This is a genomic window from Pedobacter arcticus A12, from assembly GCF_000302595.1.
Taxonomy (GTDB): domain Bacteria; phylum Bacteroidota; class Bacteroidia; order Sphingobacteriales; family Sphingobacteriaceae; genus Pseudopedobacter; species Pseudopedobacter arcticus.
Genome location: NZ_JH947128.1, coordinates 288,358 through 403,700 on the forward strand (window position 1 = coordinate 288,358; position 115,343 = coordinate 403,700).

The 115,343-nt window shown below is 36.9% G+C and carries 78 protein-coding genes and 4 tRNA genes (2 of these 82 only partly in view); 27 read left to right on the forward strand and 55 right to left on the reverse strand.

Translation table 11 applies throughout. The features are described from left to right. From B176_RS0117135 to B176_RS0117225, 18 genes are all read right to left on the reverse strand, one after another. On the reverse strand, positions 1 to 2,297 hold the 5' portion of the coding sequence (locus B176_RS0117135) for a heparinase II/III domain-containing protein (RefSeq protein ID WP_017260065.1). The gene continues 1 nt to the left of window position 1, outside the view; 2,297 of the gene's 2,298 nt are visible here — the first part of the coding sequence; its start codon is at positions 2,295 to 2,297; its stop codon straddles the left edge of the window (only 2 of its three bases are visible, at positions 1 to 2). Positions 2,298 to 2,357: 60 nt separating this feature from the next. Continuing rightward, positions 2,358 to 3,569, reverse strand: coding sequence for a Gfo/Idh/MocA family protein (locus B176_RS0117140; RefSeq protein WP_017260066.1), 1,212 nt, complete (start codon positions 3,567 to 3,569; stop codon positions 2,358 to 2,360). A gap of 11 nt (positions 3,570 to 3,580) precedes the next feature. Beyond that, positions 3,581 to 4,558 carry a Gfo/Idh/MocA family protein gene (locus tag B176_RS0117145; protein WP_017260067.1) on the reverse strand — a complete coding sequence of 326 codons (978 nt, stop codon included), beginning with the start codon at positions 4,556 to 4,558 and terminating at the stop codon, positions 3,581 to 3,583. An 87-nt stretch (positions 4,559 to 4,645) separates the two neighbouring features. Continuing rightward, the gene (locus tag B176_RS0117150) at positions 4,646 to 6,166 is read right to left on the reverse strand and encodes a beta-N-acetylhexosaminidase (RefSeq protein ID WP_017260068.1); all 1,521 of its coding nucleotides are present in this window, start codon (positions 6,164 to 6,166) and stop codon (positions 4,646 to 4,648) included. Positions 6,167 to 6,233: 67 nt separating this feature from the next. Next, on the reverse strand, positions 6,234 to 6,992 hold the full coding sequence (locus B176_RS0117155) for a glucosamine-6-phosphate deaminase (protein ID WP_017260069.1): 759 nt from the start codon (positions 6,990 to 6,992) through the stop codon (positions 6,234 to 6,236). A gap of 476 nt (positions 6,993 to 7,468) precedes the next feature. Continuing rightward, positions 7,469 to 8,077 carry a carbohydrate-binding family 9-like protein gene (locus B176_RS0117160; protein WP_154648030.1) on the reverse strand — a complete coding sequence of 203 codons (609 nt, stop codon included), beginning with the start codon at positions 8,075 to 8,077 and terminating at the stop codon, positions 7,469 to 7,471. A 208-nt stretch (positions 8,078 to 8,285) separates the two neighbouring features. Further along, positions 8,286 to 9,311 carry a Gfo/Idh/MocA family protein gene (locus B176_RS0117165; protein WP_017260071.1) on the reverse strand — a complete coding sequence of 342 codons (1,026 nt, stop codon included), beginning with the start codon at positions 9,309 to 9,311 and terminating at the stop codon, positions 8,286 to 8,288. Between the two features lie 119 nt (positions 9,312 to 9,430). Then, positions 9,431 to 10,885: a sialate O-acetylesterase gene (locus B176_RS20470; protein WP_083852744.1), complete on the reverse strand. Its 1,455-nt coding sequence runs from the start codon at positions 10,883 to 10,885 to the stop codon at positions 9,431 to 9,433. A gap of 312 nt (positions 10,886 to 11,197) precedes the next feature. Further along, a complete protein-coding gene (locus B176_RS19905; protein ID WP_154648031.1) occupies positions 11,198 to 12,295 on the reverse strand; it encodes a sialate O-acetylesterase in 1,098 nt (365 codons plus the stop codon). A 155-nt stretch (positions 12,296 to 12,450) separates the two neighbouring features. Next, complete coding sequence (locus B176_RS0117180) at positions 12,451 to 13,827, reverse strand: putative oxidoreductase C-terminal domain-containing protein (protein WP_026063419.1); 1,377 nt, start codon at positions 13,825 to 13,827, stop codon at positions 12,451 to 12,453. A gap of 149 nt (positions 13,828 to 13,976) precedes the next feature. Beyond that, positions 13,977 to 15,296 carry a sugar MFS transporter gene (locus tag B176_RS0117185; protein ID WP_017260075.1) on the reverse strand — a complete coding sequence of 440 codons (1,320 nt, stop codon included), beginning with the start codon at positions 15,294 to 15,296 and terminating at the stop codon, positions 13,977 to 13,979. 100 nt (positions 15,297 to 15,396) lie between these two features. Continuing rightward, the gene (locus tag B176_RS0117190; protein ID WP_017260076.1) at positions 15,397 to 16,752 is read right to left on the reverse strand and encodes a Gfo/Idh/MocA family oxidoreductase; all 1,356 of its coding nucleotides are present in this window, start codon (positions 16,750 to 16,752) and stop codon (positions 15,397 to 15,399) included. Positions 16,753 to 17,600: 848 nt separating this feature from the next. Next, on the reverse strand, positions 17,601 to 18,662 hold the full coding sequence (locus tag B176_RS0117195) for a LacI family DNA-binding transcriptional regulator (protein ID WP_017260077.1): 1,062 nt from the start codon (positions 18,660 to 18,662) through the stop codon (positions 17,601 to 17,603). 389 nt (positions 18,663 to 19,051) lie between these two features. Then, entirely contained in the window at positions 19,052 to 20,251 is a 1,200-nt protein-coding gene (nagA, locus tag B176_RS0117205; RefSeq protein WP_017260079.1) for an N-acetylglucosamine-6-phosphate deacetylase, read from the reverse strand. Between the two features lie 692 nt (positions 20,252 to 20,943). Next, positions 20,944 to 21,015: transfer RNA gene (locus B176_RS0117210), tRNA-Glu, on the reverse strand. A 35-nt stretch (positions 21,016 to 21,050) separates the two neighbouring features. Next, a tRNA-Met gene (locus B176_RS0117215) sits at positions 21,051 to 21,123 on the reverse strand. Positions 21,124 to 21,214: 91 nt separating this feature from the next. Further along, positions 21,215 to 21,286: transfer RNA gene (locus B176_RS0117220), tRNA-Glu, on the reverse strand. A gap of 35 nt (positions 21,287 to 21,321) precedes the next feature. Beyond that, positions 21,322 to 21,394 (reverse strand) — tRNA-Met (locus tag B176_RS0117225). A 147-nt stretch (positions 21,395 to 21,541) separates the two neighbouring features. On the opposite strand from B176_RS0117225, the gene era reads away from it, so the two are divergent. After that, positions 21,542 to 22,420 (forward strand): GTPase Era, encoded by an 879-nt coding sequence (gene era, locus B176_RS0117230; RefSeq protein ID WP_017260080.1) that lies wholly within the window; start codon positions 21,542 to 21,544, stop codon positions 22,418 to 22,420. A gap of 127 nt (positions 22,421 to 22,547) precedes the next feature. Here the strand turns inward: era and B176_RS0117235 are convergent, their stop codons facing one another. The 3 genes from B176_RS0117235 to B176_RS0117245 form a co-directional block, all read right to left on the reverse strand. Further along, entirely contained in the window at positions 22,548 to 24,080 is a 1,533-nt protein-coding gene (locus tag B176_RS0117235) for a glycoside hydrolase family 10 protein (protein ID WP_017260081.1), read from the reverse strand. A gap of 210 nt (positions 24,081 to 24,290) precedes the next feature. Next, positions 24,291 to 25,814, reverse strand: coding sequence for a SusD/RagB family nutrient-binding outer membrane lipoprotein (locus B176_RS0117240; protein ID WP_040540771.1), 1,524 nt, complete (start codon positions 25,812 to 25,814; stop codon positions 24,291 to 24,293). A gap of 27 nt (positions 25,815 to 25,841) precedes the next feature. Then, positions 25,842 to 28,994, reverse strand: a complete 3,153-nt coding sequence (locus B176_RS0117245) for a SusC/RagA family TonB-linked outer membrane protein (protein ID WP_017260083.1) — start codon at positions 28,992 to 28,994, stop codon at positions 25,842 to 25,844. A 1,175-nt stretch (positions 28,995 to 30,169) separates the two neighbouring features. Here B176_RS0117245 and B176_RS0117250 point away from each other — a divergent pair. Then, a complete protein-coding gene (locus B176_RS0117250) occupies positions 30,170 to 30,523 on the forward strand; it encodes a PadR family transcriptional regulator (RefSeq protein ID WP_017260084.1) in 354 nt (117 codons plus the stop codon). Between the two features lie 4 nt (positions 30,524 to 30,527). Further along, positions 30,528 to 32,171 (forward strand): PspC domain-containing protein, encoded by a 1,644-nt coding sequence (locus B176_RS0117255; RefSeq protein WP_017260085.1) that lies wholly within the window; start codon positions 30,528 to 30,530, stop codon positions 32,169 to 32,171. Between the two features lie 116 nt (positions 32,172 to 32,287). Here the strand turns inward: B176_RS0117255 and carB are convergent, their stop codons facing one another. Both carB and B176_RS20475 read right to left on the reverse strand, forming a co-directional pair. Next, positions 32,288 to 35,104, reverse strand: a complete 2,817-nt coding sequence (gene carB, locus B176_RS0117260) for a carbamoyl-phosphate synthase large subunit (protein WP_017260086.1) — start codon at positions 35,102 to 35,104, stop codon at positions 32,288 to 32,290. Between the two features lie 111 nt (positions 35,105 to 35,215). Next, on the reverse strand, positions 35,216 to 36,187 hold the full coding sequence (locus tag B176_RS20475; protein WP_017260087.1) for an energy transducer TonB: 972 nt from the start codon (positions 36,185 to 36,187) through the stop codon (positions 35,216 to 35,218). Between the two features lie 73 nt (positions 36,188 to 36,260). On the opposite strand from B176_RS20475, the gene B176_RS0117270 reads away from it, so the two are divergent. The 3 genes from B176_RS0117270 (at position 36,261) to B176_RS0117280 (ending at position 40,312) form a co-directional block, all read left to right on the forward strand. Then, on the forward strand, positions 36,261 to 36,785 hold the full coding sequence (locus B176_RS0117270) for a hypothetical protein (RefSeq protein ID WP_017260088.1): 525 nt from the start codon (positions 36,261 to 36,263) through the stop codon (positions 36,783 to 36,785). Between the two features lie 140 nt (positions 36,786 to 36,925). Next, on the forward strand, positions 36,926 to 37,456 hold the full coding sequence (locus B176_RS0117275; RefSeq protein WP_017260089.1) for an AAA family ATPase: 531 nt from the start codon (positions 36,926 to 36,928) through the stop codon (positions 37,454 to 37,456). A 24-nt stretch (positions 37,457 to 37,480) separates the two neighbouring features. Next, positions 37,481 to 40,312, forward strand: coding sequence for a M16 family metallopeptidase (locus B176_RS0117280; RefSeq protein WP_017260090.1), 2,832 nt, complete (start codon positions 37,481 to 37,483; stop codon positions 40,310 to 40,312). Between the two features lie 171 nt (positions 40,313 to 40,483). On the opposite strand, the gene hpt is transcribed toward B176_RS0117280, so the two are convergent. Next, on the reverse strand, positions 40,484 to 41,026 hold the full coding sequence (gene hpt, locus B176_RS0117285; protein WP_017260091.1) for a hypoxanthine phosphoribosyltransferase: 543 nt from the start codon (positions 41,024 to 41,026) through the stop codon (positions 40,484 to 40,486). Between the two features lie 6 nt (positions 41,027 to 41,032). Next, positions 41,033 to 42,271 carry a M16 family metallopeptidase gene (locus tag B176_RS0117290; RefSeq protein WP_017260092.1) on the reverse strand — a complete coding sequence of 413 codons (1,239 nt, stop codon included), beginning with the start codon at positions 42,269 to 42,271 and terminating at the stop codon, positions 41,033 to 41,035. Between the two features lie 287 nt (positions 42,272 to 42,558). On the opposite strand from B176_RS0117290, the gene B176_RS0117295 reads away from it, so the two are divergent. Continuing rightward, entirely contained in the window at positions 42,559 to 43,368 is an 810-nt protein-coding gene (locus tag B176_RS0117295; protein ID WP_017260093.1) for a hypothetical protein, read from the forward strand. A 50-nt stretch (positions 43,369 to 43,418) separates the two neighbouring features. On the opposite strand, the gene B176_RS20480 is transcribed toward B176_RS0117295, so the two are convergent. After that, positions 43,419 to 43,907: a DUF4920 domain-containing protein gene (locus tag B176_RS20480; RefSeq protein ID WP_017260094.1), complete on the reverse strand. Its 489-nt coding sequence runs from the start codon at positions 43,905 to 43,907 to the stop codon at positions 43,419 to 43,421. A 207-nt stretch (positions 43,908 to 44,114) separates the two neighbouring features. Here B176_RS20480 and pafA point away from each other — a divergent pair, with 207 nt between their 5' ends. Both pafA and B176_RS0117315 read left to right on the forward strand, forming a co-directional pair. Next, entirely contained in the window at positions 44,115 to 45,785 is a 1,671-nt protein-coding gene (gene pafA / locus B176_RS0117305; protein WP_017260095.1) for an alkaline phosphatase PafA, read from the forward strand. A 173-nt stretch (positions 45,786 to 45,958) separates the two neighbouring features. Beyond that, a complete protein-coding gene (locus B176_RS0117315; RefSeq protein ID WP_017260097.1) occupies positions 45,959 to 46,591 on the forward strand; it encodes a thiamine phosphate synthase in 633 nt (210 codons plus the stop codon). A gap of 50 nt (positions 46,592 to 46,641) precedes the next feature. Here the strand turns inward: B176_RS0117315 and hisS are convergent, their stop codons facing one another. From hisS to B176_RS19920, 4 genes are all read right to left on the reverse strand, one after another. Further along, the gene (gene hisS / locus B176_RS0117320) at positions 46,642 to 48,018 is read right to left on the reverse strand and encodes a histidine--tRNA ligase (protein ID WP_017260098.1); all 1,377 of its coding nucleotides are present in this window, start codon (positions 48,016 to 48,018) and stop codon (positions 46,642 to 46,644) included. Between the two features lie 198 nt (positions 48,019 to 48,216). Beyond that, positions 48,217 to 50,937 carry an outer membrane beta-barrel protein gene (locus tag B176_RS0117325; RefSeq protein ID WP_017260099.1) on the reverse strand — a complete coding sequence of 907 codons (2,721 nt, stop codon included), beginning with the start codon at positions 50,935 to 50,937 and terminating at the stop codon, positions 48,217 to 48,219. 192 nt (positions 50,938 to 51,129) lie between these two features. After that, complete coding sequence (locus B176_RS0117330; RefSeq protein ID WP_017260100.1) at positions 51,130 to 51,846, reverse strand: LytR/AlgR family response regulator transcription factor; 717 nt, start codon at positions 51,844 to 51,846, stop codon at positions 51,130 to 51,132. Further along, the gene (locus tag B176_RS19920; protein ID WP_154648032.1) at positions 51,839 to 52,864 is read right to left on the reverse strand and encodes a sensor histidine kinase; all 1,026 of its coding nucleotides are present in this window, start codon (positions 52,862 to 52,864) and stop codon (positions 51,839 to 51,841) included. The genes B176_RS0117330 and B176_RS19920 overlap by 8 nt, the downstream gene beginning before the upstream one ends. A 420-nt stretch (positions 52,865 to 53,284) precedes the next feature. Here B176_RS19920 and B176_RS0117340 point away from each other — a divergent pair, with 420 nt between their 5' ends. Together B176_RS0117340 and B176_RS0117345 are read left to right on the forward strand one after the other, a co-directional pair. Beyond that, a complete protein-coding gene (locus B176_RS0117340) occupies positions 53,285 to 53,656 on the forward strand; it encodes an Hpt domain-containing protein (protein WP_017260103.1) in 372 nt (123 codons plus the stop codon). A gap of 135 nt (positions 53,657 to 53,791) precedes the next feature. Continuing rightward, a complete protein-coding gene (locus B176_RS0117345; RefSeq protein ID WP_017260104.1) occupies positions 53,792 to 57,328 on the forward strand; it encodes a PAS domain S-box protein in 3,537 nt (1,178 codons plus the stop codon). A 93-nt stretch (positions 57,329 to 57,421) separates the two neighbouring features. Here B176_RS0117345 and B176_RS0117350 read toward each other — a convergent pair whose 3' ends face one another. The 7 genes from B176_RS0117350 to B176_RS0117380 form a co-directional block, all read right to left on the reverse strand. After that, complete coding sequence (locus B176_RS0117350) at positions 57,422 to 58,903, reverse strand: tetratricopeptide repeat protein (RefSeq protein WP_017260105.1); 1,482 nt, start codon at positions 58,901 to 58,903, stop codon at positions 57,422 to 57,424. Positions 58,904 to 58,986: 83 nt separating this feature from the next. After that, complete coding sequence (locus B176_RS0117355) at positions 58,987 to 59,736, reverse strand: zinc ribbon domain-containing protein (protein ID WP_017260106.1); 750 nt, start codon at positions 59,734 to 59,736, stop codon at positions 58,987 to 58,989. Beyond that, positions 59,736 to 60,833, reverse strand: coding sequence for a Nif3-like dinuclear metal center hexameric protein (locus B176_RS0117360; protein WP_017260107.1), 1,098 nt, complete (start codon positions 60,831 to 60,833; stop codon positions 59,736 to 59,738). The genes B176_RS0117355 and B176_RS0117360 overlap by 1 nt, the downstream gene beginning before the upstream one ends. A gap of 86 nt (positions 60,834 to 60,919) precedes the next feature. Next, a complete protein-coding gene (locus B176_RS0117365; RefSeq protein ID WP_026063421.1) occupies positions 60,920 to 62,188 on the reverse strand; it encodes a DUF1501 domain-containing protein in 1,269 nt (422 codons plus the stop codon). 22 nt (positions 62,189 to 62,210) lie between these two features. Next, positions 62,211 to 64,121 carry a DUF1800 domain-containing protein gene (locus tag B176_RS0117370; protein ID WP_051130037.1) on the reverse strand — a complete coding sequence of 637 codons (1,911 nt, stop codon included), beginning with the start codon at positions 64,119 to 64,121 and terminating at the stop codon, positions 62,211 to 62,213. A gap of 142 nt (positions 64,122 to 64,263) precedes the next feature. After that, positions 64,264 to 64,992, reverse strand: a complete 729-nt coding sequence (locus tag B176_RS19930) for a DUF6503 family protein (protein WP_017260110.1) — start codon at positions 64,990 to 64,992, stop codon at positions 64,264 to 64,266. 186 nt (positions 64,993 to 65,178) lie between these two features. Next, a complete protein-coding gene (locus B176_RS0117380; protein WP_017260111.1) occupies positions 65,179 to 66,213 on the reverse strand; it encodes a LacI family DNA-binding transcriptional regulator in 1,035 nt (344 codons plus the stop codon). 109 nt (positions 66,214 to 66,322) lie between these two features. Here B176_RS0117380 and B176_RS0117385 point away from each other — a divergent pair, with 109 nt between their 5' ends. Together B176_RS0117385 and xylA are read left to right on the forward strand one after the other, a co-directional pair. Beyond that, the gene (locus B176_RS0117385; RefSeq protein WP_017260112.1) at positions 66,323 to 67,798 is read left to right on the forward strand and encodes a xylulokinase; all 1,476 of its coding nucleotides are present in this window, start codon (positions 66,323 to 66,325) and stop codon (positions 67,796 to 67,798) included. A 221-nt stretch (positions 67,799 to 68,019) separates the two neighbouring features. Beyond that, complete coding sequence (gene xylA, locus B176_RS0117390) at positions 68,020 to 69,333, forward strand: xylose isomerase (RefSeq protein ID WP_017260113.1); 1,314 nt, start codon at positions 68,020 to 68,022, stop codon at positions 69,331 to 69,333. A gap of 200 nt (positions 69,334 to 69,533) precedes the next feature. Here the strand turns inward: xylA and B176_RS0117395 are convergent, their stop codons facing one another. The 8 genes from B176_RS0117395 to miaE all read right to left on the reverse strand — a co-directional run bounded on the left by B176_RS0117395 (position 69,534) and on the right by miaE (position 80,958). Further along, a complete protein-coding gene (locus B176_RS0117395) occupies positions 69,534 to 70,532 on the reverse strand; it encodes a discoidin domain-containing protein (RefSeq protein ID WP_017260114.1) in 999 nt (332 codons plus the stop codon). Between the two features lie 24 nt (positions 70,533 to 70,556). Next, the gene (locus tag B176_RS0117400) at positions 70,557 to 71,411 is read right to left on the reverse strand and encodes a glycoside hydrolase family 18 (protein ID WP_161603041.1); all 855 of its coding nucleotides are present in this window, start codon (positions 71,409 to 71,411) and stop codon (positions 70,557 to 70,559) included. Between the two features lie 133 nt (positions 71,412 to 71,544). Then, the gene (locus tag B176_RS20485) at positions 71,545 to 72,675 is read right to left on the reverse strand and encodes a DUF1735 and LamG domain-containing protein (RefSeq protein WP_083852752.1); all 1,131 of its coding nucleotides are present in this window, start codon (positions 72,673 to 72,675) and stop codon (positions 71,545 to 71,547) included. 6 nt (positions 72,676 to 72,681) lie between these two features. Continuing rightward, on the reverse strand, positions 72,682 to 74,277 hold the full coding sequence (locus tag B176_RS0117410; protein ID WP_017260117.1) for a SusD/RagB family nutrient-binding outer membrane lipoprotein: 1,596 nt from the start codon (positions 74,275 to 74,277) through the stop codon (positions 72,682 to 72,684). A 22-nt stretch (positions 74,278 to 74,299) separates the two neighbouring features. Further along, complete coding sequence (locus B176_RS0117415) at positions 74,300 to 77,581, reverse strand: SusC/RagA family TonB-linked outer membrane protein (protein ID WP_026063422.1); 3,282 nt, start codon at positions 77,579 to 77,581, stop codon at positions 74,300 to 74,302. A 202-nt stretch (positions 77,582 to 77,783) separates the two neighbouring features. Beyond that, complete coding sequence (locus B176_RS19940) at positions 77,784 to 78,929, reverse strand: FecR family protein (RefSeq protein WP_161603042.1); 1,146 nt, start codon at positions 78,927 to 78,929, stop codon at positions 77,784 to 77,786. A 103-nt stretch (positions 78,930 to 79,032) separates the two neighbouring features. Beyond that, complete coding sequence (locus tag B176_RS0117425) at positions 79,033 to 79,632, reverse strand: RNA polymerase sigma factor (protein ID WP_017260120.1); 600 nt, start codon at positions 79,630 to 79,632, stop codon at positions 79,033 to 79,035. 681 nt (positions 79,633 to 80,313) lie between these two features. Further along, positions 80,314 to 80,958, reverse strand: a complete 645-nt coding sequence (miaE, locus tag B176_RS0117435) for a tRNA-(ms[2]io[6]A)-hydroxylase (RefSeq protein ID WP_237739851.1) — start codon at positions 80,956 to 80,958, stop codon at positions 80,314 to 80,316. 140 nt (positions 80,959 to 81,098) lie between these two features. Here miaE and B176_RS0117440 point away from each other — a divergent pair, with 140 nt between their 5' ends. Beyond that, positions 81,099 to 84,038, forward strand: coding sequence for a hypothetical protein (locus B176_RS0117440; protein ID WP_017260123.1), 2,940 nt, complete (start codon positions 81,099 to 81,101; stop codon positions 84,036 to 84,038). Positions 84,039 to 84,151: 113 nt separating this feature from the next. On the opposite strand, the gene B176_RS0117445 is transcribed toward B176_RS0117440, so the two are convergent. The 4 genes from B176_RS0117445 to B176_RS0117460 all read right to left on the reverse strand — a co-directional run bounded on the left by B176_RS0117445 (position 84,152) and on the right by B176_RS0117460 (position 87,222). Continuing rightward, positions 84,152 to 84,559, reverse strand: coding sequence for a helix-turn-helix domain-containing protein (locus B176_RS0117445; protein WP_017260124.1), 408 nt, complete (start codon positions 84,557 to 84,559; stop codon positions 84,152 to 84,154). Then, positions 84,543 to 84,836 (reverse strand): type II toxin-antitoxin system HigB family toxin, encoded by a 294-nt coding sequence (locus B176_RS0117450; protein WP_026063424.1) that lies wholly within the window; start codon positions 84,834 to 84,836, stop codon positions 84,543 to 84,545. The genes B176_RS0117445 and B176_RS0117450 overlap by 17 nt, the downstream gene beginning before the upstream one ends. Positions 84,837 to 84,895: 59 nt before the next feature. Then, positions 84,896 to 86,185 carry an HAD-IB family phosphatase gene (locus tag B176_RS0117455; RefSeq protein WP_017260126.1) on the reverse strand — a complete coding sequence of 430 codons (1,290 nt, stop codon included), beginning with the start codon at positions 86,183 to 86,185 and terminating at the stop codon, positions 84,896 to 84,898. Between the two features lie 62 nt (positions 86,186 to 86,247). Then, positions 86,248 to 87,222 (reverse strand): NAD-dependent epimerase/dehydratase family protein, encoded by a 975-nt coding sequence (locus B176_RS0117460; RefSeq protein ID WP_017260127.1) that lies wholly within the window; start codon positions 87,220 to 87,222, stop codon positions 86,248 to 86,250. A gap of 391 nt (positions 87,223 to 87,613) precedes the next feature. Between B176_RS0117460 and B176_RS0117470 the strand changes: the two genes are divergently transcribed. Both B176_RS0117470 and B176_RS0117475 read left to right on the forward strand, forming a co-directional pair. Continuing rightward, positions 87,614 to 88,795: a formimidoylglutamase gene (locus tag B176_RS0117470; protein ID WP_017260129.1), complete on the forward strand. Its 1,182-nt coding sequence runs from the start codon at positions 87,614 to 87,616 to the stop codon at positions 88,793 to 88,795. Between the two features lie 17 nt (positions 88,796 to 88,812). Then, positions 88,813 to 89,928 (forward strand): TlpA disulfide reductase family protein, encoded by a 1,116-nt coding sequence (locus tag B176_RS0117475; RefSeq protein WP_040540887.1) that lies wholly within the window; start codon positions 88,813 to 88,815, stop codon positions 89,926 to 89,928. A gap of 194 nt (positions 89,929 to 90,122) precedes the next feature. Here B176_RS0117475 and B176_RS0117480 read toward each other — a convergent pair whose 3' ends face one another. Further along, entirely contained in the window at positions 90,123 to 90,836 is a 714-nt protein-coding gene (locus B176_RS0117480) for a hypothetical protein (RefSeq protein ID WP_017260131.1), read from the reverse strand. A 117-nt stretch (positions 90,837 to 90,953) separates the two neighbouring features. Further along, positions 90,954 to 92,228 carry a phosphoribosylamine--glycine ligase gene (gene purD, locus B176_RS0117485; RefSeq protein ID WP_026063425.1) on the reverse strand — a complete coding sequence of 425 codons (1,275 nt, stop codon included), beginning with the start codon at positions 92,226 to 92,228 and terminating at the stop codon, positions 90,954 to 90,956. Between the two features lie 545 nt (positions 92,229 to 92,773). Here purD and B176_RS0117490 point away from each other — a divergent pair. Next, on the forward strand, positions 92,774 to 96,082 hold the full coding sequence (locus B176_RS0117490; RefSeq protein ID WP_017260133.1) for a vitamin B12-dependent ribonucleotide reductase: 3,309 nt from the start codon (positions 92,774 to 92,776) through the stop codon (positions 96,080 to 96,082). Positions 96,083 to 96,172: 90 nt separating this feature from the next. After that, positions 96,173 to 96,721, forward strand: a complete 549-nt coding sequence (locus tag B176_RS0117495; protein ID WP_154648034.1) for a hypothetical protein — start codon at positions 96,173 to 96,175, stop codon at positions 96,719 to 96,721. A 287-nt stretch (positions 96,722 to 97,008) separates the two neighbouring features. On the opposite strand, the gene B176_RS0117500 is transcribed toward B176_RS0117495, so the two are convergent. After that, positions 97,009 to 97,464, reverse strand: a complete 456-nt coding sequence (locus B176_RS0117500; RefSeq protein WP_017260135.1) for an Lrp/AsnC family transcriptional regulator — start codon at positions 97,462 to 97,464, stop codon at positions 97,009 to 97,011. 165 nt (positions 97,465 to 97,629) lie between these two features. Here B176_RS0117500 and ald point away from each other — a divergent pair, with 165 nt between their 5' ends. Next, positions 97,630 to 98,730, forward strand: a complete 1,101-nt coding sequence (gene ald, locus B176_RS0117505) for an alanine dehydrogenase (RefSeq protein WP_017260136.1) — start codon at positions 97,630 to 97,632, stop codon at positions 98,728 to 98,730. A 122-nt stretch (positions 98,731 to 98,852) separates the two neighbouring features. Here ald and B176_RS19945 read toward each other — a convergent pair whose 3' ends face one another. Then, positions 98,853 to 100,175 (reverse strand): DUF6600 domain-containing protein, encoded by a 1,323-nt coding sequence (locus tag B176_RS19945; protein ID WP_017260137.1) that lies wholly within the window; start codon positions 100,173 to 100,175, stop codon positions 98,853 to 98,855. 240 nt (positions 100,176 to 100,415) lie between these two features. On the opposite strand from B176_RS19945, the gene B176_RS0117515 reads away from it, so the two are divergent. From B176_RS0117515 to B176_RS0117530, 4 genes are all read left to right on the forward strand, one after another. After that, positions 100,416 to 101,129: an SAM-dependent methyltransferase gene (locus B176_RS0117515; RefSeq protein WP_017260138.1), complete on the forward strand. Its 714-nt coding sequence runs from the start codon at positions 100,416 to 100,418 to the stop codon at positions 101,127 to 101,129. Next, positions 101,126 to 102,187, forward strand: a complete 1,062-nt coding sequence (locus tag B176_RS0117520) for a thioredoxin domain-containing protein (protein WP_017260139.1) — start codon at positions 101,126 to 101,128, stop codon at positions 102,185 to 102,187. The genes B176_RS0117515 and B176_RS0117520 overlap by 4 nt, the downstream gene beginning before the upstream one ends. Positions 102,188 to 102,485: 298 nt before the next feature. Beyond that, entirely contained in the window at positions 102,486 to 104,774 is a 2,289-nt protein-coding gene (locus B176_RS0117525; RefSeq protein WP_026063427.1) for a Tex family protein, read from the forward strand. A gap of 333 nt (positions 104,775 to 105,107) precedes the next feature. After that, on the forward strand, positions 105,108 to 105,821 hold the full coding sequence (locus tag B176_RS0117530; RefSeq protein WP_017260141.1) for a carboxypeptidase-like regulatory domain-containing protein: 714 nt from the start codon (positions 105,108 to 105,110) through the stop codon (positions 105,819 to 105,821). Between the two features lie 5 nt (positions 105,822 to 105,826). Here B176_RS0117530 and B176_RS0117535 read toward each other — a convergent pair whose 3' ends face one another. Together B176_RS0117535 and B176_RS0117540 are read right to left on the reverse strand one after the other, a co-directional pair. Continuing rightward, the gene (locus B176_RS0117535) at positions 105,827 to 106,822 is read right to left on the reverse strand and encodes a glycosyltransferase family protein (protein WP_017260142.1); all 996 of its coding nucleotides are present in this window, start codon (positions 106,820 to 106,822) and stop codon (positions 105,827 to 105,829) included. 11 nt (positions 106,823 to 106,833) lie between these two features. Next, positions 106,834 to 107,673, reverse strand: a complete 840-nt coding sequence (locus B176_RS0117540) for a UDP-2,3-diacylglucosamine diphosphatase (RefSeq protein ID WP_017260143.1) — start codon at positions 107,671 to 107,673, stop codon at positions 106,834 to 106,836. 540 nt (positions 107,674 to 108,213) lie between these two features. On the opposite strand from B176_RS0117540, the gene B176_RS0117545 reads away from it, so the two are divergent. The 4 genes from B176_RS0117545 to B176_RS0117560 form a co-directional block, all read left to right on the forward strand. Next, on the forward strand, positions 108,214 to 108,816 hold the full coding sequence (locus B176_RS0117545; protein ID WP_017260144.1) for an RNA polymerase sigma factor: 603 nt from the start codon (positions 108,214 to 108,216) through the stop codon (positions 108,814 to 108,816). A gap of 56 nt (positions 108,817 to 108,872) precedes the next feature. Continuing rightward, a complete protein-coding gene (locus B176_RS0117550) occupies positions 108,873 to 110,066 on the forward strand; it encodes a FecR family protein (protein ID WP_017260145.1) in 1,194 nt (397 codons plus the stop codon). A 231-nt stretch (positions 110,067 to 110,297) separates the two neighbouring features. After that, positions 110,298 to 113,660: a SusC/RagA family TonB-linked outer membrane protein gene (locus B176_RS0117555; RefSeq protein WP_154648035.1), complete on the forward strand. Its 3,363-nt coding sequence runs from the start codon at positions 110,298 to 110,300 to the stop codon at positions 113,658 to 113,660. 57 nt (positions 113,661 to 113,717) lie between these two features. Next, positions 113,718 to 115,343 carry the 5' portion of a RagB/SusD family nutrient uptake outer membrane protein gene (locus B176_RS0117560; RefSeq protein WP_017260147.1) on the forward strand. It continues 204 nt past the right edge of the window, so only the first 1,626 of its 1,830 coding nucleotides appear in the window; it begins with the start codon at positions 113,718 to 113,720; the stop codon falls past the right edge of the window.

The following is a 115,343-nucleotide window of genomic DNA, read 5'->3' on the forward strand; positions in this document are numbered from 1 at the left end:
TAATTCAGGGTTTCTACAGTGTTGGTTAGTTCTCGTTTATATATTTGTTTATCCTTATCTCGCTTCTCTATGGTTAAACCAACATTACTAGCTCGGTTATAAGTTAATACCCAGATGGTACCGTTAGCTTCGGACAAAGTTAAAATATCGTTGTTACTCGCAGTTTGAACAAAAGTGGTTTTTACAAGCTCTTTAGAGCTTGTATAATTAGTTTGAAGTACATGTAAAAAATTTGTCCGCTCTCGCTGGTCTGTATCGCTAACTTCTACCCTCCACTTTCCAGTGAGTTTCATAGAAGCATCCCAAGTGTCTCCACCAGGTAATTCCCAATTTCGCCCAGAGGCTTCAAACTCCCTACCAACACCCCCAACTACATTAAAAACAGGATTTACCGGTAAAATAGTTTTCACCATTAACTCTCCGCCATTTACACTACCCCACTCCTTAGAAGAAGAAGATAAAAAGGGTTCATTCTGAAAGTGTAAAACAAACTCTTTCTTTTGATCTGGATTCACAGAAACCACCCGATCATAAATCACAAATAAATTTGGCTTTAAGTAAAGAAACTGTCTAACTACCTCTTTTGATTTTTGTGCTGAATAACTTTTTGTTGCGTCTCCTACGGCATAGATAAAGTCATCTTGACTAATTAAGGCTAAGGCTTTTGCTTTGTCTTTTACATTTTGCCCGCCGTGGTTATAATACGTATGGCCATCATCCTGAAAACCAGTTGGCTTCCAGAAATAAGGCATTGGTTCCTCTGGCTGATGTATAAGTATGGTATTATGTGCTACGCTTTGCGCCGCAAAATTATGGTGGTGAGCAGTAGTTATACGACTTCCTGCATCTATTGCCAAAAAATTATTTTTATAAATGATAAAACTAAGCTCATCATAATGTTGGTGATTGCCTATGGTTGCCCCAAACCTAAAGCTCGCATAGGTGTCATTACTTCGCTCGCCTGAACGCATTAACAATAAGCCATAATTAGGAGAATAAAAATAGGGAAGTGCCGTTTTTTTTTGACTGCCATTAACCTTACTTTCATCAAACTCTGTTAATATGTAAGGCAGAAATGGAAACTTACTTCCACCAATACTTTCTCTGGCACCCGCTGCTGAGAGCTCATTCATCAGCGAGTAAATATAGGGCACCTTAGAAGGTGCGCTCTGTGCGTATATATGACTGATTTGCGCACAGTGCGCATAAACTTCTGGAATGCTGAAAAGGTTATCTGCATGCGCAAGATCCCCTATTCCATGATACAGCATTTTACCATTCACTAGCTTGATCTTTGCCCAATCAAACCAGGTTGGGTAAGCCAACATTTGGGTCCATTTTGTAGATAAATCTTCATTGAATGCCGATTTCCAGGTATTCATAAAATTGAAGGTAGAATGCGGGTAATCTCCAAACGAATAAGTTACAGTAGCTGCAGAAAGAAGTCCTGTGCCAGCAGAAGTAGCCTCTCTGTAATTTAACATCGCCACAAATAACTCTGCACCTTCTTTTAAAAATTTTTCTGCCAATACATTATCCACCCCTTCTCCGTACGCTGCTAATCCTGCATACCAAGTCAGCGATTCTTCGCCGTAATTACCGTCTATAGGTCCGCCAAATGTTCTCTTAAATTTAAACTCTCCATTACGCTGTGCTTTCTTTGTGTAATCCAGCATAGGTCCAAGTAAATCTTGCTTTTCTTTTTGGGTCAAAGCACTGCTTATCCAATCATACGCTACAAATGCATTGATCCGCGAATAACCGGTGTGCTCCATCTTCAACTCATTCTTTGCTGTCCATAACAATACATCGTTGAACAATCTGAGATAAGCTTTTGCCTTAGAAAGATATTTTACATCTCCTTTTACAACGTATGCCAATGCGGCCTTTACAGCCTCAGCGCCTCCATTATAAACGAAATAAGAAATACCCGCTGAGCTTTTGTCTTTTGGCACCCATTCTCCCGACGGGAGTTGGTTAACCATGGTTGTCTTAAAAAGAACTGGCGCATCGTTAGGTAATAAATCAACCTCTCTAACCAAACTATTAAAGCTAGTTTGCTGGTTGTTTAATACGTAAGTTTTAAAATGCGGCAACATACCGCTGTTTATAAATAAACGTGGATGCGTAGAGCTTATGTTGCTTATCCATCCTTCCCCAGACATTTTCTCTGGATATACTGTTCTTGGACCGTTTAAATCATAACGCCAAGTTTTCGCATTACCCGTCCACTTTCCTTGTGCAAAAGAAAAGCTAGAAATCAGAAAAAAGATAAAAAATGGATAGTGTTTTCTCATTTTATATACGACAACCGTTAGATTTTTACTTTATAAAAAACCAACCTTTAAGCAAATAAACTAGATTGAATACTCTGGCTTCCAATATTGCATTTCGCTTGTACTCATAGCATTTAAGCCCATACAAATAGCTATTGCAGAATCCCTTCCTGTGTCCACGTTTGACACTGGCTTTTTATTATTAACTACACAGTCTAAGAAGTTATTTAATGCATTTATAGTTGGCTCCACATCTTTTTCTCCAGGTTTAAGATAATCGATCAAGACTTTTTTCCCTTGCGTAGCATTGGTTATGGTAGCACCAGTTACACCGTCAACAGTCCCTAAAGCATTCTTTTTAGATTCTCCGTAGATGTAGGCATTATTCCTGCCGATTTCTATCGTAGCATCGTTCCCTAAGATTTTGATCTGATAACCGTTAAATGCATTTCCTAAAAGAGAAGTATAAGTTGCTTTAACACCGTTTTGATATTCGTAAATAGTCCTTACGTTATCCTGAGTAGTGCGACCATCTTTCCGATCTATCCCACCTATACCGATTGCTTTAGTCGGTTGACTGCCAGTTAAGTAGCCTACCATATCAATTTGATGCGCACAAAGCTCAGACAAAGGCCCTCCACAAAGATCATTATATAACCTCCAATTGATTATCCGTTCTAACTTTGGATCACTAACAGGATAGCGCCAGTCTGAATTCCTATTGTACTGACACTCAATACTATAATTATCTCCAATCCAACCTTCGTCTATCGCTTGTTTAACTTTATGGTATAGCGGGTAATTTCTATATTGGAAACCAACTTGGTATACCAAACCACTAGCTCTAACCCGTTTTACCAAATCTAAAGATTGAGCAATAGTAAATGCCATAGACTTTTCGGAATACACGTGTTTTTTGGCAGAAAGTGCTGCTACTGCCATTGGATAATGCTCGTACAGTGGGGTAGAAATAATTACCGCATCTATACTCTTATTAGCCAAAAACTTCTCATAGTCTGTATAGGCTTTTGCCTTACTGCCCGCTTTTGATATGGCGGCACTTAGGTTTTCTGGAATAATATCACAACAAGCGACTATATTCAATCCGGGAATTTGCCCAATCGTATTAATTAAGCCAAGCCCTCTTTTCCCTGTTCCTACTATCCCAATATTAACCCCATTGCTAGCCGATACTGTTTGACCAAACAAGGGCAAATCCATTGTGATTAAACCGCCTAAAGCTATAGCGCTACCAGCGACAAATTTTCTTCTACTTATTGAATTATCTGACATTGCGTATTATTTTAAATTTCAATTTTCGCTTTAATTATTACTTCTTCAATAGTCACTGGCTTTCCATTTAGCCTCTTACTTTCATCTGCGGCTTGCATAAATGCATAAATCTCAATGGTTTCATCAGCACTAATAGGAGGCTGTTTGGTTTTTAAAAATTTTGTAATTTCTATTAGTAAATGCTTGTTGGCCTCTTTTGATGATATAAGAGAAACAATATCCTTTTCACAAAATGCGTTACCTCCATGCCCTTTCTTACCCGATCTTATTCCTCTAAAAACACCAATTCTACCATCAGACCAAACACCTGTTACAAGGTCTGTATCTTGTGTATGTGTTCTGTAAACCGATTTGCATCCGGTTCCTAATACAGTATATAACATCTCTATACCGTGAATCCCATACCAAAAAAAATCAGGGTGAGTGGGTTCTAATATTGCGGGGCTGTAAGTTTCTGCGCCTAATACTTTGCCACTTTTCTCTGTAGAAATATGTTTTGCATTCTCAAAATATCGCATAGACGAAGATGAAAAAACAGGTACTTTGTGCTTTTTTGCTTCTTTATAAATTTTGATTACATCTTTTAAAGAGGCCGCAGCTGGCTTACCCATAAACAACGGCTTTTTAGCTCTAATCACTTCAAGTGCTTGACTTAAACGGATAGTGCCATCATTTGAAACAATAATTACAGCATCAACTTTACGCAATAGTTGTTTAATAGATTTTACAATTTGGACTCCGTATTGCTGAATCTCCTTGGTATAACCATCAATTCTCGACACACTTAGGGGTATTTTCTCACTTCCCTTTGGATAAGCAGCTACTACACGAAGTCCAGAAAAAAGTGGATCGTCTGAGTTCAACATTTTAGCAAAACTAACGCCGTAAGAAATATCCAAGCCGATTATTCCAACCCGTATATTCTCCTTGCTATTTGGTAAAATAGCTTTATTCGGCAGTCGTAATTTCATCAAACCACCCAATGTCATCGCACTGCTATTAGAAAATATTTTCTACTTAGTGAATTATCCGTCATTATTTGTATTGCTTAGTCTAATTTTTTGATAAACAAACCATTATCGATTTCCAGATAACCGATCATATAATAATTGCATTTTCACAATCCTCAAATCATTATCTACCTGTAACTCCGATTTATAAAATTCTTTATCATTAAGCTTTAGATACCTTTTATTCAACTTCTTTGTCTCTGCTATAAGGGCTTTAAGCTCGGGCAATAAAGATGAGGCTTGACTTGCAGTGAAACCGGCATCATTTGCCCGCTGGTCTATATCTTGAAAAGACACATACAACGTTCTCGTTCTAGCCATTAACTTATAATGCTCAAACTCCTCCTTATTCTTTGACGGCTTAATATCATTAAAAACACTTTCCTGTAGCTTAACACTATCTAATAATTGTTTTATTGACATACCTTTTACACCAGCAACCTTACTTTGAGCTATTTGATAAGGAGTAGCTATAAGTGCATCAAAAAAACGCCTTGACTGTTCTTTGTCAAAACCGTAAGTTTCTTTGGTGTAATCTTCAACAAATTGGTTAATATTTAAAGGCTGAGTTTCATTCATCCCTTTCAAATATGCCGCTAACAATATGTTAAAACCAGATAGTGGATAAACTCTTCTTAGCGCATACAAATCAATAATATCCGAGCCACTCTCGTACATGTAAGAATAAACCCCTGATGTAGACCAAGATGTCATCAACATCCCAGTATATCCTAAGTTTCTGGCCTGCGGTATAAAGTCTTTTATATTATTAAAATGCTTTTCCCAAGTAGTAAGGTTGTAATTATCTGGATTTGAGCGCAATGACGGAGCTCCCCAAACTTCAAAGCCACTTTCCATTAGGTTTTTATGGTTACCAAACTTATTTAAATCCCATCCGTAGTTCCAATCAACAAAAACGACTCCTTTAGGTAACGATTTTAAGGCCTCGGGATATTTTAAAGCTATATCTGCCCAAAGTACTGGTGTTTTACCCATCTCCAAAACAATATCACAAATAAGCTTTACATAATCTCCATAAAGCTTACCCACACCATATTTAGCCATTTTAGCTTTACTTTTAGGACTAAAGCCTAATAGTCTAGTTTCATCACAACCTATATGGATATATTTGGAGGGATGAAGTTCAGCCATTTCAGTAAAAAGGTCTTTGAAAAGTTCCCGAGCTAGCTTTTCTTCCATCGGGTTAACCTGAGAATAGTCTTTGTTAGACTCACGCAGTTTAGCGTATTTCGGAAATCTTAGAATATACTCAACATGCCCAAAACTTTGTTGCAAGGGAATAACATCAATACCTAAAGTTGAACAGTATTTAACAAAGTCTGCAATTTCTTTTTTTGTATAGGCGTAGCGGTTAGGGATTAATGGGTGCTTTTCAAAAGGGAACGTAGCTTCGTACTCCATAATCAGCGTATTTACCCCCGATTTACTTAATTTCAATGCGAATGCTTTTAAAGCTTCAGGCTTCATCACTTGGATTCTCAAATCGAGATGGAAACCTTTGATTTTAAAATCATTGTTAACAGATTTTACGGGTGGCTGTGCAAACGCCAAATTTACCGACAGCATTATAAGAAATACTGACAGGCTCCATATTTTGGATTTTAATATTATCATTTTAAACATGCTTTTTAAATTAAATAAGTGACGAACTATCTTTGTCTATATATAGAATCGCATTTTCATGGTTTCTTAATATAGTTGAAGGATAATTAGCACTCACATTCTCATTTAACGTATAAGAAATAGCCTGAGCCTTTTTCTCTGAAGGGACCATGCAGAAAATGTATTTTGCGCTAACTAAAGCAGGAACAGTTAAAGTTAACGCGTGAGTTGGCACTTCAGAAATTTCTTGAAAACACCCGTCATTAACCTGCTGTTGTCTACACGCTGTATCCAATTCAACAATTTTAACGAGTTTACTGTCATTAAAATCCGCTACATGCGGATCATTAAAAGCGATATGTGTATTTTCCCCTATCCCCATCAACGCGATATCCGTAGGGTATTGTTCCAATAGTTTAGCATATCTTTCGGCTTCCCTTTCTGCATCCTCGGAGTTTCCATTTAAACAGTTCACACTTTTAAAATCGACCTTATTAAATATCCTCTCCCTAAGAAAATTTGCAAATCCCTGTGTTGCATCAGCATGCAAACCAATGTACTCATCCATATGGAATGCATTGATACGCGACCAATTGATATCTTTATCTAGCAGCGCACTTAAAAATTCATTTTGCGATGGCGCAGCTGCAAAAACAACATTAATTGTATCTTTTTCTTTAAGTAGCTTAGCAATTACCGTTGCTACTTCGGTAGCAGCCGTCTGTCCCATTTCTAATCTTGTGTTGAAAACTTTAACCGTTAGGTTATCTTTTCTGAACTCTTTCAGCATAATATTATATTTAAATCGATTATTATTGTTTGTTGAGATAAAGCACATTGTATTTACTATAGTGATTGCTAAATTGCTATTCCCTATAGAAAAACCACCTTATACTATTCCCCAATTCCAGGTTATTTTTTGTGGTATGCTGATAAACATTAATCATTGTTTATCAGCATAATGAACGTTTTATAATTTTACGGTTACGTTAACGAAGATATGAGTTTTTTTATGATTGCAAAATGTTTTTCCAAAAAATATGGCAATATCTATCTGAACGAACCAATTTATCACCATTATCCGATAACTTGAACCCGGTTGTTAATAATGAGTATGATAATAATTTGAGTGTTTTAAGAAAGTATGGGTAGAAAAAGACTTGAGTGCAACTTACTAAAATGAGGGAGAAGCATTTAGTTAGCTTTATTCGCAGTGTTTAAATTCTTTTGTCTTTTTGACAATTCTTATTTATTGCTACCGTTAATTTAAGCTAGTTGTACTTCGCCAAAATATTCTGGTTGATGAAAATCAGGCTCATGGGTTTCAATTTTATTCCAAGTTAAGTAATGTGGATCAGGCAAGTCATCACCACATTTATAAAAATTTGCTCTCAATAGCATCCCATCAAAGCTACTTATCTTGTTATAACAAAAAAACTCTAGGGGTATAACCAATAGCAACTCCCAATTTAGATTATTGTTAATTATACTACCACAGTATCTTAATCGTAAATCAATTTTTATACTTTTAATTAAAGTTTCGTCAAGCAACCATCGGTCGTAGCGAGATTTCCCAAAACCGATTTTTCCTACGCCCAAACAATTAAACTCAATATTATAATATTCTTCACAATCTGGAAATTGCACAAAAAACTCCACACAATTATCTCTATTAACTGCTCCATTAATCTCGGCGTTCTTTACACTTAAGTGTTTCTCTGTAACGCGAAATTTTATTGTTAGTTGATCCGATTGATGCGCAATAGAAAAGTTAGCTTTTGCCGTACTTTGATACTTTGGCCACGACACATTTTTTAACTCCACTTTTTCCAAACGATCCATCTCTTCAGAAAGAATGTTCAAATTAGCACACATTATAGTGTGTTCTAACTTGGAACCAATTATACTTTCCGTTTCTCTATTTATCAATTTATTTGGCTCCAACTTAAGAAATCTTGATCCCACAGCTTTTATTAATGTTAAGTAAGCAAAAAACTTACCCGTTATTATTTAATTAAAAATCGATGAATTTTACCCTTAAATGTAAAATTCAATTCGGTCATTTACTACCAGTTAAGAGTAATTACTTGAGTTTGTTGTAAATATTTTTTATTTCTACAGATGCCCCTTTCATCCTTCTGCTTTCATCCGCAGCTTCCATAAAAGCACATATCTCTAATGTTTCTTCTGGCGGTACAGGTAAAATACCAGTATCAAAAAACTTAACAATCTCTTTAAGTAAAGGGTTGTAACCGCTGTATTTGTCAAAAGAAACAATATTCTTTTCACCGAAAACAGTAGCTCCATAACCTTTTTTACCAGCTCTTATGCCTCTAAAGCTTCCAATTCTACCGTCTTCCCAAACTCCAGTCACTACATCATAATCCTCAGTATGTACTCTGGTTACTTCTTTACAACCCGTACCCATTAGAGCATACAACATTTCTATTCCGTGTATCCCATACCAGAAGAAATCTGGATGCGTTTTTTCAAAAATAGCGGGGCTGTACGTTTGTGCGCCTAAAACCTTTCCTATTGTTCCACTTTTCACCGTTACAATGCCGTCCATATAGCGTAATGACGATGATGAAAAAAGTGGCGTGTTATATTTTTTTGACGCACCAAAAATTTCAATTGCATCTTTTAAAGAAGCCGTTATTGGTTTATCTATGAAAAGCCTTTTCCCTGCTTTAAGCACAGGAATCGCTTGCTCTAAGTGCCTTCGTCCGTCATTGGTTTCTAAAAGAACCACATCGACCTTTTTTAATAATTCATCAATTGAAGAAACAATTTCTACCCCTAATTCTTTAACTTCTTTAACATACCCTGGAATTCTATCTACGCTTGTTTTAATGTCCAAACTGCCGTGAGGATACGCCGCCACCACTTTATAACCCAAATAAACTGGATCGGCATTGCCTTCGTTCAAAGTTTTTGTAAATGCTACTGCATGTGATGTATCTAATCCAATTATCCCTACTCTTTTACCTGTTTCTACGGTTGAAAAAGGTTTTGCGAAAATCGGATTGAACAATCCGGAGACACCTATTCCGGCGCCACCGATAGCTATAGTTCGGATGAAATTTCTACGGTTATTGTTATTACTCATATATTTCGTTTCAATTAACACTCATAATTTTTGTTTTCTCAACATCACTTGGAATAACTCTGTGATCAACTAGTTTCTACCTAATGCTTTCTTTTTAGATTATCTCTTTTTAGCAACCACTACTTGATTCTAGTTATTCTAATATTTCGAAAAGAAGCCTGATCCTTGTGGTCTTGGATTAGAATATAACCCTCTTTTGCCTCGCCGTAAGGAGTTTGATAATCGCTAAACTTAGTCTTCGAAACCAGCTTTCTGAACTCATTAGATCCTCTTTGGTAACTCAACACTCTTTTTCCGTTAATCCAATGCTCAACCTTATCTCCTTTTGCCACAATTTTAATTTGATTCCACTCGCCTGGCTTACTTAATTTCTTACCTTTTGGTGCATATAAAAGGTACAAAGACGCAGTGCTGGTTTCAGGACTCTTGTTATTCTTTACCGATTCATGTTTGAAGTCGTCAATCAACTGGAATTCAGGACCATTTAATTGCCATTTACCCTTACTATCTTCCAAAGCGGAAACAAAATATTTTATACCTGTATTAGCAGAATCTGAAAGTTTATAGTCCAGAGCCAGCTCAAAATTCGAAAATTTCTCTCTCGTAATAATATCCCCTCCTTTACCCCCAGGCAATAACGTCAATACTTCTTCTTCTAGCTTCCAACCTTGGGTAGGAAAACTGTTTCCCTTTATACTTCTCCAATTTTTGTTGGGATTATGAGCATCAAACAGCAGTTCTGATTCTTTTTTGTTATTTTTTTTCAACCTGGATTGTTCCTTACGCTTCAAACCAATTGGGGTTTCTCCTTGTATCTGGAGCATTGCCACAGCAAAACGTCTCCCTAACTCTGTAGCAGATGGGCTATCAAAGTGCGTTTTGTCTCCTTTATCTACCAAGCCTTCTGCGGAAACAATATTCGTATAAGAAACCTTCGAAACTAGCTGTGGCAATACATCGTTAATATTGTGGGAAGTACTTCTGAATGTCCCCAACTCTCCTACAATAAATGGCAATTGAGGATTATCAATCTCTTTTCGTATCCTAGCGATTAACGCTGTAAGGTTATCTATATACTGAGACGACTTGGACCCACTATCTCCTTCACCTTGGTGCCAAATAACACCTTTAATAGTTCCGTAGTGCATGGCGTATCTAATTCTCTTAACCGCGTCATCATATGGGTGCGTTTGTGTACCCATATCGTAAGCGCCAGGAACCCATTTGCTAATGGCGGTACCGCCCACTGCACAAGGAACAAGTGCAATCTTCTTATTTGGATAGGCTTCTGCCATGGCTATACCAAAGGAGAGTCCTGGGCCTACACCAACAACTTTAGGCTTATCAAAATGTAATGGGTGCATGGCCTTAACCCACTTATTGTCCTTATTTAACATCACTACCCTATTGTGTTGCTGTTCTTTGTAAGTAGCGGTTATATCACCTCGCCCTGCCATGTTAGACTGCCCCATCAGGATATAAATATCTAAGTCCTTTTGATCATCTTGCTGGCCGAAAGTATGCTTGCTTAAAGAAATCAAGCAGATACAGAGTATATAGAAAAATTTCTTCATATTTATTTTACACTAACATAAAAAAGCTTTACGGTTACGTTAACGAAACTAGTATTTTATTTTGGTAAAAAAAATAGAATTAACGTTAAATATGATATTATCTCCAATACTCCCTACCACTTTAACCTAATCAAGAACTGTTTATAAACCAAGGTTCTGCAAGTATTGCTACAAAAAATTAGGTAGGTAAACTTACAACTGTGATAATCTCTATTAAGTATTTTGAACTACTAATTATGGGAAAGACCGAAATCCCTAATGCTTGCTTTGTATTCCTGAAATACTTCCCTCCATTAAATGCCGGTTTAAAAACTATCGCTTAATAATCCTAAGTTCAACAATATCTGCTGGTAGTTTCAAATCAGGAACATCTCCCTTTGCTTCATCAACTTTACCTAATGAAGAAACAAACTGTACTTTATAACTTTTTGTTGATCTTATGGATGCAATTTCTTTAACTTCAATTCCTTTACGCTCTAAATCCACATTAGAGTAATTTCCTTGGCGTAGTAAAACCGACCGACCTTCGTAATTGCTAGCACTAAATAAACTAAGCCCCTCGGCTTTTATATGGTAAATAAGTTCTAAAGCTTTGTCAGCATAGCGTTCTCCGAAAACCCGTTGACTATAAGTGTCGAAATGTGGATCGTTTTTTGGTAAATTTATTGATGTTAATCCTTTGGAGCTTACCCAGTCTGTATAAGGTATATTCTGTTTAATCGTTCTAATTACCGGATTAACCCCCATGCCCCTGTTTTTCCACTGACCTACTTCGCCAGCAATAAAAGGGATAGTATTGTCGCCTAAATCTTTGCGTAAATCTGCTATCAGACTAGTAAGTTCTTTCATATAAACTGCACTAGCTTGTGTAGAGTTATCCCCTTCTCCCTGATGCCAAAAAATACCTTTTATTTTTGACCCAGGCTTGGTGGCTAAAGCTGCTTTTGCTCGGGCAATGGCATTTTCATACAAATCAAAATCGTTCTCGCCACTGTAACCTTTTTGCCACCAAGAAATTCTTGTTCCTCCTCTTGCATTAGAAACAACGCCAATACTTTTCCCCGTCACTTGTGCTATTTTTCTTGAGCAAGTGTATACTGGACTAAGCTGTGCTTTTTTTCCAATATTTGAAGTTGAGTATCGATTTAAGCCACCGTATATCCCAAGGTTATTTTTCGCTTTTTCCCATTCGTTCCTACCGTTGAAAAGTAACACACCCGACAAAGTGACCGTATCCAATACTCCTATTGGTGCAACTCCACCCATATTAGACTGACCAATAAATAAAAATATATCCATGTCGGATTTAGGAGAATAAACTGCTTGGTTTTTATTGTGTATACTGTTACTACAAGCTGTAAACAGTAATAAACTAAGTAAGAATGGAAGTATCCCTTTTTTGCTATTCATTTGAATGGTTTTAACTATATTTTATTTCGATATTATTTTTAAATTCAATAAGTGCTATTCACGCTAAGCAACTTACACCTTTCCCTAAAACGGAAATAAGTGTTCAAAAAAAATGAAGGTTCCCGAGATTTCTTTACACCACCTATTTACGTTTTCTACTTTAATGCTACTTCTAAAGCCTTGGTAGTGGTATAATATTTCGCCAACATATTTGGCACTTCCCACGATGGCATATTTCCGCTTTTCAAATATTTAAGAAACTTGTTTGTTACATCTGCAAACTGACTTTCATGCCCCTGATTGTAACTTTCGGGGATGACTATTTGCCATCCATTGGATTGCTTTTTTAGTTGAACGCCAGGATAGGTTTCTGCTAACTTTGCGAAATTTTCTTTTAGATTTTTTTCATAGTCAGTATCTTTAGAAACAGCCTCTATAAATAAAGCTGGTTTATAACTTTCGGCTTTACCTTGTTTTACAATCAGGTTTGCTTTGGTTCCTCGTGTTAAAGAATAATGCGTATCGCCACCACCCTTGGGCGCTTCAAAATTCCATGTTACAGAAACCTTTGCATGAACATCTTTGAGGGTGTAATTCATCTCCCCATTAGCATAAACCTCTAATAAACCAGCCTTAACGTCTTTTAATAAATAATCAGGAAAAGCATCAGCATTTGTTGAACTTTTATACTGCGCTAAAGTAATGGGGGTAGTCCATCTTTTTGCGTTAAGTACCTTTATATCATTTTTATAATTCAATGCTACATCAGGAAAACAAGTCCATTGGATTATATCGACCATGTGCGTTGTTACATCTACCAAACCATCTCCTTCTTGTGCTATATCATAATACCAAAGCGGTCTAATAAGTGGCGAGCCAGAAACCTGTTTATAAAAATGATGCACACTTTCTTTTACGATTGCTGGCTTTGCAGTAGTTCCTTTTTCTAAGTCGCCAAAAACATCATCCATACTCATCAATTCTTTTTGGATGACATTAATGATATTGTACCGCTCAGTCATGATATCATACAGCATTACATTGTTTTCTTTGGCAAGAGCGAAAGATTTTTCCAATTGCTTAAATCCTATTACATTAATAGCCATAGGCTTATCTGCTAATACATTTAAGCCTGCACTAACAGATTTTTGAATATAATCACTCTTATTCTGATTGTTTCCTGCCAACACTACCACATTGCCTTTTTTATCTTCCAGCATTTTAGAAAAATAATCTTCACCTAGATATACAGTTTCCTTCCAACTTGTTGGGTTTTCTGGCCGCGTATTATATTTATCCACTAGTGATAAGTGAGCCCTTACTTCTTTACCATCTGGCGCATATACGTATACAGAGTCATTAACGCCTTCAAACATTGATTTTTGAATTAACCCAGCGTGAAAATGTCCAGGATCTAAAGTTATGAGCCTAATATCTTGTGTTTCTGTTTTGTTTTCCGAGCAACCAGATAAAGCCACCATAACTACCAGTAGTATATAACTCGTTACATTTTTAAGCGAGAAGCTTTTCATTTTTAACTTTCTATTTTTTGACACAAAATTGCTTTTATTACTTTTTCTTATTCTGTTTTCATCCCAAGAATCAAAAAGCAGCCCATACATTGACTTATGCAAGTCATCGCAGAACAATAAATTCTAGCACTATAAACACAACATAGAATCTAGCTCCAGCGCCTTAGTTTGTGCCCCTTAACTGCATAAAAAACTAAGTAGATATAACATGGAAACAGCACCCAATAAGCATCGCGTAAACCGGCAGTATCAGCAAAATAGCCATAAACTAATGGTAAAACAGCATTTCCAGACAAGCCCATGATCATGATGGAAGCACCTAATTTTGTATACCTGCCTAAGCCATCTAAAGCTAAAGGCCAAATACCCGCCCATACCAATGAATTGGCGAAGCCAAGCAAAACAATAAACCAAATTGATAGATCGGCGGTATGCCCCAAAAATGTAATGTTACCCTTTGCAAAGATGATACAGAGTGTGAATATAAGTCCCAATAAGGTACAAATCCGCAACGCATTCGCCTGACTGATGAAACGAGGAATAGTAACTATGCCCAATAAATAACCGCAAATAGTAAGAAATAGCGTATATGACGGAAACACTTTTGCTTCCATAAGCTGAATGTTCATAGAACCAGCGTAACCAATAATGGTATCAATAGCAATGACCTGCGTACCAACATGAAGAAATATAGCAACAGCTCCTAAAATAAGGTGTGGAAACTGAAAAATACTGGTTTTGCCCGAGTTTGCACTTGCAAGTTCTTCGCTTTCATGTTCGGTATCAATCTCTGGCAAAGGAGAATATCTTACAAAGACTCCGAGACCAAAAAGTACGGCACCAACACAGGCATAAGGAACCATCACTCGCCTAATCAACTCATCTAGTACCGCAGCTTTCTCCACTTCGCCCATTAAGGGTATCTGCTTAAACAACTCACTATCTGTTGAACGCAAAATTACAGCAGCAAACAAAAGTGGCGCTAAAATACCTGCCGCTTTATTACAGATACCCATAATACTGATCCGTTGCGCCGCTCTATTTTGGGGCCCTAAAATGGTAATATATGGGTTAGCTGCTGTCTGTAGAATTGCCAAGCCCGATCCTAGTATAAATAAGCCTAAAAGAAAAATTTCATAAGTACGTAGATAGGCAGCCGGCACAAACAAAAATGCCCCTACTGCCATTGTCCAAAACCCAAACATCATCCCTTTTTTGAAACCTACCGCTTTCAACAGATAAGAAGACGGCACCGACATTACCAAATAAGAAATATAGAATGCAAACGCCACCAAATAAGACTGGAAATTTGTAAGCTCGCAGGCGATTTTAAAATATGGGATTAATATGGCATTAATCCAGCTTACAAAGCCAAATATAAAAAACAGAACGCCAACTATAAGAATAGATATAGTGGTGTCTCTTTTACTTAATGAGCTTGCTTCAACCGATATAATCTCTTGTTTCATAAATTTTTCTGAAAATTTTATTTAAATATATTGTCTATTAATTTTAAGTCTGTATTAAAACCCGATGTAATACCTGAGTTTGCATTAAACGGATAAATTTTTAAATGGTTGGCTCCCATCCTCGCTCGTATGTTCTGCTCCAAAGTTTCATTGCCTCTGGATTATTTAAGATACGCCCATTTAAAGGATTGGTTTCTAAACTGTGACCTGTACGTTGCGCAATATTGCCTAATTGTACCAACAGTGTACTTTGGTGGCCTCCAATTATATCAGATGCTAGCGGAGTACCATTCTTTATTGCACTAAAGAAATTCTGAATATGGAAAGCATCTAGCGCTTGTGAGGGGCTGGCAAGGTTTATAGTATCTACTTTAATGTCGTTAGCCACATCCTTAACTACTTTTCCTTTTAAGTCAAAAATACGATAAGCATTTCCACCCAGTATCTGTAAAGACCCTTTGTCTCCATAGAAAATAACACCTACATTTTCACCTTCAGTTGGAGCTCCATTACAGCTACGGCCTTCCCAAGTGATGGTACATTTATCCGCAAATTCCATATTAATCATTTGCGTATCTGGCGTTTGCCAATCATCACTATAACGGTATCTTCCGCCGTTAGAACTAATTTTTGTCGGAAAATCAACGCCTAAACCCCAACGGGCAAGATCCACGAAGTGTGTTCCGTTATTCAGTGCCTCACCAGTTCCCCAGTGCCAGAACCAGTGCCAATTATAATGCAAGAAATTATCTTTATACGCTACTCTAGGAGCTGGCCCTTGCCAAAGGTCAAAATCTAACCAGTCTGGCACTGGTGCAGTTTTGCCTACGCCAATAGACGACCGGTTATTAGCATACCAGGTTTTGGCATAATACGCTTTCCCAATTACGCCATCATGTACTTCTTTAATGGCAGCAGCCACGTTTGGCCAAGAACGTCTTTGGTTGCCCATTTGAATTACGTTGCGGTATTTTTTAACCGCATCAACAAGTAACTCTCCTTCACGGGGATTATGGCTACATGGCTTCTCTAAATAAACGTGTTTACCTGCTTTAGAAGCTGATATTGCAGCCGGTGCATGCCAATGATCTGGTGCAGTTACAACTAAAGCATCTAAATCTTTATCCTCTAATGCCTTCCTAAAGTCGGGTTGATTCTTTGGCGTTTTGTTTTGATTTTTAGCCACCTCCTCAACACATTTTGCTGCCGCTCTTTTATCAACATCGCAAACATATAACACCTCGCAGTTTTTTTGTAAGGCAAAATTAGATGCCACAAATTTACCTCGTGAATTTACACCCATGCATCCAACTTTTATACGCTCATTAGCTCCCATAATATTAGCATAACTCTTAGCGCTAAAGCCTGGCAAAATACCACCGAGAGCAACAGCCGCAGCGCCTGTGGAAGCTGTTTTAATAAAGTTTCTTCTGCTTACCCCTTTCGATTTCTTCATTATATTGATTTTTAACTACTATCTAAATTTAGTTCAACATGATCAAGGATTGTAATTGTATCTTGATTCCATTATTTATTCGGTTTAAAATCCTTCCAGTACTTGTATTTGGAACGATCAGCAAGTAGCTAAGTACAGTTCAAGAAACTCAAATAATCGGCTTTAGATTGATAACTCTAAAAAACTACTGCCTAGAAACTGCCCAAGCCAACTAGTCTAGCCCACTTTTATTTGTGAAATAAATGCACAATACCAGAAAATGCCAGGCTACCCTCTCCTTTTCTGCTTATTACCTCCATATTTAATTTTCCCATTTTTAAATACTCTTGGTAAAATGTATTAGCGTAGGCTACTCACATCTATCAATAGGATTTTTTTTAACAAAAAAATTTACGGGTACGCTACCGAAAGTAAAGTTTTGTTTTCTAAAATCAAAATTTTAATCGAAATTTTAATCTTTCTAGATTAAATTGTGGGAGCTCTATAACATTTTCGCATTTTATTGCGGCGTTAAACTTTAAGAATTAAGGAAAGATATTACCATCACAAATTTGAGCTGAGTTAAAATCGGTAAAAATTAAACGAGAAGTTTTTATAGCTATTTTCTTTGATGCACTGACAGCAACAAGCCCAACTACCTTTAAAAGGACTATTATATTAGTATTTTACTTAGCACATCTACTAAAACCCTATAGAACTATTGCTTATCACACAGGGTAGATGGTGATTTATTTTATGGTTTATGATTAAGAGTGTTGGCTCCAAAAACCATTCATATTGCAATAAATATTAAAAAAACGTATAATGTTAATCTAGGCTACTTTTCCATGAAAGCTTATTTAAGCTTATCAATAAAACATAAAGTTTTCACGAGATATAATATCAATCGGCATAAAGTTGATTTTTTCTGTATTTATATTGTGTACCAGTTTATTATATAAAGCAATAATTGCTTTATATCCCTGTTCCTGTGGCTTCTGGCAGATCAAAAAATCGATGACGTTTTTCTTAAGAAAATCAATATTCTGAGGTAGGAAATCAAATCCCAATAGTAATAAGTGCTGTAGCTTATGCTCTTGAATATACTTTGCAACAGATGAAACTCTAGAGTTAGTCACAAAAAGCGCTTTGATGTCTTTCTGTTGGCTAAAAACTTCATTCAATTGCTTTTCTACAGATTCGTAATCGGTTTGTCGGATATCTATTTTTACAACCTCATAGCTCTTATTGTTTTCAGCAAAGTACCCTCTAAACCCTTCTTCTTTACGTAGTAAATGGTGATGAGTGTCAATTTCCTTCGAAATGTTAATGAGTAATATTTTACTGTTTTCACTAAGTATGTAACTTAACAAATGCGCACCCATGTATCCGCTTTGGTAAAGATTCGGCCCTATATAACACAAACTATCCTGATTAGGAATATCTGAGTTGATGAATACATAGGGGATTTTGAGTTTTTGACACTTATTGGCAAACTGAGTAGATTCATTTATAAAAACCGGTGCAACTAACACGCCATCAAACTCACTTTCAAGAATTACCTTCGTGTACTTTTCAAATGTTGAAATATCATTTAGATCAAAAAGAAAGTTTTCTACTGTAATTCCGTAATTCCTTATCTCTTCTTGCGCTTTGGCAATTCCTTCTAACGGTGCTTGCCAAAAAGCAGTCTCATTAGAAACCTGCGGAATTAGCACAGCCAGTCTTAAAATTTTTTTTGAGGCCAAACGTCTGGCAAAAACATTCGGCTTATAATCAAGATCTGCAATGATTGCTTCAATTTTTTCCTTAGTTTTTAGCGAAACTCCGCTTCGATTGTGCAGAACTCTATCCACTGTGGCAATCGAAACATTTGCTCTCCTGGCAATTTCTTTTACGCCAACAAGCTCCTTTTCTTCTTTGTGCTTCATAAAAATGTTTTTTTTCTTACACCGTTATGTAAAACTATTGCGATAGCAGCTTTTTTACGGAGCAAATCACGGCATTTCGTTCGAAGCAAATATAACTTTAGTTTATATAAAAGCAATTGAAAAATAACGAGTTGCTCAATGATCATCTTAAGACAAAAGAAAATCGAACTTTGGTAATATTTAAAGTATATTTATAAATGTCACATAAAGGAAGATATAAATATTTTCCATCCGCTCGTTATAAGCAAATAACAATCAAGCTCAATAATTATATTTTAATTTATATTAAGGTAGATCGTAATCTATTGTTACTTTTACTTTAGCATCGATATAAAGAATATTAACTTCCTGTTTTCTCAGAATAGTTACGTATAATGATTACTTATAGCTTACACTGGAAATGCTGTCTCCCTATATTTAATATCTCCTTTAACTATAGTCATCGCAATCTTGATCTGATCATCAAAAATCACAACATCAGCATCTTTCCCTTTCTCTAAAGTTCCCTTTGTTTTATTTACTCCCATTATTCTAGCGGGTGTCTCCGAGATCATCTTTACTACATCAATGATTGGTATTCCTGCATCGTAAACCATTGTTCTTACCAGTCTATCTGCAGTTGCTACACTGCCAGCAAAAGCAGATAAGTCAGGTAATTTGGCTACTCCACCTTCCACTATAACTTTCAAGCCGGTGTCTTTGTTACCTAAAATACTTTCACCCTCTGGCATGCCAGCCGCTCGCATAGCATCCGTAATCAGAGCAATTCTGTCAGGCCCTTTAATTTTGTAAATTAGTTGTAACAAAGGAGCAGGGAGATGGACACCGTCCGCTATAACTTCTACGTCCATCTCATCTATCAGATAACCCGCTTCAACTACGCCAGCGTATCTATAAGCGTTTCTACGTGTTACGGTAGACATTGCCGAATAAAAATGGGTAGCCAAAGTATATCCGTTATTAAACCCTTCTAAAGCTTCTTCGTAAAGTGCATCAGTATGCGCTAATGCCAGAACTTTACCTTTTGACCTTACATAACGACCGAACTCTATCGCTCCCGGAAGCTCTGGTGCGGCGCTCCACCTAATGATATCATCCGAGTAATCTAATATCTTTTTATATTCTTCTGGATTAGGGTTACGGATGTATTTAGGGTCTTGCGCTCCACGTTGGCTAATTGCAAAATACGGACCTTCTAGATGAACACCTAAAAACTGCGCTCCTTTTGTATTAAGCCGGTTAGCCTCTTTATAAGAATCCAATGTTATAAAAAGATCTTCCACCTCACTGGTTAAGGTAGTTGGGTTTAGGGCTGTTGTACCATATTTCACATGGGTCTCGGCTATTTTCAAAAATGCATCAACACTGCCATCCATAAAATCATGTCCACCACCACCGTGTACATGAATATCAATAAATCCTGGGGAAATAAATTTACCCTTTGCATCAATTAAAATTGTATCCTCTGACACCTCAACTTCTCCCTCCCCAACGTTTTCAATAATCTCGCCGTGTATTAAAACAAAACCATTTTCTATTATACCCTTTGGGGTAATAACTTTACCGTTGTATATTATTAATTTTTCCATTTAGATCTTGGACTTATTTAAAAATTGCGAGAACTATATTGTTTACGTACACGAAGATATAAAAACTTTAGTGAAAAATAATTAGAGATTTATTCTTACCTCTAAGTAAACGTAAATAAAGCCAAAACTTGAAGTAATTGTTTTATAAAAAGACAGTGAAAATTTTTAATAAAATTGCATAAACTAATCCGCAATTTCCATATTGCTTAGTTTATATAGTTTTCTACTCCAATAGCTTCTTTCATCACAACTAAAATACTACTACACTATTTTCCCTTTGAAAATCTTATTGTTTCCCTCCATTAATATTATTCCAATATCAATACTAAAATCACCCTTTTAATATAAAGTTCCCCCGCTGTTTACAAGCATGCATAGAAAAAAGAACATAATCATTTGAGATTTGAGCTCCCTATAAATGCAAAATCCATATTTAGTCACTATTGATGAATTTAAAATCCCAATCACTGTTCTCATTTTTAATACATATAAGTAATGGCCTCAAAAATTGAAATAGCTACTAATTATTCTTTACTTATACTCCCATTTTTTCAGATTGATCGACCTTTATGCCATGAGAATTAGATGAACGCTTGAATTACTATAATATGGAAGTTTGGAGGTTTTTGACAAAACAAAAAACCTGCAAACTTTTGATTTGCAGGTTTTTTAAATTTTACTACTGAAATGTGTAGCCCGTAGGGGAATCGAACCCCTGTTTCTAGAATGAAAATCTAACGTCCTAACCCCTAGACGAACGGGCCATAAAAAAGGGGTTGTCTTTCAAACTCCTTTTAGGTAGCGGGGACAGGACTCGAACCTATGACCTTCGGGTTATGAGCCCGACGAGCTACCAACTGCTCCACCCCGCACTGTATTTTTAATCTCTTTACAGAAAAATCCTTCTGTAACAATAATCCTTTTAAATTAAACCTTTGTAAATAATTTACTTTGATTTAAACGTAGCCCGTAGGGGAATCGAACCCCTGTTTCTAGAATGAAAATCTAACGTCCTAACCCCTAGACGAACGGGCCATAAAAAAAGAGTTGTCTTTCAAACTCTTTATAGGTAGCGGGGACAGGACTCGAACCTATGACCTTCGGGTTATGAGCCCGACGAGCTACCAACTGCTCCACCCCGCACTATATCTTAATGCTTTAATATTTCAACGTTTCCACGAAAACACTTGCTGCTTTCTACTCTTTTTAAGAACAAATCCTCGTTCTTAATTGGTCTGCAAAGATATAATTCGTTTCTTTGTACTCCAAATCTTTTTTACAATAAATTAAATGACACATAAAGCAGGTTTTGTTAGCATCATTGGTAAGCCAAACGCAGGCAAGTCAACCCTTATGAATCAGCTAGTTGGCGAAAAAATGGCAATCATAACGCCAAAAGCGCAAACTACCAGACATCGTATTTTGGGTATCGTAAATCACGAAGATTATCAAATTGTGTTCTCAGATACACCCGGAATCATCAAACCAAACTACAAATTGCAGGAGAATATGATGCATTTTGTTGATGATGCTTTAGTAGATGCGGACATCTTAGTTTTTGTAACCGACATTAATGAAAAGCAGGATGAAGAAGATGTGTTGGAGAAATTAAAAAACACGAGCGCTAAGGTTTTGGTGGTGATCAATAAAATTGACGAATCTACCAATGATCTTATCGAAGAAAAGATAAACTACTGGAAAGAAAAGCTTAACCCCCACGGCATCGTTGGATGCGCTGCTCTGCACTCGTACAACACGGAGCCGGTAATGAGCTTTATTACTGAGAACCTACCAGAACATCCCGCATATTACGAAAAAGACGAATTAACAGACAGATCAGAAAGGTTTTTCGTTTCTGAGATGATACGTGAGAAGATTTTTAAGTTTTACAAGAAAGAAATTCCTTACAGCACTGAAGTTATCATTACTTCATTTAAGGAAGCAAAAGATATCATTAAGATTAGTGCAGAAATTGTGGTGGAGCGGGATTCACAGAAAAATATCATAATCGGTACTGGTGGCGCGATGCTTAAAAAAGTTGGAACCTATGCTCGTCAGGATATGGAAGAGTTTCTACACAAAAAGGTATTTTTAGAAATGTTTGTAAAAGTAATTCCAGATTGGCGTAACCGCGAGAATTATTTGAAAAGCTTCGGCTATGCTGAATAGCGCTTCACGTTAAGAACGGGTTCTTTTTGTTAGCATAATCTCTTGGGAGACATCTCATTAGCAAGATTGCCAAATTGCAGGGTTACCAAATTGTGTTACCTCTCGTTACTTAGACCTGATGAAGGTTTTATCTTTTCAACTTTATTTTAAAAGCTACGGAAGGTTCACTTTCATTTTTTACACGATCTAAGGCAGTAACTATATAAGTATATGTTTCCCCTTTTTTAACAGTAGTATCTTCCCAAGAAGTAATATCACCGTAATAAATATTTTTGATAGCACTTACGTCGGTAACATCTATCGGCATCTTATCATCAAAACGATAAACCACAAAACCGTAGGCTTTTTCATTTTTATGATCTGGTAAGGGCAGTTTCCAGCTCAGCAAAACACCACTATCGCCCTCGATACCCAAAAGATTCTGAGGCTTGTTTGGTGCTACAGAATCAAGCCATAGCATTAACGGCGGTAAAGCTGGATATTTGTAATAATTCTGGCGTAAGGTATCTGAAACACCCAATGGGTTTCTTGTCAGCGATTTTGAACTAAAAAACACGCTCCCCTGCACCCGCGGGTTTGCTCTATTGTAAGTTATCTGTCGACCAATTTGACCGGCATTTTTCCACGCCAGCTCTTTGGTTGCGTTTACCTTATAAGCTCCGTGGCCTATGTATAAATGCCTTCCATAAGTATGGTTGCTCCACCAATCAACCAAATTACCGTATGGCGCTGCTCTGGTTTCAAAAGCCCAATAAATCTGCGGATTGATATAATCTACCCAGCCTTCCTGTACCCATTTCCTCGCATCGGCGTAAATTCCGTAAAATGAATCGCCACCATAACTCAAAGAACCATCAGGATCCTGAGATTTATTTTTCCAGATACCAAAAGGGCTTACACCGAACTTTACATAACTCTTATGGGCATGCACACTATCATTCACCGCTTTAATCAATAGATTTACGTTGTCTCTGCGCCAATCTTTAATATCCTTAATTCCTCTGTTCTGCAACCAAAAAGTCGATTCGTCATCAATAAACTGCCCTTTGATGGCATATGGGTAAAAATAATCATCAAAATGCACACCGTCTATATCGTAGTTATCTACCACGTTTAAAATAACTTTATTGATGTATTCACGTACTTCTGGCAAACCTGGGTTAAACAGTTTTTTACCATCGTACTTAAAAAACCAGCTGGGTTTAACTTTTGTAATGTGATCTGCCGTAATATTTTCTTCTTTCCCATCAAAAGTTGCTCTGTACGGATTAAACCAAGCATGAAGCTCCATTCCGCGTTTGTGACACTCTTCTATTGCAAATTGTAAAGGATCATAAAATGGATTTGGCGCTTGCCCCTGTTTCCCCGTTAAATATTGCGACCATGGCTCGTCCCCTTTTGCATAAAAGGCATCCGTTGCTGGCCGTATCTGAAACATAATCGCATTTATACCTTCTTCCTGATGTTTATCTAACAGTTTGATCAATTCATCTTTTTGCTGTTGAGTGGTTAAACCGGCTTTACTTGGCCAGTCGATATTGACTACAGTCGCCACCCAAACACCACGGAATTCTCTTTTGGGAGAAAGCTCCTGCGCTGGTGAGGTTAACGAAAGGCTGATGAATAAAATGGTGAGAAGTAAATATCTGAATTGCGTCATTAAAATATCGGATTTGCTTTTTAGAAAACGCAAAGATAGGGAATTTGGTGTTGGGGAGAAAACCAAAAAAACGAATAAGCTGTTAAAATAAAGGGTTCAGAATTTACATTAAGCAAGGAAAATTGATTGAATTAATGCAAGGCCCATTTAAAACAAAAAAGCCGCCTCGATTTAAAACGAGGCAGCTTTAAAATTATATACTACTTTATACTAATTTGGATCCCAAAAAATCCTAGAAGTTTGTGGATCAATTGTTCCCTCCGCTTTTACATTCGACGCATTGAAACTGTACTCATTCTGTGGATAAGCTAAACGTAACGGGATTAAACGACCCGCTCGTCCTGTATTTAGAGAAATAGGAACATCGGCTGGAACACCTAACCTACGGTAATCAACCCAAGCTTCAAAGTTATTAATTCCAACTAGAGCTAAATACTTTTGGGAAACTATCAATTTAACTTTGTCAGTAGCGCCTGACCAACTAGCTATCGCTTGATTGTCTAAATACGTATCAGCCGTTGTTGCTGCGTTTGTTACACCCAACCAAGAAAATGACTCATTAACAGCTGCTCTGTAAGCTGTCTCTGCGTCTCCTGTCAACCAACCCCGTTGGGTAGCCTCAGCCTGTAAAAACATACTTTCAACTGATGTGAACAACCATTGAGGCTGAGTAGCACTTTTCGCTAATCCAGGACCCGCAACATTTGACATAACGCTAGAAAGGGTATCCTTCACAACAGGTCCGCCAAGAATAGAACCATAGTAATCTCCATTTAATGGATTTGCTGCTTTACTAAACACGTATTGATAACGTATATCAGAGTTATCTATAAACTTACCTAGCATGTATTTACTAGCTCTGTTGAAATCATCAACTAAATTACCGTTTTGATCACGCAGAAAGGCAGCGTAAAACGGATTCAATTGATATGCATTAATAGAATACCCAGGTTGTACCTGAGCAGTTTCTCCACCCATTAAAAAACCGTTTCCTTCTGCAATGATTTTATTAATTTCCGCTGTTGGCGCTGAACCAAGTACTTCGGACTGGTGAATTAACAGCTTTAATTTTTGCGTGTTCGCTAGCTTGTGCCACATCTCAAGATTACCGGAGAACATGATATCCGAACTTCTTAAAGCAGGAGTGATATCCATAGGTTCATTGAAAAGTGCATTCGCTGTATCTAACTGCAACAATAGAGCTGCATATATATCGCTCCCTTTATCATATTTAGGTGCAATATACTTAACAACGTTTAAGGCTTCAGAGTAAGGTACATTGTTGTACATATCCACTAGGTACATAAAACCAATAGACTTCACCACCTTTGCTGCGCCCTGATAAAAGGGTTGATTCAACTCTTTTGCTTTTTTCTCCATATCATCAGCATCTTTGATGATATCAAACCAAGCAATAGCAGGGTTTACAGAGCTCGTGTTGCCGTTAGACCAATTGTTTTGTTCGTAAGTGGTAGTGATATTATAATTTTCTAAGGGTATACTCGGACCAAAATTTCCTCCCCGAGCCCAATACCCCATCCACTGAGCAGCAAATCCGTAGTCTACAGCCATTTTCTTTGCTGTTGCATTCAACACCATAGGTAATAACAAACGAGGCTCAACAGCTTTTTCGGTAGCGAGATTTGGATTTTCGTTTATATCAAAGAAACTCTTCTTACAACTTGCCATCGTTATCGCGACAAGTGTAAATAGTAAAATTATTTTATTTTTCATTATCTTCATTTTAAATGTTTTAATTAATTAAAACTTGGCTACAATGTTAAATCCATAAGTTCTTACAGGCGGATTTGATGTTGCATCAATATTTCCGAAAGCGTTTGGATAATCGGAAATCATGCTGTTAAAATCTGGATCCATAAACTTATTTTCAGATGGCAACCATAAAAACAGATTTCTACCAACAAGAGATACAGTAAGGTTTTTTAACACTTTTTGGTTTTTCAACAAAGCTTGAGGCACATCATACGATAAAGAAAGCTCTCTTAACCTCCACGTATTGGCACTTACCACAAAATTAGAAGCTGCACTTCTGAATTCATTTGTATAGTATTCATACATTTCCTCAGTCGCTCCAATTTTAGCTGTTGTGTTTTCAATGTAATAATTAGGGCTAGCAGGATCTGTTACACTAGGATTTCTAATTACTGAGTTAGGTAGAATAAACGGCTGACGATTATTATAAGCTGTAGCTTCTGACACTCCAGTCCAAGCCATATCACTTCCGAGTGCATAGAAAGAAGCTTTATGTCCAGACTTGTGTTCGAAAAGAGCAGACAAACTAAAGTTTTTATAATCTACAGACGGATTTAAACCGATAATCCATTTAGGGATTGTTCTACCAAGTTCTTTAGTCGTTGGGTCGGCAGATGGCCGTCCGGTTGTGGCATTTACAATCACACGTCCTAAATCATCTCTCTTGTAGTCTGTTCCTTTAAGGATAAAAGCCGGTTTGCCTTTTATAGCATAATTTCCAGCATCCACATACCCCCCGATAGATAACTCATTTAGTTCTTGTTCCTTATAAATGCTGGTAACCTCACTGTCGTTATAAGTGGCATTGGCTCTGAAACGGATACCTCCATCTTTAAATTTAATTAAAGGTGTAAGATTCAAGTCCATTTCTATTCCTTTATTAATGAAAGAAGCCGCATTTAAGTAATACCTAGAGTAACCAGTCGCGTCTGATAGATTAATACTAATGATTTGATCTGTATTATTTTGATAAAAGTAAGTAGATTCAAAAGTGACTCTATTTCCAAAGAAACTTGCTTCAAAACCTGCCTCCGTACTGTTGATAAACTCAGGCCTTAAGTTTGGATTGTAGAAAGTGTTTCCTGCGGTTAATCCAGGTGTTGAACCGTAAGGAAATCCAGTGTAAACAGGTTGTGAATAAGTAGACGCTAATAAATACGGTGTGATATCAGCATTTCCAGTTTTACTCCAAGCTCCTCTTAATTTTAAATATGACAACGCATTTACAGATTTTAATCCTTCAACGGCTTCAGAAAGGACTAACGATCCGCTAACTCCTGGGTAGAAATAAGAATTTTGTCCGATAGCAAGCAGTGAAGTCCAGTCGTTACGTCCTGTAACCTCAAGGTTTGCCCAACCTTTGTAACTTAAACCTGCACTACCATAAACAGAAAACAAACGAGATCTGTAACCAGGAGATGACCCTGATAGAATTCCAATCCTGTTACTTACGTTGTAAATACCAGGAACAACCAATGAGCTAGCACCTACTCTTGTAGTTCTACTCTCATTCTGGCGAACATAAGTACCTAATATAGCGCTAAGCTTAAAATTTTCATCTAATTGTTTGGTTAAATTTCCAAATAATTCAGATGTTAATCTATTTTCAGAATATGCACTTTCTTCGATAGAACCAGGAACAGTAGTTTTCCCTCTGTCTAAACCAAAATCATCAGCAACAACTCCTTCTGATGTATATCTATTAGCAGTATTTTCAGTGGTTAAGCCTGCTCTATATACAAAGTTCAACCAATCTGTTGGTTTATAACTGAAGTCTAGATTTGCAATTAAATCTTGGCGTTTTCCATTTTTTCTCCAGTTACCAATAGCGAAATAAGGATTTAATCCATAATTACAGTAATAATTATTGTACTGGGAAAAAGGATCATTTTTATAATCTTTATATTTTGATAAAGGTGCGTTGGCAGCGGTATTTATAAGTTGATCAAATAAGCCATCGTTACCTCCAGTTCCTTGGGCACTAAAATAGTCAGACATAGCCTGATCATCAAAAACGCTGTAATTCTGTTGGCTGTAGTTTATATTTGCACCAGCCTTGAACTTTCCAAATTCTTTCGCGGAGTTCATTCTAAAACTAGTTCTGCGATTTTCATCATCTGGCACTATACCTTTAACATTGGCGTCCTGAAGACTTAAATAAAAATCTTTAACTGATAGCGAAACATCTGTTTGAACAGTTACACCCGTATCATAAAACTTTTGTCTTTCGTCAGTACCAGAATACGTTACCTTTTGTTGAGAACCATCTGGCAACTCGGGACCAATATCTACAGTAGATCCATCAAAAGCTGGTCCCCAAGACCAATTTTCAAGAGGATCAATTACTCCATCGTAACCTTGTCCAAAACTCTTTTGTAACTTAGGAAAAAAAGAAACTTGCTGTAATTGCACAGAATTACTTACCGTAATAACAGGCTTATTAGATCCTTTCTTTGTCGTTATCAGAATCACGCCATTACGAGCATCCGGACCATAAATAGCAGCAGAAGAAGCTCCTTTTAATACGCTTATATCCTGAACATCGTTAGGGTTTAATGATGAAAGAAACTCTATCTTCAAAGGTATTCCATCAATAACCAGTAATGGATTGTTATTCCCAGTCATGGATCTGATACCCCTTAAGTTGATGCTTACATTTTCAAATACGCCACTGCTTACAGTTGACACATTTAAACCAGAAACTTTACCTTGTAAACCATTAGCAACATTTACTGCGCTAGCTTTGGTTACAGTTTCACCACTTACCGTGGCTGCGGCATATCCAAGCTCACTTCTCTGTCTCTCGATCCCTAATGCTGTAACAACAACTTCGTTAAGTTGCTTACTATCGTTTGCTAAAGAGACATTAAAGACAGAACGGGTTCCAATCTGAATAGTTTGTTTAACAAAACCAATATAAGAAACCTCTAAACTCTTAGCATTTGCGGGAACGTTAAGCGAAAAATCACCCTTCGAATCTGTTTGAGTTCCTTGATTTGTCCCAGTTACTCTAACTGAAACACCAGGTAATGGCAAACCGTCTTCGGTAGCGGTCACCTTTCCTGTAACTCTTCTATCTTGCGCTAGCACACTAGATGCTATAAGCAACAAGATGAATAAACTTTGTACAAGTTTTTTCATACAATTTTAAAATAAAGTTAATTAGTAATAGTGTTAATTAGTACTAAATATACCATGTACTAAGTGTTAAAAACAAATTAATATTTAACATTTTTTAACATTTTGACATAAATAACTCATATTCAGTATATTAAAAAATTAACAATAAATTAGATGTTTTATATCATTTTCGTTACATATACCCCTAAGTAATTTAACAAAAACTCAACAAAAATTCAATTTTATTAACAAAATTCTAAAATTAATAAATTTGCTATGCTAACATAGTAAATTTATTAAGCTATTGTTGAGTTTCTTCATTAAAATTTCCTTTAAGATAACGCTGGGTTTATAAACAAGCAGGTTTTAGAAATATACCCAAAATTCAGACGGTTATCTAACAAAACACCGTCCAAAAATTACAATCCATAGCGCTATATTATTGGATTACATGAATTGATTTTCTGTATGTATAACCATCCCAACAGCTGGGGTAAATCCAAAAAATTTAGTATGCAAAATGCTCAGTCTAAAACCGCTAAATATGAGTGAGTTTCTCCCTAGCCACCTTTATAGAATCCCGCAACAACTCAAAAAGAAAACAGTAAAAATCTAAAGCCCCACTAAAAACATAAAATGATTTAGAAGCTGTTTAAATTATAATGTTATTAATTTAAACAGCTTGTTTATTGCCATAAAACAGGTGTCCCCCGCTGGCGGGCAATGTCATTAAGTTAAGGAGCGTCGTCATGTCGAACGATAGGGAGACATCTCACAAATAGGTGTCATGTTAGTATGGAAACCCTGCAAGTGAGATTTCTCGTACCTCGAAATGACGAAATGCAGAGAAAAATCTATTAACTTAATGACATTGCGCTGGCGGGGGCAGGGGTGGTTAGCAAAAAACAGGCAGTCTACCTTGCAAAATGCAGAACCTCCCTCTTTATCTCCCTCCAGAGGGAGACATTGTGTGGAACCTATAAATATAGACAAGCAAAGAAATGAGATACTATAAAAAATTCTACAACATAAATTTAAAAGTTTCTTAATATTTTCTGAGAAAACAATAAAAATCGGACTCAAAACCTGCCTTAAAACCATATTGAGGATACCTGATCTAGAAGTAATACAAAATAAATAAAAAATATTAGTACTATGCATTGCATAATACCAACTAATACATATATCTTTGTAATATGTTAGCAGATAATACTCAAACACAAATGAGGAAAGGTATTTTAGAATACTGTATCCTCACCATTATATCGCGGGGAGAAATCTACGCATCAGATATTATAGGAGAACTAAAAGAAGCAAGACTATTGATTGTGGAAGGCACTCTGTATCCGCTCCTTACTCGTTTAAAAAATAACGGCTTGTTGGTTTACAATTGGCAGGAGTCTACTTCTGGACCACCACGTAAATATTATGAGCTGTCTGAAAGTGGCAAAGAAGTTCTTTTAAGGCTAGACCAAACCTGGCAAGATTTAGCCTACGCAGTACAAACCACCATTAGCAAAAGAGATTTATCATCACAAAAAAAAGACTAAAGTCATGAATAAAACCATCATCATAAACATATCTGGTGTAATCTTTCATATAGAAGAGGATGCCTACCAGCTTTTGAAAAGCTATATGGACGACATCAAACGACATTTCGCAAGCTATAAAGACAGTTTCGAAATTGTAAGCGATATAGAAAGCAGAGTTGCCGAAATGTTTTCTGAACAATTATTGGCAGACAAGAAGCAAGTGATTGTGATTACAGATGTTACCGAAGTAACTACAAGAATGGGAAAGCCTGCTGATTTTGAAACGGAGGAAGACAATGAAAATGCAAGCAATCACGAGCCGGCAACATCCACAAAAAAGCTTTTTAGAGATACAGAAGACCGGTTTATAGGTGGCGTTTGTTCCGGCATTGGGCATTACTTCGGTATCGAAGCAAAATGGGTGCGTGTTTCCTTTATCGTATTACTGATTTTTTTCGGATTTAGTATTCTGCCTTATATATTGTTCTGGATTGTAATGCCAAGAGCGATAACCCGAGCAGAGAAAATGGAGATGAAAGGTGAAAAAATCAACTTACAGTCTTTCCAAAAAAACATTGAAGAAGAATTGAATGCTGTAAAAGAAAACTTTAAAAACGCAAGAAAAAATGCCCCAACAATCGAAAAGATTATCGCTTTTATTAAAGAAGTTGTTGATAAACTAATCTCGATTTTAGGAATAACTGGTAAACTGGCAATCAAGTTCTTTGCAATTGTGATTATGTTTATTTTAGGAGCGCTACTAACCGTAGCATTCGTTTTTCTAATGATTTTTTTAGGCTACATAGGTAGTGCAGAAGTTGAAACCATGTTTCCTTTAAATATGATAAACGAAGGATTACGACCAATTTTACTGACTTGTGCTTTTTTAGTTGCTGTTATTCCTTTAATATCACTGATATTTATTTTGTTACGGGTGGTTTTCAATAGTAGAACAATATCTAGAAATATCACTTTGGGCTTAGCTGCAATATGGATTTTAGCAGTCGCCACCGGAACTTTCTTTATTGCAAAAATCTCTACAGACTTTAAGCAAGAAGCAAGCTATAGCGAAACCATAAATTTGAAGCCAAATGCCACTAACATCTATATTCTAAGGTTGGGAGATGAGCGCACAATTCAAGAAAATTTTTATGATGATAGCACCAGTAACCGAATAATAAAAATTACTGGAAGCGATGCCGATTTTGACACGCCGGATGATTTAGATTTTGATTTGAAAGTAGCGGACGGTGACTTGCCTATGCTATCTAAAACTTACGCCGCCCGTGGACGCAATTTTAAGCAAGCTTTACAAAATGCGCACAAGATTAATTACTATTACCACCAACAAGATTCTGTTTTAACGTTCGACTACCATTATGGTTTAAAAGATAGAAGCTTATGGAGAAGTCAAAAAGTGGCTATTAAATTGCACATCCCCATAAACAGTAACTTACTGATAGAAAAAAGATTAGCTAATCGATTTTTTAGCTATGAACTTGACGACTGTATAGATGAAGATGCTAACGATGACAGTTTAATTGCAATAACGGTTACAAAAGCAGGTTTTTCATGTAAAAAAACTGCCGAAGCAATTAAACATGAAAAGGCAGATAATACTCGTAGAAACGTTAATGAAGAAGTTAGCGATACGGTTATATTTTAATTTCAAATTTCTACAGCTAGCTCATAAAAAAAGCAAGTCGGTTAGACTTGCTTTTTTTTTATATAGTACAAGTTTTAGCTTTTAACTTTGCACTTTCGACTTTCACCTTAACGATATTACTTACTCAAATACATTGATTTCTCTCTAGACAATTGTATAAAGTATGGGTCTTCTAAATCTTTGATGAAACGGATGGCTTCACCAGTTGATTTCATTTCTGGACCTAACTCTTTCTGAATCTCGGGGAACTTATTGTAAGAGAAAACCGGTTCTTTAATGGCGTAGCCTTTCAGCTTTCTAACAATGGTAAAATCTTTCAATTTTTTAGTACCCAACATCACCTTTGTAGCAATATTGATGTAAGCAACACCATAAGCTTTCGCGATAAAAGGAACCGTACGTGATGCTCTTGGATTAGCCTCAATTACATAAACTACTTCATCTTTAATTGCAAACTGCATATTCATCAGTCCACGGATATCCAAAGCTTTCGCAATTTTGGTAGTGTAAGCTTCCATCTTAGCAATAACGGCATCAGATAAACTGAAAGTTGGCAACACCGCACTCGAATCTCCAGAGTGGATTCCGGCAGGCTCAATATGCTCCATTAAACCAATGATATGTACATCATCACCATCAAAAATACAGTCAGATTCTGCTTCTTCTGCCCTATCCAAGAAATGGTCAATCAACACGCGGTTTCCTGGCAAATCTCCTAAAAGCTTGACTACTGCTGTTTCTAAATCTTCATCGTTGATCACAATACTCATTCCTTGTCCGCCTAAAACGTAAGACGGACGAACCAACACCGGGTAACCTACTTCTTTGGCTACCACAATTGCTTCTTCAGCACTTTCGGCAACACCATACTTTGGGTAAGGAATATCTAACTCTTTCAATAAATCAGAGAAACTTCCTCGGTCTTCGGCCATATCCATATTCTCGAAACTAGTTCCGATAATCTTGATACCTTTTTCGGCAAGTTTTTCCGCCATTTTTAAAGCAGTTTGCCCACCTAACTGAACAATTACACCTTCTGGTTGCTCTAGGTCGATAATCTCACGCACATGCTCCCAAAAAACTGGCTCAAAATATAATTTATCAGCCATGTTGAAGTCGGTAGAAACTGTTTCTGGGTTACAGTTGATCATGATTGCTTCGTAACCTTCCTCGTGTGCGGCAATTAAACCGTGTACACAAGAATAATCGAACTCAATACCTTGCCCAATTCTATTCGGACCCGAGCCTAAAACAATAACTTTCTTTTTATCTGATGGCTTAGATTCGTTTTCGCCTTCGTAAGTTGAGTAGAAATATGGTGTTTGTGCCGGAAATTCTGCTGCACAAGTATCAACCATTTTATAAACTCTTTTTATCCCTAATTCTTTTCTTCTATCGTAAACATCATCTTCAGTAACGTTGCCTAAAATCCAAGCAATCTGCACATCAGAAAAACCTTTTTGTTTAATGGTGTAGAAGAAATCTTTAGGAATATTGTTCAGTGCATAGCGTTTAAGCTCTTGCTCTAAAGCCGTCATTTCCTGAATCTCATTCAAAAACCACTTGTCAATTTTGGTTACTTTACGGATAGATTCCAAAGGAACACCCATGCGCATTGCATCTTTGATTGCAAACAAGCGGTCCCAACTTGGGTGCTCCAACTTGTGCATGATGTCTTCGATATTGCGGTTTTCTTTTCCGTCTGAACCCAAACCTGCTCTGCCAATTTCTAAGGACTGACAAGCTTTTTGTAGTGCTTCAATGAATGAACGGCCAATTCCCATTACTTCACCTACAGATTTCATCTGTAAACCAAGTTCTGTATTTGCTCCTTTAAATTTATCAAAATTCCAACGAGGGATTTTTACGATAACGTAATCTAAAGTAGGCTCAAAATATGCTGATGTTGTTTTTGTAATCTGGTTTTCTAATTCGTCCAGGTTGTAACCGATAGCCAGTTTAGCCGCGATTTTTGCAATTGGATATCCTGTTGCTTTTGATGCTAAAGCCGATGAACGAGAAACACGTGGATTGATCTCGATAGCGATGATGCTTTCATCTTCCGGATTTACCGAAAACTGAACGTTACAGCCTCCAGCAAAATTACCGATCGCTCGCATCATTTTGATAGCTTGGTTACGCATATCTTGATAACAACGATCAGATAATGTCATTGCCGGCGCTACGGTAATCGAATCTCCGGTATGGATACCCATTGGGTCAAAGTTTTCGATAGAACAGATGATGATGACGTTATCTTTATTGTCACGCAATAGTTCTAACTCGTATTCTTTCCACCCGATAACGGCTTGTTCAACCAAAACCTCATGTGTTGGAGAAGCTGTTAAACCGTGAGAAAGTGCAGCGTCAAAATCTTCTTTTTTGTGCACAAAACCACCTCCGTAACCGCCTAATGTATAAGAAGGACGGATTACTAATGGAAAACCAATTTCTTGTGCTGCTTCTTTACCTTCTAAAAATGAGTTCGCAATTTTAGATTGTGCAACGCCAATACCTATATCAACCATCAACTGACGGAAAGCCTCACGGTTTTCTGTTTTTTCGATTGCTGCAGTATCAACCCCAATAATTTTTACACCGTATTTTTCCCAAATACCGCGTTCTTCTGCTTCTATTGCTAAGTTTAAAGCGGTTTGACCGCCCATTGTTGGCAATACTGCATCAATTTGGCGCTCTTTTAAAATCTCTTCTAAAGAAGCTACGGTTAAAGGTTTTAAGTAAATATGGTCTGCAATTACCTCATCTGTCATGATGGTTGCAGGGTTGGAATTGATGATGGAAACTTCGATTCCTTCTTCTTTTAATGACAAAGAAGCCTGAGAACCGGCATAATCAAATTCACAAGCCTGACCAATGATAATAGGTCCTGAACCGATGATTAAAACTGATTTAATGGAATTATTTTTTGGCATGGCGTAATTTTAAGGGGATTTTACGCTTTGTGATAAAACAAAAATCCCGAATGCTTGTTCGGGATGCAAAGGTAGGAAATGTAAACTTTTATTTAGTATATATTTTAGAATTTATTGTTTAAGGCTAAAGAATATTGGGACACCGTAATTTACTCTCACAGACTTACCTCTTTGCTTCCCCGGAATCCAATTAGGAGAACTCTTCATTATTCGTAGGGCTTCTGCATCAACAATATAAGCTGAAACACCCTTTATTACCTTAAAGTTTGCAAGTTCTCCTGTTCTCTCAACTACAAAGGAAAGATATATTCTTCCTTGATTATTATTAGTTTTACGTGAAGTTATTGAGTAATTCGAATTATTTTGTAAAAATTTCTCGAAATTTTCCTGCCCCCCGGCAAAAATTGGATCTGTTTGTAATTCAGTATAATTTAATATAATCCCGTCTGATTGAATAGTTTTACCCTTGATAAATTTGTTCTTGAAATATTCATCTTCATAGTTTTCATTTAGTTCTGCATTATAACTTTTCCAAAGTCCGGTTTTAAATCCTTTGAGATACTTGCCACTTTCTGTATCTCCATTATTTAGCGTTTTACTGAATCTTCCATTGCCTTTTCCATCCAAAAAGGCATTTCCCAAGCTATCCACAATTTGCATTATTTTATAGTTCTGAGGCTTATGATTTTCTTTTGTTTTTTTATCTCGTTTTAAAAAAATCCTATGCTCCTTCAAATTGCCATTAGGGTAAAAAAAATAGGCGTTTCCTTTTAATCCATTTTTGCTAAAATTAAGTATGGTTTGTTTATTTCCATTTTTATTATAACTAATGTATCGTCCTAAATAATGTAAATTAGGCTTAATACCCTTCATTGTTGCCTCAAATTTTATTTTACCGTTATTATATATTTCAATTATCTTATACTTATTATTTCCATTTTCGGTAACTGTTTTACTATATAGCGTATCAGTAGTGTTTTTAATTTCACGACTATTAATGTCATAATACGTTATAGTTTGTTTTTTCTGCGCAATGGCAAATAAGGTTGATAGAGTGAAAATAAGAGTAAATATTTTTTCCATGTTTGGGTTTAATAAGTCAATATTAGAAAAATATTTGGAATAATCTTTGCCTAACTAACCAAAAAACAGAACAATGAAAAAGCAAATTATAGCATTTAGCGCACTTGTAATTTTTATAAGCAGCTGCGCTACAATACAATCTATCGTTAAATCAACATTTCCGTACACTGCAACTTTAATTGTTCCTGCAAACCAAAGCACTGGAAAAAACTATTCGGCAACCAGTCCTGCTAGTAGCTTGGATCAAATTTTTACGGGGAGCAATTCCAACACCGATCAAATCAGCCAAGTACGGATTAATTCTGCAAAAATAGAAGCGATAAATCCATCGAACCAGAATTTAGGCGTGTTCAAATCCGTAAAGGTTTATCTACTAAATGGGAACACCGAAGTGATGGTTGCCTCAAGAAATGACGTTGCTTCCACCGTAGGTAAAAGCTTGGTTTTAGATATCGACAATAGTAAGTTTTTAGACAGCTATTTAAAAAACGGACCAGTTAGGATACGCGTAGATTATATTTTACAGAATAACTTAGGTGTAGATTTAAGTATCAAAGCGAGTTTAGGATTTAACACCAGCCCTAGCACCAGTAACTAAACAACAAATTATAGATATAAAAAATAGCCCACTTTCTATTTGCAGGGTGATATTTTTTATTTGGGTAGGATTGTAAAGCTGTTATATTTGTACTAAATTATTTAAGCAAGCCCGCTTAAATGCGGTGGCGTTAAACATCAATGACGAAAGAATTGATTAAAATTGCTGTTGTCGGTCCAGAATCTTCAGGAAAATCTACCTTATCTCAGAATTTAGCAAAACACTACCAAACGCAATGGGTCCCAGAGTATTCTCGTTTTTATTGTGAAAAATTAGATCGAGACGCTACTTTACAAGACGAGCTTAATATGTTTCATGGTCAGCTTGCTTTAGAAAAAGCGGTAGAAAGTATTACAGAAAAAAACGTTTTAATTTGCGATACCACTGTATTAACTGTGAAAATCTGGTGTGACGAGCTTTTTAAAGAGACGCCAAAATTGGTATTAGATCAATTAAAATCACATCCCTACGATTTTTACATTCTACTAAAAAACGATTTGCCTTGGCAGGATGACCCACTACGAAACTTTAAAGGCCGAGGAGATTATTTTATGAATATTTGGCGCAAAGAGCTAAAAGCACTAAATGCTTGTTACCAAGAAGTAGGTGGCTTAGCAGACCGAACGGCCAATGCCATTGAAGCCACAGACAATTTCCTAAAATCCATATAAATTAAATTACATCTCTTATAAAACATGAAGATTAAACATATCATTTACAGCTTTTCGATGGCACTTTTTATAGTGGCTTGTAGCCCAAAAGTGAACAGCCCAGTCGTTGAAATCGCAAGTGCTACCATCCCCACCGATAGTGGCGTTGTTATTGGCAAACTGCCAAACGGCTTAACGTACTACATCCGTAAAAATGTTGAACCAAAGAACCGAGCAGAACTATATTTGGTAAACAAGGTAGGTTCAATTGTAGAAAATGACGACCAGCAAGGTTTAGCGCACTTTACCGAACATATGGCTTTTAACGGCACACGTGATTTCCCTAAAAATGAATTGATCAGCTACCTACAGAAAGCAGGTGTACGTTTTGGTGCAGACTTAAATGCTTACACCGGCTTTAACCAAACAGTTTATCAACTGCCTTTGCCAACAGATAGCATAGCAGTTTTTGAAAAGGGATTTGATATTTTAGCGAATTGGGCAGGTTATGTTACTTTGGACGATAAAGAAATTGACCAAGAACGAGGCGTAATTGTAGAGGAAGACCGCCAAAGAGGTAAAAATGCCCAAGAGAGAATGAGCAAGCAGTTATTACCTGTTCTGCTGTCTAACTCACGATATGCGGAACGTTTGCCCATTGGTAAATTAGACATCCTAAACAGTTTTAAATACGAAACCATTAAACAGTTTTATAAAGATTGGTACCGCCCAAATTTGCAAGCAGTAATTGCTGTCGGCGATTTTGATGTGGCAAAAGTTGAACAGTTGATCAAAGACAATTTTTCGGATTTAAGCAATCCGGATAACGAAAGAAAAAGAGAAAACTATGGAATTCTAGACAATGCCGAGCCTCTTGTTAAAATAGTTACCGACCCAGAATTCCCCTATAACGTTGCGGCCGTTACCTACAAACACCCAGAAGTGGTGGAGAAAAACGAAGCGCAATTAAAAACAAAAATCTTAACCAGTTTAATCAACACCATGTTGAGCAATCGTTTAACAGAGATTGTACAAAAAGGAAATGCTCCCTTTGTTTTTGCACAAAGCAATTATGGTTCTTTCCAAGGTGGTTTGGTAAATTTAGATGCTTTTAACAGTGTAGCTGTGTCTAAAGACGCTTCAGGCTTAGAAGCCGCAATTAAAGCGGTGATTACCGAAAACGTACGGATGAAGAAATATGGTTTTACTACAACTGAGCTTGACCGAGCAAAAATAAACCTACAAACGGGTGTAGACAAACAGTTTAAGGAGAAAGACAAAACCAAATCAGCAGTTTTTGTACAGCAATATGTGGAGAGCTTTTTAAAAGGGCAAGCTATACCGAGCATGGATTATGTCCATGATTTTTATACCAAAAACATAAGCAGTATTTCTATAACGGAGATTAATAAACTAGCGGCTACGTTTGTTACAGATGATAACATGATAGCCATTTTACAAGCGCCAGAAAAAGAAAAACAAAATTTACCAAATGAGGCTACTTTTTTAACTTGGATTAAAACCGCAGGTGATGACGTACAACCTTATATCGACAATACCGTTGATAAACCTTTAATGACAAATAAACCTATTGCAGGAACAATTGTAGCCGAGAAAAAGATTGAAGATATCGGCGTTACCGAACTTACTTTTTCTAACGGTGTTAAAGTAGTTTTAAAGCCTACGGATTTTAAAAACGACCAAATCTTATTTAGCGCTTCAAGCAAAGGTGGTACTTCTTTAGCTTCTGACGAAGATTTCCGTTCGGCACAGATGGCAGATGAATTGGTAGGACAATCTGGTATTGCTGATTTTGATGAAAGTCAGTTAGGGAAACTTTTGACCGGAAAAGTTGCCAGTGCCAACCCTTTTATTGGCACTTACAGCGAGGGTATCAACGGTTCTGCTAGTCCAAAAGATTTAGAAACCGCATTGCAATTGACCTACCTTTATTTTACCGCACCACGTAAGGACGCAAGTGTTTTAAAAACACAGTTAGAAAGCATGCAAACTATTTTAAGTAATCGTTTAACACAACCTACGGCAGTTTTTCAGGACACGGCAATTGCAGTTTTAAACAGTTACAAAAAGCGGGCACAACAAATCACCATTCCAGAACTTAGTGAGATAAATTTAGATAGAGCTGTTGCATTTTATAAACAACGTTTTGCCAATGCTGGCGATTTCACCTTTACGTTTGTAGGTAATTTTAATCTGGATGAGATTAAGCCGTTATTAGCAAGCTATCTGGGCAGTTTACCTTCAAACGGTGCTAAGGAGAGTTTCAAAGATTTAGGTTTAGAACCATTACCTGGTGATATTACCAAAAAAGTGTATAAAGGCTTAGAGGATAAGGCAAATGTATCTTTAGTTTATCACGGAAACTACAATTACTCGGACAAAGAAAACCTACAGTTAGATGCGCTAAAAGCAATTTTAGAAATCAAGATTTTAGAGCGCCTAAGAGAAAAAGAAAGCGGTGTTTACAGTCCTAGAGTCAACGTAAATTATGATAATGAACCAAAAGCACAATACAGCCTTGGTATATCTTTCAGTTGCGCATCTGCAAACGTTGATAAGCTAATTGCTGCCACAATTGATGAGGTTAAAGAACTACAAAAAAATGGTGCTTCGGCAGATGATATCCAAAAATTTAAAGCAGAAGAGGTACGCCAGTTAGAACTTCAGACGCGTGAGAACGGCTTTTGGCTAGGTTACCTGCAAAATGCCTACGATAACAATAAAGATCCTAAAGCGGTTTTAGCTTATAACAAAAGTTTAGTGGAAGTAAGTAATGCAAGCACCAAAACAGCCGCAAACAAATATTTAAAAAGCGATAATTTTATTAAGCTGATTTTATTGCCCGAAAAAAAGTAGGCTACACAATTGAATTGCTTCAGGATTTATCCCGAGGTTAGAAAAATAAGAATTGGGCTATAGCCAAAGATTTATAATTTCATTTCCCCGGGGCTGAGGCCCGGGTAATTGATAAAACTAAATGAAGCTTGGGGCAAGAAATAAAAAAAATCTTTCCCTAAGCTTCCTATTTTATCCTTCGCACAAACGGTAGATATCCTTTAAATTACGACCTAAACCATCGTAATCTAAACCGTATCCTACTACAAATTCGTTCGAAATCTCAAAACCAACGTAATCAATTTCTCCCAAATCCACTGCTAAAGCATCTGGCTTTTGTAGTAAAGTAGCAATTTTTACACTCGCTGGTTTCAGCGCTTTTACTTTCTTTAAAAGGTAAGCCAAAGTTGTGCCGCTATCCACAATATCTTCCACTATAATTACGTCGCGGTTTTGCAAGTCCATCGCTATTCCTAACTCTTCGGTTATTGTTCCAGAACTTTGTAAATCTCCATGGTACGATGCCAGTTTAACAAAAGTAGTTTCGCAGGGAATACTGATTTCTTTCAGCAAATCTGCCATAAACATAAAAGAACCATTTAGTACACCTAAAAACACGGGCACACTTTGCTCATACGCTATACTAATTTCTAAACCTATTAATCGGGTACGCTTTTCTATCATGCAGTACTCAATCAGGGTTTCAAAATTTTTATCTTTTATGGTGATATTCATTTTCTGTTAATTGGATTCTTCTGGACTGTAGAGCAATAAGCTCAAATTATCTTTATCTAAAACTTCGTTTGCAACTGAAATCAAATCCTCGTCACTTACTCCATTTATTTTAGTGTAAATTTCTTTCAGAGAATCTATTTTACCGTAATCCAATAAGCTTTTGGCCATAGAAATTAAAACGCCCATGCGGTTTTCCTCGCCCAAAGCTATTTGACCAATAAATCTTTTTTTAGCTTGTGATAGCTGAATTTTACCCAGTTTATTTTCACGTACTTTTTTAAGTTCTTTATAAATCAAGCTCAACGCTTTATTCACTTTTTCGGTATCAGTACCAAAATAAATAGAGAAAAGCCCCGTATCCGTTAAAGGTGTATAGCTAGACTCTATGGTGTAAGCAATGCCGTGTTTTTCGCGGATTTCCAAGTTTAACCGGGAGCTCATCCCAGTACCTCCCAATAAATTATTGAGCAATAACAAACTTGGCTTTTGTTTTTCGTGGATACTGTAAGCCTTTGCCCCCAACATACAATGCGCTTGGTTAATGGGCTTAATTACCCTTTTAGTTTGGGTGAGAATAGGCTTAGGTGCGGTTCTAATTTTAACCGATTTATTCTCGGGAATAATCCCAAAATATTTATCTACCAGTTTTTCAACTTTAGCAAGCGTATAGGAGCCAGAAACTGCAAAAATAATTTCGTGGGTGTTGTAGTTTTTAGCAATAAAATTTACCAGATGCTTTTTCTGAAAGCTTTTAACAGATGCGGGTGTACCCAAAATATTTTCGCCAAGGGTATGTCCGCTAAAAATCATGGACTCAAAATCATCATTAATAGCTTCTTCTGGTTGATCTTCGTAGCTAGAAATCTCGTCTAAAATAACCTCCTTTTCTTTCTCCATTTCTACAGCGGGGAAAGTAGAGAAGAAAGCGATATCCTGCAACAGTTCCATAGCCCGCTCTAAATGTGGCTTTAGAAATGAAGCTTGCAAGCAGGTATATTCTTTGGTGGTGTAAGCATTTAAATCTCCACCAACAATCTCTAACCGATTTAAGATTTGGTTGGTGTTACGCTTTTCTGTTTCCTTAAACAGTAAATGCTCAATAAAATGTGCTAAGCCGGGCTCGCCAACTTCCTCATCACGTGAGCCAGCATTAATAATTAAACAGCAATGCGCAATTTGCGATTTTACTGGTTTCAATAGCACACGAATGCCGTTTTTAAGCGTAATAATTTGATGATCTCTCATGTATAAATGCAAAGATAAGCTTTTAACAGGCTTTAAAAATTTTTGCAATTTCTTGATATTTTTAAGACAATTCACAATCTGTGGTTGAACCGATTTGGAAACGAGTTCTGTTTTGCATTAACGATAGCAACGGATACCGGCCTGTGGCTAATGCCTTGTGCAGTATGAGTGAATAGCGTGTTAAAATGCCCACATAAAAATAACACTAGAAGGCTATGGCGTAATTATTGTGCCCAAACAAATCATAATCAGTAACTTTAAATCTTTAACACGTAAATTTAAAAATCATGAATTTAAAATTTAGTTCCCCATTTTTATTTTCTGGCTTAATAGCTTTAGCGAGCTTAGGCGCATGTAACCAAAATGGCGCAAAATCTACCGACACGCAAGACAGTGTTGCCAAAACAGCAATGAGTATTGAACCTTTAAATGAAACAGAAGATTTCCCTACTGCAAAGCTGACGATAGCAGACGTAAAAACAGAAAAGGTTGGTACGGATTCGGTGAAGTTAACGTACGCTTTTAACGTAGCAAATTACGAGCTATCTAAGCAGACAATGGACAACCATTCTGGCGAATGCGCAAACTCTGAAAAAGGACAGCATATTCATTTTATTATGGACAACAAACCATACCAAGCTTTATATAAGCCAGAAAACACGGTTACTTTACCTGTAAATTCCGAACATTATCTACTTAGTTTTTTGTCCCGCTCGTACCATTTATCTGTAAAATCTGCAGATGCTTCTGTTCTGGTTCATTTTAAGATAGATAAAGACGGGAAATATGTTGAAATGGAAAGTGTAAAAGAGCCAATGTTGTTTTATAGTCGCCCTAAAGGTGAATATGCAGGCAAAGACACCCAAAACGTATTGTTAGATTTTTACGTAAAAAACGCGACGCTTGCACCAGATGCTTATAAAGTGAAGGTTAACGTTGGCGACACCACATTTACGGTTGATAAATGGCAACCCTACTTTATTAAAAACGCACCAATGGGCGATTTAAATCTTAAAATTACTTTGTTGGATGCTAGCGGAAAAGAATTAACGGGAGACAATACTTCTGTAGAAAGAAGTGTTACGCTAAAACAATAAATATTAGATTACATTTTTTTAAGTCATCTTGGAGAACAAACCAAGGTGACTTATTTTATTGCCACCACCAAGCCTCTTGCTTCAAAAAAAACCACGTCTTTAAAAGAGGTTATTACAACACCCTCTAATGGCTTATTAGCATCTTCAACAGCAAGCTGATTTTGTTCCTCTACAGATAACTTTCCTAATTTTGCCTCGCCATACAAAATAACTTCTTTCCCAATAACCGACTGGGGGAAATTAAATTTGTCATCAATAGCGCTCACCATAATCTCTCTACCTGTTCCGTTTTCAAGCCTAAGCCAATTACCTTTTTTAGAGACAGCATTTACTTTACCTTTTAAATTAGCTTTAACGGCATCTCCATGTGCAATAAGTGCAATTAAGCTCTCAGTGGTCTTGATATTTTTATCTAAAACCGAGTCTCCAATAACTATCCCTTTTATGGCTTGCGGTGCTCTTAAATTTACTTTCGCTGAATTTTGACAAGCACTGAATAACAACAAGTGTATGGCAAAATATATAACTGCATTTTTCATTCTAAAAATTAATGCGACAAAAATGAGGTTTTTTATTCAATACAACAGTTTATTAACCTATTTGTAGATTCACGCTTTTGTCATTTCTTTTTTAGATAACTATAACGCTAAAAAATAAATTATCACAAACACTTCACACCGATTTAACAAAGTCCGATTTACTATCTGGTAATTAAATCTTAAATTGGCATCCGTAAAATTTATATCATGAAGATTCTTAGAACTGTAATTCTCCTTGCGCTGTTTTCTCCCTTTTATTCTTCGGCACAAAAACCCAGAGTCCCTGTATTAGTTAACAAATTAAGCAATGCTCCTGCTCGCCCTAAGTTGGTTGTAGGTATTGTAGTTGATCAAATGCGTTGGGATTATTTATACCGATACGCAAATAGATATGGCAATGGCGGTTTTAAAAGATTACTAAACGAAGGTTTTACTTGCGAAAACACACACATTCCTTATATTCCAACATATACCGCACCTGGGCATACTAGCATTTATACGGGTTCTGTACCTGCCATCAACGGAATTGCCGCTAACGATTTTTTAATACAGAAAACAGGAAAATCAATGTATTGTACAGAAGATAGCACTGTAAATTCTGTTGGAAGTGAGTCGAAAGCGGGGAAAATGTCGCCAGCAAATTTACTGACCACTACAATTACCGACGAATTACGACTGGCAACTAACTTTAGATCTAAAGTAATTGGAATTGCATTAAAAGACCGTGGCGGAATTTTGCCAGCTGGCCATACCGCAAACGCTGCTTATTGGTTTGACGATAGTAACGGGAGCTGGATTACAAGTACTTTTTATATGAAAGAGTTACCTACTTGGGTAAACAATTTCAATAATCAAAAATTACCAGAAAAATACATCAACCAAGATTGGAACACCTTATATCCTATTGAAACCTACACGCAAAGTACTGCGGACGAGAATCTTTACGAAGGAAAATTAAGTGGCGAAACTGCTCCGGTATTTCCTCATTATTTATCGAAGATGTTTAAAGGCAAAAATTACGGTGTCATTAGAAATAGCCCTCAGGGAAACCAATTAACTCTTGATTTTGCAAAGGAAGTGCTTAAAAACGAAGGACTAGGAAAAGGGACGGATACAGACTTTTTAACCGTAAGTTTCTCATCTACCGATTACGTTGGGCATAATTATGGTTTAAATGCCATTGAAACGGAAGACACTTATTTGCGATTAGACAAAAACCTAGAAGATCTTTTTAATACTTTAGACGCCCAGGTAGGTAAAGGCCAATACACCGTTTTTATTTCTGCAGATCATGGCGCAGCACATAACCCTAGATTTTTAAAAGATCGTAACATACCAGCGGGTCTTTGGCCAACTTCATCCGTATTAAAAAGTTTAAATGCAGCGCTCGAAGCGGAGTTTAAACAAGCAAAAATTGTAACTAGTTTGAGTAACTACCAAGTGAATTTTAATAATCCTTTAATAGAAAGCAAAAACCTTAATCTCGAAACGTTAATAGAGTTCGCTATTAAGTTTCTGAAAAAACAAGATGGTGTAATGTATGTGATTGATATGGAAAAAGCATCGATATCAAGTGTTCCCGACGTTATTAAAAGCAAGATTATCAACGGATACAATACCCAAAGAAGTGGAGCAATTCAAATTATTTTAACACCAGGTCTTTTCTCTGGCTATGCCAAAACTGGCACATCTCACGGCTCTTGGAATCCTTACGACACCCATATTCCCTTGGTTTTTATGGGCTGGGGGATCAAACACGGTTCGTCAAACCGATTAACCAGCATGACAGATATTGCCCCAACTTTAGCCGCTTTATTACACATTCAAGAACCTAATGGCAACATCGGTTTGGTAATAGAAGAAGTATTAGCAAAGTAGATTTTGGAGGTTTGTATAAAAATTGAAGAAAAATCAATTTTTATACACCGGGCTTTCCGCTGTACTCCGTTTGCCTTGAAAAAAAAGGCAATCCGGGGTGCCACTACAATCCCTAACCCTTTTAATGCGGAAAGCTTAAAACCGAAACATCCTGACATAATTGATTAAATTAAATGAAAAAATACATATCAAAATTACATTATATCACACAAGATTTACCCAATCTAACACATACAGAACAAGTACAGATGGCTTGTGAAGGTGGTGCAAATTGGATTCAGTATCGCTGTTTTAGCAAACCTGATGACGAAATGTTAGAAGAATTACATCCAATAGCAACAATCTGCGATGATTGGGGCGCAACTTTAATAGTGACCGATCATGTTCATTTGGTACCACTAGCTGATATTCAAGGTGTGCATATAGAAGATATTGATGCAGATATTACTTTGGTACGCAACCAACTTGGCGATGCGAAAACTATAGGGGTTTCTGCTGTAAACTTAGATCAGATCAAAAAACACATTGCCAATGGTGCAGATTATATCGGCTGTGGACCTTTTGCCCATACAGATACTAAACCGAATGACTTCCCGCTTTGGGGTTTTGATGGTTACAAAAGTACTGTGGAGGCTTTAAAACATGGAGGGTATACCTTACCGATAATAGCTGTTGGTGGCATAAAAAACGAAGATGTTGTTGCCTTAATGGAAACTGGCGTGGACGGCATTGCTGTTTCTGCAGCAATTAACCTATCAGACAATATTGTAGAAGCTTATAGCGAAATGCATCGCTTGGTTTACTAACCTCGCGGTAGCAAGGTTTAAAGTCAAACCTTGCTACCGTGATATTTTTTTTAGCTCAGCTTCCCTACCAACTCTTCCACGCCAACTTTTACCTGTTCGCCAGTTGCCATATTTTTTAAACTTAACTGGCCACTCTGCATTTCATCACCACCAATCACCAATACGTAAGGGATATTTTTATCATTAGCGTAAGCCATCTGTTTTTTCATTTTTGCCCCATAAGGGAAAAGCTCAGTGTTAATATCAGCTTGACGGAGTTTATTTAAAATAGGCAAACTAAAAGTTTCTTCTTCTTCCCCAAAAACACATATCAACACCTTAGTACTTTCATTTGTAGTTGATGGAAATAAACTAAGTTCTTCTAAAACATCATAGATTCTATCTGCACCAAAAGAGATTCCAACGCCGGTCAGTCCTTCTTTGCCAAACATTCCGGTCAAATCATCGTACCTGCCACCACCGCCAATAGAACCCATGGTAGCTTCATTTGTTTTTACCTCAAAAATGCATCCGGTATAATAATTTAAGCCTCGGGCTAAGGTTAAATCAAGATCAACTTTAGCGGTTTTTAAACTAAAGGAATTTAAGTAGTTTAGTACTTTTTCAATTTCCTGAACACCATTTTGTCCAACCGTAGAGCTTGCTAAAATCGTAGAAAGCGAAGCCAGTTTTTCTTGATTCGAACCTGATAACAGAATTACCGGTTTCAATATGGCTAAATCTTCGGAAGTGAATCCTTTTTCTAAAAGTTCTTTTTCAACCCCATCTAGCCCTATTTTATCCAATTTATCAATGGCAACGGTTAAATCTACAATCTGTTCGGGCTTACCAATTAACTCCGCAATACCTGATAAAATTTTACGATTGTTGATCTTTATGGTAAAATCCTTTAGCCCTAAATTGCTCAATGCTTCATCATAAATGCAAACAAATTCGGCTTCGTTTAACAAAGAATCAGACCCTACCACATCGGCATCGCACTGGTAAAACTCGCGGTAACGGCCTTTTTGCGGTCTATCTGCTCGCCAAACTGGTTGCACTTGGAAACGCTTAAAGGGTGAAGTAATTTCGTTTTGGTGCATCACTACGTAACGGGCAAAAGGCACTGTTAAATCATAACGTAATGCTTTCTCAGAAATAATTGGCAATAGCTTTTTTGAACTTAATTCTTCACCTTTCTGCTTTAAGCTTTCCGCTTTAAGCATATAATCGCCACTATTTAAAATCTTAAAAATCAGCTGATCTCCTTCGTCACCATACTTTCCAGTTAGTGTATCCAAATTCTCCATGGTTGGAGTTTGTATCTCTTGATAACCGTACTTTTTGAATACCTTTTTTATCGTATCAAAAATATAGTTCCGCCTAATCATTACCTCTGGACCAAAATCTCTGGTACCTTTTGGAATTGCTGCTCTCACATTTGCCATGGCGCAAAAGTAAACATTACAATATTAATTTGTTTGGAGTTTTCGCCTAATTTTTAACCAGCGATTAGCCTATTCCACACGGTAGTTTTAATGAACCAGGTTTGCTTAGGTATAATCAATTACAATTTGCGAAGACCTTTTAAACAAAGAAACCACAATAGTTTTTCTATCATGGTTCTTTAAAATGTGTGCTAATACTTAATGTCGCCTGTAACCACCGCCTCCCATATCTGGCATTTCGCTACTTTTACCGGCAAACTTGGAGAAGTTAAAAGTAAAACTCAACAGAAAATACCTAGCTAATCTGTTACTTTCTGATAAAGTGGTAGTGTTCCCTGTTGCAGCATAAGAAAGGCTGGTACTTTGATCTAAAATATCAAAGGCCTGTAGTTTAAACGATGCCTTTTTACCTTTTAAAAATTGCTTTTCTAGGTAACTGTTAATAATTAATGGGTTTGAGCTAATGGTGCTGTAACCGCTGTTGAAGGTTTTATCCAACTTACCACCAAAAATCCATGTTTTTAAGAAGTAGATTTTGGTATCTATATTAAAACCTAAAGAATTAACTTCTGTATTGGCTCTGTTATTTAATGTGTTCGCATTTTTGTTATAAGTATAAGTTGCTTCTGGCGTTAACTCAAACCATTCAACCGGGTTAATTTGTAGACCAACACGTTGACTTAAAATCAGGTTCTTCCCTGTATTTTTTGCGTCATCAATAAAAGAAATATTGTTGTTATAAATAGCCGATCCTCTAAACCTTAAAACATATTTTTTTTCTTGAAATGGTTTCGAGAATGCATAAAAACCGTTTAAATTATAGTAACCATCGGTATTCAAATACCTGTTTTCACGCAATACAGATGGATCACCAGCAATTGGAGAAGTGATGGTATTGGTTACTATTTTATTGTTTGTACTACTGTAGGATATGCTTGCGAATAACACATTGCTAGTTGCAAAATCAAAATTCGCATACCTTAACCTCATGCTATTGCTAAACTCGGGGCGTAAATCTGGGTTACCCGTTACATAAACACTTTTGTTAGATTGGTCTGTAATTGGTTGCAGTTGGCTATAATCTGGCTGATTGCTTCGCCCATCGTAAGTAAAACTTAGCTCCCTAGTTTTAGAAAACTTATAGCTGAACCTTGCATTGGGAAATAAGTTTGTTTCACTTTTATCAGCAACATTGGTATTGCTTTTTAAAACTGAAGGTTGTGCAGAAAAACCCACATTATAGTTATATTTTTTTTCGTTTACACGATAATTCAGTCCAAATTTATTGGTAATATAATCAAACTGGTATTGGTTACTTTGCAAAGGATCAAAAACTGGAGTGCCACCGTCCACTTTTGTACTTTCTACCGTTCGGTCATTATCTGCTCTGGCAAATCCATAAGTATAATTGAATTCTAAATTTTTTGTTGAAGTGATCGGCTCTTGATAAGAAACCTTAAGCTCCACATTGTTATTTTTATTATCGCCAAATATCAACTGCTTTTGATAGCTATCGATCTGTCCATTTGGCGTGTTATCATTAGAGTTATATAGATAATCCTGGTTTTGACTGTTTGAACTCGAATTTAAACTCGCATTAAGCGACAAGTTCCTTGCTTTTGCTCCAAAACGATGGTTGTACAGAATGTCCGTTCCGTAATTTGGTTTTGTGTAATTATTAAACTCTTGCGATGTGCCTTTTGAAACTATATCCTGTGTATTAATATCAAAATTGGTAAATGTATCACCTTTATTTTTACTATAACTGATTTTCGGTGAGATTTTGAGATAGTTTAAACTATCAATCTTATACTCGAAATTAAAATCTATACGATGACCATTTGATACAGAACCGGCATTGTTAAAGTTGTTATTATAAAAGGTATTATCCTGCGTTAAAATATCCTGCAAACTCTTACTGCTGATTGTGTTGTCTTTATTTGAAAAACTATAACTACCGTAGGCTGTGATTTTGCTACCCCAATTATCACGATAGTTAAACCCGATAGAGCTTACATTGGTGAGTCCATCGCGGTCATCCGGATTATAGTTCCCCCTCCTTCTACCGCCACCTGTATTGCTTAAATTAAAAACATTTGCGTTAACATTATTGAAATTTGCCAACAACGCCAACTGGCGGTTATTGTTAAATCCAGCTGCAAACACAGACCCTTGATAGCGATCACTATTCCCACCTCCAATAACGCCACGGGTTAAGTAACCTTTATTTTTATCTTCCCTAATCGTAAAATTTAAAATCTTCTCTGCATCACCACTTTTAACGCCGGTAATATTAGCCTGATCGCCATAATCATCAATTACCTGTACATTTTTTATCACGTCTGCAGGCAACTGTTGTGTTGCCGTTTTAACATCGCCACCAAAAAAGTCTTTCCCATTAATACGTATCCGTGTAATTTCCTTACCCTGAGCTGTAACGTTACCATCTTTATCTACCTCTACCCCAGGTAACTTTTTTAACAAATCTTCTGCTAAAGCATTCTCCTTAAGTTTATACATATCCGCTCTGTATTGTAAAGTATCTTCCTTAACAGTAACCTCTGGCGTACCATTAACTACAATTTCGTTAAGCATTTTGCTGTCATTTTTTAAAATGATGGGGCTTAAAATTTCTTGCTTTACGTTAGGTTTTACCACAACACTGCGTTTAGCTATTTGATAACCAAGCGATGTAATGGTAATAGAAAACTGATTTGATTTAACGTTATTAAAAACAAAACCACCATCCACATTTGTGCTTGTTAAAATGGTATCTGTTGCTGTTGCCAACTTAACTGCGGCACCAATAACACTTAGTTTTGTGGTATCCAATACAGTACCTCTTACCGTAATTAGCGACTGTGCCTGCGCAAAAAAGGCACTAAAAATTAACAAGCTTAGGTAAGCGATTTTCTTCATTATATTATTTGTTTTTAACGATAATCAAATAGGTTTAAGAATTGTTTTGTATGATGCTCATAAAAAGCACCTAACCCTTAAGATTGTAGTTCTTTTGCAAACTGTGGCAATGATAGCAAGCACTTTCCACTTTTAAAAGTATTTGCTACCTACGCTTATAAAAAATAGATGAAACGGGGTTTTTAAGGAGGTTTAGAGATTTTTGTCACTGATATGTTGCAAAACTGCATCTCGGTAAAAGTCTGTTACCGTGATTTCTTTGCGAGGTAGAATAATGTGGTTTCTTTTAAAAGCGGTCATGTGGTTTAAAGAAACTATGTACGATTTATGAACACGCAGAAAATCCTTATTAGGTAATTTCTCTTCCAAATATCGCATAGTTAAACGGGTAATTACAGGCTTATCATTACCTATCAAATAAATTTTAATATAATCTTTTAGTCCCTCAATGTATTCAACCTGATCTAACTTAATTTTTACGTTAGCATAATCTGCGTTTACGAATAAATATTCTCGGTTTACTGTGGTGCTATTTGTTGTAGTATTCCGCAACATAAATAAATCATGGGCTTTGTTTGCAGATTTTAAAAAGCGGTCTAAAGAAACCGGTTTCAACAGATAATCTACAACATCAAGCTCAAAACCTTCTAAAGCATATTTCTCATAGGCTGTCACCAAAATAATCATTGGCGGGGTTCCGGTAAGGCTCTTCAACATTTGCAAACCGCTTATCCCAGGCATTTGGATATCAAGAAAAACAAGGTCAATCTGTTGTGTTTTTATTAGCTCTAAAGCTTGTACCGCATTTTTACAACAGGCCACCAAGTTTAAAAAAGAAAGAGATTTAATATTGTCTTCTATTAACTCTCTGGCTAAATGCTCATCATCAACTACTAAACAATTAATCATATTTTCCAATTTTCAATTGTACCTTATACTTCCCCTTGCTTTTTGTTATGGTAAGTTGATGATTTTTTTGATAAAGCAACTCCAATCTTCTTTTTGTATTGATAAGCCCAATTCCCGAACTGCTATCTTTAGTATCGGTGTTTGGTGCAATGTCGTTATCTACTTCAAAAACAAGAAGTTCATCTGAGGCTGTCAATCTGATATCTATCCTTGGTTTTTCCAAAGTACCCATCCCGTGTTTAAAAGCATTCTCCACAAAAGGGATCAAAATCATAGGCTCAAGAATAAAGTGGCTAGCATCGCCAACAACAGTAAACGACACATCTACATCATCACCAAATCTAAGTTTTTGCAAGTCTATATATCCTTGTAAATAACCAATTTCTTGTGCTATAACAATTTTATTTTCATGTCCCTCATATAACATATACCTTAACAAGGTAGATAATTGCAATAAGGCAGGCTCCATTTTGTCGCTTTTTTTACGAGCTAAGGAAACTAAATTATTAAGCACATTAAACATAAAGTGAGGGCTCACCTGCGACCGCAAAAAGCTAAGCTCCGTTTTTAAATTCTCGGTCTCTCTTTCTTTTGTTAATTTCTTACCCTTTATATAATCAACAATAATGCAATAGCTACAGCTTATTCCAACGATAAAAACATAGCTAAATAGCTCTGGAATAATCGACTTTTTCCACCGCTTTTTAGATGGAAAAACGTCGGTTGCAATGTATCGAGAAACTAAATAAGCTACCAATAAAGTTAATAAAAGCATCAAAAGGTAAAATACCCAGTTCTGCTTTTTAAATATTACCGGAAAAAGGTAGTATGCATTGAGATAGAATATAACAATGAGCAGAAAGTTGTTGATTAACATCCGATACACAAAACTATCGGAAACGGTACCAGTTGGTGAGTTAAATTTAAACAGAAAGGCAGGCAAAAGCAACATACACCAAAAGGCAAAATGCAACGCAAGCAAAGAAATATTTAAATTTTTAGGACTGAATGTTTTCAATTTTACGGAGTTAAACTTTACTAAGGAACAACTTCACGAATGAACTAACAACAAATTGGGCTTAACCTACTTTATTTTTAGACCAAAAGCCAAAATATGGCTATTAAAAAAATACCCGACCTCACGTTCTGAGGGCGGGTATTACACAATAAAACTTAGAAAAGATTTGTAACCCGATATTTTGAATACCATCAAACCTCTTAGCAACCTTAGCACAAGGCTACTTAGGCTTTCTACGACGATAAACCAAATAGGTTATTAAATTCTAAATAAAAATAGAAAAAAATAATATTAAAAGAAGCTATAAACAGGAACGTCTCTTTTTTTTTACGTAATGCTTATAATAGACTGACAAAAGCAAAAAAAATCAAACCTTATTAATATCTACTCGTATAAATTACATAACAAAGTATTAAAATTATGGTTGAACTTGAAGATAGTATGCAACGCCCAGATAGCCACTTCAATTTTGACAGAATGTACAAATACCTTGGTAACGACAAGGAAAGTATCAAAGAAATTCTTTTAATGGTGCTTGATGAGCTTAAGTTGTCTGTACAAAAATTTGAAGATCACATATTTAACGGGAGTTTACAAGAAATTAAAAACACGGCTCATAAGCTTATCGGCACTACTGCCTCTGTAGGGCTAGAAAAACTGTGCGCTACCGCAAAAAAAATAGAACAGATAAAATACTTTGATTCAGAAACCTTGCAGTTGCTTTTATCTAAACTTAAGACTGAAGCTTCGCTGGTAAAAAAACTCATAAAAAGCTACCTTATCAACAGCTAACCTACTTACAGCAGGGTTACAAACCCAACTAATCCGATTAAAATTTTCAACTAAGACGATACGTTTGTAATTTTATTATTGCCTAAATAATTTAAATAAAATTTACCCGTATTTAGATTAAAATTATCCACACGCATGATCAATCACAACGAAAATGAACGAGTAGACGCATTAAAAAACTATCAGATTTTAGATACCTTACCAAAAGAATCGTTTGATAGGTTCACAAAATTGGCTTCCATCATTTGTGAAGTTCCTATTTCGTTAATTTCATTACTTGACGAGAACAGGCAGTGGTTTAAATCTAAAGTGGGTATAGATGCAAGCGAGACACCTAAAAACATTGCATTTTGTAGGTACACCATATTAAATAATGAGATTTTTGAGGTAGAAGACGCTACAGAAGACGATCGTTTTAAAGAAAACCCTTTAGTCACTTCTTCACCACATATCAAATTTTATGCGGGCTACCCACTGATCGACCCTCAAGGATATGCACTAGGAACACTTTGCGTAATTGACACTAAACCCAGAAAACTTAAGCCCTATCAAAGAGAGGCGCTTAAGCTTTTAACACGATCAATTATTGAGCTCATTGTATTGCAAAGAAAAACACAAGAAGTTGACAATTTCGATCGGCTTTTTAAAATATCTAGAGACCTAATCTGTATTTTGGAACCCAATGGGCAGTTTGTAAATGCTAATCCAGCTTTTAAACATTTATTGGGTTGGAATCAAACCTACTTAAAAGATAAATCTTTTTTTGACTTTGTACACCCAGATGATATAACTGAAACAAAGGAGAAAATCAATAAGTTAATTACAGGAGTTCCCACCGTAAGTTTCTCTCACCGATTTAAAAATAAAGAGGGCTTATATCGGATGCTAGAGTGGGCTGCAACTCCGGAGCCATCTACAAAAATGTTCTTTGCCATTGCCAGAGACGTAACAGATGCCAAAGCAAAAGAAATAGCTTTACATGTTTCGGAACAAAAGTTAAGAGCATTTTTCGAAAACTCTACCGCATTTATGTGTACCCATGATTTAGACGGTCGTCTTTTAACCGTAAATGGTGCAGGGGCGAAAAGCTTGGGGTACAGTAAAGAAGAAATCGTTGGAAGTACGCTATTTCAGCTTATCCCTAAAAGCCGGTACGAGCCAATGAAAGCTTACTTAGCTGCAATAGAAAAGTTTGGAGAGGCCAAAGGTCTGATGTACACACAACATAAAAATGGAGACACGCTAACCTGGCTTTTCAATAATGTGCTGGAAACTGCACCAAATGGCGACAAATATGTGATAGGAAATGCCGTAGACATTACAGAGCGCTACAAACTTGAGGCTGACCTAACACGCACCAAAGAGATGCTGGAGCAAACGAATGGCATTGCAAAAATTGGTGCTTGGGAAATAGATTTAAGAACACAGAAAATCTACTGGTCAAGCATTACAAAAGTATTACATGAGGTTAGTGAAAATTACGAACCCAATTTTGAGGATGCTGTCTCTTTCTTTGGCGACTATGAATCAGTTATTAGAGAAGCTTTTGGAAAAGCCGTGGAACATGGCACTTCTTACGACCTTGAAATACAGTTAGCCACTGCCAAACATAATAACCTATGGGTTAGAGTTATTGGCACACCTGAGTTTAAAGACGGAAAATGTATTCGTGTTTCAGGAACTTTCCAAGATATCACAGAAAACTACCTCCACAGGATTGCATTAAACACAGCCAAAATACAGGCAGAAGAAGCCAGCGTAGCCAAATCTGAATTCTTGGCAAGTATGAGCCACGAGATACGCACACCGTTAAACGGGATAATTGGATTTACAGACCTGGTATTAAAAACCGTTTTAAACCAAACTCAACAACAATATTTAACAATTGTAAATCAATCTGCAAACGCATTATTAGGGGTAATTAACGATATTTTAGATTTCTCTAAAATTGAAGCCGGAAAACTAGAGCTCGATATCGAAAAATCTGATCTATTTGAACTTACCAGCGAGGCATCAGATATCATTACTTTTCAGGCGCAAAACAAAGGTTTAGAAGTACTACTAAACATCGAACCGAACTTACCACGTTATGTTTATATCGACAGTATACGTCTAAAACAAGTTCTTATCAATCTTTTGGGTAACGCTATTAAATTTACGGATAACGGAGAGATAGAACTTAAGATATATACAGAAAGCGATTTAAACAAAGAATATGTTGATTTCTGTTTTGAAGTTAGAGACACCGGAATCGGCATTCAGCCAGACAAACAAATCAAAATTTTTGATGCTTTTTCTCAAGAAGATTCATCAACCACCAAAAAATATGGCGGAACAGGTTTAGGACTTACCATTTCTAACAGGTTGTTAGATTTAATGGATAGTAAATTAGAATTAAAGAGCAAGGTTGGTTTTGGAAGCACCTTTTATTTTAAAATAAGATTAAAAGCCCAACATGGGGAAGTACAGCCTTCTGAAGATATTAGCTTTATAAAAACGGCTTTAGTTGTTGATGATAACGAAAACAACCGATTGATTTTAAGGCAAATGCTTTTGATCAAAAATATTAAAGTTACAGAGGCAAAAAATGGTTTAGAAGCACTGCAATTGCTAAGCGAAGGCAAAAGATATGATGTGATTTTAATGGATTACCATATGCCTTATATGGACGGGCTCGAAACTATTGCAAAAATCAGAAAAAGCTTTGTTCAAGATTCAGATTATCAACCTATCATGCTCTTGCACAGCTCCTCTGACGATGAAAAAATTATTCAGATTTGTGAAGAATATGGCGTTAACCTAAGAATGGTTAAACCTATTAAAATGCAAGATCTGTTTAATAAGTTAGCCAAATTAAACTTAAAAGAACCAACGACAATAGATATAGTTTTAGAAAAACCAGTTGTTACAGATTCTTATAAAATATTAGTTGTTGAAGATAATTTGGTAAATAAATTACTAGCTAGAACAGTAATTGCAAGAATATTACCAAATGCTCATATTTTAGAAGCCAACAACGGAGTAGAAGCCATTGAGCAATACAAATCTAACCTGCCAGACCTCATACTTATGGATTTACAGATGCCTGTAATGAATGGTTATGAAGCTACTGAGAAAATTAGACTGATTGATAAAGAGCATAACCGATCCACAATAATAGTTGCCTTAACAGCAGGAAATGTTAAAGGAGAAAAAGAACGCTGTTTAGAAATTGGCATGAATGACTTTGTCACCAAACCTTTTGTAGAAGAAAACCTAGCGATACTTTTTTCAAAATGGCTCATCAAAAATTCGTCAGAAGAAATTGAAGAGCCTGATTTGACCCATAGTGAGACCCATTTCAATATGGGAAAAATCAAAAATTTTATGGGCAATGACATCGATACCATTAAACTTGTATTAAACTTAACCATCGACGAGATCAAAAAGACCGATATCGCCTTTAAGCAATTGATAAGTTCACCAAGTTTAAACCTTGTTACTGCTTTGGGACATAAATTATTTGGTACAGCTTCTAGTACCGGCTTAGAGGTTTTGGCAAATCTTGCCCGAGAGATTGAGCAACTCAAAGAGATTGACCAGGAACAATTAAACGAATTATATGCATCGTTACATAAGGAGGTTAATTTAGTAAGTAAACTGGTGAAAAAAGAGCTGGAACAACTTGACTGAGGTTAATTTATGGTAAAACAGAAAACGCTAATCAATAATAAGATTAGCGTTTTTTTTGTGGTAAATAATCTCCCAGAACTCAATTCCAAAAAATCAATACCCCAATCTTTTTAAACCGTCTTTCGCTTTGGTTTCAATGCTATTTTCGTACTCGTGATGTTTCATGGCTATAGCCTGTTTATAATAGCTAGCCGCCTTAACTTTATCACGTTTATTTTCATAAATATTGCCAATGCTTAACGCCGCATTTGCTGCATAATAATAGCTGGTCTGTTTGCCGGAGTTAATGGCTTTTTGATAATGGCTAATTGCCTCATTATCTTTTGAAAGTTCATCATAAATCCTCCCTAAACGATAATCTACCTCTATTTTATCTCTTTGCAATTTAAAATCTCCCGCATCTTTACCAGCCAAAGTTTGTAAGGCTTGAGTATAATAACCGCCGTCAAACTGTAGTCTTGCTTTCAGCAAATTAATATCGGGTATCGCATCATTAGCTTCCTTTAGCGCTTGTTTATCTTTTTCGTCATACAAATCACCTTGGGATTTCACCATCTTTAAAAAAGCATTGTAATGCCCCATATCGCCACGTAAATAATAGTAATAAGCCAACTTTAAATAGCCATCCTTTACATAGTTGATCCCTTTATATTCTTTCAAATAATTAATTAGATAAACATTGGCGTCAGAATCCATCCGGTTTAACTTAGCTGTACCCAATAAATAATTCAGCTTAGGAAAATCCATATAGGCCGCACCTTTTGGCCTTCTCAGCAAATAACCAATTGCACTATCGTTATGCGCAGTTCTGCTAGCTACATAACCTTGCAAATAGGTTTTCAGCAAGCTTTGGCTATTCATGGTGTTGGTATAACTTATTATTTTATTGTAGCTTGTTTTATTTGGGATTAAATCGGTTTCTATGTAGCACAGAAAAAAAACCACCTCATCTGAATAAAACTGATAACTAGTTTTAGGCAAGGCTACCATTAAAGCTTCCAGCGTTTTAATTCCGTTATTTACATTACCACTGAAACCAAATGTGCTCGCTATACCTTTAATATTGGTAGGGATTGATCCCAGAACAACATCAATTAAACCTGCGCTTTTTTTATTCGGTAAAAAGCTAGGGTACTTTTTCTCATTCTCATTTAATAAGCTGTTGGCTTTTTTAACATCAAAACCAGAGGATAAATAATCCTGAAAACGGCTTTTTAACAATCCCCATTGCAGGTATACCTCTGCCTGCGCAAAAAGATAATAGGGTGAGTTTTTATCCTGTTTGCTTAAGAATGATAATCGAGCATCTCTACGAGATTTTATACGTTCATAGTCTGATTTACTTTCAGAAGATAATAAAGTAAAAAAATCAATATAATTATCTAATAAAATAGGAATTGCGTTCTGCGGATTTTGAGATTTTTCTCGCTGTAACAGTACCTCAGCATCTTTAATCCGTAAATCAAAAATAGCATTGTAAGCATTTATGCAATTACTATTAAAATCAAAGTTCGCTTTAGTTACTAAAGTGTTTGCTAAAATAAAAAGTAGTGAAAAGAGTGCTTTTTTAATCATTACCTATAAAAAATGAGTGTAAAACGAAAAAACACCTTGAGGTTATCAAGATGTTTTTCTTATGAACAATAAAAATACCAATGTTAAACGGCTGTTCCTTTTATTTCTTCTGCCATAGTTTCATCAACTAAAATTCTACCGCAATGCTCGCAAACAATAATTTTTTTACGTTGGCGGATATCAGACTGGCGCTGAGGTGGAATTTGGTTAAAACAACCAGAACATGAATCACGTTCGATGGTTACCACTGCCAAGCCGTTTTTAAAGTTACTTCTTAAACGGTTGTAAGCAATTTTCAAACGGTCGTCGATTTTTTCAGATGCTTTATCAGCTTCTTTAACCAAAACTTCTTCTTCTTTTTGAGTTTCTGAAGTAATGTTATCTAATTCTGTTTTTTTGCCTTCAAGATCCTTTTTTCTCTCCTCTAAAGCAACTAACGCCGCTTCGTAAACTTCGGTTTTGCTGTTTATTTCAAACTGAGTTTCTTTGATTTTCTTTTCAGATACCTGAACATCTAAACCTTGGATCTCAATTTCTTTTGAAATAGCATCAAACTCGCGATTGTTCTTTACGTTGTTTTGCTGTGTTTCGTATTTTTTAACCAATGCCTGAGAATCCTTAATCATATTTTTACGATTAACGATAGCATCTTCTAAATCATCTAATTCAGACTTTATCTTTTGGATACGAGTTTCCAATCCGGCAACGTCATCTTCTAAATCTGCTACTTCCATTGGAAGTTCTCCACGGGTCTGACGGATTTTATCAACTTTGGTGTGGATGGTCTGTAGCTCGTATAAAGCTTCAAGCTTTTGTTCTACGGTTTGTTCCATTAAGACAAATATTTTATTGGGTTTGTATTATTTCCAGTTAAACGGATTGCAAAGTTAGGAAATTTTTCCGTAATAATATCCAAGAGTAATTGTTGTGTAAATTGCTCACTTTCAAAATGTCCAATGTCTGCAATTATCAGTTTATCTTCGGCATCAAAAAACTCGTGATATTTAAAATCTGCAGTCACAAATACGTCGGCATTTGCTCTAATCGCATTCTTTAGCAAAAAACTACCAGATCCGCCACATACTGCTACTCGCTTTATTTTTTTAGGTAATATTTCTGTATGTCTAATTACGCTTAGCTCCATTGATTGTTTTAAATGTCTCAAAAAATCTAAGGCATCCATTTCTTCGGTTAATTCGCCCACCATCCCGGCTCCAACATCTTGATGCTGGTTATCTAAACTATAAATATCATAAGCAACTTCCTCGTAAGGATGAGCGTTTAACAAGGCTTTGATAATTTGAGATTCCGCTTGGGCGGGATAAACAACCTCTACCCTTTGTTCTGCTTCTGTATGGATTTCATTTTTTTGCCCTACAAATGGGTTTGCCTTTTCATTAGCCTTAAAGGTTCCTTCGCCTTTTACCGAAAAGCTACAATTGCTATAATTCCCAATTTGCCCGGCACCAGCATTAAAAATTGCATTTTTGACCACCTCTGTAGCTGTTAAAGGAACAAAAAAGCAGAGCTTTTTAAGAATACCACTTTTAGGTGCTAAAGTTTTGCAATTGGTTAAGCCTATTTTTTCACAGATTTTAGCATTTACACCTGTAGAAACACTATCTAAATTGGTATGGATAGCATAAAGTGCAATATTATTAGCAATAGCCTTCATGACCACACGTTCTACATAATTGCTTCCGTTAAATCGCTTTAAGCCTTTAAAAACAATTGGATGATGCGATATAATGATATCACAACCTGTAGCAATGGCTTCGTCAACGATTGCCTCGGTACAGTCCAAACTTACCAACGCTTTGTTGATTGTTTGGTTATAATCGCCAACAATTAAGCCCGAATTATCATAGCTTTCTTGATAATTAGAAGGCGCAATGGATTCGAGATAATTTGTTAAATCTTTAATTTGCATGCTCAAATTTAAAGATAGATTTTTAAAGAAAGGCTTTTCTAAATAATCAAATGCTAATTCGGAATTTACTGACTGCACAAGATTCTTTATCCCCGCATCATTCCAATATGTCCTCCATCCCAGTCCGGAAACAAAATATTGTCTTTATTAATCCCTAAGTGCTTATCGGCAACTTCACTAAACACGCTACGGAAATCTGTAGTAACTGCCAAATCCCGACCATCTTCTAAGTTTTCTATCGCTAGCTCATTCATTTTTCCGTGAACCTTGCCTCCAAAAACATCATTCCCTAAAATAAAATTACACGATGCTCTTCCGTGGTCTGTTCCACCGGTACCATTCTGTTTCACGGTTCTACCAAATTCTGTCATGGTCATCACGGTCACATCATCTTGCAGCGTTCCCATATCGTTCCAAAAAGCCACCATACTTTCGCTCAAGTCGTTTACGTTTCTGGCAAAAATCCCAGTGTCTGTTCCTTGATTAAAATGGGTATCCCAGCCACCAGATTCGGCAAAAGCAACTTCCAAGCCTACATCCATTTTAATTAACTGGGCAATTTGTTTTAACGAATTTCCTAAAGCAGTATTTGGATACTGTGCATTGTTTGCAGGTTTATAATTTTTGGTATCCATCTTTTTAAGCATGTTCATTGCTTCAAAACTATCTTTCCCGGTATCTTTTAACAAACCCTGCGTAGTTTGATCGTATAAATCTTCGAAACTTTTTGCGGCCATATTGGCTCCGCTTGGGTTTCCCCGCATTTGGATGTTGAAATCCTGCAGATTACTGATGGCAACCGAAGGATTATCGCCGTAGAATGAGCGTGGCAACGAAGAAGTAAGACTCACGCCTTGAAAAGGCGTTGCCGTATCATGACCTAAAAGCCCCACTGCCCTATTTAACCAACCGCTTGCTGTACCTTTTTTAAACGGAGTACCAGATTCCATATAATCTTGAGCATCAAAATGCGACCGCGTGTTGTTAGGTGACCCGATACCATGCACAATTCCTAAACGACCATCTTTAAAAACCGATTGAAAAGCACTCATGGATGGATGAAGTCCAAACTTTCCGTCGAGGTCAATCAAAGATTTTTTGGTATCGCTTTTAGCAGCCGACATAAAAAGTGTAGGACGGGCGGCTTTCAGATACTCATCAGTAAATGGTGTAACGGCCATTAATCCGTCCATTGCACCACGTTGAAAAATACAGACCAAAGTTTTTCGTCTTTTAAATAAACCCGGTTGTTTTATTTGTGCAGCGGCTTGGGTTACAAAAGTGGGCAAACCACCTAATCCAATTCCAAATACGGCTAAACCGCCTGCTTTTAAAAATCCTCTTCTAGATGTCATGATCAATTTCTTTTTAAAATTATTATCTTTTTTGAAATTCTGGAGCTCCAATAATAACCCCTACTACTTGCGCTAACATTTCATTATTTGCAAAGGTTGGTTTATTTAATGGCGCACTTGGCTTTGTTTTTACCATACTATCCCCGCTCATCATCTCATCATCTGTTTGCTCCATAGCGCTTGTAGGTTTGTTTTTACTTGCCGCCTGATTCACTTTTTGCACCAAGTTCGGATCGTTCAAAAAAGGCGTTAACCTGTCTATTGTATGTGCTAAATCCCGTTCGGGTAAAATAATTTTGCCGTAAGTTCTTAGTGCGGCATCGGTACTTTCTGGTTCGTGATTGTTGTTCAATTTTGCCAGGTTTATTTTTACACCACTAATTTTTTGCCCAGCTAGTGCCAAACCAAAATTCATGCGGTTCAAGAGCGCACCGGTGTTAATCCAGTATTGCCCCTTATCCGGGAAACCGGTAGGCGCCTGGTAGTAATATACTTTTTGACCCATTTTATTTATCCAAGTATATAATGGATATGGCTGTGTTATATTGGCATCTAAAGCCCTAACCGCACTGATTGCTAACTCAAATGGAGATTTTGTTTTTTCGTCTAAAGAATTTTTTGCCCAAAACTCTGGCGCATTAACCATAGTAGTTAACACCGCACTAATGTCTCCGTCTTTTGCTAAAAACGTTTTTGTCATTTTATCAATGATGCTTTGTGCTGGATTATCATTCACAAAACGTACTGCTAATTTTGTACAAATAAATTTAGCTGTTGACGGGTGGTGCGCTAACATGTTTAAAAGGTCAACTCCTTCTTGGTAACCGCCATCAGCGAATTTCTTCCCTAAAACTACCTTATCACCTTTATCATGTCTATTGGGAACAAATAGAAAGTCTCCATCATGTACATAACCGCGTTTTTCTAAGGTACTTGCATCAAGCTTATCTAACTGCTTCAACATGGCTGCACCACCGCCGTAAGTTCCCATTGGGTAAATTGTCCATCCGGTTAATACCCTAGCCGCTTGTGTAACGTCGCTTTGGGTGTATCCGCCGTCTACGCCTAAAGTATGTAGCTCCATCACCTCTCTGGCATAGTTTTCATTTAGCCCTCTTTTATTTTTATTCTGTTGAGCTTTCGCTAGTGCGGCTTTTACCTTGGGATTTTGCGCATCCTTCTGCATTGCAGCCATTTCATTCTCATTACTTGCCACGCTACTAAAGTTATCCAAGTAAAAAAGCATTGCCGGAGATTTTGCTGTTGCAATTAATAAATTGCTAAACTTGCCAAATACGTTTGGCCGAATAACATCACGCTCGTAAGCTGGGATATACATGGCGCAATCATTTTTACTTAAAGAAACGTTAAAGTGGTTGAACCAGAAATCGGTTAAAACTTCTTGTAACTGGTTTTCTGAGTAAGCTGCTCTTAATATTTTTTGATTGATAAATTGGCGAGTTAACTCTTGAGTTGGACGAAAACCCTTGCTATCCATATACGCATTGAGTTTATTTCTATATTCTTTCTTATCTCCAGTTTGAACTGAATCCTTATCGATAAAGCCATCTTTTATCGCCATTCTAAGTACCTGTGGGTTTTTTGGAAATATTTTATTTACCTCCTCATTACTCAAATTAATGGCATCGTAATTTGCTAGACGACTATTTAAATCGGCATCACTAAATTTCGCCAACAACTGTTGCGAAAACCATTTATCTGTCCCAATTTTCAACAGTTCTTCTATATCATTTGGTTTAGGACCAAATGTAAATCTGTTCAATAAATGTAAGGCAGCTTGCCGATCTGTTAAACCAGCTTTTTTATAGGCATTAGCTAGGTTACTCGTTTTATTACCAAAAAATGAGGATAACAATAAAACACCCGTCAATAGCAAAAATGGCAAATAAAAAAATCGAAGTAAGGTTTTCATGATTATTGGTTTTATGGCTATATGACTAATCATCGGCCATAAGGATTAAAACCAAAGCCAATTTTTTCTAATTTTTTAAAAAAACCAAAAAAAAAGCCCGACATTTTTCTGTCGAGCTTTAACCTTTATATTCCTTTTGAACCTATTTAATACTCAAATTTTTGAAGGTAATTTGAGATAAAGTAGTCAATTTATCCTGCTCAAATAAAGTGTAATAATCCTTTAAATCTTTCTTTAGATCACCTTTATTCTCCAGGTTTGTATAGTTCTGTAAATATATCCCGTTAGAATTGATCAACCCGTTTATGGCTCTAAAACGGTTTCCTCCTTTGCTATATGCGAAGTAATCCATGCTACTGTCTTTGGCATCAAACCAAAAGTAAAAAATATCATCGTGATGGCTTCCACCATTTTTATCATCAAAACCTACCTCAACTTGGTGGTAATCGTCCCCTTTAATGGGTACGGTTCGTAAAAACTTAGCGTTTACTGCTTTATCCTTAAGTTTTAACGGTAACAAGGCAAAATAAACCACCGAGTTTAAAGATTCGGCATATTTTATAGAGTCTTTTTGAGAAAGCGGAACTACTAAGCCATTTTGCTCTCTTACAAAACCATGGTTGCTCAACTGGTCTTTAACCAATCCTAAACTATCTTTAAAACTACTTTCGTAGAAATACTCACCTTTATTTAATTTGATAGTAAAGTGCTTTTCTCTGAAATCAAAATCGACGGTTTTACCATTCAACTTATCCATACCATAAAAAGCGATTGATTTTTTGATGATACTGTCGGCGCTTTCTCCCATAGAACAAGCATTAAGTATGAAAACTGTAATAGCAACTAATACAATTGAAAGTTTCTTTTGCATAGCCCGAAGTTAAGAAATGATTTGCTTTTAAAGGCTCAAAGTTTAAGGATGAAAGCACAAAGCCAAGATTCCTAAGCTGTTGCAACTTTCTATTTACACAAAGTCCGATAATTAATTACACATAAGCCGAATATAATAGCCTTTTTTCAGGCTTTTAGCATTATGCCTTGTGCTTTAAATTTTTATTTAAACGCTATTTTTAAGTGTGGAGTTTCTAATGATCAGTTGAGGTTTGATATTGACTATTTTGCCAACTTCGGTAGCTAAGCCTTTTTTCATTTTCTGGAAGTAAAGATTGGCTACATTTTTACCTATTTCTTTACTAAATTGATCTATTGTAGTTAATGATGGTTGCGTAATCTGAGTAAACTCCTCGTTAGAAAAACCACATATACCTAATTCTTGTGGTACTTTTATCCCTTTGCTTTGTGCAACATCCAAAACACCTAAAGCCGCAAAATCAGATGTGGAAGCAAAGATGGCATCTGGCGGTTCGGGCAAACTCAAAAGATCTTTGGTTGCATTTGCACCCAATTCTCTGGTCCAGGCATTCTCTATTATCAGATTCTCAATAATTGGAAAACCATGTTTACTTAAAGCCGCCAAATAACCCGCCTTTCTTTGCTTAAAAATATTTAAATTCTGAGGTCCTTCTAACAGCGCAATTCTTTTATAACCTTGTTCAATTAGGTGCGAAACAGCTTCAAACGCCGCTTCTTCATTTCCGCAAAGTACTTTGTAGGTATCCAAACTATCGTCGACCCTGTCAAATTGCACCAGGTTTATCCCATGTTCTGCTACCGATTTTAAATGTTCGTTATTCTCGAAATCGGCACTTATCGATAAAAAAATACAACTTACATGTTGGTTAATTAAGGTATCTACACATTTAACCTCGCGTTCGTAAGATTCGTTAGATTGGCAAATGATTAGATTATAACCTTTTTGATAGGTCACCTCCTCTATACCCGCAATAATATTTGAGAAATAGTTTTGATTGATACGTGGCACAACGACGCCAATAGTCCGATTCTCGCCCCTTCTAAGGTTTGAGGCCATGCTATTCGGACGGTAATTCAACTCCTTCGCTGTTTTTAAAATCAGCGCTTTGGTAGTTTCACTAACGTTACTCTTACCACTTAAAGCCCTAGAAACCGAGGAAGCATTAAGATCTAACTTCCTAGCGATATCATATATTGTGGTACGTTTTTGATTTTCCATAACCTGATGCAATATTATAAAAAGATTTTTATGCAATCGATTGCTTTTCTAAATACTTTACTTATTTTTGAGTTTCAATAACCAAGAATAAACCGTAAACCAGAAAAAAATGCTCCTATTAGGTATTGATGTTGGTACATCATCCATCAAAGTTTCTGTAGTGGATGCCCAAACCGGCAAAAATGTTGCAAATGCAAGTTATCCCGATAAGGAAACAGAAATTATTGCTGTAAAAAACGGATGGGCAGAACAATCGCCTAACATGTGGTGGAACAATGTACAGGAGGCCATTTTAAAATGCAATGCCAGCGGAAAATATAATTCTAAAGACATTACCGCAATTGGTATTGCTTACCAGATGCATGGTTTAGTTTTGGTTGATAAAGCCAGTAACAGTTTAAGAAACAGTATTATCTGGTGCGATAGCCGAGCCGTCGAAATCGGAAACAAAGCTTTTAAAGATTTAGGCGAAGAATTCTGTTTATCACATTATTTAAACTCGCCAGGAAATTTTACAGCATCCAAACTGGCTTGGGTAAAACAGAACGAACCAGAAATATATGCTAAAATTGATAAGGTAATGTTGCCTGGCGACTTCATCGCTTTGAAGCTAACTGGCCAAGCTACAACTTCTGTTTCTGCACTTTCTGAAGGTGTTTTTTGGGATTTTGAAGCTAATAGTTTGGCGACAGAGCTGATGGATTATTACGGAATTTCTAAAGATTTTATACCTGAGATTAAAGATGTATTCTCTACCCACGGTTTATTAGGTAAACAAATCGCGGAGAAACTAGGCTTAAAAGAAAATGTATCTGTTAGTTATAAAGCTGGTGATCAGCCTAATAATGCGTTATCATTAAACGTAACAAAACCGGGAGAAGTTGCCGCAACGGCAGGGACGTCGGGTGTAATATATGGCGTTACCGATCAATTGCTTTTTGATAAGCAATCTCGTGTAAACACTTTTGCTCATGTTACACATACTGAGCAAAAAAACAGATTAGGCGTTCTATTATGCATTAACGGAACAGGAAGCTTAAACCGTTGGATAAAGAATATTGGTGGGGAAGATTTGGATTACCAAACTATGAATCACTTATCGTCGACCATTAACGAAGGAAGCGATGGTTTATCGGTTTTACCTTTTGGAAATGGAGCAGAAAGGATGTTGAACAACAAAATAGTAGGCGCTTCTTTACAGAACATCGATTTAAACATCCACAGCCAAGCTCATGTTTTTAGAGCAGTGCAAGAAGGAATTGCTTTTTCATTTAGGTACGGATTTGATATTTTGGAAGAAAACGGAATGCAGGCGTCGGTTATTAAAGCCGGTAAAGCAAACCTGTTTTTGAGCGATGTTTTTACCCAAAGTTTTGTAAACATAACCGGTGTTCCGGTAGAATTGTACGATAACGACGGTAGCCACGGTGCTGCTATTGGCGCAGGAATTGGTGCTGGCATTTTTGCTTCGGCAGATGATGCTTTTGCTAATAATAAAGCGCTAAAATTAATAGAACCGCAGACAAACAATTTAGAAGAAGCTTACCAGGAATGGGAGAATTTGCTGGCTGATAAGCTCGCTTAAGGTAGCCTTTAGGTAATGCCTTTATTTAGGGAGGTCGCGTCATGTTGAACGATAGTGAAACATCTCACAAACAGGTATGAAACACTATATGCAGACTCTGCTTGTGAGATTTATCTTCGATGAACTAACGTTTCTCGTACCTCGAAATGACGTAAAGCAGAAGAAATATACTTATTATAACGAATAAAAATTAAATATAAAAACTATATAAAACAAATAATATGGCTACAGAATTTTTTAAAGGAATTGGACAAATTAAGTTTGAAGGATTAGAAAGCGACAATCCTTTAGCTTTTAGATGGTATGATGCTGATCGCGTTATTGCAGGCAAAACCATGAAAGAGCATCTACGTTTTGCGGGCGCTTATTGGCACTCTTTCAACGGAAACGGTGCTGATCCGTTTGGTGGACCAACGCATATTTTCCCTTGGGATGCAAAAAGCGATGTGATTGAAAGAGCAAAAGACAAAATGGATGCTGCTTTTGAATTTTTAACAAAAATGAATTTGCCTTTTTACTGTTTCCATGATGTGGATGTGGTTGATTACGGTAACGATATCGCCGAAAACGAACGTCGTCTGCAAACCTTGGTTAATTATGCAAAACAAAAGCAAGCTGAAACAGGCATTAAATTATTGTGGGGAACTGCAAATCTGTTTTCGCACAGCCGTTATATGAATGGCGCTTCTACCAATCCAGACTTCCACGTATTAGCACATGGAGCGGCGCAAGTTAAAGCAGCTATAGATGCAACCATTGAATTAGGTGGCGAAAATTATGTTTTCTGGGGTGGTAGAGAAGGTTATATGACTTTGTTAAACACGGATATGAAACGTGAGCAAGAGCATTTTGCTAAGTTTTTACATGCTTCCAAAGACTATGCTCGTAAAAACGGTTTCAAAGGAACTTTCTTTATCGAGCCAAAACCATGTGAACCATCTAAACACCAGTACGATTATGATGCAGCAACCGTTTTGGGCTTCTTGCAGAAATATGATTTGATGGAAGATTTCAAATTAAACCTAGAGGTTAACCACGCAACTTTAGCTGGCCATACTTTCCAACATGAATTACAGGTTGCTGTTGATGCCGGAATGTTAGGCTCTATCGATGCTAACCGTGGTGATTACCAAAATGGTTGGGATACTGACCAATTCCCTAATGACATCAATGAATTAACAGAAGCGATGTTGATTATTTTAGATGGTAAAGGAATCCAAGGTGGTGGAATTAACTTCGATGCTAAAATCAGAAGAAACTCTACAGACCAAAAAGATTTATTTTACGCCCACGTTGGCGGAATGGATTTGTTTGCAAGAGCATTGGTTACTGCTGATAACATTCTTCAAAAGTCTGATTACAAGAAAATCAGAAGCGACAGATATGCCTCTTTTGATACTGGAAAAGGTGCAGAATTTGAGGCTGGAAAATTAAGCTTGGAAGACTTAAGAAACTATGCTGCTGAAAATGGGGAACCAAAAACCATCAGCGGAAAGCAGGAGTTTATGGAAAACTTGATTAATAGGTATATTTAATTATCACTAAAATTAAAACAAAAGCCCTGTTTCCTTCGAGGATTCAGGGTTTTTGTTTTTATAGTTCAAATTCTAAATGCTTTTTAAACAACTTCTGTTCTTTTAGCATTAGGGTACGGTTAAACTTGATTTAAATATACTACAGTAACTACGCTATAGATTTAACACAAGCCCAATAGCTACTAATGTAGTACGTATTTTTATTTAACTACATTTAACTCTGCCATACCTGCTCTTTTCCCACTTACCAAAGAGGTAATATCCAATCTAAAATATCTGGCCTGCACCGGAGCAATGAAATTAATATTCTTTAAATCTGGATTTGTAGCAGATGATGTTGAGATGGGACCGCTACCTTCCCAAGACCCCTGTACCGTCCAAGTTACATTGTCCAAACTGGTCGAAATATCTATTCCTGTTGCATTCTCACTCAGAGAAACATAATTTGGTACAAATACGAAACCCTTAATTTGTTGCGCAGCACCCATATCTATGCTTATCCACTTCTCAGCAGAGGATGAACTACTTGATCTCCACGCCGTGGCATTATTGCCGTCCAATAGACCAGAAGCTGCCCCGCCTGTAGTTGTGTTACTTACAGTGAGCACCCAACTTGTTCTTGCGACAAATGTTCCAGCAAGTGTTGTTTGCAATTCACTAATATTAGAAAAGCTTCCTTTTACAATAATATAAACAGTTTTATAATTCTCACTAGACTTTACACCTTTGTCCTTACCCGAAATGTTACGAATTGAAAGTGGAAGGATATAGCCTATTTCATTATTTAATTTTGTCCTGTCTAAGATCTGAACCCTTAATGAATCTGTTGATATCAGGCTACCTGCTGGAATCATAAGCTGTGTACTGCCCACTATTTTATAATTAGCAGCAGGCAATAATTCATAATTTGTTTCATGTGCAGTATTAAAAGCGCTAACTAGGCTTTCATCAGCGGCAATATCTAACAGCGCATCGCTACTGATTTCTCTGGTTAAATATGCGGGAAATTTAGCGATAGAATCACCAGATGCTGCTAGTGGAGTTCTTTTAAAGTTAATATTCGCTACGTGAACGTCTCCATCACTAGATTTAATAAAAGCCGATAGCTCTTTCGAATTAAAATCTCCATCTTTTTTACAGGCACTAAAAATCAGTGTGCTGAAAATGATTACATATCCGAATTTATGTCTTGTTTTCATATTTTAATATTTTACATTAATGAACTAACGAACAGCAGGATTCATAATTTGAATAGCCTGGCGAGTATATTTATAATCAGGATTGAGCGGATATTCATATTCAGGGTGATAAGCAGCTACACCTCCTTTACGACCTCCCGATGGATTCCATGCAGCATACGCCGCTAGCAATCCACCAGTTGCCCAAAGAGCTTCAAAGTTTTCTGCTGCGATACACTTAGAGAAGGGCATCCCGGGTGCTTGTCCGAACCGACTTTGTAACTTTGCCACAGTCCCTCCCTGAGGAGAATAGGCCTGCACTACATAATAATCCAAATAAGGAACCACTTCTGCTGGAAGAACCTCTACATAACTATCCATCACAAGGAGTTTACCCGTTCCGGATTTCGGTCCTAAATATTTTGATACTGCCTTTATGAATTTAATTGTGTTGGCTTGTGCCCCTAATATCTCACCACCTTCATAATCCAGATCAAACCCATCAAGATTAAATTTGTTAATAGTATCAGAAAGAGACTTGGCTAATAGCTCAATACCTGTATCTAATTCAGCTTCGCTTTTACCCATATATTTATCTTCAAAACCCGGTCCTGCAAAATCTTTCACTCCTTGAGGAAAAGAAACCTTTAGAAAGCGAGTACCTTTTAATTTCTGGGTGTTTTTTATCACATTATGATTATAAGAGCCCATTGGAGGTATACCTCCCCAAAGGCTAACAATATCCACACTGTCAGGAATCTGATCTAATACGCCTGGAACTTCTGCATTCCCCTCACCACCTGTACCTCCAAACCAGCCGTAAAAAATCTGATGATCTGTTTTTTTATACGCTCTTAAATTAGCATAATAATCATCAGACCTTTGAAGAACTTGTTTCATGGGTATATTTTCAGGCATATTCTCTTTCGAACATGAAAAGAAGGATATACTAACCGCCAGTATACTGGCATTTATTAATAACTTATTCATCTTTATAAAGATTGCTTTATGTTACGTTTATACTTACTAAATATTAATTAGGGCATCTTATCCCTGTAATCCATTTCACAGTCCCGCTTATAGTCCCTGTATGTCCATGACCAGTGGCATCTGCAACAGTATTACCTGTTCCCTCGTCGAATCTCCAATAGCCATAAAGGCCATCAGAAGTGGGATTTACCGCACAGATACCGCTACTTATTTCTTTTTGAGTGAGGGCCTTTGTCCAGAATCTCAGTTCCTGTACTTGCGCTTTTCCTCCAAAACCCATTGTTGACAGATTAAACTTAGTATTCGCCGGGGCAGACGTGGTACCATCTAGTTTTCCATCTACATAGATTTTAAAACTGTTGGCATTACCATCAAAAACATAGGCAATATGATACCACTTGTTGGATAAAAACTCTGTAGATGAAGCTGGTTGTATACCTGCATATTTAATCTGTAATTGGTTCGGTTTAATAACCACATCGCCAAACCGTGAATAAATCGGATCAGGTCCAGCAGAAAATAAAGCCATATTATTTACAAAGGTTGTAGTTACTCTCACCCTCATTTCTACTGTAAACTGTGTCAAATCTTTAATCGGATCAGGTATAGCAAACGCTACTCCGGTATGTCCTGCATCTAATGCTGGATTGATGAGCACCCGATTGATTATTATGTACAAAATCCTTGACGCCGCAATTACCGGAATATCAGATGATGCTTCTTTAATCTCAACCGGTACCATATACAAATCACCATCTTTTATTGTCGCATCCAAAGGCGAAACGGTTATTTTTATGGCATTTGAAACACTTGCCCCTGCTGGAATAACGGTCGTATTGTTCGACAATGAATAAAATTTATCAGGGAGAGGTTTGTAACTTGTATTGTGCTTTTTATTATACTCTGCCACCTTATTGGCATCAGAAACGTAAGAAATACTAATGTCTTCCTGAGTTTGCGCATAAGAACTTGATGTTAGACTAATTGAGCCACCTTGATCATCAACGGAAACAAATCCCTCAACAGATTCGGCAGCGTTGGTAATAAAGATTCCTTTATTTTCTAGTTTACTCTTTTTACAGGCAAAAAATAGCACCAGAATTAAAACCGGCAAAATTTGATAATAAATATTATACTTTTTCATATTCATGATATTATGGTCTTTAAAATACATTGATATTTACGGCTTTTTATCCCACCACAGGCGTGTTCCGCCATTATCAGCTCCACCTAATAAGGCTATTCCTTTTGCTACCTGCTCTCCGTTTTGCTGATACTGAGCTAGAGGATATGGCAGTCTACGTACCTGCTTCACAATGTCTATATTCCCCTTATTTAAACTGATTGGGAAAATCTTAGGAAATCCAGTTCTTCTGAATTCGCTCCAGGCTTCCTGACCATTTGGATATAGCGCCAACCATTTCTGTGTGATTATTCGCTCTAACTTGACCTCAAATAAAGCAGCATCGTCCCATTTAATGGTAATTGTAGAAGCTGCATTGCGACTATTCGAACTGCCCCCGGCAGCAAAATCAGTATAATCTTTTGGCTTAGAAAGATTGTCTGTAAGATAACCTACCGGCATCGCAGCGCCCGTTTCTGAGAATGCCGTAGTAATTCCTGTTTCATACCATTGTTGTGCAGTCCCTCCCGCATTCCATCCTCGTAATGCACCTTCAGCCTTTAGAAAACATACTTCAGAAGCTTGCATCCAAGGCATCGGTGTCTGGTCAGTTACATTCAATTCAGAAAATGGTTGATACGAAGCTCTTGTTACATTAATACCACTTCGGATACCTAAATATTCTGAAGTATGACCAACTAGCGTGGCAGGTTTAAACCAAACAGCTATTCTTGGATCATTATAACCCGTTAATATGGATTGCATAGAAGCGCTCATTCTAGCCTCTTTGTAATCTTGCGTTAGTGTACGTAATGGATTAGCATAGTTAAATGCCCCATTACCTGGTTTAATGCCTTGTGTTGCATTATCAGACCCAATAGCAATCATGCCTGCTTGGTTTGCAATTGCTTCTTCTGCATATTGTTTTGCTTTATCGGGAGCTACATAGGCCATCCGTATAGAGAGTCTTAATATTAAAGAATTAGCAAACCTGGCCCATTTCAAATAATCACCGGCATAAATAAGATCATAAGACTTTAAAGGTGATCCAGCGCCTCCGCCAAATTTAAATAGGATGTCTCTTGCTCTAATTAAATCGGCTAAAGCTGCATAATATATACTTTCTTGACTTTCATAAGATGGCGTAAAAGATCCTGAAGCTAATGAACTGCTCGGAATTGGTCCATAGCTATCGGTAGCCTTTATAACTCCGGCAACTTTAATGATTTGTGCTACCGAAAACTGCAAAGAGTCACCTGATAATGTAGTCAAATCCCTTACGTTTTTCCATCCGGCCATTAGCTTACCTGTAAGTGTAAACTGCTCGTTAACCCAACTTAGGTTAAAAGCATAGGTAAGATTATTTGAATTGCCACCCCAATCACCCGCTTGTCCCATAAATCCGGAAAAGGAATCCCCAGCTAAATTATAGCCTATTTGATAGCTATTTACAAAATCTGTTCTGCCCAAGGCATCTCCTGCAGGCAAGACCGCATTGATCATTGCTGGGAAATTCTTACCGGAAGCATAATTATCTGCTTCCTGTTGCTCCAATGTTGACAGATATGGATTCGTATTATAATCTTCATATTTTTTTGTACAGGCAGATACAATGATGACTAGCCATAACAAAAATATTTGCTTCTTTTTCATGTTCTTTTAAGTTTATTATACACTAAAACTGAGCACTTACGCTAAAGCCAAAGCTACGGTAACTAGGCTGTCGGAAATAGTCAACACCTTGATTATAAGTCCCTGTAGAAGATGTGGACTCAGGATCGAACGGAGATTTGTTATAAAACATGAATAGGTTACGCCCTGTAAGTGCAACTTTTACATGATCTAATTTACCTCCTAACAATTTCGAAGGAAGGGTATAACCGAATGAGGCTTCTCTCAACCTTACATTGGTGGCGCTATATACATAATAACCGCTCATTCCTACGGTGGCACCTGAAGCGGCGCCAATTAAATTGTAAAGTTTCTCTACATCAGCGTATTTTTTTCCATATACGGTAACTCCGCCATTGTCTCTATCTTCTGCCGACTTTTGAGATACACCGAAAGCATCCATTATTGACTGGGTATAAGAAACGCCAACTCCTCCCACACGGGCATCAACCAAAAATGAGAGGTCAAAATTTTTATAGGTAAAATTGTTTCTCCATCCAACGGTATAATCAGGTGTAGTGTGGCCAATAAAACGCCTTGGGATTGTTACTTTTTCTATGCTACCATTACCTGGATCAACCCAAAGGTTTCCTTGGTTATCTTCCCGCAGAGCCTGAGAAACATACAAATCGGATGTAGACCCTCCCACTGCCAATAAATTTTGCAAATCACCTACACCTCCCATATTGGTACTGTCGCGTCCAAATACTTCCTGTGTTATTGGATTTTTATAGCCTTCGGAAAGACGTTTTATTTTATTACGGTTAAGTGTGAAAATTGCAGATGTTGCCCAGTTAAAGTCCTTTAAACGGGCATTATAACCTAACATAGCTTCAATACCCTGATTTTGAATATTTCCTGCGTTATAATAGAATACAGAATATATATTACCCGTTAACGGTTGTGAAAGCAATTGATTGACTGTATTAGATTGATATACTGTGGCATTCAAGCTTAGTTTGCCTTTTAAAAACTTTAATTCTAAACCTGCCTCATAAGATTTTGTACGTTCAGGTTCAAAATCCGGAAATGGAGCAGGTCTGCTCGCACTAGGATCTATTAGAGAAAACGTAGGAAAACCCAAGTTAGGTGGATTTCCTACTTCGGCGTAAGAAACTCTCAGTTTAGCAAATGAAACCACCGTTGTCGGTATGTTTAACGCATCACTAATCACAGTAGAAATTCCAACCGATGGATAGAAATAAGACTTTTTGTTAGCAATTGATAACCGGGACGGCCACTCATACCGCCCTGTAGCATTTAGAAACAGCCATCTTTTATAGTCAAATTCTGTAGTAGCAAATGTTGATTGTAATTGTGTATGGGCATAAGACTGCGATGGTACATTAGATGTATTTTCTTGAACAGAATAAAAGTTAGCCAGTCTTGCCAGTTTTCCACCACCCAAAAGTCCGTCTGCCTTATCGTCTTGATAACTGCCTCCAATATTGGCATTAAACCCCAGATCAGGAGTTATGTTTTTATCTATGGAAGCTATTAAATCAGCATAAGTATTTCTCATCAAACTCTTTCCGCTTGTATAGTAACCAAACTCTGAAGCAAAAATCCCATCTGTTCCGGCAGGGCGTTTTACTTCGCTTTGTACATCATTGTTGTCCATACGCACCCGGGCAACAAAATTTAGCCAGTTGAACACCTCGTATTTGACTGTAGCGCTTAGCATATAACGATCTGTTTTATTTGTATTGGATTCCGCATCAGTAATCCAGTAAGGATTTTGAATACCTAGTCCCTGATTTCCGAATGGCCAGAATTGTGTGGAAATTTTACGATTCGGGTCAAACCTAGTATATACCTCATACTTCCGGATGTCATCACCTGGCGGGAAAAGATAAATCGGGATTAAGGGATTGTGGTATTGTCCCTGAGCAATCATATTTTTGTCATCCGTTTTAGCATACATCGCACTAAAATCAACAGTAAACTTATCCGTTAAATTAGCGTTATGCCTCAGATAGAAATTGTTTCTGTTGTATTCGTTTTCACGGATAATTCCATTTGCATTGTTTATGCCCGCAGAAAAGAAAGTCTGACTTTTTTCTGTTCCTCCGGATATACTTATAGAGTTAAATACATTGGAGCCCGTTTGGAAGAAATCTTTCGGTTTATAAGTAGAAGGTGTTTCCAATTTTGTTCCCCAGCTGGTCATCTGTGCATCATTATTCTGACCGTAGATATTCTGAAAACGAGGCATCACAAATGGAGAAAAGAAATCAGTGCTATTGGTTATGTTGATTTTAATTTTCCCTATGCTTCCTTTCTTTTTCGTCACCACGATTACACCATTAGCCCCTTGATTACCATATAATGCAGTGGCAGAGGGGCCTGTAAGCGCCGAGATACTTTCTATGTCTTCTGGATTAATACTGGAAATGCCTTCTCCACTTACCACACCTGCAAATGGGCCTCCTACAGCACCTCCATTATTATTTGGGATTGGAATACCATCCACCACATACAATACGTTATTATTCCCTGAAATGGACTTTACTCCACGCATCACTACTCTACTGGCACCGCCAATACCAGACGAACTAGGATTAATTGTTACCCCAGCAACCTTACCGGCAAGTGCATTTACAAAGTTTGCGTCTTTATTTCTAGTTAATTCTTCTCCTTTTATTTCTTGGACACTATAGGTTAATGCTCTGACTGATTTCCTTATACCTAAAGCAGTAACCACCACTTGACCTAAGTCAATTTTTTCTTCTCTTAGTGTAACATTAATTCTGGTTTCTAAACTGATTTTCATCTCTTGTTTTATGTAACCAACTAAAGAGAAAACGAGTATATCATCTGCATTTGCGTCTATAGCATAACTACCATTAGCATCGGTTATGGCAACCTTATTACTCTGCTTGTTTAAGACCAATACACCGGGAATAGCTATCCCTGCAGTATCCTTAACATTACCAACAATTTTTTTGAACTGGTAGTCATCTAAAGATAAAAATGGTGTTTTAACCATATTTTCTTTTGGTGAGATTACAATAAATTTGTTGTGAATTACGAATTCGAGAGACTGATTTTTTAAAATTTCACTCATCGCTTCTGTTATCGTTCTGTTTTCCAAGGAAACATCAATAGCCTCTATCTTCTTCAAAGTATTCTTTTCGTAGATAAAATTATAGCCACTCATTTTTTCAATTTTGGCAAAAACAGTTTCAATCTTAGCATTCTTTAGCTTAAGATCAATTTTTTGTGAATAGCTTTTTGCAGAGACTATCGTTACAAAAGAAAATAGCAATATTACAGTACTTTTCATGACGATCCAGGTTTTTGATCGGTCGATTGCATCAAAAAAATCCAGTATTTTTTTGAACTTAGAATTTAATCGCATAAATTTGGTTAGTTAGGGTGAAAAAATATTCCTTCGTGGGAAACTATTATTGAGCCTTGTACTTTTACCGGTTTGCCTGCAAGCAGATCGGTTTCTTTATTTCAGGCCATGAGGTTAAAGTAATTGTTTATTTCATAACGGTAAGTGTATTTTTATCTATTTTAAAATGGACCTGTTTAGTTAGTTCGAGCAAGTTAATCAACTCCAGCAAAGTAATATTTCTGGGCAATCGAGCTACAAAATCAACCTGAACATCATCTTGGTAAATGACACGTACATCGTACCACTTTTCAACCTGTTTCATTAATTCATGTAAACTAATTCCTTCTGTACTGAAAAAACCATTTTTCCAAGCTACTACTTGGTTTACGTTTACATCATCAACCAGCTCAATGTTTTTATCACTTTTATTTACAAGCGCCTGCTGTCCGGGCGAAATTTTAGCTGTTTTCTGCCCTATCTTCACAACCACAGAACCTTCCAGCAGGGTAGTATTGATTTCCTTTTCTTCCTCGTAGGCACTGATATTAAAGTGCGTTCCAAGTACAACTACTTCAGCCTGATTACTCATTTTAACTTTAAATGGCTTTTTAGCGTTTTTTGCGACTTCAAAATAAGCTTCCCCTTTCAGTTCTACCTTACGTTCATTACCAACAAAAAATGTAGGAAAACTCAATTTTGTACCTGCATTGAGCCAAACTTTTGTTCCGTCTGGCAGATTGACCTGATATTGTCCACCATTTGGTGTTTCGATAGTATTTAATGTAGCGGGTTCTTTTTCATCCCCTATCACATTGTATACCAGTTGCCCATTTGTAGTTTTCGAGATTGAAATATTACCCTGTTTAACCAGAACACCATTTGCTATTGTGTCTAGAATAATTTTTTTTCCATTGCCCAAAGTTAAAGTCGCTTTATTTCCTCCTGGAGCAATATGCTGTGTTTGCAATACCAATAAATTATTCTGAGCTTTTTTATAAAAATATAATCCAAAGCAAAAGATTCCCACCACTAAAACTGCAGCATACTTTGCCCAGTTAAGGTTAAACATTCTCACTTGGCGAACAGGTATATCAGTTTCTGCTTTGTGGTGTATATTGTTAAGGATTTTTTCTTTTATCTCAGGACTGAATTCAAGGATTGACTGATCAGTCATGTACCTAGTCTCCATTAGTGAAACCAGAGTTTCATCAGATTTAAGTTGGGCAACAAGGCCCATAAATTCTATGCGTTCTTCTGAAGTGGCTGTTTTATCAAAATATTTGCCGAACAAATAATCTAATCTTGAGTCTGACATTGGTTATAATTTTAAAGCCGTAATAGACTGCTTTATACTAAAGACACCCAAACTAAAAAAAAGTGGTAATGAGTTTTATTTAAAAAGAGATTATTGCAAATAACAGGATGTAAGTCACAACTTCATCCATATGGTTATATACATGCTCCTTAATGGTTTTAGTAGCCAGATACATGTGTTTTTTCACGGTTTCCACACTCAGGTTTAGCTGTAACGCAATTTCTTTATATTTTAGCCTTTCAAACCTACTCAACTGATAAACTCGTTTCTGCTGTAATGGTAATCGCTCAATAGCGTTGTCAATCAGTAAACGAAAATCTTCATAAAGATCATTTTCCTCTTCTATCCGAACATCTGTCTCCAATTCCTTTTCTAACGACTGAAAATGAGCACTGTACCGGGCTTGTTTACGCAGATGATTTAATGTTTTATTCTTTGAAAGTATAAATAGATAATTACTAAAACTACGAATCTCCGGCAAAGTTTCCCGTTTAACCCATACTTTGATAAAAACATCTTGTACAATTTCTTCAGTAAGCTCCATCGATTCGGTAAGCTTAAAAACATAAGATGCCAACGATTTGTAATAGCCCTCAAAGAGAATCGTAAAGCCACGCTTGTCTCCCTTACTAATCTTTAAAAGTAGTTCAGTTTCATTACTAAGAGGTGAGATAGCCATTTAGGTATGAATTTAGATTTCGAAAGTTAATTATTAATTCCAATAAAAAAAAACGATCATATAATAACACTTCGGCATTGATCAATATTAAATTCATAACTTAAAAGAAATCAATAGCGTCCAACAAAACATAGATCTGCTATTTACATTTTTACCCGTATGACAATTAATTACACCAACCTGAGCTCCAGTTAATCTAGAAAAAGAGTTGATTATCGTTTTCCTTAAATTTCATTTTATAAAGCGTTTTTTCTCTGACTGCGGCTCACTAGCTTCTTGAAATTTCTCATAACTAAAAACACAGCTTTCTTCTTTTTTAATCGAAAGAGATAATAACATTGGAAATGCATATCAGAAAGCTGGCTTAACAGACCGGCAAGCTGCATTAGATATTTACTTTTGAAACCAAATCTAATGATATTGAAGGCATAGCGAAAACACCAACCACAAGGGAACTAAAAACTCTCATCAGCATAGCAGAGATTAGAGAATCGTTAAACCAACCTAACCAATAAAACAAAAAACAGGATCACCAATATCACTACAATATAGGCGAGTGGATTGCCAAAGTTCAATACTTTACCAAACCACGAACCGGGTTTAACCACCCATAAATTTTCGTTTTTTTCGTCGAAATAGAGAAACCCATTCTTTTTATTCGACTGGTTTTTTGGTGGGAAATTATCCATGTATCGTCTCCGCTTTTCCGTAACGTTTAATCACTTCGCCTTCATAAGCTAACCATTCTTCCCAGCGCTTTTCTACATCTATTCCGGTGCCATATTTACGAGCCAAGCCTATAAATAACGTGTAGTGATTGGCTTCAGAAATCATCAATTCATAATAAAACTCTGAGAGTTCTTTATCATCCACATGTTCTGATAAAGTTTTAAATCTTTCACAGCTACGGGCTTCAATCATCGCGGCAAGCAAAAGCCGATCAACCATACTTTCAGTTCGTTTCGCTTCGCCACCGCCTCGTTTCAAAAACTTAATGAGTTCATTTACATAATTGTCTTTCCGCTCCAAACCAAAGCTATAACCGCGTTTAATGATAATATCATGCACACGTTTAAAATGATCCATTTCTTCTTTTACCAGTTCTGCCATCTCCGAAACCAATTCTGGAATTTGTGGATTTTGGATAATTAAGGTGATGGCATTTGTAGCAGCCTTCTGCTCGCAATAAGCATGATCTGTTAACAACTCTTCAATGTTACTTTCTACTACATTCTTAACCCAAAATGGATCAGTAGGTAGTTGCAGCTTAAACATGGTTTTCTCACTCATGGCGTAAAAGTAACGATTTTTAATACTTAAAGGCACTTTTATACCTTCAAAATAAAATGATGAAAGTCAAAATTTAATATTTAAATTTATTTACCTAAACTCAAATTATTTTTACTTCGTCAGGGTAACATTCTCAGTTTTAGTTTTATCTATGGTTAAATATTAAATCTCGCATCATGAAAAAAGTTCTTAAATTTCTGATTTTTAGCTTGGGTGCTTATGCAAGTGCGCAAGCTCAAATCCCTGGAGCCCCAATCGGGGGTGTTGCTGTAAAAGGTGGTAAAAATCCGGGCGGAGGCATGTTAATAAACGTGAGCGGTGGATTATCCACTCCGGCATCGACAACAAAAACCAATACCTTTTTAGGTTCTGGAAAAAACTTTAATGCTGGCATCTATCTCCCAGTTTACAGCTTTGGTCCAAACAATAATTTTACTTTCGGTCCAAATATCAGCGGAAGCTATTTAAAATTTAGTGGCGATGTAGATGCTTCGCCTAAATACAATGTCACCGGTCAAACTTCCCCTCCTACTGCTTCAAAAAGTGGGGATGGAAATGCATCGGGTTTTACCGCCGAAGCAGGATTACATGCAAACTTTTCTTTCGGAAAAATTACAATTTCACCTATTTTAAATGCTGGGTACCTAAATCTTAAACAAGATGCATTTAAGGTAACACAAACAAGTCAGGCCAATGGTCAAACTTTTACTTCAGACTTATACAGTCAAAAAGAGAGTAAAGAAACTGGCTTTGCATTTATCCCTAAATTACGTGTAGGTTATTTCCCAGGAAAATTTGGACTTTTTCTAGAGAGTAATTATACAATGGGTCCAAATATTACTTCCTCACAATCCACGCTTAAACCTTTAGGAACTGGAAATGATAAAGATGGAAGTTACCAGTTTGACCAATTAATGGCCGGAAAACAAGTAACATCTGAAAGAGCTACTCCCTTCAAAAATTTAGGTTTTAATTTTGGACTGAGTTATGCGATTCAACAAAGTTATAGACCGGGCAAAAACAAACCCGTAAGAGTAACAGCTTCGAAAATCATAAAGGACGAAAGTCCCATATACGAAGATTCAGGAACAACAACGATGAATCCATTATTTGAAGGAAAACTTGTCTACAGTCACGACTATTCAGTTACCGATGGAGCAATTTTAAGCTATTTACAAACCGATCAATTGGTGATTAAGAAAGGGACTTATCAACCAGATTTTTCAAATAATCCTTTCGGAGATATTACCCTTGAGCTTGCAAACCCAGTTAGCGCAAAAGGCATAACACAGTCTGGAATCAAGAGATCAATCTCTGAACCTACAAGTGCCAAAGGAATTAAAGAGTCTGGAGTTGCAAGAGCAGTTAGAACTCCGCCAACCGAGGATAGGAGCATTACCGAATCTGGAATTAAAAGAGGCGAAACACCGCCAACTAATGAGAAAGGTATTCAAGAAAATGGAATAAAGAGATCAGTTTCTGAAGCTACAAGCGCTAAAGGAATCACTGAAAACGGAATGAAAACACAGCAGTTTAGTGGTTTCAGATGCGATGAATCTTGCAAGGAAGAAGGAACTTATTGTTTCACTTGCAAAACAAGCAGTTCTTCAGCACTTTATTACGAGTTTGAGATTATTCCGGTGATTGAAAATGAAATGATCACGCATATCATTTTATCAAATAGTGCTGTAAGTAAAGACGGACTGCCGGTTACTGGTAACAATCCGGGTTCTGAACCGCAAAATCAAAGTGTTGTTAGTACCACAAGAAGCAACACGAAAGATAGAGTTGCGGTTGAGAATATGGAGATGATGTCATTGACTTACACAGGGCTAGATCCAGTTCTTAAACAAACTCAATTGAGCGTATTAGGGTCTGGAAAAACGTTAGCAAATGGAACTCCAATTGTAGCGGGTAGAGTGGTAAAAGGAAAAATTACCGGTTCAGTTATCATCAACAATGGGAACCTACGCGTTATAAATACCATTTCCATTAAACAACCTGAATCTGGTGATGAAGGAAGTTCAATTTTAGACAACGATGGCAACTTTACCATAAACCTCGGAAGCGATACTTTACACAGCGTTTATATCAACGATAAAGAGTTTGGTAAGATTAAAATAGAAAGTCAGGTACTTAACCCGCTTTTTCAAGACGAAGGAAAGTTGGGAGACAATCCAAATGCCGCTAAACCTGGCCAACCTATTGGTGGAATCATTGTAAAAGGCGGAAGAAATCCGGGTGGACAAATGAGATTGACTTCTAGTAGCGATGGCTCATTTACATTTCAAAATTCAAAAACGTCAGATTTTAAGTTTACGATTGAGACACCAGAAACTAATAGCAGCAGCGGAAATGTAGCTAGACCAGGTGAGCCAATCGGTGGGATTATCGTTAAAGGAGGCAGAAACCCAGGTGGACAAATGTTTACCAAAACTGCTAACGGAAATGGCGAAGTAGAGTTTAAAAACTTGCCAGCAGGTAATTATAAATTCACAGTAACCGCTCCAACTGAGCCTAAACAATTTGAAAATTTTAGAAAAGGCTGGGACGGTACGGTAAAAGGAGGTTCTATAAATAGTGTAAATAAAGGAAAAAACCCACTTTATGAGGAGAAAGGAAATTCGGGAGTGAATCCACTGTCTGAGCCGTCTAATGCAGCTAAACCTGGAGGACCAATTGGCGGAATCGTTGTAAAAGGCGGTAAGAATCCGGGTGGTCAAATGAAAATGCTCTCTAACAGCAAAGGGGAGTTCGCTTTTCAAAATCCAAAAACTGCCGATTTTAAATTTACTATTGAAACACCACAGATTATCAATATTGATCGAAATTATGCCAGACCAGGAAACCCAATTGGCGGAATCGTGGTAAAAGGCGGGAAAAATCCAGGTGGACAAATGTTTACCACCACTGCTAACGGAAACGGCGAAGTAGAATTTAAAAACTTGCCAGCAGGTAATTATAAATTCACGGTAACCGCTCCAACGGAACCTAAACAATATGAGAGTTTTAGAAAAGGCTGGGATGGTACGGTAAAAGGGGGTTCTAAAAAAGAAAATCCAGTTTATCAGCGACAAAATACTGAACACATGAGTCCGCTATACAAAGGGAATTAAATTATAGCCTTACGATTCGACGCTTTTTATAGTTGAATCGTAAGGCTTTTTTATATTAAAAAAGAGCTCTGATATTTTCGTCGATTGAAAGGAAAACTTTAATCTTATTTAAATTAAGAAGCTTTTAAATCGTAGTCTTTTACCAAATATTGAACGGGAATTCTTAAGAGTTCGCTAAACTTTTTTATCATATTTAAGGACAGTGATTGCTTATAATTTAAGACCTTGCTTACCGTCCCTTTATCGCCGTAGGCACTTGCTAAATCAGCTGACTTATAGCCAAAATCCTCCATCCTGATTTTTATCATTTCTATCGGATTCACATCTGGCAAAGTTGAATTTGCTTTTTCGTAGGTTGAGATCAAGTGAACCAATAGCATTTTTTCTTTATGCTCATCGGTTCCATTTAGAGTGTATTTTATCTGCTCAAATCTCTCAACCGCTTTCTCATAATCTTCGTCGGTTTCAACTAAAAACCATTGTTTTTTTAACGTTGCCATGTCTTTAAATTTTTTCAGCATCAATTTTATCGTATTCAGCATGTGTACCTATAAATCTGATATCCACAATAGAATCTCCAAACTCAACTTCAACAATTAATCGGTATTTGTTGCCTACAATTTTAAATCTTGCCCTACTGTTCTTAATTATTTTGGCTTTCGGAAAATCCCGTAAAACATCTAAACTTGTTTTCCAATTCGCATTTTCAACAACAAACTTCCACGCTCTTAAATTCTTGCTGCAGTCTGAATGCTTTTTAGCAAACTTATCAAGCATCAAGGATTTAACTATAAACATAGACTATCTAAGTTGCAAACCAATTGAACAAATATAATAAAGAGTTGGCAATTAACCAACTAATAAAGCACCCTAAACTTTATCGTATTCTCAATTTTACGTAATTCTTTTAAAAGTGCTTTATCGTAACTGGTATCCGTATCCGTAATTACGTAACCAATCTGGGCGTTAGTCATCAAAAACTGACCTAAAATGTTAATCTCATGCTTTGCTAAAACCTTGGTAATTTTAGACATGATACCCGGAACGTTTTTATGGATATGAATTAAACGGAATGAACCAGCAATTTTCGGCAACTGCAAATTGGGGAAGTTGGTACTTCTAAAAGTGGTTCCCGTATTGATAAAATCTGCCATACGTTTGGCTATCAATGTTTTGTTGCTGAGCGGTTTTGCACTATCAAAAACCACCATACCCATTTCTGTGCAGATATGTAAATTGATTTTCTCGGCAGCATGCCCCAAATAACCCAAAGTTTTCAGCTTAACCGCTTTGCGCAAGGTTTCGTCAGAAATGGTTTCGCCATCGCCCAAAAGCAACATACCCACATCTTTCACATATTTTTCTTCGAACGAATCTTTATGACGGATAGAAAAACCATCTTTCTTTAAATAATCAATACTTTCTTGCGGAACGTCACCTACCAATAAACAAAGAATTCTGTTTTTTGGATAAGAGATGGTCTGTGGCAAATTGCTCACATATAAAAACTCATCAAAACTTGGCGCAACGTGATCGGCTTTCGCAGCAACTGCTTTACGTTCGATGTTTTCTGTATAAGCGAAAAACTTTTTAATCATTCCAGATTCTTTCAACTGAAAATCCGAGTGACCATCGCCAATACCGTAAATATCACCTTGCAAAGGCATTTGTTTCAATAGCTTTACTTTTCCATTTTCCTGAGAAAGTGGATTTTCAGTATCGTAACCAACAATATTACCATCTTCATCAAACACAAAAGTATTGGCGTAAATGTTAGCTTTTTTAATGTGATATTGCTTAACAACTGGCGTAATAAATTCTTTAAAACCACCAGAAACAATCAAAACTTGGTCTGCATGTTTCTTAAAAAACTCTTTATTTCGCTGGAAAGACGACGACACTTTCTTTTTTAGATGCTTTACCAATAACTCCAAATGGTCTTTGTTTGCATTCAGCAATTTCACCCTCGCAGCTAAACTCTCTGTAAAGGAAAGTTTGCCTTCCATGGAAAGATTGGTCAAATCTTCTATTTGCTGATAAATTTTTTCTCTGTTGGGATGATTTTTTAAGGAAATTCGAGCTAATTCGTCCAGCGCTTCTACTTGTGTAAAAGTGCTATCAAAATCTATAATAAAGTATGGTTTCAAAGCAATAGTTTTAGATTGCGAAAGTGCAAAAATCCTTTCTAAAAAGCTAAATTATTTGAGCTTTAAGCGGATTTTAAAGCCTTTGCAATTTCGATAATACTCTGTTTTAGTGGAATAAACTCGTAATTCAACAGTGTTTTTATCTTTTGATTATCGTACTGGCTCACCTTATTGGCGGTCTTAGCAACAGTTTTATTGATACCTCCCTTTTTACCTAAAAACAAGTTTTTAAAAGAGGTAAATCGCCATGCGAAATTCAGCATCCAAGGTTTTGCTAGCTTATGGGGTTCAGCTATTCCAAACGCTCTTGCGGTTTGTTCAAATAGGTTTTGGTACGTTATATTTTCGGCATTAAGGATAAACCGTTCTTGCTTCACCGGATTGTTCATCAACAAAATCATGCAATTGGTTACATCCTCCACATCAACAAAGCCGGTAGCGCCACGGGTATAATAACTTAATCCGTTTTTTACGCTTTCGAAAATTGCCCCACTTCCAGATGTTCCAGCGTCAGCCCCAATAATTACAGATGGATTAACGATTACAGCGTTTAAACCTTCGTTAATGCCACGCCAAACTTCCATTTCTGCTCTGTATTTGGAGACCGCATAAGCGTCTTTAATTTCAAATCCCTCCCAAAAACAGGCTTCATTAATTAATCCGTCAGCTTTTGCGCTACCCAAAGCGGCAATAGAACTTACATAAACTAATTTTTCTATCTCGTTTTTAACACATAAAGTCACCACATTTGCCGTTCCTTCTGCATTCACTTGCAACATTTCAGTTTTTAAACTTTCATCAAAAGAGACCAAAGCCGCACAATGGTAAACTTGGGTAATATCTTCAAAAGCATCTTCCAAATCAGAAAAATCTAAAATATCTGCGTTAAGCCATTCAATTCGGACAGAGAAGGGAATGAGTTTTTCGGGAATAACAGAATCTTCTCGTTTGATACAACGAACTTTTTCCTCAGTTTGTAACAATCTGAAAACCAATTCGGCACCTAAAAAACCTGTTCCTCCTGTAACTAATATCATTAGAAACAAAGTTATAAATATTTATCACGTGATTTGATGTTGTCCTTTGATAGTTAATTTGCAACTATGAACTAAATATTCGGCAATTACGCACAGCCTTTCCTGCCCTCTGCCGGGCAATGGCAGAAACTTTTTTACAGAAAAAAGTATCCAAAAACTGTCGCCTGCGCCCTTTGCTACTAACGGAAGTGCTTTTACTTTCTTCTTCGTTACCGCAAAGACCAAGGGCGCATAAACGTTAACAACAGTCTGCGCTTAGGCTTGGCCTAATGGAAACCTAAAAAAAAACACAATGGTAATGTTAAACTCAACTACATGAATCCAAAACATCCTCAAAAAAATTACCCCAATTAATTTAAAAAATAGATATTTGGTAACATTCAAACAAAATATGTCATTAGTCGATTTCTTCTCTCCCATAAACATTTCAAAAATTGCTCCCAAAAATGGTTATAATAACAGTCAACTAGGTTTAAAAATAGCCATTCACGAGGAAAATTTCCCCGACTTAGAAGAGGGCGGTTTTAACATTGCGATAATTGGGGTAATGGACGATAGAGGAGCTGTAAACAATCAAGGCTGCGCCTTAGCACCAGATTACATCCGCGAAAAGCTTTACACCTTAAATGAGGGGATTTTCCAATCGAGGATTGTTGATTTAGGGAATATTAAGCCCGGAGAAAAAACATCCGATACTTATATTGCCATTAAAATGGTGGTTGCAGAGTTGATAAAAATGAATATTTGCCCGGTAATTTTAGGCGGTAGCCAGGATTTAACTTACGCCCAATACATGGCTTATGAAGAGTTGGAGCAAAAAGTAGATTTAGTGGTGATTGATTCACATTTTGATTTGGACGAATCTGCGGAAGATACCATTACCACCAATTCTGTATCATACCTGAATAAAATATTTTTACACCAACCCAATTACCTTTTCAATTTCAGCAATTTGGGTTATCAAACTTATTACGTGAACCAAGATAGTTTGCGGGTAATGGATAAGTTGTTTTTTGATGCGCAACGTTTAGGCGAAATTAGTGGAGCAACGCACATTGCAGAGCCGGTAATTAGAAATGCGGATATGATCAGCTTCGATATTTCCAGTATCAGAGCATCAGACGCAATGGCAAACGGAAACGCCGGACCCAATGGTTTTTATGGCGAAGAAGCTTGTCAGCTAACTCGATATGCTGGCTATAGCGACAAATTGACTTCAATTGGTTTTTACGAATTAAACCCTGCTTACGATCAAAACGGGCAAACAGCAATGTTGGTTGCGCAGATGATCTGGTGTTTTTTTGATGGATTTTACAGTCGCAAAAAGGATTTTCCGCTAAAGCCAAAAAGCGATTATGTAATTTATAAAACCAGTTTACAGGAAGATGCTCACGAATTAATATTTGTGAAAAGTAAAAAAACTGATAGATGGTGGATGCAGGTGCCCTACCCTGCAATGGGATCCAAAAACGAACGTTATCATATGGTGCCTTGTCTTTATGAGCATTATCAACTGGCAATATCTGGCGAAATGCCCGATTTATGGTGGCGCACTTATCAAAAATTGAATTAAAATTTAAGAAAAATTACATGAGAAAATTATTGTTGGCCTTGTTGCTGATCCCTTTTTTATCCCAAGCTCAAGATAAATTAAGCCTTAAAGGCGACATAAAAAACTTAAAAAACGACAAAACAGTTTACCTAATTCATGTTGACGGTAGAAACGAGAAACTAGATTCTGCAAAAACCGTAAGTGGAAAATTTGAATTTAATATAGATCTAAAAGCTCCAGCTTTAGCTATTTTATTGTTAGATCATACCGGCAATGATTTAAATACGCAAGGAACTCCAAAAGATATTTATCGTTTTTTTATAGAGCCAGGGCAAGCTACTTTAACAGCAAAAGACTCTATAAGAAATTCAAAAATAAAAGGCTTGGCTGTAGCCGATGATTATGCAATATTAAATAAAAGCACCCAGAAAGCTGAAGATGGTTTAATGGCTTTAAACAAAACGTTTACTGCGTTAAATGATAAAGAAAAAGGAAAAGAAGAGGTTGTAAAAGGTTTTCAGGATAAATATCTGGCTTTGCTAGAAGATAGAAAAGCGGTAATTGCCGATTTTATTGAGAAAAACCCAACCAGTTTTGTGAGTTTATACAGTTTAAATACCGATTTAGCTACCGAAGACATGAACGTTCCGCAGGTAGAAAAAGCTTTTAACGCACTCGCTCCTAAACTTAAAGAAACGCCTTTGGCACAAACAATTGCACAAAAGTTGGAAATGGGCAAAAAAACCGGCTTAGGTGTTGAAGCAATTGATTTTGAAGAAACCACGGCAGAAAACATCAAAGTAAAACTTTCTACTTTTAAGGGTCAATATGTACTATTAGATTTTTGGGCATCATGGTGTGGTCCTTGTCGCCAAGAAAACCCTAACGTTGTAGCGGCTTATGAGGCTTACAAAAATAAAAACTTCACCGTGTTAGGGGTTTCTATTGACAGCAAAGAGGACAAATGGGTTGAAGCTGTAAAAAAAGATGGTTTGGTTTGGACCAACCTATTAGACAGATCTCAAAACATCGCAATGACTTATGGTATAAATGCCATCCCAAAAAACTTTTTGATTGACCCCGAAGGCAAAATTATTGCTAAGAATTTAAGAGGACCTGCTTTAATGGATAAGTTGAAAGAGGCTTTGAAGTAAGGTTGATGATGAGGTCTAAGGTTTAGAGCGCATTGAAATTTGTAAAGCTCAAATTACGTTAAGGTGATTTGAGCTTTTTTTATGCAGTTTTCTAAAGCTAAAAGAAGGTTATAGACTGCAAGATATCAGTGGAGTATTTCTAAAAATAAAACCGCCGAATAGTGCTTTGGGCTTTAAGCCTTCCGCTTTAAAAGCTAAATCTTAAAAAAATACCCAATCCCAGCGAAAACAGCTCCTGCTAAAGAAATCAAAAAAGCCGAACGTCCAAAAACAAAACCCATAACACCACCCAATACAATCAGCATTAAGCCAGCCCAAATTAAATTTTTTCCACGTTGCTGGTTTTGAGCAGCTTTTTGCTCCAATTCTGGATTTTTCTTTTTAATATCATTAAAAGCCATCTCTCTCATCTCCGAAGCGCTCGGACCAAAAGATGCGGCATTTTTTCCTGCTTTTATGGCTTTGGAATTTAAAGGGATCTTTAAGGCAGAATTTAACTTATCAGCTTCGGAATCAACCTTTACGACAGGATTAGGCTGTGGTTTATTTAACACCTTTTCTGGAACTTGTACAGTGACTTTTAAAGGCTGAGCCTTAAATGCTTTAGCAAATCGATTACTTTTTTTAATGTTGTTTTGAAGTGTAGACCTATGAGTAGCTATCTCACTCTTGCTTTCTGCCAATTCAAAAAAACCATTAGATTCTGGATAGTATAATACCATATCCTTCTCTTTTAGTTGCAGTACCATGCTAACCTGCCGAACCTTATCGCTATAAGGTGCTGTTTTTTTAGCCAGTTGTATCTTCTCTGGGTTAATTTTAACCCACTCAAAATTAGTTGTAGCACAGCCCGTAGCTAACAGAACTGCCAATAAACCAACAATGTATTTCCCTATTTTTATAATCATTTAATAAAAAATAGCAAGAGAAGATTGTGCCAAAAGCTGATTACACACATAATCAACACTTTGCGTATAACCAGCTAATTTATAATTTATTTATAGGTAATCAAATTACCCAAAAATCTACAACAAATCAAATCCAATATCTTTTCTAAAGGTAGCGCCATCGTAATAAATACGACCAGCATCTGACGTTGCCTGTTGCAAAGCATCAAACATATTATCCTGCAAAGTGGTAACTGCCAAAACTCTACCGCCTTTGGTTTTCACAATGCCGTTGTCCATTTCTGTACCTGCATGAAAAACAATACTTTCTTTAATGTTTTCTAAACCCGCAATAGCTTTACCGTTGATGTATTCTCCGGGGTAACCTGCAGAAACCAACATTACGGTAGCAGCAGTTTTATTAGATATTTTGAGTTCGTAGCTACCAACAGTTTCATCTGCAACAGCTTTTAACAGCTCTACAAAATCACTTTCCATTCTTGGCAACACGCTTTCGGTCTCCGGATCGCCCATACGACAATTGTACTCAATTACATTTGGGTGTCCATTGGTGTTCATCAATCCAATAAAAATAAAACCTTTATAATGGATATTATCGGCTTGTAATCCTTTAACAGTTGGTATTACCACCAATTCTTCCACCTTTTTCAAAAACGCTTCATCTGCAAACGGAACGGGAGAAACAGAGCCCATACCGCCAGTATTTAAACCTGTATCGCCTTCGCCAATGCGCTTATAATCCTTTGCAGAAGGTAAAATCACGTAGTCCTTTCCATCAGTAACTACAAAAACAGAAAGCTCTATACCTGTCAAAAACTCTTCAATAACCACTTTTGAACTTGCATCTCCAAATTTTGCCTCCGCAAGCATCAAACGTAATTCTTCTTGCGCTTCTGCTAAAGTAGTACAAATCAGGACACCTTTCCCTGCTGCCAAACCATCGGCTTTAAGCACAACAGGCATTGGATGATGTTTCAAATACGTTAAACCTTGCTTTAAGGTATCAACTGTAAAAGTTTGAGATGCAGCCGTTGGGATTTTATGTTTCTCCATAAAAATCTTAGAAAAATCCTTACTTCCTTCTAACTGTGCACCGTCTTTCTTTGGACCAATAACCGGAACGTTTTTCAACTCCTCATCTGCCAAAAAATAATCATGAATACCTTTTACCAAAGGCTCTTCTGGACCAACCAAAACTAAATCGACACCGTTAGCCAACACAAAAGCTTTAATTCCTTCAAAATCTGTAACTTTTAATGGTACATTTTTTCCGTAAGCACCAGTTCCTGCATTTCCAGGAGCAATAAAAAGTTGGTCGCACAATGTGCTTTGGCTAATTTTCCAGGCAAAAGTGCTTTCTCTTCCGCCCGATCCAAGTATCAAAATATTCATGCCCCAAAAATAGGATAAGATATGTACAACAAAAACGTAAATGTTAATTAAATGTGTTTCTTTTTTTTGGCGAACAGATTTCATTTATTTTCCCTGCTATATTGGGCTTGAAATGATCAATCAAAATTCAGATTTAAAAATCACCATACTATTTCGCTCACTAACTTAAGCTTCATGTTAAGTCAAAACTTGGTTAAAACATTCGAGAAATTGCCCTTAAGATAATATCAAATTGTTATAACCAGCCTTTAAAACAATGTATTTTTTATTTTCAATAAAGCAATATTTTATTCTGTAAATTATCGTCATAATCAACTGCTTTCCAAGTTAATTAATTTATCAAATTTTTAATAATTTTTAGTTTTCCACAAGTGTAAACAGCTAAAAAACAACCAAATACAAACATCTGTTCAATCTACAGCAATGTTGACATTTAGCTTGTGGAAAACTGGAATTCGTTTATAGCTCTTAGGAACATAAATTTGATGAAAAACCCCTAAAGTTTTTTAGTTCATTAACTCATTAACGATAAAATTAAAACAGAAATGGCAAAAGCTTCTGCAACAAAAACTGCTAAAGGCCTCAAGTTTGAGCGCTACTTTAGTAAAGAAGGAAAAAGTGTTTACGATCTTTTTGATTACGATAAAAGATCTTCCGTAATCAGAAACCCTTCTGGCGACGCTGTTTTTGAAATGAACGATGTAGAAGTTCCACACAGCTGGTCACAAGTTGCTACGGATATTTTAGCACAAAAATACTTCAGAAAAGCTGGTGTTCCACAAGCAGATGGCTCAACAGGCTCTGAAAACAGCATAAAGCAAGTAGCACATCGTTTGGCTAACTGCTGGAAAATTTGGGGAGAGCGTTACGGTTATTTTGCAACTACCAAAGACGCTGAAATTTTTTATGATGAATTAGTTTACACGATTGTTGGTCAATTGGCTGCGCCAAACTCACCGCAATGGTTCAATACAGGCTTACATTCCTCTTACGGAATTACAGGTGGCCCACAAGGTCACTATTACGTTGATCCAATCACAGAAAATTTAGAAAAATCTACTTCAGCATATGAGCGTCCACAGCCACACGCTTGCTTTATCTTATCTGTAGAGGATGATTTAGTAAACGAAGGTGGAATTATGGACCTTTGGGTTCGTGAGGCCCGTATTTTCAAATATGGTTCTGGAGTTGGAACAAACTTCTCCCGCATCCGTGGCGAAAGCGAAAAATTAAGTGGCGGTGGTTATTCTTCTGGCTTAATGTCTTTCTTAAAAATTGGTGATAGAGCAGCAGGAGCAATTAAATCTGGCGGAACAACCCGTAGAGCAGCCAAAATGGTTTGTTTGGATTTAGACCATCCAGAAATTGAAAGCTTTGTAAACTGGAAAGTTGAAGAAGAGAAAAAAGTTGCGGCTTTAATAGCTGCAGGTTACGCTTCTGATTACGAAGGCGAAGCTTACCGCACCGTATCCGGACAAAACTCAAATAACTCCGTTCGTATTCCTAACGCTTTCTTTAAAGCGATGAAAGAAGGAAAAGGCTGGGATTTAACGGCTCGTTCAGACGGTCGCAGAATGAAAACTATTGATTCCAATAAACTTTGGGATGATATCGCATTTGCTGCTTGGGCTTGTGCAGATCCTGGAGTACAGTTTGACACAACGATTAATGAATGGCATACTTGTCCAGAAGGTGGAAGAATCAACGCTTCTAACCCTTGTAGCGAGTACATGTTCTTAGATAATACAGCTTGTAATTTAGCATCTATCAACCTCCGTCATTTCTTCGATTTAAAAACCTTGATTTTTGATGTTAAAGGTTTCGAGCATACTTCACGTTTGTGGACTACCGTTTTAGAAATCTCTGTTTTGATGGCACAGTTCCCATCAAAAGAAGTTGCACAACTATCTTACGATTACCGTACTTTAGGTTTAGGTTATGCCAACTTAGGTTCTATGTTAATGGTTGCTGGTATTCCTTACGATAGCGATAAAGCAAGAGCAATTGGTGGTGCAATTACTGCAATTATGACGGGTGTTTCTTATGCTACTTCTGCTGAAATGGCCAGAGAGTTGGGTACTTTTAACAGATACCAAGATAATAAAGACAATATGTTACGTGTAATGCGTAACCACAGATATGCAGCTTATAACGCTACAGGCAATTACGAAGGTTTAGAAATAGCGCCTCCGGGAATCGACCAAAAAAACTGTCCTGATTATTTATTAGCAGCAGCTTGCAATGCTTGGGATAAAGCAGTAGAAATGGGCGAAAAGTACGGTTACCGTAACGCACAAACTACTGTAATTGCACCAACCGGAACTATCGGTTTGGTAATGGATTGCGATACAACTGGTATCGAGCCTGATTTTGCATTAGTAAAATTCAAAAAATTATCTGGTGGTGGATATTTCAAAATCATCAACCAAGCGGTTCCTGCAGCTTTAAGAAACTTAAAGTACAACGAGGAAGAAATCGAAACAATTGTTAACTACGCAAAAGGATCAGCAACCATTAAAAATGCACCTCACGTTAACCCAGCAAGCTTAAGAGCTAAAGGTTTTACAGATGCTGATTTAGAAAAATTAGACAAAGCGATTATCTCTGCTTTTGAAATTGGTTTCGCATTTAACGTATGGACTTTAGGCGAAGATTGTTTACACCGTTTAGGCTTTAAAGCCGAGCAGTACAATGCACAAGACTTTAACGTATTAAAATCTTTAGGTTTTACGCGTACTCAAATTGCAGAAGCAAATGAATTTATTTGCGGAACAATGACAATTGAAGGTGCTCCTTACTTAAAAGAAGAGCATTATCCAATTTTTGATTGCGCTAACAAAAATGGAGCAAAAGGAGTGAGATATATTCATGCTCACGGTCACATTAAAATGATGTCGGCTGCACAACCTTTCCTTTCTGGAGCTATTTCTAAAACCATAAACTTACCAAACGAAGCTAAGGTTGAAGAAATTAAAGAAAGCTACGAACTATCTTGGAGCTTAGGTTTAAAAGCTAATGCGCTCTACCGTGATGGTTGTAAATTATCTCAACCATTATCAACAAAATCTGATACCAAAGAAGAGAAAATTGACACGGTTGAAGAAGTTTTAGGTAAAGCTGGCGAGTTAAAATTAAGCGACTTAACACCTGAGCAGGTTTTAGAAGCCGCAACAGCAATTCTACAACGTTCAGAAGATACCAACTTTATGCGTCAGCTTTCACGAGTTGTACAAAAGAAAGTAATGCCTGCAAAACGTAGAGGTTTCACGCAAAAAGCAAGCATCGACGGACAAACTGTTTTCGTAAGAACCGGAGAATATGGAGATGGAACTTTAGGAGAAATTTTTGTAGATATGCATAAAGAAGGTGCAACTTTCCGCTCGTTGATGAACTGTTTCGCTATTGCGGTTTCAGTTGGTTTACAATACGGAGTGCCTTTGGAAGAATACGTAGAGAAGTTCACTTTCACTCGTTTTGAGCCAGCAGGAATGGTTGCTGGTCATGCAAACATTAAGTCTGCAACTTCTATTATCGATTATATTTTTAGAATGTTAGGTTACGACTACCTAAACCGTACAGATTTGGTACACGTAATTACAGAACAAAACGTGGTTACAGACAACCCAACTATGCAAGATAGCGATGTAAACCACGATTCAACTAACGTTTACACGCCAGCTCCTGCTAAAGAGATTGCTACTTCTGCGCAAGCAAGTTCAAAAGCTCAAACTTTTGATTTGTCAATGGGTGCACAGTCAGATGCTCCAGCTTGTAGCAGTTGCGGACATACCACCATTCGTTCAGGCACTTGTTACAAGTGCTTGAACTGTGGAACTTCAATGGGATGCTCTTAGGTTGAGATAAAATAATTACAAATCCTGTATCAAAAGAGATACAGGATTTTTTTTTAGAATATTATAACTTATTAGCGAAATAAAATGGATATGTTTCCACTGATAGCATTAAATATTTTTTGTAGCGTAATTGCTTCATTTATTTTTCTATTCCTAGTTTTATATTTATTAAGACCAAAAATTTCAATTAGTACTTATATCTGTAAACAGGTAAATACCTTTGATGATTCTACAGCTAATACTTACGTTTTTAAAATTATCAATGAATCATATTTTAGTGCATTTGATGTACAATTAGAATTGTTTAAGTTGGAACAATATAGAGTAACAGCAAAAGGAATAAATAATAGAATTAAACCTATTGCAATGCAGACTAATGAAATAAAACACATTCCAAATTACATTAGTAGCAAAAAATGTAATAAAAGAAGTTTTGCACCTCATGCTATTATGTTCAGAACAAATGAAGTGTTAGAGGAAATACTGAAAAATGAAAAGGAAACGTTACAACTACAAATAACATTAAGACATGGTTTGACAGGGCTTTCTAGGGTTTATCATAAAGATTATATTACAATTGACGATATTAAAGAAGGACAATTTAAATTTGGCAATAGTATTGATATAGATGTTAAATAATAAAATGACAAAAAAGATGGTGATTTTATTATTAAATTCCTTATAATTACTGAAACTATCATTAAAAATGAATTTTATGAAAGACACAATGGTAGGCTAATTGCCTTTTATTAATTTTTAGAAATATAGACCATTTTTAATTAAATGGTCTTTTTTGATTTATATACTATCCGTTATGTCATTTGTTAAAAAACACTTAAATTAATGAATATCAATCGATTACTTTTAATTAGAGATTTGATATTAAATTCGCACTATAATGTTCAAAAATCAATCACTTACAAAAACTAAATGGGTAATAAGGTTGTCTTTTTAATTTCTGCCATCACAAAAACACTATGTATATGTGCAACGGTTGGTAAAACAGATAGTTTATGTTGGTAAAATGTATTATAGGTTTCCATATCCTTACTTACAACTTTTAGCAGATAATCATAACCACCAGAAACTACATTACACTCCACTATTTCCGGGAATTTCAAAATACTTTCTTCAAAATCAGAGAAGTTAAATTTCGTTTGTTTATCCAGCGTGATGTTGCAAAAAATCGTCAGATTAGCATTTACTACGTTTTTATTTATCAGTGTTATATATTTCTCGATAACTCCATCACGCTCCATTCTTTTGATTCTGTCATGTACCGGTGTAACTGAAAGGTTTATTTTTTGCGAGATTTCTTTAAAAGTTAAGTGTGCATTTTCCTGCAAAAGTCTAAGTATTTTAATATCAGTATTATCAATCATAAAAATGCTATCTAGAAAATTTTTCTACTAAGGGCTAAACCTAGTTTAAATATATTGTGTTTTTTCTTTAAAACACGCTGGAAAATCACTGTATATTCTTATTTATTTCTCTCTAATACAAAGATAAATGCTTTAATATAAGTTTGCATCACCAATTTTAGACTAATGATTATAGGAATTCCAAAAGAAATTAAGAATAACGAGAACCGGGTTGCTATTACTCCCGCGGGCGTAAAAAGTTTTGTTGACCAAAACCACCGTGTTTACATTCAAAAAAGTGCCGGAGAAGGAAGTGGTTTCTCTGATGATGAATATCGAAACGCCGGTGCCCAGCTATTAGAAACTATTGAAGAAGTGTATGCAATTGCAGAGATGGTTTGCAAAGTAAAAGAACCGATTGAGCGAGAGTATAACCTCATAAAGGCCGATCAATTAATATTTACCTATTTTCATTTTGCATCGTCCAGAGCTTTAACAGAAGCAATGATTGCCAGAAAGGCAGTTTGTTTAGCGTATGAAACGGTAGAAGCAGATGATCGCTCTTTGCCATTGTTAATTCCAATGTCTGAGGTTGCAGGGCGAATGGCCGTACAGGAAGGCGCAAAATACTTAGGCAAACCGAGTGGTGGAAGAGGTGTATTATTAGGCGGAGTGGCGGGGGTAAAACCTGCTAACGTTTTAATTTTAGGTGGCGGAATTGTTGGAACAGAGTCGGCAAAAATGGCTGCTGGTTTAGGCGCTAACGTTACCATAATGGATATCAGTTTAAAAAGATTACGTTATTTAAATGATGTGTTACCAGCAAACGTTGATACGGTTGTTGCTAATCCTTATCAAATTGAAGAAGCGGTAAAAACTGCTGATTTAATTATTGGTGCAGTATTGATTCCTGGAGCCAAAGCACCCCACTTAGTTAAAAAAGAAATGCTGAAATTGATGCGACCCGGAACGGTACTAATTGATGTAGCAGTAGACCAAGGTGGCTGTATTGAAACGGCAAAACCAACTACACATGAAAACCCGATTTATATCATCGACGGGATTGTTCATTACTGTGTTTCAAATATGCCAGGTGCAGTGCCTTACACCTCTACCATGGCTTTAACTAATGCTACTTTACCTTACGCTTTGCAACTCGCCAACAAAGGCTGGAAATTAGCATGTGAACAAAACGCTGAATTACGTAAAGGTCTGAACATTGTAAACGGTAAGGTTGTTTACAAGGGTGTAGCGGATGCATTTGGTTTACTGTTGGAAGCAGTTTAAATTCTTAAAATAAATTAGGGATTTTATTATCACTTTGAGCAAAGTGCTGGGCAATAAAAAAATCCGATTTGATTTACGCTAGCAAATCAAATCGGATTCAAAAAAATAATCATAAAAGATTGTTACCTACTTGGTCTTCCGCTTCCGCCACTTCGGGAAGAAGAAGATGTTGAAGAACTACCGCTAGACGATGGCGCACTTGACCGCTCTGCACTTCTACTAGGCGCACTGTTCTCCGTTCTTGGAGCCGGTGCACTTCGTTCCATTCGTTCTGGACGACTACTTTGCGTTTCACTTCTTTGTGGAGAAGATGAGGGCGTTGAGCTCCTAGTTGATTCGGTTCTTGCTGGAGAATTCGTCCTTGGCGTTTCTGTACGTTCGGGCCTGCTTGAGTTTGAACCTCTATCCACATCAGAACGAGTTGTTGGCGCCTCTGTTCTAGTACCTTCAGTTCTGCTTGGCGTACTCCTTGGCGATTCCGTACGTTCTGGCCTGCTTGAATTTGAACTTCTATCCACATCAGAACGACTTGTTCCAATTGTATTTCTACTATCAGAACTGCTAGCCCCAGAACGGTCTGGTCTCGTAGAATTAGTTGAACTACTTCTATCCGTATTGGTCAGCGTTCTATCGATGTTCGTATCACCTCTGCTCGGCCTCGTTGTATTACTTGCAATGGTAGTACGTGGTGCAGAATTTCCGCTTCTATCCACATTTGGTCTGTAAATACCTACTTCTCCCCGACTAACACGGTCAGAACCTGGTCTACTATTATCTGACACTCTGTAAACTGGCACATCACTACGAGTTGCCCTCCTCACATCATCTCTACCCGGTCCGCTGTAGTAGCGTACCCTATCATTGGTGTAAATGTTATTGATGATAGTAGTATTGTTCACGATGTAAACATTACGTCTTGGTTCCCAGTATCTACTATATGATGGATAATAGATACAACGCTGTGGAATAAATACCCAATAATTATCTGGCACATAATAACGTCTGCCCACATGGATATTTATACTTACTCGTGGCGCCAAAGGTGCCCATCCGTAATAACCACCACCAGTTCTCCAAGTTACCCAAGCTGGTCCCCACTCAGTGTCTGGCATCCAAATCCAACCATCATATTTATCGTAAAACCATCTTCCATAATGGAAAGGCGCCCAACCCCACTCGTAATCAGAAACCCAAGTATTTCCATACTCAGTCATCACCCAGTGTCCGTTGGTGTAGTAAGGTCTAAAATCACTACCTACATTTGGTCGCCAAACGTATCCGTAATCGGGATTATTAACCCAATCGCCATAGTAAGAAAGCTCATCGTAAAACACCTGTAAGCTGATGTCTTTTCTCGAACTAGCCTCTGCCTTATTATTGCCAAGGCTTATCAATATAAAGAATACACTGAAAGCCCATGCTATTTTTTTTATGCTGTTTCTCATGTTTTCTAAAATTTAAATCGGTTCAATTAATCAATTAACGCTTCAAAAGCTTGTTTAATATGTTATGTTGAAAATGTGACAAACTCACCATAAAACACTTCATTCACGCTTCTGATGTAAGAACAATATCCCTTTGCGAGCGGCTATATTTATAAGACGATGTTATGTACAAAAAGGTGTCAAATAAAATAACCTTATATAGTTTGGAGCTTTTTAAAAGCAAATGGTTTAATTTGCAACATGGCAAAAGGCACATTATACCTCATCCCCGTGGTGATGGCAGAAGGAGCAGAGCAAAAATCATTGACTCCTTTTTTATCACAAACCATTAATGAGATCAAAGAATACATCGTTGAAAACGAAAAAACTGCAAGACGTAACTTAAAAAATGCGGGCTTAATAACCAAGCAGGCAGATTTGATTATCCATGATTATGGAAAACACGAAAGAAACGGCAGTTTAAAACCTTATTTCCAAGGGTTAGAGGCTGGGAATGATGTTGGATTAATGAGCGAAGCGGGTTGCCCGGGTGTTGCAGATCCAGGTGCGGATATCGTTGCCGAAGCACATAAGAGAGGGATAAAAGTAGTTCCTTTGGTTGGCCCAAGTTCTTTGCTTTTGGCATTAATGGGTTCTGGTTTTAACGGACAGAGTTTTGCGTTCCACGGCTATTTGCCAATTGATAAAATGGACCGGATGAAAAGAATTAGAGAGCTTGAATCTTTCTCCGATCGATTTAGGCAGACGCAATTATTTATTGAAACTCCGTTTAGAAATAACCCAATGATGAACGATATTTTGGCTAGTTGCAGAAATGATACTAGACTATGCATCGCTTCTAACTTAACTGCTGAGAATGAGTTTTTACAAACAAAAACCATTGCGCAGTGGAAGCTTGAACAGCCTGATTTACACAAACAGCCTACTATTTTTCTGCTGTATAAAGCCAAATGAGAATCCCTACCCCGTCCGATGTTTTAATAGTTGGTGTTAGTCCGGTTTCTTTGGGCTTTGCAACGCTTTTGGCAAAAGGTGGATTAAATGTTTTGGTTATTAGCGAATTGGATTCTAAAGCTGAAGACAATACGCAACAATTACAGTTGAGCCTTTACAATGAAGCGCTCCTAAAACAACATGGCTACCAACTTAACGAGGAGACTACAACGCAGAATTTTATTGAACAAAGTCTGTTTTTGTTAGCGCACAGTTTATGCTGTGTAGTTTGGGGAACTAAGTTGATTAGTTCTGTTAAAAATGAACATCAATTGGAGCAAAGCGGAGTTAGCCAGAAGCACCAAAGTAATTTTGTTTTTAATTTGAGCGACTTAGAGATCAATCAATCCAACAATGAAGCGAATTTTAGAAATGCTTTTGTTTTGGCCTGGCGGGTAATTGGTGTTCAGCTTAAAAATTTTCACCCGTTTATAATGCACTCTTTTGAAGTTGAGCGGGAGATGATCGCCGGTTTCTATCAGGATAAAAAAGAAGGTGGCATTTTAAAAAAATGGATTGGAAAGCTTGCGCCAGTTAAACCGAATAACTTAGAACTGATAGGTAGTCCGGTTAATTTACATTTAAGTCAACAGCGGGTTTTAGAAGCTGGCAAGCTATTAACAGATTTGCCATTTTACGATGAAAAGCTAAAGCAGGAAACTTCGCTTTACAAATGGTGCAACTATCAGTATTTTTCGCTGATTGTAATCGGAAGCGTAAATCCCCACTTTTTGTTCAACGTTGCAAAATGGGTTCAGTTGAATTTTAATATAAAGCTGTTTTACCTCCCTTACAGCGAAAAGAACGAATGTATTTTTGAGACCTTGGACATCTCTCCAAACGAAAAAAGGACCTTAATGATCAGACCAGATAAATACATTTCTTTTGTTAACGATATTTTGGAAACGGATATTATCGACAATTACCTAAGAAACGTGTTATTGATGCATGCGAATGCAGAGAAAAACTCGTCATCATCATCCCGTCATGCCGACGATAGGCAACATCTCACATTCTAAATTCCTTTAAACTGATTTACTCATAATAATGAGCTGTTTCACTCCGTTCAACGATGACGCGTTTTATCGTTACCGAAAATCATCGCATTAACGATTGAAACGGCATCCTTTTGGCGAGCCTGAGCGGAGGTCGAAAGCTAAGCCAAAAGATACAGTGCAAAGCGTGTTGAAATGCCCAAAAACTGAAAATACAAAACCCAAAAACGCGACACCAATTCTTTCCCCAAAATGTTCAAAAATTGGGTTTTATATTGAAGGTAAATTCTCCATCTTCGTATCTTCAAAAAACATAAAAAACATGTCAGATCAGCATATCTTTATAGTTGCACAGGAGTTAAATGTAGGGAGCAAGCAGGTACAAGCCACTTTAAATCTACTTGATGAAGGTGCAACCGTTCCGTTTATCTCGAGGTACCGTAAAGAAATGACGGGCAGTTTGGATGAAGTACAAGTTGCAACAATTAGAGATCGTGTGCAACAATTGCGGGATTTAGACAAGCGAAAAGAAGCAATCTTAAAATCTATTGAAGAACAGGGAAAGCTGACTAAGGAACTGAAAGAAGCAGTTTTAGCTACCGAAACCATGGCACTTTTAGAAGATATTTACCTGCCTTACAAACCTAAACGGAAAACGAAAGCATCCATAGCTCGTGAAAAAGGATTAGAACCTTTGGCTTTAAATATTTTTGACCAAGATCAAAATAGCCCAGAAACCGAAGCTGATAAATACATTGATCCAGAAAAAGGCGTAAACAATACCGTTGAGGCTTTACAAGGCGCCAGAGATATTATTGCGGAAATGATTGCCGAAAACGCAGAGGCGAGGTTGACGTTGCGTAACCTATTTTTTAACAAAGGACTTTATAAGGCGGAAGTTTTAAAAGGGAAAGAGGAAGAGGGTATAAAATATAAAGATTATTTTGAGTGGAGCGAACCCGTAAAAACTGCCCCATCGCACCGTATTTTGGCTATGCGGCGTGGGGAGAAAGAACAGATTTTAAAATTAGATGCTTTGCCAGAAGAAGAGGCGGCAGTCAATCTTTTAGAACAGCAATTTATTAAAGGCAACAATAAAAAAAGTGCAGCCGTAAAACAGGCTTTAGACGATAGCTACAAGCGATTATTAAAACCGTCGATGGAAACCGAAACTCGTTTAAAATCTAAACAACTGGCAGATGAGGAAGCTATCCGTGTTTTTGCCGAAAATGCTCGTCAACTTTTATTAGCTGCGCCAATTGGACAAAAAAGAGTGTTGGCTTTAGATCCAGGTTTTAGAACGGGTTGTAAATTGGTTTGTTTAGATGAACAAGGGAAACTATTAGAAAACGGAACGATTTATCCACATACCGGTCCCGGTGTTGCTAAAGAAGCAGCACAGACTTTAAAACATTTGTGTGATAAATATAAGATTGAAGCTATTGCAATAGGCAACGGAACTGCTGGCAGAGAAACGGAAGATTTTGTGAAAGCCCAAAATTTAGAAAATGTTTTGGTGGTAATGGTAAACGAAAGTGGTGCCTCTATCTATTCGGCATCAGACACGGCAAGAGAAGAATTCCCAGACCAGGATATTACTGTTCGTGGTGCAGTTTCTATTGGTCGTAGAATGATGGATCCTTTGGCGGAGTTGGTGAAAATTGATCCGAAATCAATCGGTGTTGGGCAGTACCAACATGATGTTGATCAAACAAAATTACAGACGTCTTTGGATGATACCGTGATGAGTTGTGTGAACGCTGTCGGTGTGGAACTGAATACGGCTTCGAAACAAATTTTGGCTTATGTATCGGGTTTAGGTCCGCAATTGGCGCAAAATATTGTGGAATATCGTAATACGCATGATGCTTTTAAAAATAGAGCATCCCTAAAAAAAGTTGCCCGTTTGGGCGATAAAGCGTTTGAACAAGCTGCCGGTTTTTTAAGAATCAGAAATGGCGAACATCCGTTAGATGCAAGTGCAGTACATCCAGAACGTTACGCTTTGGTTGCTCAAATGGCAAAAGATGTAAATTGTAAAATTGAGGATTTACTGAAAGATGCAAAACTGAGGGAACAAATCGATTTAAAAAAATACGTTTCCGCAGAGGTTGGTTTACCTACTTTAAAAGACATTGTAGCAGAACTGGCAAAACCCGGTCGCGACCCACGTGAACAATTTGAAGCTTTTGCTTTTGCAGAAGGAATTAATAAAATTGACGATTTAAAACCGGGGATGAAATTGCCGGGCATCGTAACAAACATAACCAATTTTGGTGCTTTTATAGATATCGGCGTTCATCAGGATGGCTTGGTGCACTTAAGTCAAATGGCGGACAAGTTTATTTCGAATCCAAACGAGGTGGTAAAAGTATCGCAAAGAGTACAGGTAACTGTGGTTGATGTGGATGCTGTCCGTAAAAGAATTTCTTTAACGATGAAATCTGGCGAGAAAAAAGTTGCTGAACCAAAAGAGCGTAAACCAGTTGTTCAACAAAAACCACAACCACAAAAACCAGCGCAAACTTTTAAGAAAAAAGAAGTTGCGCCAAAAGAATCAGCAGGAGATATGGCGACAAAACTGGCTGCTTTGATGGGGAAATTTAAATAGATATGGTTTTACGGAGGGTCCTCGAAAAGAGAGACCCTGCTCGGACTTGAAAAGAATTCTTCTCCGTCACGTCGAGGTACGAGACGTCTCACAAATAAGGTAAAACATAGAATTCATTGCCTATTTGCTTAGTTATCTTTGGCGAATTCACTTGGTTCAAAATCACGAAATGCTTAAAAATAGCATTAGATGTCCGCAGAAAAGACAGGTTGTACTTTGACGTCTGATTACTCGAAACCAGCAAGAAAACTGAGCTAAAATTCCATCCTTTAAATGTTAAAATACCTTAAACCTCAGTCCAACTAAAAAAGAATCACCATCTTTAAACATCTTATGGATTTCAGAAAAGCTTTTATTTCATCCCTTTTAACAGTAATTGTATTTGTTGCGAATGCACAAGAAAAGGTTTTGATTAAAGGCTTAGTATTCCAAAAAGGGAGTTCTTCGAGGATTGAAGCCGTAGAAATACAGGTAAAAAACACTCGAAATTCTGTTAAAACAGATGAATGGGGAAATTTTGCAATTGAAGTAAATATCGGCGACACCCTTTTATTCAGCAAATTGAACTATGAAGATACGGAGCGGCCTGTACTTGCAAAAACCAATCTGATTGTTTATTTAACCAAAGCTATTGCTTTAAACGAGGTGATAGTAAAAGAACAGAGCAAAAGCAAACAACAGCAAGAAATTTTAGACGGCTACCGAAGCAAAGGTGTTTTCTACAATGGAGATCCACCTATTTTGGCTTATATATTTGTCCCACTTACTGCCCTGCATGAACTTTTAGGAACTGATGCCAATAATGCCAAAAAATTCGGAAATTACATTCAACGAGAGAATGCACAGTCAATGGTTGACCGCCATTTTAACGAGATTGTAATACGTAAAGCAATAAAAATCCCCGATTCGGAATTGGTAGAGTTTATGTATTTATTTAGGCCAAAGCCAGAAGAGGCTATGTATTGGAATTATTATGACGATATGAATTATGTAAAGAAATCTTACGCAAAGTTTTTACAGCGGAAAAAACAGAGATTAACACCTTAGTTTAATCACATTCTACTTGCAAATCTTTTTACAATTTCATCAACAATCTGTGCGGTTTGATTTGGAAAATCGAGGTGTATTTTCTGTTCTACACTTACCCAATCCCTCAATATAGACACTAAATTATCATCAATTTTTTTCACCAATGGCACTCCAAGTTGTTCTGCTGCAAAAGCATTGCAACTTTGCTCAAATTGATTCTTAATTGGCATCAGCAACAGCTTTTTTCCTAAATAAAGTGCCTCTGCCGGTCCCTCAAAACCACCTCCTGTAAACAAACCGGCACAATTTTTCAAACTCTTTTTAAAAGCACAATTATCAATCTTTTGTATTAATACATTTTGATATTGAAAGGCTGTGGTCTGATTTTTACTAAAAACCTGCCATTGTACATCAGGCAATTGGTGTAAATATTTTACCAGCAATTTATCATCTACCGCAGGTAAATAAACGGTATAATATCCATGGTTCTGAGGAGTTAAATCTCTAATTTCTTGGCGGATTACTGGCGTATAAATAAACTTATCGTAGGCTTTAAAGTGAAAACCCACATGGTGTGTAGTTGGTGCATAATATTTTAGAATGAGCTCTGCAATTCTCCTGCGCTTTGGCGGACGAGGCGTTAATGGGGAAGAAAACGAAGCTTGATGACTTAAAGATACAGTTGGAATATTTCTTAATTTGCAGGCCCAGGCCGTAATAGGCTCAAAATCGTTGATGATTAAATCGTAGTTTCTTACGGGTAAGGTAAAAATATCTTCCCAAAGTTGTCGGATCTTCATATTTTTTACCGTTTTCCAATAATCTATCCCTCCCTTTTTTCCAACAACATAACTAAAACCATGAAATTTATACTTTAGAGTCTCTGTTAAGGAAACCTCTGTTTGCGAGCCACTAACCAATAAATCTAGCTCTCCGTATTGTTTTAATAGCGGAACTATTTCTCTTGCTCTGCTAATATGACCGTTTCCCGTACCTTGTATAGCATATAATATTTTCATGATTTAAAAAATTATGAAACTTCTATTTTAAATTTTTCGAGCAAATCATTGATGTTCAACAGCTGTGCAAGGTCTTCGGTTTCTTCTGGCTCGTCCTCTTTTAAGTAAGTTGCCGGATTGTATTTATACACCTCCCAATTTTTGCCATCATACTCCAAAGCGGTCAAACTTTCTACCCAATCACCAGAATTTAAATAAACTACGGATCCTTTATCTGTAGTAATATTACTGATTTCTGAGTGGTGGATATGGCCGCATACTACGTAATAATAACCTTTCTCTATCGCAAGTTCTGCGGCCGTTTGTTCAAATTGGTTGATAAATTTTACCGCTTCTTTAACGCTCGCCTTAATTTTTTGTGAAAACGAATATTTCTTTTTGCCCATTTTTTCAAGCATCCAGTTGGTGATGTTATTGATCATGATCAAAGTATCGTAACCAATTGCGCCCAATTTCGCCAGCCATTTAGAGTGTTGCATGGTTACATCGAAAACATCTCCGTGGAAAAACCATGCTTTTTTACCGTTTAAATTCAGAACTAATTTATTGGCGAGCTGAAAGTTCCCCATCTTGAAATCCACAAATTTTCTTAATAATTCGTCGTGGTTCCCCGTGAGATAATAAACCTGTACCCCATCGGTAACAAACTTCAATACTTTACGGATCACCTTTAAATGATCTTCTGGGAAGTATGATTTGCTGAACTGCCAGATATCAACAATATCGCCGTTAAGGATTAAGATCTTTGGATTGATGCTTTCTAAATACTTTAACAGTTCTTTGGCATGGCAACCGTATGTGCCTAAATGCACATCCGATATAACTACAATATCTAAATCTCTTTTAGACATATTTTATTTTAAGGAATTTGAATTTTAGGTACTTTGGGTAGAAGTGCTTTTTTGGATAAACTGATTGATTTTTCTGCATATTGTTTCAGCAAAGCTAAGACATGGCTGTTAACTGAGTTTTAACAAATTGTTATGATATAGGAAAGTTTTGAGAGGGAAAGTGGAAATCTCGAATTGTAGCAATGAGAATAGCTTCGCCTAAACATCCAAAAAAATTGAGGGAGAGAAACTTCCGTACAAGCTAATCTCAATAATTAAACCCAGGCTATATCGCCAATAGTTTACCAAATATTTTTAAGGAAAATCCTGCTTTTAAAATTTTCTATCGCACCTAGGCTACCATTAAATTGCGTATTCGGCTCATATCGTTCAACTTAAAGAAATCTAAATTTTTGATTAATTATCGAATGAGTATAATAGACAAATCCTAGAAGTTTATTTATAGCGTACATTTTTAAAAATTCTTTTTTTAAAAAAAGCCGATAACCTTATCATAGTTATTTTATATTTGGTTCACTGAACCTAAAATTTTCTGATCAGATGGCCCAGCCGCAATTAACTAATCTTGATCATTCATTATTGCTTACCCAATTGAAATGTGGTAACCAGGATGCTTTTACAGAACTGTATAAAATGTATAGTGTAAAGCTATACGTCAATATTTTACGGATGGTGAAAGATGAACAGGTTGCAGAAGAATTGGTTCAGGAGCTTTTTACCAAAATATGGCGAAAGCGAGAAAGCCTTCAAATCAACATCGATTTTAAATCCTATTTATATGTGATAGGTCAAAATTTAGTTTACGATTTTTTCAGGAAACTACAGCGTGACCAAAAGATGTACCAGCATTTTAAAGAAATCGCCACCGAGCAGTATTCTCATATTGAAGAATCTTTACAGCTTAAACAAAGTGAAGATATTCTAGAAAAAGCATTGAGCAAATTATCAGTTCAGCAAAGAAACGTTTATAAATTATGCAAAATTGAAGGTTACACCTATAAACAAGCGGCAGATAAAATGGGCATATCTCCGCATACCGTAAAAGAATACCTAAGCATTGCTAACCGCTTTGTTAAAGAGTATTTGCTCAATAACCTGGACATCTGTATGACCCTACTTTTATTTTTTTTCATAAAAAAGTAAACACACCCCCCCGTAAGAGTTTATGAAACGTCATGATATAAATGACGCTTTAATAAATGAACATTCCCAATAGCCGTATTTTCCATCAAATATTAAATAACACTTGCTCTCCGCCGGCGTTAGATGAATTCTTAACCCATATTGAAGATGATAAGAATAAAGAAGCTTATCTAAACTTAATTACTAATGCTTTAGATAAAGACGTAGAAACTGCACTTGATGAGCAAATAAGGTTAAGATTAAATGAACGCTTAAATCAAATACTGGCACAAGAGACAAAATCTGCTAACCGTTCTGTTAAAAAATTACAGCTTCACACCTTTTATAAATATGCGGCCATAGTTTTTCTAGCATTATCTCTAATTACTGGCATATATATTCTAAATCATAAAAATACAATAAGTGAAACTATTAGCGCAATTAAACCGGGTGGCAATAAAGCAATTTTAACCTTGGCAAATGGTTCAAAAATAGTGCTGAACGATATCAAAGATGGGACACTAATCCGCCAAGCAGGAATAGAGATTATTAAAGCAAAAGACGGCCGATTGATTTACAACATCAGTGACGAACAGGTTTCTGAACAAAACCCATCTAGCAATCAGTACAACACCTTGGAAGTTCCGCGTGGCGGGCAATACCAAATCAACCTATCAGATGGCACCAAAGTATGGCTGAATTCCGAGTCGTCCTTAAGATTTAAGCAGAGCTTCACAAACTTAGATGAGCGAAAAGTGGAATTGAGCGGTGAAGCTTATTTTGAGGTAGCTAAAAATAAATTAAAACCCTTTCGAGTGATGACCACTAATGGTGCAGGCTTAAAAGAAGAAGTTCAGGTTTTGGGTACTCATTTTAACATCACCAGCTATAAAGATGAAAAAACATCTAAAACCACCCTTTTAGAGGGTTCGGTACGCGTAACTACAGCTTCCACAATACAAACCTTAAAGCCAGAACAACAATTTGTATTACGGAGTAATGGTTTCTCTGTAGACAAAGTAGATGTACAGGAAGTTATAGCCTGGAAAAATGGCTTCTTCATTTTTGAAAACGATAACCTAGAAGGAGTATTAAAAAAAATATCCAGATGGTACGATGTGCAAATTGTTTACGACGGCAGTCTTAACGACATCAAGATTATTGGCTCAGTATCACGTAAAACCGATATTTCTGAGGTACTAAACATTCTAGAAAAAACCGATAAATTTAAATTCAAACTGGAAGGAAGGAGGATTATTGTGATGCACTAAACCACCAATTTTTCCTTATCCATTCCAAAAAACCAGAGGTGTTGACGCACCCCCGGCCTAAACGTTTGGATAAGTTCTTTGATTGCAATCAACTATAATTTTTATCTCAGACCTGAAAATGACAGCTATCTCTAGCTTTTATTTTCTTAAACCAAACTAACCAAATGTATGAAAATTTACGATTTTAAATTATACCGGGATTCCGGTATGGGGAATAAAATTATCCGAATCATGAAACTTACAAGCATACTGTTGTTCACCATTTTACTTCAGGTAAGCGCTAAAAGTATTGCGCAAAAAAAAGTTACACTCCATGAGCAAAGCGCAAAACTAGAGTTTGTTCTAAAATCTATTAAAAATCAGACGGGATATAACCTTATCATCATCGCTAACAATATCCAAAATGCAAAACCCATCACTATAAATGTTAAAGAGGTAGATTTAGAAGATGTTTTACAGCAATGCTTTCTCCATCAGCCTTTCACTTACCTGTTGGAGTCTAACGCAATTATTGTTAAGGAGAAACAGGAGAGCAATAGCTCAGCTAGCTTTCTTGGTTTTAAAATCTCGGGGACGGTAAAAGATGAGTTGGGTTTGCCCATTCCAGGGGTGGCTATCAAAGTTTTAGGTAAATCCAAGGCTACAACAACCAGCAATTCCGGAAAATACACCATTGAAGTTGAGTTAAGAGACAGTCTGGAATTCAGTTATCTAGGCTATAAAAAGCAAAGGATCTCGGTAAGAGGTATTGACGAGATTGACGTAGTGATGCAACCCGAAAGCAATAGTCTTAAAGACGTGATTGTAGTTGGCTACGGAGTGCAAAAGAAAGAGAGTGTGGTAAGCTCAATAAGTACGGTCAAAGGAGAGGACTTAGCGTTTCCTACCAGAAACCTCACTAATAATTTGGCGGGCCAGGTTTCCGGATTAATTGCTATCCAGCGTACAGGAGAACCCGGATACGATGACTCGGAGTTTTGGATTAGAGGAGTAAGCACCTTTGCTGGCGGTAGCTCTCCTTTGGTTTTAGTAGATGGGGTTCCACGAAAAATGACCGATATAGAACCCGATGAAATAGAAACCTTTTCGGTACTTAAAGATGCAGCAGCTACGGCAGTATACGGTGCTGAAGGAGCCAACGGAGTGGTATTGATTACTTCAAAGAGAGGAAGAAAGCAGAAAGGCGTCATCTCTTTCCGCACAGAACACAGCACTTCTAAAGCTACTCGTTTACCAGAGTACGTAGGTTCGGCAGAATACCTCACCCTATTTAACGAAGCACTTGGCAATGATGGTTTGGCTCCTATATTTAGTGACGATCTCATCTCAAAATACCGGAACCATGAAGATCCAGATCTTTACCCAAGTACAAATTGGTTAAATGAACTGCTAAGAAAGAACACAGACAACCACCGCTATACCCTAAACGTACGAGGAGGAACCGACCTTGCCCGCTATTTTGTTTCTGGAGCTTATTTTAGCGAAAGTGGAATGTTTAAAGACGACCCTACAGACAGATATGAAAACAACATTGGTGTAAAGCGCTTTAACCTCCGTAGCAATATAGATATGGATGTATCTAAAACCACTACTGTAAGTGTAGATTTAAGCGGGCAATATCTACTAACCAACTACCCAGGCGTAGCTACTGCAACCATATTTAGACAGATGTTAATCACCCCTCCTTATGTTTTCCCTGCCGTTTATAGTGATGGTACTGTGTCCACTTTTCAACAAGAAAGAGATGCCAACATGCGTAATCCCTATAACCAATTAATGAACTCTGGTTATGCGAAAGAATGGAGAAGTGGCATACAATCTAATGTACGTTTAAACCAGAAATTAGACTTTATTACCGCCGGCTTAACGTTTAAAGGAAATGTGAGTTATGATTATGACGGGAATTTTATCTCAAAACGAAACTATGACCCCAGCAGATATAATGCTACCGGTAGAGATGTTGACGGCAAACTCATTTTTTCTAAAACCTATTCTGGAACTGGGAATCTAAGCGACCCTACAGAGACTAGTGATGCTGTAAAAAAGGTATATGTAGAATCTTCGCTCAATTACAACCAGCACTTTGGCAAACACACCGTAGGTGCCATGGCATTATACATGCAGAAAGAAACACAATTGAATACAGAAGCGCTTGCTTTTAGGAAACAAGGCTTGGTGGGGAGAGCAACTTATGCATTTGATAATCGCTATTTTGTAGAAGGCAACTTTGGCTATACCGGCAGTGAAGCTTTTGCAAAGGAATATCGCTTTGGCTTTTTCCCAGCGATAGGCTTAGGGTATCAGCTTTCCAATGAATCATTTTACCCAGAACACTTAAAAGATGTTGTATCAAGCTTCAAACTTCGCTTTTCTATGGGTAGAACCGGGAATGACGCAACTGGTGGAGCAAGATTTTTATACCGTGGCACCTATAAATTTGACGATGCAACCTTTAGTCAAGGTATTACCTCTGCAGGAGGTGTAAACGCTTATGGAACAGGGATTACAGAGGCCCGTTTTGAAGCACCCTATCTGGTGTGGGAGATTGAGGACAAACAAAACTACGGGGTAGATGTTGGCTTGTTTAAAGACCGTGTAAACATTGTAGCAGATTATTTTAAATCAGAACGAAGCGGGATTCTACTCCAAAGAAGAACCACGCCTTCTGTTGGAGGCTTTAGGCAAGCACCGTGGGAAAATTATGGCAAAGTAAAAAACCATGGGGTTGATGCAAGTATCGATGGCAAACAAAAATTCAACAACTTTTTAATTAGTGCTAGAGGTACTTTTACTTTTGCCCGTAATAAAATCACCGAGTATGATGAATTAAAACAACCTTATCCATGGATGGCTGTAACTGGCAACAGCGTTGGGTATTCAACCTACTACGTTGCAGATAGGCTGTATACCGTTGATGATTTTACGTCAGTTGACAACTCAAACGGCACAAAGTCTTACACCTTAAAAGATGGCATTCCCAAGCCTACGCTTGGCGGTAAAATAGGACCTGGAGATATTAAGTACAAAGATTTAAACGACGATAAGCAAATAGATGTTTTCGATAGAGTAACGGGTGGCGATGTAGCGCCTAAAAATCCTGAAATTGTGTATGGTTTTGGCTTAAATGTAGAGTACAAAGGCTTCTACATCAGCTCCTTTTTTCAAGGCTCTGGCAATACTTCTGTGATGCTTAACGGCTATACTGGCTGGTTTCCTTTCGCCTGGGGCGTAGACCAATCTAATTACAGAACCTTTGAGCTCGACCGTTGGTCAGACGCGAACCCTAATCCTAACGCACTCATGCCCAGAACACATACAAGCAGTGCGAACAATGCAAATAACGATCGGGCAAGTACTTTTTGGGTTAGAAACGGTAGTTTCTTACGACTAAAAAACATGGAGGTTGGGTATAACCTACCCAAAACTTTCTTAAATAAAATGAAACTTCAAACAGCCCGCTTATATGTAATGGGTTATAATTTGGCGGTATGGGACAGCATTAACTATTGGGATCCTGAAGTTGGAAACGGGAATGGGGGAAGTATTTACCCCTTGCCAAGGACTTTTACTTTCGGCTTAGAGGTTACATTATAAGCTAAGGTTGAAGTGCAATAACTTCAATATTTTTTGGTGTTTATTAAAAAAAACAAAATGAAATTTAAGAAAATAATTATCCTATTGCTTTTAACTATCGGGATATGTTCCTGCAAAAAGAATTATTTAGACGTTTCGAATGAACTTGCCGGAGGACTAAGTTCTACAGACGAGGTATTTGAAAATCCAGCCTATACACGTCGGTGGTATGCAAATATTCTTTCTGGTGTACCAGATTATTCGACCATTCCTTTTGTAGGGCTAACAGGATTTCACAACCCGTGGACAGGTTTAACAGACGAACTTAACGTTGGTTACGGCGACGTTAACAACTATGCTATCGCTCCAAAAAACTCCACAAATGTAAATTTTCATCGTTGGCAACCTGCTTATCAGCTTATTAGACAGGCCAATATCTTTCTAGAAAAAGCAAAACCTATCCCTGCAACAGGTACAGATGCAGATCAACTTGCTGAAGATGAATTTAATAAAATGAAAGCAAACGTACTATTTATGAGAGCGTATTATCATTACCTGCTTTTTGAACAATATGGTCCAATCCCTATCGTTACCAAATCATTAGCTACAACCGGGGATTTAGATTTGTTTAGACGTCCTATTGATGAGGTAATTGCTTTTATTGACAAAGAATTAGCTGATGTAATACCGCTATTGCCCCAAACTGCAATTACAGATGAGCAATATTTAGCAAACCCTACTAAAGGTGTTGCCTTGGCAGTGAGAGCCAAATTATGGATGTACGCGGCCAGCCCACTCTTTAACGGAGAATATGCCGAAGCATTAGCCTTGCAAAATTCAACGGGAGAGAAGCTGTTCCCTGCTAAAGATTTAAGTAAGTGGACTAAAGCTGTTACCGCCACAAAAGCGCTGATTACCTTTGCAGAAGAGGGGAATTACGAGTTATATAAAGCAACTACAGGTGGAATATTAGACCCTGAAAAATCTTTATATGAACTTTTTCAGGTTTATAACAAAGAAATTATTTGGGCAACTGCTAAAAATGGATGGGGAGGCATGAACAATGATTCATTTGATAGACGTTCAACTCCAAGAAGTGAGCCTAACGGCTTAGGAAGCAATGCTGTACTTCAAGAATTGGTTGACGATTTTTATATGAAAGACGGTTTACCCATTAAAAATACAGCTTTCCTTCCCAGCTCGCCACTATATTCAGAAACTGGCAAAAGCATGTACAACGGTGTAAACGTATTTAATATGTGGATTAACCGCGAACCACGATTTTACAATACTGTTTTCTTTGCAGGACGTAAATGGCACATCTCCAATAAAGAGATTAATTTCTACGTTGGCACTCCAAACGATAGAAGCGGTCAATCTACTTTAAGTGGCTATATGCTGTATAAACGCTTCAACAGAAAAGTACATAAAACAAGCCCTGGGATTGTTTCTGTTTTTAGGCCTTCTATTGTTTTTCGTTTAGCAGAGTTTTATCTTCTTTATGCCGAGGCTTTAAATGAGGTAAACCCATCAAGTCCCGATATTCTTAAATACGTGAACCTAGTGAGGGAAAGAGCTGGTTTACCTAAATTGGAAATTCTAAACCCATTGATTGTTAATAATCAAAATTTACAGAGACAAGCGATCAGAAGAGAATTTAGAGTAGAGCTTTGCACCGAAGGACAAAGATATTTTAACGTAAGG

Coding starts and splice junctions, on each gene's coding strand:
- B176_RS0117140 (WP_017260066.1), bottom strand. CDS start 3,569: ATGTCAGATAATTCAATAAGTAGAAGAAAATTTGTCGCTGGTAGCGCT.
- B176_RS0117145 (WP_017260067.1), bottom strand. CDS start 4,558: ATGACATTGGGTGGTTTGATGAAATTACGACTGCCGAATAAAGCTATT.
- B176_RS0117150 (WP_017260068.1), bottom strand. CDS start 6,166: ATGCTGTCGGTAAATTTGGCGTTTGCACAGCCACCCGTAAAATCTGTT.
- B176_RS0117155 (WP_017260069.1), bottom strand. CDS start 6,992: ATGCTGAAAGAGTTCAGAAAAGATAACCTAACGGTTAAAGTTTTCAAC.
- B176_RS0117160 (WP_154648030.1), bottom strand. CDS start 8,077: ATGTGTGCTAATTTGAACATTCTTTCTGAAGAGATGGATCGTTTGGAA.
- B176_RS0117165 (WP_017260071.1), bottom strand. CDS start 9,311: ATGAGTAATAACAATAACCGTAGAAATTTCATCCGAACTATAGCTATC.
- B176_RS20470 (WP_083852744.1), bottom strand. CDS start 10,885: ATGAAGAAATTTTTCTATATACTCTGTATCTGCTTGATTTCTTTAAGC.
- B176_RS19905 (WP_154648031.1), bottom strand. CDS start 12,295: ATGAATAGCAAAAAAGGGATACTTCCATTCTTACTTAGTTTATTACTG.
- B176_RS0117180 (WP_026063419.1), bottom strand. CDS start 13,827: ATGAAAAGCTTCTCGCTTAAAAATGTAACGAGTTATATACTACTGGTA.
- B176_RS0117185 (WP_017260075.1), bottom strand. CDS start 15,296: ATGAAACAAGAGATTATATCGGTTGAAGCAAGCTCATTAAGTAAAAGA.
- B176_RS0117190 (WP_017260076.1), bottom strand. CDS start 16,752: ATGAAGAAATCGAAAGGGGTAAGCAGAAGAAACTTTATTAAAACAGCT.
- B176_RS0117195 (WP_017260077.1), bottom strand. CDS start 18,662: ATGAAGCACAAAGAAGAAAAGGAGCTTGTTGGCGTAAAAGAAATTGCC.
- nagA (WP_017260079.1), bottom strand. CDS start 20,251: ATGGAAAAATTAATAATATACAACGGTAAAGTTATTACCCCAAAGGGT.
- era (WP_017260080.1), top strand. CDS start 21,542: ATGACACATAAAGCAGGTTTTGTTAGCATCATTGGTAAGCCAAACGCA.
- B176_RS0117235 (WP_017260081.1), bottom strand. CDS start 24,080: ATGACGCAATTCAGATATTTACTTCTCACCATTTTATTCATCAGCCTT.
- B176_RS0117240 (WP_040540771.1), bottom strand. CDS start 25,814: ATGAAAAATAAAATAATTTTACTATTTACACTTGTCGCGATAACGATG.
- B176_RS0117245 (WP_017260083.1), bottom strand. CDS start 28,994: ATGAAAAAACTTGTACAAAGTTTATTCATCTTGTTGCTTATAGCATCT.
- B176_RS0117250 (WP_017260084.1), top strand. CDS start 30,170: ATGTTAGCAGATAATACTCAAACACAAATGAGGAAAGGTATTTTAGAA.
- B176_RS0117255 (WP_017260085.1), top strand. CDS start 30,528: ATGAATAAAACCATCATCATAAACATATCTGGTGTAATCTTTCATATA.
- carB (WP_017260086.1), bottom strand. CDS start 35,104: ATGCCAAAAAATAATTCCATTAAATCAGTTTTAATCATCGGTTCAGGA.
- B176_RS20475 (WP_017260087.1), bottom strand. CDS start 36,187: ATGGAAAAAATATTTACTCTTATTTTCACTCTATCAACCTTATTTGCC.
- B176_RS0117270 (WP_017260088.1), top strand. CDS start 36,261: ATGAAAAAGCAAATTATAGCATTTAGCGCACTTGTAATTTTTATAAGC.
- B176_RS0117275 (WP_017260089.1), top strand. CDS start 36,926: ATGACGAAAGAATTGATTAAAATTGCTGTTGTCGGTCCAGAATCTTCA.
- B176_RS0117280 (WP_017260090.1), top strand. CDS start 37,481: ATGAAGATTAAACATATCATTTACAGCTTTTCGATGGCACTTTTTATA.
- hpt (WP_017260091.1), bottom strand. CDS start 41,026: ATGAATATCACCATAAAAGATAAAAATTTTGAAACCCTGATTGAGTAC.
- B176_RS0117290 (WP_017260092.1), bottom strand. CDS start 42,271: ATGAGAGATCATCAAATTATTACGCTTAAAAACGGCATTCGTGTGCTA.
- B176_RS0117295 (WP_017260093.1), top strand. CDS start 42,559: ATGAATTTAAAATTTAGTTCCCCATTTTTATTTTCTGGCTTAATAGCT.
- B176_RS20480 (WP_017260094.1), bottom strand. CDS start 43,907: ATGAAAAATGCAGTTATATATTTTGCCATACACTTGTTGTTATTCAGT.
- pafA (WP_017260095.1), top strand. CDS start 44,115: ATGAAGATTCTTAGAACTGTAATTCTCCTTGCGCTGTTTTCTCCCTTT.
- B176_RS0117315 (WP_017260097.1), top strand. CDS start 45,959: ATGAAAAAATACATATCAAAATTACATTATATCACACAAGATTTACCC.
- hisS (WP_017260098.1), bottom strand. CDS start 48,018: ATGGCAAATGTGAGAGCAGCAATTCCAAAAGGTACCAGAGATTTTGGT.
- B176_RS0117325 (WP_017260099.1), bottom strand. CDS start 50,937: ATGAAGAAAATCGCTTACCTAAGCTTGTTAATTTTTAGTGCCTTTTTT.
- B176_RS0117330 (WP_017260100.1), bottom strand. CDS start 51,846: ATGATTAATTGTTTAGTAGTTGATGATGAGCATTTAGCCAGAGAGTTA.
- B176_RS0117340 (WP_017260103.1), top strand. CDS start 53,285: ATGGTTGAACTTGAAGATAGTATGCAACGCCCAGATAGCCACTTCAAT.
- B176_RS0117345 (WP_017260104.1), top strand. CDS start 53,792: ATGATCAATCACAACGAAAATGAACGAGTAGACGCATTAAAAAACTAT.
- B176_RS0117350 (WP_017260105.1), bottom strand. CDS start 58,903: ATGATTAAAAAAGCACTCTTTTCACTACTTTTTATTTTAGCAAACACT.
- B176_RS0117355 (WP_017260106.1), bottom strand. CDS start 59,736: ATGGAACAAACCGTAGAACAAAAGCTTGAAGCTTTATACGAGCTACAG.
- B176_RS0117360 (WP_017260107.1), bottom strand. CDS start 60,833: ATGCAAATTAAAGATTTAACAAATTATCTCGAATCCATTGCGCCTTCT.
- B176_RS0117365 (WP_026063421.1), bottom strand. CDS start 62,188: ATGACATCTAGAAGAGGATTTTTAAAAGCAGGCGGTTTAGCCGTATTT.
- B176_RS0117370 (WP_051130037.1), bottom strand. CDS start 64,121: ATGAAAACCTTACTTCGATTTTTTTATTTGCCATTTTTGCTATTGACG.
- B176_RS19930 (WP_017260110.1), bottom strand. CDS start 64,992: ATGCAAAAGAAACTTTCAATTGTATTAGTTGCTATTACAGTTTTCATA.
- B176_RS0117380 (WP_017260111.1), bottom strand. CDS start 66,213: ATGGAAAATCAAAAACGTACCACAATATATGATATCGCTAGGAAGTTA.
- B176_RS0117385 (WP_017260112.1), top strand. CDS start 66,323: ATGCTCCTATTAGGTATTGATGTTGGTACATCATCCATCAAAGTTTCT.
- xylA (WP_017260113.1), top strand. CDS start 68,020: ATGGCTACAGAATTTTTTAAAGGAATTGGACAAATTAAGTTTGAAGGA.
- B176_RS0117395 (WP_017260114.1), bottom strand. CDS start 70,532: ATGAAAACAAGACATAAATTCGGATATGTAATCATTTTCAGCACACTG.
- B176_RS0117400 (WP_161603041.1), bottom strand. CDS start 71,411: ATGAAACAAGTTCTTCAAAGGTCTGATGATTATTATGCTAATTTAAGA.
- B176_RS20485 (WP_083852752.1), bottom strand. CDS start 72,675: ATGTATTTTAAAGACCATAATATCATGAATATGAAAAAGTATAATATT.
- B176_RS0117410 (WP_017260117.1), bottom strand. CDS start 74,277: ATGAAAAAGAAGCAAATATTTTTGTTATGGCTAGTCATCATTGTATCT.
- B176_RS0117415 (WP_026063422.1), bottom strand. CDS start 77,581: ATGAAAAGTACTGTAATATTGCTATTTTCTTTTGTAACGATAGTCTCT.
- B176_RS0117425 (WP_017260120.1), bottom strand. CDS start 79,632: ATGGCTATCTCACCTCTTAGTAATGAAACTGAACTACTTTTAAAGATT.
- B176_RS0117440 (WP_017260123.1), top strand. CDS start 81,099: ATGAAAAAAGTTCTTAAATTTCTGATTTTTAGCTTGGGTGCTTATGCA.
- B176_RS0117445 (WP_017260124.1), bottom strand. CDS start 84,559: ATGCTGAAAAAATTTAAAGACATGGCAACGTTAAAAAAACAATGGTTT.
- B176_RS0117450 (WP_026063424.1), bottom strand. CDS start 84,836: ATGTTTATAGTTAAATCCTTGATGCTTGATAAGTTTGCTAAAAAGCAT.
- B176_RS0117460 (WP_017260127.1), bottom strand. CDS start 87,222: ATGATATTAGTTACAGGAGGAACAGGTTTTTTAGGTGCCGAATTGGTT.
- B176_RS0117470 (WP_017260129.1), top strand. CDS start 87,614: ATGTCATTAGTCGATTTCTTCTCTCCCATAAACATTTCAAAAATTGCT.
- B176_RS0117475 (WP_040540887.1), top strand. CDS start 88,813: ATGAGAAAATTATTGTTGGCCTTGTTGCTGATCCCTTTTTTATCCCAA.
- B176_RS0117480 (WP_017260131.1), bottom strand. CDS start 90,836: ATGATTATAAAAATAGGGAAATACATTGTTGGTTTATTGGCAGTTCTG.
- purD (WP_026063425.1), bottom strand. CDS start 92,228: ATGAATATTTTGATACTTGGATCGGGCGGAAGAGAAAGCACTTTTGCC.
- B176_RS0117490 (WP_017260133.1), top strand. CDS start 92,774: ATGGCAAAAGCTTCTGCAACAAAAACTGCTAAAGGCCTCAAGTTTGAG.
- B176_RS0117495 (WP_154648034.1), top strand. CDS start 96,173: ATGTTTCCACTGATAGCATTAAATATTTTTTGTAGCGTAATTGCTTCA.
- B176_RS0117500 (WP_017260135.1), bottom strand. CDS start 97,464: ATGATTGATAATACTGATATTAAAATACTTAGACTTTTGCAGGAAAAT.
- ald (WP_017260136.1), top strand. CDS start 97,630: ATGATTATAGGAATTCCAAAAGAAATTAAGAATAACGAGAACCGGGTT.
- B176_RS19945 (WP_017260137.1), bottom strand. CDS start 100,175: ATGAGAAACAGCATAAAAAAAATAGCATGGGCTTTCAGTGTATTCTTT.
- B176_RS0117515 (WP_017260138.1), top strand. CDS start 100,416: ATGGCAAAAGGCACATTATACCTCATCCCCGTGGTGATGGCAGAAGGA.
- B176_RS0117520 (WP_017260139.1), top strand. CDS start 101,126: ATGAGAATCCCTACCCCGTCCGATGTTTTAATAGTTGGTGTTAGTCCG.
- B176_RS0117525 (WP_026063427.1), top strand. CDS start 102,486: ATGTCAGATCAGCATATCTTTATAGTTGCACAGGAGTTAAATGTAGGG.
- B176_RS0117530 (WP_017260141.1), top strand. CDS start 105,108: ATGGATTTCAGAAAAGCTTTTATTTCATCCCTTTTAACAGTAATTGTA.
- B176_RS0117535 (WP_017260142.1), bottom strand. CDS start 106,822: ATGAAAATATTATATGCTATACAAGGTACGGGAAACGGTCATATTAGC.
- B176_RS0117540 (WP_017260143.1), bottom strand. CDS start 107,673: ATGTCTAAAAGAGATTTAGATATTGTAGTTATATCGGATGTGCATTTA.
- B176_RS0117545 (WP_017260144.1), top strand. CDS start 108,214: ATGGCCCAGCCGCAATTAACTAATCTTGATCATTCATTATTGCTTACC.
- B176_RS0117550 (WP_017260145.1), top strand. CDS start 108,873: ATGAACATTCCCAATAGCCGTATTTTCCATCAAATATTAAATAACACT.
- B176_RS0117555 (WP_154648035.1), top strand. CDS start 110,298: ATGAAACTTACAAGCATACTGTTGTTCACCATTTTACTTCAGGTAAGC.